103 protein-coding genes, 1 other RNA gene and 8 pseudogenes (1 of these 112 running past the window's edge) are annotated in these 115,343 nt (G+C 41.0%); 56 read left to right on the top strand and 56 right to left on the bottom strand.

Features of this window, described 5'->3' with window-relative positions; genetic code table 11:
* The 3 genes and pseudogenes from L6C30_RS05520 to rimI all read left to right on the top strand — a co-directional run.
* Window positions 1–23, top strand: a pseudogene (locus tag L6C30_RS05520) (elongation factor Tu) (its annotated part extends 164 nt beyond the left edge of the window); the annotation flags it as partial.
* Between the two features lie 375 nt (window positions 24–398).
* Window positions 399–1,280, top strand: a complete 882-nt coding sequence (locus tag L6C30_RS05515) for a metal-dependent hydrolase (RefSeq protein ID WP_019838270.1) — start codon at window positions 399–401, stop codon at window positions 1,278–1,280.
* Window positions 1,281–1,385: 105 nt separating this feature from the next.
* Entirely contained in the window at window positions 1,386–1,844 is a 459-nt protein-coding gene (rimI, locus tag L6C30_RS05510) for a ribosomal protein S18-alanine N-acetyltransferase (RefSeq protein WP_019838271.1), read from the top strand.
* A gap of 39 nt (window positions 1,845–1,883) precedes the next feature.
* Here rimI and L6C30_RS05505 read toward each other — a convergent pair whose 3' ends face one another.
* The 4 genes from L6C30_RS05505 to trxB form a co-directional block, all read right to left on the bottom strand.
* Window positions 1,884–2,699 (bottom strand): arginyltransferase, encoded by an 816-nt coding sequence (locus L6C30_RS05505; protein WP_019838272.1) that lies wholly within the window; start codon window positions 2,697–2,699, stop codon window positions 1,884–1,886.
* A 24-nt stretch (window positions 2,700–2,723) separates the two neighbouring features.
* Window positions 2,724–3,455, bottom strand: coding sequence for a leucyl/phenylalanyl-tRNA--protein transferase (aat, locus tag L6C30_RS05500; RefSeq protein ID WP_019838273.1), 732 nt, complete (start codon window positions 3,453–3,455; stop codon window positions 2,724–2,726).
* Window positions 3,456–3,542: 87 nt separating this feature from the next.
* Window positions 3,543–5,099, bottom strand: coding sequence for a class I SAM-dependent methyltransferase (locus L6C30_RS05495; RefSeq protein ID WP_019838274.1), 1,557 nt, complete (start codon window positions 5,097–5,099; stop codon window positions 3,543–3,545).
* Window positions 5,100–5,211: 112 nt separating this feature from the next.
* Complete coding sequence (gene trxB, locus L6C30_RS05490) at window positions 5,212–6,162, bottom strand: thioredoxin-disulfide reductase (RefSeq protein WP_136144706.1); 951 nt, start codon at window positions 6,160–6,162, stop codon at window positions 5,212–5,214.
* A 341-nt stretch (window positions 6,163–6,503) separates the two neighbouring features.
* On the opposite strand from trxB, the gene L6C30_RS05485 reads away from it, so the two are divergent.
* Window positions 6,504–9,650, top strand: a complete 3,147-nt coding sequence (locus L6C30_RS05485; protein WP_026438248.1) for a DNA translocase FtsK — start codon at window positions 6,504–6,506, stop codon at window positions 9,648–9,650.
* Window positions 9,651–9,775: 125 nt separating this feature from the next.
* On the opposite strand, the gene L6C30_RS05480 is transcribed toward L6C30_RS05485, so the two are convergent.
* From L6C30_RS05480 to L6C30_RS05455, 6 genes are all read right to left on the bottom strand, one after another.
* Window positions 9,776–10,063, bottom strand: a complete 288-nt coding sequence (locus tag L6C30_RS05480; protein WP_004975291.1) for a PA4642 family protein — start codon at window positions 10,061–10,063, stop codon at window positions 9,776–9,778.
* 93 nt (window positions 10,064–10,156) lie between these two features.
* Complete coding sequence (gene minE, locus L6C30_RS05475) at window positions 10,157–10,429, bottom strand: cell division topological specificity factor MinE (RefSeq protein WP_004975292.1); 273 nt, start codon at window positions 10,427–10,429, stop codon at window positions 10,157–10,159.
* A gap of 2 nt (window positions 10,430–10,431) precedes the next feature.
* Window positions 10,432–11,244: a septum site-determining protein MinD gene (gene minD, locus L6C30_RS05470; protein ID WP_004975294.1), complete on the bottom strand. Its 813-nt coding sequence runs from the start codon at window positions 11,242–11,244 to the stop codon at window positions 10,432–10,434.
* A 69-nt stretch (window positions 11,245–11,313) separates the two neighbouring features.
* Entirely contained in the window at window positions 11,314–12,036 is a 723-nt protein-coding gene (minC, locus tag L6C30_RS05465) for a septum site-determining protein MinC (protein WP_019838277.1), read from the bottom strand.
* 139 nt (window positions 12,037–12,175) lie between these two features.
* Window positions 12,176–13,234 (bottom strand): hypothetical protein, encoded by a 1,059-nt coding sequence (locus tag L6C30_RS05460; protein ID WP_019838278.1) that lies wholly within the window; start codon window positions 13,232–13,234, stop codon window positions 12,176–12,178.
* A gap of 16 nt (window positions 13,235–13,250) precedes the next feature.
* Window positions 13,251–14,177, bottom strand: coding sequence for an acyltransferase (locus L6C30_RS05455; RefSeq protein WP_230245237.1), 927 nt, complete (start codon window positions 14,175–14,177; stop codon window positions 13,251–13,253).
* Between the two features lie 256 nt (window positions 14,178–14,433).
* On the opposite strand from L6C30_RS05455, the gene L6C30_RS05450 reads away from it, so the two are divergent.
* The 10 genes and pseudogenes from L6C30_RS05450 to L6C30_RS05405 all read left to right on the top strand — a co-directional run bounded on the left by L6C30_RS05450 (window position 14,434) and on the right by L6C30_RS05405 (window position 24,691).
* A complete protein-coding gene (locus L6C30_RS05450) occupies window positions 14,434–15,087 on the top strand; it encodes an OmpA family protein (RefSeq protein ID WP_019838280.1) in 654 nt (217 codons plus the stop codon).
* A 178-nt stretch (window positions 15,088–15,265) separates the two neighbouring features.
* Entirely contained in the window at window positions 15,266–17,305 is a 2,040-nt protein-coding gene (locus L6C30_RS05445; protein ID WP_019838281.1) for a UvrD-helicase domain-containing protein, read from the top strand.
* A 90-nt stretch (window positions 17,306–17,395) separates the two neighbouring features.
* Window positions 17,396–17,848, top strand: a complete 453-nt coding sequence (dut, locus tag L6C30_RS05440; RefSeq protein WP_019838282.1) for a dUTP diphosphatase — start codon at window positions 17,396–17,398, stop codon at window positions 17,846–17,848.
* A gap of 220 nt (window positions 17,849–18,068) precedes the next feature.
* A pseudogene (locus L6C30_RS05435) lies at window positions 18,069–19,511 on the top strand (phosphomannomutase/phosphoglucomutase).
* A 10-nt stretch (window positions 19,512–19,521) separates the two neighbouring features.
* A complete protein-coding gene (argB, locus tag L6C30_RS05430) occupies window positions 19,522–20,427 on the top strand; it encodes an acetylglutamate kinase (protein ID WP_168418240.1) in 906 nt (301 codons plus the stop codon).
* Between the two features lie 213 nt (window positions 20,428–20,640).
* Window positions 20,641–21,441, top strand: coding sequence for a GNAT family N-acetyltransferase (locus L6C30_RS05425; RefSeq protein ID WP_236162533.1), 801 nt, complete (start codon window positions 20,641–20,643; stop codon window positions 21,439–21,441).
* A 90-nt stretch (window positions 21,442–21,531) separates the two neighbouring features.
* On the top strand, window positions 21,532–22,380 hold the full coding sequence (locus L6C30_RS05420) for a class II glutamine amidotransferase (RefSeq protein WP_236162490.1): 849 nt from the start codon (window positions 21,532–21,534) through the stop codon (window positions 22,378–22,380).
* Window positions 22,381–22,642: 262 nt separating this feature from the next.
* The gene (locus L6C30_RS05415) at window positions 22,643–23,098 is read left to right on the top strand and encodes a bacteriohemerythrin (protein WP_236162491.1); all 456 of its coding nucleotides are present in this window, start codon (window positions 22,643–22,645) and stop codon (window positions 23,096–23,098) included.
* Window positions 23,099–23,288: 190 nt separating this feature from the next.
* Window positions 23,289–24,374: a hypothetical protein gene (locus L6C30_RS05410; protein ID WP_236162492.1), complete on the top strand. Its 1,086-nt coding sequence runs from the start codon at window positions 23,289–23,291 to the stop codon at window positions 24,372–24,374.
* Window positions 24,371–24,691 (top strand): RnfH family protein, encoded by a 321-nt coding sequence (locus tag L6C30_RS05405; RefSeq protein ID WP_070154276.1) that lies wholly within the window; start codon window positions 24,371–24,373, stop codon window positions 24,689–24,691. Before L6C30_RS05410 ends, L6C30_RS05405 begins: the two co-directional genes overlap by 4 nt.
* Before the next feature lie 55 nt (window positions 24,692–24,746).
* On the opposite strand, the gene L6C30_RS05400 is transcribed toward L6C30_RS05405, so the two are convergent.
* Window positions 24,747–25,145, bottom strand: a complete 399-nt coding sequence (locus tag L6C30_RS05400) for an outer membrane protein assembly factor BamE (protein WP_004975323.1) — start codon at window positions 25,143–25,145, stop codon at window positions 24,747–24,749.
* Between the two features lie 117 nt (window positions 25,146–25,262).
* On the opposite strand from L6C30_RS05400, the gene fur reads away from it, so the two are divergent.
* Entirely contained in the window at window positions 25,263–25,700 is a 438-nt protein-coding gene (gene fur / locus L6C30_RS05395) for a ferric iron uptake transcriptional regulator (RefSeq protein WP_019838290.1), read from the top strand.
* Between the two features lie 63 nt (window positions 25,701–25,763).
* Here the strand turns inward: fur and L6C30_RS05390 are convergent, their stop codons facing one another.
* Window positions 25,764–26,882 (bottom strand): PilT/PilU family type 4a pilus ATPase, encoded by a 1,119-nt coding sequence (locus L6C30_RS05390; protein WP_230245234.1) that lies wholly within the window; start codon window positions 26,880–26,882, stop codon window positions 25,764–25,766.
* Window positions 26,883–26,903: 21 nt separating this feature from the next.
* Window positions 26,904–27,941, bottom strand: coding sequence for a type IV pilus twitching motility protein PilT (locus tag L6C30_RS05385; RefSeq protein ID WP_019838292.1), 1,038 nt, complete (start codon window positions 27,939–27,941; stop codon window positions 26,904–26,906).
* A gap of 124 nt (window positions 27,942–28,065) precedes the next feature.
* On the opposite strand from L6C30_RS05385, the gene L6C30_RS05380 reads away from it, so the two are divergent.
* Entirely contained in the window at window positions 28,066–28,755 is a 690-nt protein-coding gene (locus L6C30_RS05380; protein ID WP_019838293.1) for a YggS family pyridoxal phosphate-dependent enzyme, read from the top strand.
* A 774-nt stretch (window positions 28,756–29,529) separates the two neighbouring features.
* Here L6C30_RS05380 and L6C30_RS05375 read toward each other — a convergent pair.
* On the bottom strand, window positions 29,530–33,141 hold the full coding sequence (locus L6C30_RS05375; RefSeq protein WP_236162493.1) for an SbcC/MukB-like Walker B domain-containing protein: 3,612 nt from the start codon (window positions 33,139–33,141) through the stop codon (window positions 29,530–29,532).
* A gap of 9 nt (window positions 33,142–33,150) precedes the next feature.
* Entirely contained in the window at window positions 33,151–34,401 is a 1,251-nt protein-coding gene (locus L6C30_RS05370) for an exonuclease SbcCD subunit D C-terminal domain-containing protein (protein WP_019838296.1), read from the bottom strand.
* A 481-nt stretch (window positions 34,402–34,882) separates the two neighbouring features.
* Between L6C30_RS05370 and L6C30_RS05365 the strand changes: the two genes are divergently transcribed.
* Both L6C30_RS05365 and L6C30_RS05360 read left to right on the top strand, forming a co-directional pair.
* A complete protein-coding gene (locus L6C30_RS05365) occupies window positions 34,883–35,338 on the top strand; it encodes an ABZJ_00895 family protein (RefSeq protein ID WP_070154271.1) in 456 nt (151 codons plus the stop codon).
* A gap of 125 nt (window positions 35,339–35,463) precedes the next feature.
* On the top strand, window positions 35,464–36,381 hold the full coding sequence (locus L6C30_RS05360; protein ID WP_236162494.1) for a TIGR01777 family oxidoreductase: 918 nt from the start codon (window positions 35,464–35,466) through the stop codon (window positions 36,379–36,381).
* Window positions 36,382–36,401: 20 nt separating this feature from the next.
* Here L6C30_RS05360 and L6C30_RS05355 read toward each other — a convergent pair whose 3' ends face one another.
* Both L6C30_RS05355 and hemB read right to left on the bottom strand, forming a co-directional pair.
* Window positions 36,402–37,520, bottom strand: coding sequence for an FAD-binding oxidoreductase (locus L6C30_RS05355; protein ID WP_070154268.1), 1,119 nt, complete (start codon window positions 37,518–37,520; stop codon window positions 36,402–36,404).
* A gap of 14 nt (window positions 37,521–37,534) precedes the next feature.
* Complete coding sequence (hemB, locus tag L6C30_RS05350; RefSeq protein WP_070154266.1) at window positions 37,535–38,548, bottom strand: porphobilinogen synthase; 1,014 nt, start codon at window positions 38,546–38,548, stop codon at window positions 37,535–37,537.
* A gap of 120 nt (window positions 38,549–38,668) precedes the next feature.
* Here hemB and L6C30_RS05345 point away from each other — a divergent pair, with 120 nt between their 5' ends.
* Window positions 38,669–39,166, top strand: a complete 498-nt coding sequence (locus L6C30_RS05345) for a thioesterase family protein (protein WP_019838301.1) — start codon at window positions 38,669–38,671, stop codon at window positions 39,164–39,166.
* A 363-nt stretch (window positions 39,167–39,529) separates the two neighbouring features.
* Here the strand turns inward: L6C30_RS05345 and L6C30_RS05340 are convergent.
* Together L6C30_RS05340 and L6C30_RS05335 are read right to left on the bottom strand one after the other, a co-directional pair.
* Window positions 39,530–41,702, bottom strand: a pseudogene (locus tag L6C30_RS05340) (TonB-dependent siderophore receptor).
* 212 nt (window positions 41,703–41,914) lie between these two features.
* Window positions 41,915–42,600, bottom strand: a pseudogene (locus L6C30_RS05335) (tyrosine-type recombinase/integrase); the annotation flags it as partial.
* Between the two features lie 839 nt (window positions 42,601–43,439).
* On the opposite strand from L6C30_RS05335, the gene L6C30_RS05330 reads away from it, so the two are divergent.
* On the top strand, window positions 43,440–43,598 hold the full coding sequence (locus L6C30_RS05330) for a hypothetical protein (RefSeq protein ID WP_236162495.1): 159 nt from the start codon (window positions 43,440–43,442) through the stop codon (window positions 43,596–43,598).
* Between the two features lie 58 nt (window positions 43,599–43,656).
* On the opposite strand, the gene L6C30_RS05325 is transcribed toward L6C30_RS05330, so the two are convergent.
* The 13 genes from L6C30_RS05325 to ssrA all read right to left on the bottom strand — a co-directional run bounded on the left by L6C30_RS05325 (window position 43,657) and on the right by ssrA (window position 52,556).
* On the bottom strand, window positions 43,657–44,256 hold the full coding sequence (locus tag L6C30_RS05325; protein WP_236162496.1) for a hypothetical protein: 600 nt from the start codon (window positions 44,254–44,256) through the stop codon (window positions 43,657–43,659).
* A gap of 332 nt (window positions 44,257–44,588) precedes the next feature.
* Window positions 44,589–44,915: a single-stranded DNA-binding protein gene (gene ssb, locus L6C30_RS05320; protein WP_308444289.1), complete on the bottom strand. Its 327-nt coding sequence runs from the start codon at window positions 44,913–44,915 to the stop codon at window positions 44,589–44,591.
* Window positions 44,916–45,153: 238 nt separating this feature from the next.
* Window positions 45,154–47,250, bottom strand: a complete 2,097-nt coding sequence (locus tag L6C30_RS05315; protein WP_236162497.1) for a DUF3987 domain-containing protein — start codon at window positions 47,248–47,250, stop codon at window positions 45,154–45,156.
* Window positions 47,247–47,552, bottom strand: coding sequence for a hypothetical protein (locus L6C30_RS05310; RefSeq protein WP_236162498.1), 306 nt, complete (start codon window positions 47,550–47,552; stop codon window positions 47,247–47,249). Before L6C30_RS05310 ends, L6C30_RS05315 begins: the two co-directional genes overlap by 4 nt.
* Window positions 47,545–47,886, bottom strand: coding sequence for a hypothetical protein (locus L6C30_RS05305; protein ID WP_236162534.1), 342 nt, complete (start codon window positions 47,884–47,886; stop codon window positions 47,545–47,547). The genes L6C30_RS05310 and L6C30_RS05305 overlap by 8 nt, the downstream gene beginning before the upstream one ends.
* A 47-nt stretch (window positions 47,887–47,933) precedes the next feature.
* Window positions 47,934–48,131: a hypothetical protein gene (locus tag L6C30_RS05300; protein ID WP_236162499.1), complete on the bottom strand. Its 198-nt coding sequence runs from the start codon at window positions 48,129–48,131 to the stop codon at window positions 47,934–47,936.
* A gap of 9 nt (window positions 48,132–48,140) precedes the next feature.
* Window positions 48,141–48,509, bottom strand: a complete 369-nt coding sequence (locus L6C30_RS05295) for a hypothetical protein (protein ID WP_236162500.1) — start codon at window positions 48,507–48,509, stop codon at window positions 48,141–48,143.
* Window positions 48,502–49,008, bottom strand: coding sequence for a BRO family protein (locus L6C30_RS05290; RefSeq protein ID WP_236162501.1), 507 nt, complete (start codon window positions 49,006–49,008; stop codon window positions 48,502–48,504). The genes L6C30_RS05295 and L6C30_RS05290 overlap by 8 nt, the downstream gene beginning before the upstream one ends.
* Window positions 49,005–49,220 carry a helix-turn-helix domain-containing protein gene (locus tag L6C30_RS05285; RefSeq protein ID WP_236162502.1) on the bottom strand — a complete coding sequence of 72 codons (216 nt, stop codon included), beginning with the start codon at window positions 49,218–49,220 and terminating at the stop codon, window positions 49,005–49,007. Before L6C30_RS05285 ends, L6C30_RS05290 begins: the two co-directional genes overlap by 4 nt.
* A 3-nt stretch (window positions 49,221–49,223) precedes the next feature.
* Window positions 49,224–49,439, bottom strand: coding sequence for a transcriptional regulator (locus L6C30_RS05280; RefSeq protein WP_236162503.1), 216 nt, complete (start codon window positions 49,437–49,439; stop codon window positions 49,224–49,226).
* Between the two features lie 98 nt (window positions 49,440–49,537).
* Entirely contained in the window at window positions 49,538–50,638 is a 1,101-nt protein-coding gene (locus tag L6C30_RS05275; protein ID WP_236162504.1) for a hypothetical protein, read from the bottom strand.
* Between the two features lie 149 nt (window positions 50,639–50,787).
* Window positions 50,788–52,017 (bottom strand): tyrosine-type recombinase/integrase, encoded by a 1,230-nt coding sequence (locus tag L6C30_RS05270; protein WP_236162505.1) that lies wholly within the window; start codon window positions 52,015–52,017, stop codon window positions 50,788–50,790.
* A 179-nt stretch (window positions 52,018–52,196) separates the two neighbouring features.
* Window positions 52,197–52,556: a transfer-messenger RNA gene (gene ssrA / locus L6C30_RS05265) on the bottom strand.
* 128 nt (window positions 52,557–52,684) lie between these two features.
* On the opposite strand from ssrA, the gene glpK reads away from it, so the two are divergent.
* Window positions 52,685–54,169, top strand: a complete 1,485-nt coding sequence (gene glpK / locus L6C30_RS05260) for a glycerol kinase GlpK (protein WP_230245230.1) — start codon at window positions 52,685–52,687, stop codon at window positions 54,167–54,169.
* Between the two features lie 131 nt (window positions 54,170–54,300).
* On the opposite strand, the gene L6C30_RS05255 is transcribed toward glpK, so the two are convergent.
* A complete protein-coding gene (locus tag L6C30_RS05255) occupies window positions 54,301–55,659 on the bottom strand; it encodes an NAD(P)-binding domain-containing protein (protein WP_236162506.1) in 1,359 nt (452 codons plus the stop codon).
* Window positions 55,660–56,286: 627 nt separating this feature from the next.
* Window positions 56,287–56,493, bottom strand: a complete 207-nt coding sequence (locus tag L6C30_RS05250; protein WP_019838358.1) for a hypothetical protein — start codon at window positions 56,491–56,493, stop codon at window positions 56,287–56,289.
* 398 nt (window positions 56,494–56,891) lie between these two features.
* Here L6C30_RS05250 and sbmA point away from each other — a divergent pair, with 398 nt between their 5' ends.
* A complete protein-coding gene (sbmA, locus tag L6C30_RS05245; protein ID WP_070155555.1) occupies window positions 56,892–58,088 on the top strand; it encodes a peptide antibiotic transporter SbmA in 1,197 nt (398 codons plus the stop codon).
* Between the two features lie 279 nt (window positions 58,089–58,367).
* The gene (locus L6C30_RS05240) at window positions 58,368–59,333 is read left to right on the top strand and encodes a hypothetical protein (protein ID WP_236162507.1); all 966 of its coding nucleotides are present in this window, start codon (window positions 58,368–58,370) and stop codon (window positions 59,331–59,333) included.
* 34 nt (window positions 59,334–59,367) lie between these two features.
* Here the strand turns inward: L6C30_RS05240 and L6C30_RS05235 are convergent, their stop codons facing one another.
* From L6C30_RS05235 to gatC, 5 genes are all read right to left on the bottom strand, one after another.
* Window positions 59,368–60,168: an NYN domain-containing protein gene (locus L6C30_RS05235; protein WP_019838361.1), complete on the bottom strand. Its 801-nt coding sequence runs from the start codon at window positions 60,166–60,168 to the stop codon at window positions 59,368–59,370.
* A gap of 129 nt (window positions 60,169–60,297) precedes the next feature.
* Window positions 60,298–61,080, bottom strand: coding sequence for a hypothetical protein (locus L6C30_RS05230; RefSeq protein WP_236162508.1), 783 nt, complete (start codon window positions 61,078–61,080; stop codon window positions 60,298–60,300).
* Window positions 61,081–61,152: 72 nt separating this feature from the next.
* Window positions 61,153–62,628 (bottom strand): Asp-tRNA(Asn)/Glu-tRNA(Gln) amidotransferase subunit GatB, encoded by a 1,476-nt coding sequence (gatB, locus tag L6C30_RS05225; RefSeq protein WP_236162509.1) that lies wholly within the window; start codon window positions 62,626–62,628, stop codon window positions 61,153–61,155.
* On the bottom strand, window positions 62,628–64,106 hold the full coding sequence (gene gatA / locus L6C30_RS05220) for an Asp-tRNA(Asn)/Glu-tRNA(Gln) amidotransferase subunit GatA (protein WP_004975402.1): 1,479 nt from the start codon (window positions 64,104–64,106) through the stop codon (window positions 62,628–62,630). The genes gatB and gatA overlap by 1 nt, the downstream gene beginning before the upstream one ends.
* Before the next feature lie 52 nt (window positions 64,107–64,158).
* Window positions 64,159–64,473 carry an Asp-tRNA(Asn)/Glu-tRNA(Gln) amidotransferase subunit GatC gene (gene gatC, locus L6C30_RS05215; protein ID WP_004975405.1) on the bottom strand — a complete coding sequence of 105 codons (315 nt, stop codon included), beginning with the start codon at window positions 64,471–64,473 and terminating at the stop codon, window positions 64,159–64,161.
* Between the two features lie 137 nt (window positions 64,474–64,610).
* On the opposite strand from gatC, the gene L6C30_RS05210 reads away from it, so the two are divergent.
* From L6C30_RS05210 to L6C30_RS05185, 6 genes are all read left to right on the top strand, one after another.
* Window positions 64,611–65,657 (top strand): rod shape-determining protein, encoded by a 1,047-nt coding sequence (locus tag L6C30_RS05210; RefSeq protein ID WP_004975408.1) that lies wholly within the window; start codon window positions 64,611–64,613, stop codon window positions 65,655–65,657.
* A 16-nt stretch (window positions 65,658–65,673) separates the two neighbouring features.
* Entirely contained in the window at window positions 65,674–66,531 is an 858-nt protein-coding gene (gene mreC, locus L6C30_RS05205; RefSeq protein WP_019838366.1) for a rod shape-determining protein MreC, read from the top strand.
* A complete protein-coding gene (gene mreD / locus L6C30_RS05200; protein WP_234114622.1) occupies window positions 66,518–67,024 on the top strand; it encodes a rod shape-determining protein MreD in 507 nt (168 codons plus the stop codon). The genes mreC and mreD overlap by 14 nt, the downstream gene beginning before the upstream one ends.
* On the top strand, window positions 67,012–67,578 hold the full coding sequence (locus L6C30_RS05195) for a Maf-like protein (protein WP_236162510.1): 567 nt from the start codon (window positions 67,012–67,014) through the stop codon (window positions 67,576–67,578). The genes mreD and L6C30_RS05195 overlap by 13 nt, the downstream gene beginning before the upstream one ends.
* A gap of 39 nt (window positions 67,579–67,617) precedes the next feature.
* Entirely contained in the window at window positions 67,618–69,072 is a 1,455-nt protein-coding gene (gene rng / locus L6C30_RS05190; protein ID WP_236162511.1) for a ribonuclease G, read from the top strand.
* A gap of 129 nt (window positions 69,073–69,201) precedes the next feature.
* A complete protein-coding gene (locus L6C30_RS05185; protein ID WP_329608957.1) occupies window positions 69,202–69,372 on the top strand; it encodes a PA1571 family protein in 171 nt (56 codons plus the stop codon).
* Between the two features lie 42 nt (window positions 69,373–69,414).
* On the opposite strand, the gene L6C30_RS05180 is transcribed toward L6C30_RS05185, so the two are convergent.
* On the bottom strand, window positions 69,415–70,794 hold the full coding sequence (locus L6C30_RS05180) for a wax ester/triacylglycerol synthase family O-acyltransferase (RefSeq protein WP_070155090.1): 1,380 nt from the start codon (window positions 70,792–70,794) through the stop codon (window positions 69,415–69,417).
* 191 nt (window positions 70,795–70,985) lie between these two features.
* The gene (locus L6C30_RS05175) at window positions 70,986–71,717 is read right to left on the bottom strand and encodes a phosphoadenylyl-sulfate reductase (RefSeq protein WP_070155088.1); all 732 of its coding nucleotides are present in this window, start codon (window positions 71,715–71,717) and stop codon (window positions 70,986–70,988) included.
* Window positions 71,718–71,910: 193 nt separating this feature from the next.
* Here L6C30_RS05175 and thrH point away from each other — a divergent pair, with 193 nt between their 5' ends.
* Entirely contained in the window at window positions 71,911–72,528 is a 618-nt protein-coding gene (thrH, locus tag L6C30_RS05170; RefSeq protein ID WP_070155104.1) for a bifunctional phosphoserine phosphatase/homoserine phosphotransferase ThrH, read from the top strand.
* Between the two features lie 74 nt (window positions 72,529–72,602).
* On the opposite strand, the gene L6C30_RS05165 is transcribed toward thrH, so the two are convergent.
* The 6 genes from L6C30_RS05165 to L6C30_RS05140 form a co-directional block, all read right to left on the bottom strand.
* Window positions 72,603–73,823: an OmpP1/FadL family transporter gene (locus tag L6C30_RS05165; protein WP_236162512.1), complete on the bottom strand. Its 1,221-nt coding sequence runs from the start codon at window positions 73,821–73,823 to the stop codon at window positions 72,603–72,605.
* A 309-nt stretch (window positions 73,824–74,132) separates the two neighbouring features.
* A complete protein-coding gene (locus tag L6C30_RS05160) occupies window positions 74,133–75,437 on the bottom strand; it encodes an OmpP1/FadL family transporter (protein WP_236162513.1) in 1,305 nt (434 codons plus the stop codon).
* A 355-nt stretch (window positions 75,438–75,792) separates the two neighbouring features.
* A complete protein-coding gene (locus tag L6C30_RS05155) occupies window positions 75,793–77,415 on the bottom strand; it encodes an iron ABC transporter permease (protein WP_236162514.1) in 1,623 nt (540 codons plus the stop codon).
* Between the two features lie 87 nt (window positions 77,416–77,502).
* Window positions 77,503–78,519: an extracellular solute-binding protein gene (locus L6C30_RS05150; protein ID WP_004975434.1), complete on the bottom strand. Its 1,017-nt coding sequence runs from the start codon at window positions 78,517–78,519 to the stop codon at window positions 77,503–77,505.
* Between the two features lie 35 nt (window positions 78,520–78,554).
* Complete coding sequence (locus L6C30_RS05145; protein ID WP_236162515.1) at window positions 78,555–79,673, bottom strand: ABC transporter ATP-binding protein; 1,119 nt, start codon at window positions 79,671–79,673, stop codon at window positions 78,555–78,557.
* 263 nt (window positions 79,674–79,936) lie between these two features.
* Entirely contained in the window at window positions 79,937–81,292 is a 1,356-nt protein-coding gene (locus L6C30_RS05140) for an amino acid permease (protein ID WP_230245648.1), read from the bottom strand.
* 322 nt (window positions 81,293–81,614) lie between these two features.
* Between L6C30_RS05140 and prpF the strand changes: the two genes are divergently transcribed.
* Window positions 81,615–82,805, top strand: coding sequence for a 2-methylaconitate cis-trans isomerase PrpF (gene prpF, locus L6C30_RS05135; protein ID WP_236162516.1), 1,191 nt, complete (start codon window positions 81,615–81,617; stop codon window positions 82,803–82,805).
* Window positions 82,806–82,961: 156 nt separating this feature from the next.
* Window positions 82,962–83,897 (top strand): polyprenyl synthetase family protein, encoded by a 936-nt coding sequence (locus tag L6C30_RS05130; protein ID WP_374706585.1) that lies wholly within the window; start codon window positions 82,962–82,964, stop codon window positions 83,895–83,897.
* Window positions 83,898–84,021: 124 nt separating this feature from the next.
* Here the strand turns inward: L6C30_RS05130 and L6C30_RS05125 are convergent, their stop codons facing one another.
* The gene (locus tag L6C30_RS05125) at window positions 84,022–84,378 is read right to left on the bottom strand and encodes a hypothetical protein (RefSeq protein ID WP_236162517.1); all 357 of its coding nucleotides are present in this window, start codon (window positions 84,376–84,378) and stop codon (window positions 84,022–84,024) included.
* A 439-nt stretch (window positions 84,379–84,817) separates the two neighbouring features.
* Here L6C30_RS05125 and ndhC point away from each other — a divergent pair, with 439 nt between their 5' ends.
* From ndhC to L6C30_RS05045, 16 genes and pseudogenes are all read left to right on the top strand, one after another.
* On the top strand, window positions 84,818–85,363 hold the full coding sequence (gene ndhC / locus L6C30_RS05120) for an NADH-quinone oxidoreductase subunit A (RefSeq protein WP_004975445.1): 546 nt from the start codon (window positions 84,818–84,820) through the stop codon (window positions 85,361–85,363).
* Between the two features lie 6 nt (window positions 85,364–85,369).
* Entirely contained in the window at window positions 85,370–86,047 is a 678-nt protein-coding gene (locus tag L6C30_RS05115) for an NADH-quinone oxidoreductase subunit B family protein (protein ID WP_236162518.1), read from the top strand.
* A gap of 85 nt (window positions 86,048–86,132) precedes the next feature.
* Window positions 86,133–87,920, top strand: a complete 1,788-nt coding sequence (nuoC, locus tag L6C30_RS05110; protein WP_070155070.1) for an NADH-quinone oxidoreductase subunit C/D — start codon at window positions 86,133–86,135, stop codon at window positions 87,918–87,920.
* A 14-nt stretch (window positions 87,921–87,934) separates the two neighbouring features.
* Complete coding sequence (gene nuoE / locus L6C30_RS05105; protein ID WP_004975451.1) at window positions 87,935–88,444, top strand: NADH-quinone oxidoreductase subunit NuoE; 510 nt, start codon at window positions 87,935–87,937, stop codon at window positions 88,442–88,444.
* On the top strand, window positions 88,441–89,778 hold the full coding sequence (gene nuoF, locus L6C30_RS05100) for an NADH-quinone oxidoreductase subunit NuoF (protein WP_179989658.1): 1,338 nt from the start codon (window positions 88,441–88,443) through the stop codon (window positions 89,776–89,778). The genes nuoE and nuoF overlap by 4 nt, the downstream gene beginning before the upstream one ends.
* Before the next feature lie 11 nt (window positions 89,779–89,789).
* Window positions 89,790–92,474, top strand: a complete 2,685-nt coding sequence (gene nuoG, locus L6C30_RS05095; RefSeq protein WP_236162519.1) for an NADH-quinone oxidoreductase subunit NuoG — start codon at window positions 89,790–89,792, stop codon at window positions 92,472–92,474.
* Between the two features lie 3 nt (window positions 92,475–92,477).
* On the top strand, window positions 92,478–93,497 hold the full coding sequence (gene nuoH / locus L6C30_RS05090; RefSeq protein WP_004975457.1) for an NADH-quinone oxidoreductase subunit NuoH: 1,020 nt from the start codon (window positions 92,478–92,480) through the stop codon (window positions 93,495–93,497).
* 18 nt (window positions 93,498–93,515) lie between these two features.
* Window positions 93,516–94,058 carry an NADH-quinone oxidoreductase subunit NuoI gene (gene nuoI, locus L6C30_RS05085; RefSeq protein WP_004975460.1) on the top strand — a complete coding sequence of 181 codons (543 nt, stop codon included), beginning with the start codon at window positions 93,516–93,518 and terminating at the stop codon, window positions 94,056–94,058.
* Window positions 94,058–94,576, top strand: coding sequence for an NADH-quinone oxidoreductase subunit J (gene nuoJ / locus L6C30_RS05080; RefSeq protein WP_019836331.1), 519 nt, complete (start codon window positions 94,058–94,060; stop codon window positions 94,574–94,576). Before nuoI ends, nuoJ begins: the two co-directional genes overlap by 1 nt.
* Entirely contained in the window at window positions 94,576–94,884 is a 309-nt protein-coding gene (gene nuoK / locus L6C30_RS05075) for an NADH-quinone oxidoreductase subunit NuoK (RefSeq protein WP_004975463.1), read from the top strand. The genes nuoJ and nuoK overlap by 1 nt, the downstream gene beginning before the upstream one ends.
* Window positions 94,881–96,776 carry an NADH-quinone oxidoreductase subunit L gene (nuoL, locus tag L6C30_RS05070; RefSeq protein ID WP_236162520.1) on the top strand — a complete coding sequence of 632 codons (1,896 nt, stop codon included), beginning with the start codon at window positions 94,881–94,883 and terminating at the stop codon, window positions 96,774–96,776. Before nuoK ends, nuoL begins: the two co-directional genes overlap by 4 nt.
* A 1-nt stretch (window position 96,777) precedes the next feature.
* Window positions 96,778–98,391 (top strand): NADH-quinone oxidoreductase subunit M, encoded by a 1,614-nt coding sequence (gene nuoM, locus L6C30_RS05065; RefSeq protein ID WP_236162521.1) that lies wholly within the window; start codon window positions 96,778–96,780, stop codon window positions 98,389–98,391.
* A 3-nt stretch (window positions 98,392–98,394) separates the two neighbouring features.
* On the top strand, window positions 98,395–99,888 hold the full coding sequence (gene nuoN / locus L6C30_RS05060; RefSeq protein WP_236162522.1) for an NADH-quinone oxidoreductase subunit NuoN: 1,494 nt from the start codon (window positions 98,395–98,397) through the stop codon (window positions 99,886–99,888).
* A 125-nt stretch (window positions 99,889–100,013) separates the two neighbouring features.
* Window positions 100,014–100,648: pseudogene (upp, locus tag L6C30_RS05055) on the top strand (uracil phosphoribosyltransferase).
* Between the two features lie 80 nt (window positions 100,649–100,728).
* A complete protein-coding gene (locus tag L6C30_RS05050; RefSeq protein WP_236162523.1) occupies window positions 100,729–101,022 on the top strand; it encodes a cold-shock protein in 294 nt (97 codons plus the stop codon).
* An 85-nt stretch (window positions 101,023–101,107) separates the two neighbouring features.
* Window positions 101,108–101,683 (top strand): cold shock domain-containing protein, encoded by a 576-nt coding sequence (locus L6C30_RS05045; protein WP_236162524.1) that lies wholly within the window; start codon window positions 101,108–101,110, stop codon window positions 101,681–101,683.
* 38 nt (window positions 101,684–101,721) lie between these two features.
* Here the strand turns inward: L6C30_RS05045 and gigC are convergent, their stop codons facing one another.
* The gene (gigC, locus tag L6C30_RS05040; protein ID WP_236162525.1) at window positions 101,722–102,603 is read right to left on the bottom strand and encodes a LysR family transcriptional regulator GigC; all 882 of its coding nucleotides are present in this window, start codon (window positions 102,601–102,603) and stop codon (window positions 101,722–101,724) included.
* A gap of 85 nt (window positions 102,604–102,688) precedes the next feature.
* Here gigC and L6C30_RS05035 point away from each other — a divergent pair, with 85 nt between their 5' ends.
* Window positions 102,689–103,450 (top strand): ferredoxin--NADP reductase, encoded by a 762-nt coding sequence (locus L6C30_RS05035; RefSeq protein WP_236162526.1) that lies wholly within the window; start codon window positions 102,689–102,691, stop codon window positions 103,448–103,450.
* Between the two features lie 820 nt (window positions 103,451–104,270).
* Here the strand turns inward: L6C30_RS05035 and L6C30_RS05030 are convergent.
* Window positions 104,271–104,693: a hypothetical protein gene (locus tag L6C30_RS05030; protein ID WP_230245208.1), complete on the bottom strand. Its 423-nt coding sequence runs from the start codon at window positions 104,691–104,693 to the stop codon at window positions 104,271–104,273.
* Between the two features lie 200 nt (window positions 104,694–104,893).
* Between L6C30_RS05030 and L6C30_RS05025 the strand changes: the two genes are divergently transcribed.
* The 4 genes from L6C30_RS05025 (at window position 104,894) to L6C30_RS05010 (ending at window position 107,753) form a co-directional block, all read left to right on the top strand.
* Window positions 104,894–105,172: a hypothetical protein gene (locus tag L6C30_RS05025; RefSeq protein ID WP_236162527.1), complete on the top strand. Its 279-nt coding sequence runs from the start codon at window positions 104,894–104,896 to the stop codon at window positions 105,170–105,172.
* A gap of 254 nt (window positions 105,173–105,426) precedes the next feature.
* Complete coding sequence (locus tag L6C30_RS05020; RefSeq protein ID WP_236162528.1) at window positions 105,427–107,148, top strand: mechanosensitive ion channel; 1,722 nt, start codon at window positions 105,427–105,429, stop codon at window positions 107,146–107,148.
* 97 nt (window positions 107,149–107,245) lie between these two features.
* On the top strand, window positions 107,246–107,416 hold the full coding sequence (locus L6C30_RS05015) for a hypothetical protein (RefSeq protein ID WP_167562392.1): 171 nt from the start codon (window positions 107,246–107,248) through the stop codon (window positions 107,414–107,416).
* Window positions 107,417–107,585: 169 nt separating this feature from the next.
* On the top strand, window positions 107,586–107,753 hold the full coding sequence (locus L6C30_RS05010; RefSeq protein WP_167562391.1) for a hypothetical protein: 168 nt from the start codon (window positions 107,586–107,588) through the stop codon (window positions 107,751–107,753).
* Window positions 107,754–107,935: 182 nt separating this feature from the next.
* Here the strand turns inward: L6C30_RS05010 and L6C30_RS05005 are convergent, their stop codons facing one another.
* From L6C30_RS05005 to L6C30_RS04985, 5 genes and pseudogenes are all read right to left on the bottom strand, one after another.
* A complete protein-coding gene (locus L6C30_RS05005; protein ID WP_019837518.1) occupies window positions 107,936–109,132 on the bottom strand; it encodes an NAD(P)/FAD-dependent oxidoreductase in 1,197 nt (398 codons plus the stop codon).
* Window positions 109,133–109,185: 53 nt separating this feature from the next.
* Window positions 109,186–110,058 (bottom strand): 1-aminocyclopropane-1-carboxylate deaminase/D-cysteine desulfhydrase, encoded by an 873-nt coding sequence (locus L6C30_RS05000; protein WP_019837517.1) that lies wholly within the window; start codon window positions 110,056–110,058, stop codon window positions 109,186–109,188.
* Window positions 110,059–110,126: 68 nt separating this feature from the next.
* Window positions 110,127–110,318, bottom strand: a pseudogene (locus L6C30_RS04995) (HlyD family secretion protein); the annotation flags it as partial.
* Window positions 110,313–110,699 (bottom strand): annotated as a pseudogene (locus L6C30_RS04990) (IS4 family transposase); the annotation flags it as partial. The pseudogenes L6C30_RS04990 and L6C30_RS04995, both read right to left, overlap by 6 nt.
* 135 nt (window positions 110,700–110,834) lie before the next feature.
* Window positions 110,835–112,457 carry an oleate hydratase gene (locus tag L6C30_RS04985; RefSeq protein WP_236162529.1) on the bottom strand — a complete coding sequence of 541 codons (1,623 nt, stop codon included), beginning with the start codon at window positions 112,455–112,457 and terminating at the stop codon, window positions 110,835–110,837.
* A gap of 356 nt (window positions 112,458–112,813) precedes the next feature.
* Here L6C30_RS04985 and L6C30_RS04980 point away from each other — a divergent pair, with 356 nt between their 5' ends.
* Window positions 112,814–113,437, top strand: coding sequence for a LysE family translocator (locus L6C30_RS04980; protein ID WP_236162530.1), 624 nt, complete (start codon window positions 112,814–112,816; stop codon window positions 113,435–113,437).
* A gap of 63 nt (window positions 113,438–113,500) precedes the next feature.
* Here the strand turns inward: L6C30_RS04980 and L6C30_RS04975 are convergent, their stop codons facing one another.
* Complete coding sequence (locus L6C30_RS04975) at window positions 113,501–114,466, bottom strand: MBL fold metallo-hydrolase (RefSeq protein ID WP_236162531.1); 966 nt, start codon at window positions 114,464–114,466, stop codon at window positions 113,501–113,503.
* A gap of 118 nt (window positions 114,467–114,584) precedes the next feature.
* On the opposite strand from L6C30_RS04975, the gene L6C30_RS04970 reads away from it, so the two are divergent.
* Window positions 114,585–114,764: a hypothetical protein gene (locus L6C30_RS04970; protein ID WP_236162532.1), complete on the top strand. Its 180-nt coding sequence runs from the start codon at window positions 114,585–114,587 to the stop codon at window positions 114,762–114,764.
* A gap of 57 nt (window positions 114,765–114,821) precedes the next feature.
* A pseudogene (gene istA, locus L6C30_RS04965) lies at window positions 114,822–115,343 on the top strand (IS21-like element ISAba8 family transposase); the annotation flags it as partial.

The raw sequence follows: 115,343 nt of genomic DNA, 5'->3' as shown, positions 1-115,343 counted from the left end.
TTGTTGCTAAAGTAACAGCATAATCACTTTATAGTGTGAAAAAGCGCTCCGTTTGGGGCGCTTTTTTTATGGCTGTATTTTGCGTGCTAGTTTCCAGATGGATGAAAGCTTGCTGTATTGATGGTTGAAATAACGCTCTTTGAACCTTGAATCAATCTACAAAATATTTTATTGCCTTCTTTTGCTATGGTGTTAATAGCTTATTTTTTCTCGTAAATAAAAAAATAATTTCACTTATCTTTATTTTTTGTTGCTCATGTCCTGAACTGACAATTGGCTGTCCTTAAGTGCAGTTAAATAACGCACAGAAAACCGTAATATGAAATCATACCGATAAATAAAAAAAAGTGGGTTACAGCGTGAGTAACGTCATGGATGTATCCTCAGGAGTAAGTAACATGAATGCTAAGTTGAGTGTAAGTGAACGTGCTGGTGCGAGTTTTCCTGTCCGTCGTATGAATTTCAACTTTGATGCTGTACCTGAATATTGGATGAGTGGTAATGCAGGCTTAACTCATTTTATGACTGCTTTATCTGCATTATTCCCTGCAGGTGAGAAGTTTTTTATAGATAGTGTACGTGCGCTGCGTTATCACCCAATGCTGAAAGACAATGCAGATTTACAGAAAGAAATTAGTGCATTTATTGGACAAGAAGCCATGCACACGCATGAGCATGTTAGTTTTAATGCCGCTGCACAGAAATTTGGACATGATGTAGATACTTTAGATCGTTATACAGATATCGTGATTCAAACCAGTCGAAAATTTATAGCAAAGTTAGCTAAACCGATTGGTATTACGCAGGAAATGGTAGATTTAACTTCAACTACTGCGCTAGAACATTTCACAGCAACGATTGCTTCACAATTATTGACCAATTCACATATTCAAGAATTAATGACTGATGACACCATGAAAGCTATGTGGTTGTGGCATGCCATTGAAGAAAATGAGCATAAAGCTGTGGCTTATGATGTGTTTGAAGGTGTGTTTGGCAAAGGTGTGAAAGCCTATGCACTCCGGACAAGTTCTTTGATTATCTCGATGCTGACTTTGTTTTTAGTTCAAAACTATTTTCTATTGCGTTTGTTAAAACAAGACAAGCAATTGAATCTAAAAAATTTACGTATGATTTATCGTTATGCTTATAGCCCATCAAAAGGGATTATTACCGGCATGGGCAAAGAAATGTTGTTCTATTTCAAGCCGAATTTTCATCCTAACGATTTTGACACCACAACTTTATTAAATACTTGGAAAGCTAAATTAGGCTTTTAAACTTTTCCCTTTGGTCTGGCAACGTAAGTTGCCTTTTTTTTTGCTCGATTTTTTTGTAGTGAAATCTATAATGCCTACATCTTAGAACAGCACAAGATCATTCTTATGATTCGTTTAATGCAGACCCATGATGTCGCTGATGTGGTTGCGATTGAAAATTTGGTACAAAGTCATCCGTGGAGTACCAAACAATTTGCCGAAGCGGTGGACAGTTACCACAGTACCGTGATTGAACACGCAGGGAAAGTGGTGGGTTTTTGTATTTTACAACCTGTGTTGGATGAAGCAAATTTGTTGTTGATGGCGGTACACCCAAGCCAGCAAGGCAAAGGTTTAGGTTATCAACTGCTAGATCATTCTATTGCGGGATTGAAGAACCAACCTGTGCAGATTTTTTTAGAAGTGCGTGAAAGTAATTTAGCCGCGATAGCCCTGTACGAAAAGTCAGGTTTTCATCAAATTGATTTACGTAAAAATTATTATCCTAAAACGGATGGGACACGCGAGCATGCCATTATTATGGTGAAATCTTGTAGTGATGATTTTGCCAGTTTGTTTAAGTAAATCTGATGAAGGTAAAAACTGGTCTTGTGCGAATTCGGTTTATTTGATGATGGAGTTATTCCAACCTAAGGGCAGCGTGGTCATTAAGGAGTTTCCCAACTGCTGCACCTCATCGTTATTTAGGCTGCGGTTAATGCGTCGCCATTGACCATCAAGCAGTAGCTCAAGGGGCACATATTGCGATTTGTAGTTCATTTTGTTGGAATGAGGCACCCAATAGCCCAAGTAAACATATTGCAGTGCCAAAAGCTGTGCCTGTTCAATTTGTTTTAATACTGCAAATGTTCCGAGTGAGCGACGACTTTCGTCTGGATCAAAAAAGGTATAGACCGCAGAAATACCATCATCTAAATAATCACAGGTCGATACTGCAATTAAGCGATCTGCGTGCCAAATTTCTAAAAAGAAGCTGCTGGTACAGCTGTGGATGAGGAATTTTTCAAATTGGTCACGACTGGCAGGGAACATATCGCCATCGGCATGTCGTTCATTGATATAGCGTTCATACAGTGCATAATGCAAATCGCCAGCATCTTGTGGCTTTGTAATTTTGATCTGTAAATCGTGATTGCGTTTCCAAGCTTTCTTTTGGGTGCTATTCATTTTAAATTCAGCGACAGGAATACGCGAAGAAAGGCATTGACGGCATAAATGACATTCAGGACGATAGACAAAATCGCCACTGCGACGAAAACCGACCCGAGAAAGTTCAGACAAGGTTAGCACATCAATTTTATGTGCAGGGTCTAAAAAAACCATTCGCGCAGATTTTTCAGGTAAGTAGCTGCAATCGTGCGGCGGAGTAATGTAATACTGCAAATCATTTAGCAGGGATTTTGGGTGATATGAATTCATTGTCAAGATCCCTCTCTGTTATTGTCATTCAAGTAGGCGCGCATATTGCGCTATTGTTTTACTTGAAAATACACTGTCCTGATATTTTTTCCAATTGATGGCGGGCTGTTTTACAACATCTTGTAACGATTTAAGGTAGTCTTGGCGAGAAAGTGTACATGCGCCCAGACTAATTAAATGATCATTGACCAATTGACAGTCAATCCAAGGCAATTGTTGTTCTTGTCCGAGCAGCATCAAACTATAAAATGCCATTTTAGATACATCAGTGCGATGGCTAAACATGGACTCACCAAAACAGCCCTTGCCAATGCTGACCCCATATAAACCACCGACCAAAAGATCTTGCTCCCAAACTTCAACGCTATAGGCGTAACCTGCGTTAAACAATGCACAATAACCTTGAATGATATCTTCACTGATCCATGTTTCGTCTGCATAACTTCGTGGCAGTGAGCAGGAACGAATGACATCTTCGAAAGCATGATTAATCGTAATTTGATAATCATGCTTCTTCATATTGCGAAGGAGTGATTTACTTGGTTTATACGCATGTGGCTCGATGATGCAACGAGGTTCTGGACTCCACCAACAAATGGGTTCATCTTCATTAAACCAAGGAAATAAACCATGTGTATAGGCTTCAAACAATGTAGTAGGGGAGAGGTCGGCACCAATACAGATGAGGCCTTGACCTTCAGGGTCAGCTTCAATGGGGTTTGGAAAGATAAACTCAGATGGGGGAAGTTGTTGCATGATTGAAGTAAGTAAATATGAATAATTCTAAACTAACGTAACTGAAATTGAATGGCAATCATTGAAGATTGCCACTCAAGTAATAGGTTAGTTAAATAATCGAAGTTGTTTAGCGATTTGTATTTTTTTACTGTCAATAAACAATTGTGCTTTGGTTTGAATAATTTCAAGACTTTTGGTTTGATCAGAGACAGTAGTTCCATCTTTGTCTAAAACAAGCCATCCAAGCTGACCAATCACCTCTTGGACATAATGTGCAAAATCACTCGCAGTCTCTAAGCCATCAATAAAATGTGCTCGATAAAATAATTGATGAAAATGTTCTGTAGCAATACCAATTCCAGTAATTGGACTGATTAACACACTATAGTTTTGATGAAAACTGGCTTGTTTTAAAATGTAATGATTTAAATTTTGGCAATGCAAAATTGTTTTTTCGCTTGGTTGAAGGTTCTGACAAGGTTGAGCCAAGCCTAGATGACACAAAATCACTAATGCATTTAGAATCTTTGCATAATTTAATTCTGGAAAACTAGGTTCAAGCTCAGCAATTGTAAGTGGCTGGTAATTACATTCAGCAAAGAGATTACCTATAGGTTGATATATTTCTTCAATTAAATTGAATGTGCCTAATAGTCCATTAATACTCGTTGGTAGTTGCTCTTTAGCTGTAAGCAGCACGAAAGCAGTGTTACGTAATTTTTCTTGGACTTGTAGCGGTGTTAAATTATTTTTTCCGCGAATAAATAGGTCACGTCTAAATTGCGTGTTTGCGAAATAGTCTCGACACTGTTCTTTAAAGATTGGATGCTCAATCGCATTTAAAAATTGCTGATGTTCATCAGAGAAATTAATATTGTCTAAATGGGTACCAAGATCAGTAGAACCAGCGTAAGACAATTTGATTTCATCAAGTATACGAACGATTTGTTGAAATGAAAAACATTGCCAATCTTGATTTAAATACTCATGAATTAAGTAATTTGGATTCTGTTGTTTTAAATCCGCAACCTTTTGTAAAGCATTTGGATTGCGTTGAGCAAAAACTGGATTTTTTTTCAGTAATTCATCACTAAAATTGAGTGCTTCATTCACTTTCTGAATTGGATTGGTGCTTTTGCTATTAAACTTAAAATGACTATGAAATAGTTCACGAATTGGCATATTTGCAGCCCAACCCGTTACACAGTTATAACTGATATACACGATGCCATTTGGTTTCAAAAATTTGCGAATGAACTTTAGAATAATATGTTGATTTTCATAACTAATCCAACTCCAAATACCATGTAAGCTGATCGAGTCAAACATCGGTAAATCTTGACGATTTAGCAACTCTTCAAAACTATCATCATAGAAAAAATGTTCAACATGGCTTTGTTCTGCTAATTGATTGGCATGGGCAGCATGAGCAGGGTTAAAGTCCGTACCATAAAATTTTGCTTCATTACATGTCGCATGGATATTTATGCTGACACCTTGTCCAAAACCGAGTTCGCAATGATTATGGGTTTCTTGAAAATCAGGACTTTCAATACCGTTTAGTAGTAAGCAAAACTTTTGAAAATTTGGACTCAAATCTCGATAGTAACCATAGGTGTAATTAACTTCAGTTTGATAGCCGTTAGTCCATGTCGTTGTCATTTATGTAATCCACTCATCAATTTTTGTTTAAAAAGTCTTCATGTTTTTGATTGTATGAATGATTTGTAAAAAAAACCACCAAAAAAATGGTGGTTTTTTCTTAAATTGTTACTTAGTTCGAGTTGTCTAAATATTTTTCTGCATCTAATGCAGCCATACAGCCTGAACCTGCTGAAGTGATTGCTTGGCGATAGATACTATCTGCTACGTCACCAGCAGCAAAAACACCTTCAACTGAAGCCGCTGTTGCATTACCTGCCGTGCCACTATGCACTTGAATGTATCCATCTCTCAAGTTAAGTTGACCTTCAAACATACCTGTATTTGGCTTATGTCCAATCGCAACAAATAAACCTTGAACTGGAATATCTTGAGTGCTTGAATCTTGAGTCGATTTAATACGAACTGACGTTACACCAGTTTTATCACCGAGCACTTCATCAACTTGATGGTTCCAAATGATACTGATTTTGCCTTCTTTTTCTTTAGCAAAAAGATGATCTTGCAAAATCTTCTCAGAACGTAAGCTGTCACGACGGTGAACTAATGTTACATGCGCAGCAATGTTAGATAGGTAAAGTGCTTCTTCAACAGCGGTGTTACCACCACCGACAACCATTACATTTTGGCTTTTATAGAAGAATCCATCACAAGTCGCACAAGCACTTACACCTTGACCCATAAAGGCAGCCTCAGACTCAAGACCTAAATATTGTGCAGTCGCACCTGTGCAAATGATTAAAGCATCACAGGTAAATTCTTCCATATCGCCTTTGAGTACAAATGGGCGCACATTCAGGTTTACTTCATTGATATGGTCATACACGATTTCTGTGCCAAAGCGTTCCGCATGAGCTTGCATACGTTCCATTAACGCTGGGCCTGTTAAACCTTCAGGATCGCCTGGCCAGTTATCAACTTCTGTGGTCGTGGTGAGCTGACCGCCCAATTGTAAGCCTGCAATTAAGGTTGGTTTTAAGTTGGCACGTGCGGCATAGACTGCGGCACTATAACCTGCAGGGCCTGAACCTAAAATAATTAAACGTGAGTGACGAGCGCTCATGCACAGCATCCTTTTTTTATTTAGAAATTTATGGAATTATACGTGAAACAGGATGAGTTTGCTGTGTGATTAAAGTTGATATTACTGATCATGTAAATCGATTTGAGCTATATAGAAAAAGTTAACAACACACTTCAATAATCTTGCATCTTTTTCTAGGCAACACATGCATAATAGAAGGTCTGTTATAATTTATAGCTTGCTGTGTGGTGAAGCTTGCATGGTGAAATGCAACTTAAATGACACAGCTAAATGAAATACAGATGCTCCGAATCAGGTGGCTTTTTAAGACCATCGAACAAACAAAAAACATTGATGAAGAATTGGCGACAGGACAATATATGACTGCGGTGTCGGGTGCTTATGCACAGCGCTTAATAGCGACATTATTTTTGGTCTCTTTTGGAATATATCTGTTCCTTGCAACAGTGACCTATACTCCATTTGACCCAGGTTGGATGCATATTTCCAGTGACACCCAACAGATTTCAAATGCGAGTGGAATCGCAGGTGCGTGGATTGCTGATTTATTGTTTGGCTTTTTAGGTTGGGCGAGTCTGCTTCTTCCTGCTTATTTTTTTATTGAAGCCTTACAAGTCTGGTGGCCGCGTAGTTTTTTAAACCGTCCATTTCGTTATGCTGCACAATTCTTCATTTTATTGGCCACTGCAAGTTTACTGTATTTATTTTGGCAAGTGCCTGCCGATACGTTAGACAACGCCTCAGGTGGCATCATTGGTTTTGAACTTGGGAAAAGTTTATCGCAAATTTTAACCATTTATGGTGCAACACTCTTTTTAGTCGTCTTTTGGATTTTCTTGTTTACCCTTGCATTTGGCGTGAAGTGGAACAGAACCTTGGCAACTTTTAAAGCTACACCTGCTTATCTGCAAGATTTGTTCTATAGCAATGTGCCTGAAGCAGAATCGGACTTTGACCGTTCCGCACCACAGGTGAAAAAGACCGTTGTTGCTGCTGAAGTGGCATCAACCGATTTAGAAGCGAGTGAACACGTGGTTGCACAGGTGAAACAATCTGAAGTAACTACGCCACATCCTGCAGCAGAGCGTATGTTTAATCACATGCAGCAACGCGAAGAAGAAGAACAGCAGGTGCAGCAACAAGTATTGGTGCAAGATGAAATTGATGATGTTGAATTAGAGAAAACCATCGAAAAGGTGCATCGCTTAGAACAAGACAGCCAGCGTATTGTTGCGACAGGCGAAGTGTGGCGCGCTTTACAAGATAATACCGACAGTCAGCATAACCAAGACATTCATGCTTTATTGCGTGCTTCAGAAGAACCTGAGCCGCATCTACAATCTAATCCTTTTGATGACGTGCGTTCTGGAACTGCATCATCTCAAGCCACTATAAAGTCATCGTTGGATTGGGATGATGACCAAATTTTTGATGAATTGCTCGCAGCAGTTCCGCAAGGCAAAGCTGCAAGTGATTTACACAGCCCATTCCAAAATAGTGGAATGGATGCTTTAGATGAGCCCGCGACCCAGCAAAAAACAGTGCGTCCGCACTCGAATCCTGCAATTCACGATTTTAACGATGAACTCAGCAGATTTGAGTCAGATTTTAATCCGCCATCTTCAAATGCCTCGAATACGCAAAATCAGGCTGTACGCCAAGAACGTCATTTACAGCATGATTTAGACAGCTTAGATGACTTGTTGGTGGATGATGAGTTACAGCAAGATGCATTTCCAGATCAAGTGCCTGTAGCGCGTAATACCAGTAGCTATGCACAAAGTTCTGCTTTTGTTCAGGCACCTATTCAGACGGCAGCTACTGCCGCAGTGATGGCAAGTGCAGGGACAGCTACACAGGCTGAACATGCAGAAAAAGCAGCATTATCCAAAGAAGCATTTATCGAAGCATGGCAGGAAACCGCAGGCAAGCCGCAAGATGAAGATGACTTTGATGCGCCGCTAACCGATGCACATGGTCGCCCGATGTCACGCGCCATGCAGGTTGCAGAAAAACGTCGTGATCTTTCTCCGCTTCCAGGTTTGGATTTGCTCGATAAAGTCGATCCAAACAAAAAAGTGAACTTCACTGCAGAACAATTATCGCGCTTGTCGGAATTGCTGGAAATTAAATTACAGGAATTTAATGTCAAAGCCAAAGTGGTTGAAGCACAGCCTGGCCCTGTTGTGACCCGTTTTGAGCTGGATTTGGCACCCGGGGTCAAAGCGTCGAAAGTGACCAATATTTCCCGTGACTTAGCGCGTTCAATGTCAATGGCATCGGTACGTGTGGTCGAAGTGATTCCAGGCAAGCCGTATATTGGTATTGAGGTACCGAACAGTTCACGTGAAATGGTACGTTTAATTGAGTTATTACAAACGCCTGCTTTTGAAGATCCAAACGGCATTTTATCTATGGCGATGGGGAAAGATATTTCAGGCAACCCTGTGATCACTGAATTGGGTAAAGCACCGCACATGCTCGTAGCAGGGACGACGGGTTCAGGTAAATCGGTGGCAGTGAACTCGATGATTTTGTCGATGTTGCTGAAATATAAGCCTGATCAATTGCGCTTAATTTTGATTGACCCGAAACAATTGGAGCTTGCTAACTATAACGACATTCCACATTTGTTGACGCCTGTGGTGACTGACATGAAAGATGCGGTCAGTGCTTTAAATTGGTGTGTCAATGAAATGGAACGTCGCTATAAGTTGATGTCTTTCTTGAAAATTCGTAAATTAAGCGACTATAACCGTAAGGTTGAAGAATCTATTGCCAATGGTGAAGATTTAATTGATCCAACTTGGAAACCTGGCGATTCTGCAACGCAGGAACGTGCACCGCGCTTAACGCCATTGCCATCTATTGTCATTGTGGCAGATGAGTTTGCCGACATGATTATGCAAGTAGGAAAGAAAGCGGAAGAAATGATTACCCGTTTAGCACAAAAATCACGTGCAGCAGGGATTCACTTACTTTTGGCAACTCAGCGTCCATCGGTAGATGTGATCACTGGTCTAATTAAAGCCAACATTCCAACTCGTGTGGCTTTACGTGTAAACTCAAAAATTGACTCACGAACTATTTTGGATGCAGGTGGCGCAGAAGATCTGCTCGGTCATGGTGACATGCTGTTTTTAGGGCCAGGTAAAATTGAACCAGAACGTGTACATGGTGCATTTATTTCGGATGATGAAGTCAACCGTATTTGTGATGCATGGCGTGAGCGTGGTGATCCTGACTATGTTGATGAAATCTTGACACCATTTGATGAAGAACCGTCTTCACGTGGTTTTGAAGATGGTGAGGGCAGTCCAGACCGTGATGTGCTATATGATCAGTGTGTGGCGTTTGTGCTAGAAACACGTAAAGTATCGACCTCATCTTTACAGCGGAAATTCAGCTTGGGCTATAACCGTGCAGCGCGTATTGTTGATCAGATGCAAGAGCAAGGTATTGTGAGCGAGCAGGGTGCAAATGGGAAACGTGAAATTTTAGTGTAAAGCTTCATTTTCTGTTTGATCTTGAATCAAGTACTGTAATAAAAAAATCCCGCAATTCAATATTGTGGGATTTTTTTAATTCAAGCGCTTTGGCTGAGTTTAGCCAGAGATTGTATTTAAACAGTTTAAGCAAACTTGGCTAAAACTGCTAAAAAACCATCTTTTTGACGTGGAAATTCAGCAATCACATCGTGAATACGTTGACCTTCAGGATTGGTGGCATTCACATCACGACCATCGGCAACAAATTGTGTCAATAGACGTTCATAGTCGCTTGGACGCATGTGTTTAAATGCGTGATAGAGTACGTGAAAATCTGCATTCACACCTGCAGGTGGTAACTGATTTAAGTAAGCAAACACACGTTCATCCGACCATGCTTCGTTAAAGGTTGCAGGTTGAGATAATGCCATAGCAATCTCCTTTATATTCTTTTGAAAAAATAGGGCAAAATAACTTGTGTTATTTTGCCCTGATTCAATTTGCTTGACTAATCAGTATTCAGATTATCGCTCTTCAGGCAAATTGATATTCATTTCTAGCATTTCAATATTGGCTTCTGAACGTACTGACATTTGAATGTGTTGTTCATCTACCCCACGCACGTAGCGGTTCACCACTTGCATGATTTCTTTCTTCATCTGATCAATTTTTTCTTGGCTTAAGCGTTTACCAAGACCTTGTTCAGAAGCAACAATCACTTTTAAGCGATCTTTTGCTGTTTGTGCGCTAGATGGCTTATCTTCACCGCTAAATAATTTGCTCCAAAATCCTGCCATGTCTACGCTCCAAATAATCGTGCTAACCAGCCCTTAGGTTTCGCTTCAATATGGCGAAACGGACGTTCTTCACCTAAGAATCGTGCAACCAAGTCATCATAAGCCTGACCTGCAGCAGCATCGCTATACAGAATGACAGGTTTACCTTCGTTTGATGCTTGAAGTACGCTCTTACATTCAGGAATTACGCCTAAAGTAGGTACACGTAAAATATCTTTAGAAATGTCATCAATCGTCAGCATTTCTTGTTTATCGGCACGTTCTGGGTTGTAACGTGTAATACACAGGTGCTTACGGATACGGCCTTCGTTTTGTTCTACTTTTTTAGTTTTGCTGTCGAGCATACCAATAATACGGTCAGAGTCACGTACTGAAGAAATTTCAGGGTTAGTCACAATAATCGCTTCATCGGCATGATACATCGCTAAAATAGCGCCGCGCTCAATCCCAGCAGGTGAGTCACAAATAATGTAATCAAACTCTTGTGCAAGCTCATCCATAATACGTGCCACGCCTTCATCGGTCAGGGCATCTTTATCACGGGTTTGTGAGGCTGGAAGAATATAAAGGTTTTCAATATCTTTATCGCGAATTAATGCTTGTTGTAAACGCGCTTCATTATTTAAAACATTCACAAAATCATAAACAACGCGACGTTCACAACCCATAATTAAGTCAAGGTTACGTAAACCCACGTCAAAATCGATAACAACAGTTTTGTGACCACGTAGGGCTAAACCTGTTGCAAAAGATGCACTTGTAGTGGTTTTACCTACGCCACCTTTGCCTGATGTTACGACAACAATTTTCGCCACCGAATCCACTCCTGTTATGGTTTAAATTCCCCTATATTTTCTCGGGGATTTTTGGTGATTATTTATACATTAAAATTGTAGAGCTTCAAATACAAGCTCTTGGTTATCATTTAAGTAAATATGCACAGGTTTTTTGGTCACATGCTGTGGAATGTCGTCCGCAACGCAATATGTGCCTGCAATAGATACCAATTCTGCTTCTAGGGAATGGCAGAAAATTCGTGCTGCAATATTCCCGCCCGCGCCGGCAATGACTCTACCACGTACACTACCATAAATATGTATATTTCCTGAAGCAATCACTTCTGAACCGCTGTTAATGCCTGCGGTTAAAATGATGTCGCCCTGATGCTGTACCAGACATTGGCCTGTACGCAAAATTTCATCGTGATACGACGTAATATGTGCCACTGCAGGTGCCGTTTCAGCGACTTGATTTTCAGCCTGTTGTTCTGCGGCAGGCTCAGGTTTAACTTCCACCACTTGTTCTTTGGTCGCTTTCACTTCCTGAAGTGGGCGGTCTTGTGGAATCACAGGAAATTGAATGGCACGTGCCTGATCGCCCAATAGTCCTTCGGTCACCGCAATTGGCTGTGCCTCTAAACTAATGAGTAATTGAATCAGTGCAATCAGTTCCTGTTCGACTGAACTTTCAATAACCACCAAAACACCTGGTGGAAATGATTTTTGCAACATTGGGCTTAGTTGCTGGCGGATCGCATCATGATCATTGGTGTCTAAGCTAATGCGAATCGCATTGACCAATCTGCCTTTTATCCGTATGTCAGCCATAATAATTCCTTAACACTTCTGACTCTGCTGGTTGTCGAAGTCATATTATAAATAGAGCAAATCCTAGAACAAATTGGGTGAATTCTCTAGTTGCATGACTAAAAATATTTATCCCAATCGTAAAAATGTTAAAACGCACTCATGAAATATTCTGTTGTTGTCCTTCATCTAAAATTTGTTGCCATTGTTTGACTTTTACTTGTTTGCGAATGGCTTCCAAACTTTCAAATACTGCTGACTCTACTAATTTATCAATATGCTGATTATGTTCAACTTCTATCTGACTAATTTTTTCGGCAATCATTTGATACGTCGGGTTGCTGGACTGTGCGTTCGGTTGTGCAAAAGGTTCAATCAAGCCTTGGGTGATGTTTTCGCCTAGTCGCTGACCAATACTTTGAATTTGCTGTTCAATACGACCACCAACCAATGGAATCAGACGCAGAAGCTGAGTCAGCTCAGGCGTATCTTCAATGGCTTGATTGACTACCAGCCCTACATTTTTTGCAATTTGGTGGCGTTGGGCTTGCAACTCTTTACCCAAGGATTCTTGCAGAATATCCGCCAGTGCAATGGCCAGTAACTGACGATGCCGCTCGACCAAATCATCAATAAACTGTTTGTGTGTGGTGCTGGTGGTCAGTTCACGCTGTACGCCATTCAGCACAGTCAGTACCACTCGGCTACTCAGTTCTTCCATCAATAAGCTGTAATAGAAGTTGCCACGTTTATACCAACTATTTGGGATGACTTTATAACCGTGACTATGCAGGTTGTAACCAATCGCGATGGCACGTAATAAACGTAAAAAACGCAATTGCGGAATGATCGCAAGAATTTCATACCAGTGAATAAACGGGAAAAACCACCAACGTTGATGATGTTTGAAAATGATTGCAATACCCCAACGCACGCCCAACTCTACAATTAAAAAAGTGGTAAACCAGCCTTCAGTGATAATCACCCAAGGACGTAACTCGCCCCGATAAAACTGTAAGATTTCAGGCAGGCGAATAAAGTCGAACAGCCATTCACCAAAATCACTCATTAAAATGGCATTGGCACTTAAACAGAACAAGTTAAAGATGATTAAACCCATCAAAAACAAGTCATAAATTAAGGCAATTTTCCAACCCCATGAATCTTTACGTAGGGTATGGAATGAGGATTTGATTACAGGCTCTTCAGACTTTTTCATGGTTCACCTGATTGGGTTAGACCGTTGGGGCAGCAAATTTTTGTTGCATGGATTCAATCAGCTGATCTTTTTCCAACCATAATTCATGCACCCATTGCTGGAAACGCTCACGGTATTCAGCATCATCTTCGTAATTACCACCCAAGACCCAGTCTGGAATGTTGATTTTTCGTAAATTTACCGCAATGCGAGGAACTTCTCCGAGCCAGAACTCGCTATAGCCTGGCACGCCATCTGGGTAAACAATGGTCATATCCACCAAGGCATCAATTTGATCGCCCAAAATATTTAATGCCAACGCTAAACCGCCAGCTTTTGGCTTTAATAAATGTTGATAAGGCGATTGTTGTTGATCATGTTTTTCTTTAGTAAAGCGAGTGCCTTCTAAATAATTTAGCAAGGTAAAGGGCTGACTTAATAATTGTTGGCAGGCTTTACGTGCCTCTTGCATATCACGATCTTTCAGTGCTGGTTTTTTTTCAATTTGTGCTTTGCTGTGACGCTTCATCATTGGGAAGCCTAAAATTTTAAAGGCCTGCCCCACAAAGGGAATAAAGATCAGCTCCCACTTGGTAAAAAAGCGGGTCAAAGGCATGCGGGTTAAACCAAAATATTGATTTACTGTGGTATCGACCCAACTTTGATGGTTACAGGTCATCAGATAACGACCTTGCATGCTCAGCTGCAAATTTTCATCAATGCTGATATCCCATTGGGTATTGGGTAACACATGATCAATCAGCCAGTTATTTACACTGAGCCAACTGTTGGTAATTTGAATATTGGCTTCATCGACCTTACTTGACTGCTTGAAGAGTTTGGTTAAGCCTAAAGCCAACACAGGAGGGCCGTGAAAAAATGTACTGCCAGTAATGACTGTACCCACAGTGAGTCCTTTTGTGATTTTTTTTAATAAAGGCTGTTTTTTTGCTTGCGATGACATATAAATCAATCCTGAAGATAAATCGTCCAATGCGTCACGTATTTGTAGATTACTCCACTATAAATGTTGTTTTTAAAATAAAAAAGTGTAGAAGTGAAAGTGTGTAGAAATTGTGATGAAGTTATACCCAGATTTGTACATGATCATGTATATTTGTAAGTAAAAGTTTTTTTATTAACAAAAAATCAATGGTCTAAGTGTATTTTTTCATTCAATATTCAGCCTGTACAACAAAACACAAGTAAGGAGGCATGCCATGCGTGCATTAGTAATATCGACAGCAGTTGTAGGGGCAATGGTATTAACAGGTTGTCAATCGACTGGTAACAACCTTGGTGGTATGGAATATGACAAAACAGCGTTAGGTACAGTAATTGGTGCTGCTGCAGGTTATGGGGTCTCTAAAAGTAACGCAAACACAAGTGCACAAAACAACCGTGCTGCAGCGATTGGTGCTGTAGTGGGTACTGCTGCGGGTGTTTATCTTGACAATAAAGAAAAACAACTTCGTCAACAAATGGCTGGTACAGGCGTAGAAGTAAACCGTAATGCCGATGGTTCTGTTGGCTTGATCATGCCGGGTAACATCACGTTTGATACGAACAAATCAAACATCAAACCAAACTTCTATTCTACATTGGACAAAGTAGCGCAAACGCTAACCCAAGATAACAAGAGCGGTATTTTGGTAACAGGTTATACTGACAGCACTGGTAACGACGCAATCAACATTCCATTGTCACAAGCACGTGCACAATCGGTTGCAAACTACTTGGCTAGCCGTGGTGTATCAACTTCACGTATTAATGCACAAGGTCACGGTGCTGCAAACCCAATCGCATCGAATGCTACTGCAGAAGGTCGTGAGCAAAACCGTCGTGTAGAAATCAGCATTTATGCGATCCAATAATCTGGCATTGTATAAACTGTAAAGAACCGCCTTCGGGCGGTTTTTTCATGTCAAAAATTTAGTGTTGTCTAATTGCATACTCAGCAAATAGACAATGACGTTGAAAGCAGCATTTTAGATTAGTCATCTTAGGCTGAGATGACTATAATCAAGCTCGAACCGAAATAGAGGAAATACTATGTCACTGGCAAGTCAGTTAAACGACAAGCAACTTGAAGCGATGAAATACACTCAAGGACCCTTGTTAGTGCTTGCAGGGGCGGGTTCAGGTAAAACTTCGGTGATTACCCGAAAAATTGCCTATTTGGTTAAGCATTGCGGGATTCCTGCGCATCGTATTACAGCGATGACTTTTACCAATAAAGCAGCACGAGAAATGAAAGAGCGTGTGACCAAATTGTTGTCACGAGAAGAAGCTAAAGGATTATCGGTTTCGACTTTCCACACCTTTGGTCTGAACTTATTACGTTTTGAATTAAAACACACGCCGTTAAAAGCCAACTTCTCTATTTTAGATGCCGATGACTGCAAACGTATTCTGATGGACTTAATGCACCGCGATAATTTGTCGGGTGCAGAAAGCAAAGAATTGATTGCCAAAGCCATGAAGATGATTTCAGACTGGAAAAATGATCTGATTGCACCAGAGCAGGCGCATACCACCTGCGAAACGCCAGAAGACATCCAATTTGCACATTTATATCAACTTTATGAACGTAATTTACGTGCCTATAACGCGGTAGATTTTGATGATTTAATTGTAATGCCGACACGGCTTTTGCAAGAAAATGCCGAAGTGCGTGACAAGTGGCAAAACCGTGTTCGTTATTTATTGGTCGATGAGTATCAGGATACCAATACCGCACAATATATCTTGGTGAAATTACTTGTAGGTGTGATGGGGCAGTTTACTGCGGTAGGTGATGACGACCAATCGATTTACGCGTGGCGCGGTGCGAAGCCTGAAAATATGGCCTTACTGAAAGACGATTTTCCAAATTTAAAAGTGATTAAACTTGAGCAAAACTATCGCTCGACTAGTCGTATTTTAAAAGCAGCCAACACTGTTATTGGTAATAATCCACATATTTTTGATAAAAAACTCTGGTCAGATAAAGGTCATGGTGAAGTGATTCGGGTGATCACTTGCCGAAACGATGATGATGAATCAGAACGCGTGGTGAAAGACTTACTCACCCATAAGTTAATGAACGGTAAAAGCTGGAAAGATTATGCGATTTTGTATCGTGGTAACTTTCAGGCGCGCATTTTGGAAACCCAATTACGCCAAATGCAAATTCCGTACAAGCTTTCGGGTGGTCAGTCATTCTTCGCGCGTGCTGAAATCAAAGACATCATGAGTTATTTGCGTTTGATTATTAACCCTGAAGATGACAGCGCATTCTTACGCATTATTAACACGCCTAAACGTGCGATTGGCCCTGTGACTTTGGAAAAACTAGGGCTGTTTGCACAGGAAAACCATTTGTCATTATTGGCTGCTGCAGGTGATCAACGCCTGACGATGGCAATTCCGAAAAAAGCCACGACGCAGTTGGCAGAGTTTGCAGATTTTATTGGTAATTTTACTCGTAATTTATTGGAAGATGATGAGCCTGTGCCAATCATCCGTCAAATGATGCTCGAAGCAGGTTATATCGACTACATTAAAGAGCAAGCAGCTACCCCTGCGCAGGAAAAAACCAAGCTGGATAATATCGAAGTTCTATATAGCAGCATCCAAAGTTTGATTAACCGTGCTGAAGATGTCGATGAAAAGAATATTGAAAGCGTGATTCGTAAAATGGTGCTGCTCGATATGCTCGAACAGCAACAGGAAGAAGAAGACACTGATAAAGTCAATTTACTCACCCTGCATGCGTCCAAAGGCTTGGAATTTCCGTACGTGTATTTGATTGGTTTGGAAGAAGAGCTTTTACCGCATAAAAACTCGATTGTGGCAGATACTGTCGAGGAAGAACGCCGTTTGATGTACGTGGGGATTACTCGTGCACGTCAGGGCTTAACCATTACTTTGGCAGAACAGCGCAAAGCGGGCGGGCAAATGAAACAAATGACCCCAAGTCGTTTTTTGGATGAATTACCACAAGATGAATTGGAATGGCTCGGACGTAAGAAAAAGTTAGCCGGTGATGTCGATCCGAAATTACAGGCACAGCATTATTTGGAAAATTTACGTGCCCTGATTAAGCGCTGAAAAACACAGGGGGTGTTGATGCAAGTACAGCATCAAATGGCACATCGAAAATCGAAAGCACATTGAAAATTTAAAAGCAGGATAAACTTCATGAAAGTTCAAGTTAAAGTCTTAGATTCACGTTTAGGCACAGAATGGCCAATGCCAACTTATGCAACCGCAGGTTCGGCAGGTTTGGACTTACGTGCTTGTGTAGACAGCAGCACCGTGATTGAGCCAGGTCAAACTGTATTGGTCAAAACAGGTTTAGCGATTTATATTCAAGATACAGGTTTTGCAGGCATGATTTTGCCGCGTTCAGGCTTGGGTCACAAACATGGCATCGTGTTAGGTAACTTGGTGGGTTTGATTGATTCAGATTATCAGGGTGAGTTGATGGTTTCGGTTTGGAACCGTAGCCAAACTGCATTTAGTCTAGAACCTGGTGAGCGTTTAGCGCAATACGTTTTGGTACCTGTGGTGCAGGCTGAGTTTGAACAGGTGGATGAATTTGTGGCCACTGAACGCGGTGCAGGTGGTTTTGGGCATACGGGTAAAAACTGAGTTTACTGAGGTTTTAGCCTAAATCGTTTGGTAAGGTTTTACCTGAAACTTTACCAACAATTCTTGAAAAGTAACGAAAGATGTACTAATAATGACAAGTAAATCACTAGCTCTGATGAGACCATTGCACATCTATTAAAAAATCTAATTAGAATTTTCAAAATATCTCGAGCCAAGATTTATTCACTTTATGTTGGCTCATCTTTGTAGTTGTAAGCCTATGAACAATCCACAAACACTTTTTCCACAGCATATTTTTCGCGCTTACGACATACGTGGCAAAGAAACTGTGCTGACTGTGAAATTGATAAACGCGATTGCACAAGGATTGGTGCAACAATATCAACAAGAAAAGCAAACTTAAATTAGTATTGGTTATGATGCGCGTTTAAATAGTCCTGCTTATGCTGAAATTGTACGCCAGGTCTTTCTTGCCCATCAATTTCAAGTAAAGATGGTGGGTTGTTGTTCCAGCCCCATGTTGTATTTTATGGCACGACTTACGGCAGGCAATGGCATTATGCTTACGGCCAGTCATAATCCAAAATCAGACAACGGCATTAAATGGATAGTACAGGGCGAACCGCCAAGCCCTGAAATGATTCAACAAGTGGCACACGATGCAGCACCATATTATTTAAATACCGATGTAGCAACATTCCTTGAATTACAACAAGCTGACAATATCTCTCATGAATTTATTGAAGATGCGTGTCAGCAATATCAAAATGCGATATTGCAAGACCTTCATCTGGCACGCACTTATAAAGTTGTGTTGGATGGGATGTATGGCTCGGCTGGGCATTGTGCTGCTCTGGTATTGCAAAAGATGGGTTGCGAGGTAATTGCTTTACGCTGCGAAGCCAATGGTCATTTTCCAGAGCATGCACCCGATCCATCTCAAGAAAAACACTTACAGCATTTAAAAAATGCGGTGCGTGAACATCAGGCAGACATTGGCATTGCTTTAGATGGCGATGGTGATCGTGTCGTCTTGTTGGATGAACGTGCAAATGTACTTTCTGCAGATCGCTTGTTGTCCTTATTTGCAGAAATGTGCTTAAAAACCCATCCTCAGCATCAAGTGGTATTTGATGTAAAATGTTCCACCATGGTACGCAATACCGTACGTGATTTGGGTGGCGAACCAGTGATGATTCGTACAGGTAGCACCTTCTTACGTCGTTATTTGGCGCAGTCGCAAGGCAAAGCTGTATTCGGTGGCGAATATGCAGGACATTATGTATTTAATGATGGACGTGGTTTTGGTTATGACGATGGTATTTACGCAGCGCTGCGCGTGCTGGAATATTTAAGCCATAGTTCATACAGTGGCCTTTCAGCACTGATGCAGAAATACCCTGAGCGTTGCTGCACCGAAGACACTTATATCAGCACACGTAATATTGAACCGAGTATGGTTTTAAATGATGTTGAAAGTTATAGCCATCGCAGTGGGGCAGAATTAAGTAAAATAGATGGTGTAAGACTTGATTTTGAAGATGGATTTGGCATTATTCGAGCATCTAATACAGGCGAATATTTTACGGTGCGTTTTGATGCCGATAATCCATCACGACTGAATGATATTCGCGATACATTTGTTTCCATGTTAAGTGAGCGATATCCTGAAATCGCCCAAGACATTTTAGATGCTCAATAAGGAGAGGCGAATGCCACATCAACAGACTGGTATCGACAAAGCGCAAATTTTGACCGAAGCTTTGCCGTATATTCAACGTTTTGCGGGCAAGACCCTTGTTGTGAAATATGGTGGCAATGCCATGACCGATCCTGAGCTGGAAAGTTCTTTCGCACGTGACATCGTGCTGCTTAAAACAGTCGGATTAAACCCGATTGTCGTGCATGGTGGCGGCCCACAAGTAGATTCTATGCTCAAACAATTGGGACGCGAGTCTGACCGTATTGATGGCATGCGTGTGACCGATCCTGCTACCATGGAAGTGGTGGAAATGGTGCTCGGTGGTAGTGTGAACAAGTCCATTGTGAATCTGATTAACCAACATGGTGGTCGCGCCATTGGTTTGACAGGTAAAGATGGTAATTTGATTCGTGCACAAAAATTATTGATGCAAAAAACCACCGAAACAGGCGAAGTCGAGCAGATTGACCTTGGTTTAGTCGGTGAAGTGGTTGGGGTAAAAACTGACGTTTTAGAAATGTTTACCAGCAGCGACTTTATTCCTGTCATAGCACCTTTAGGTGTCGATGATACAGGCAATACCTATAACATCAATGCCGACTTGGTGGCTGGTAAAGTTGCAGAAGCATTAGGTGCAGAAAAACTGATTCTACTCACCAATATTACTGGTGTGCTAGATGAAAATAAAAACTTATTGACCGGTTTGACTACGCAGGAAGTGGATCGTTTGATTGATACTGGTGTGATCTATGGCGGTATGATTCCTAAAGTTGGCTGTGCATTGGATGCAGTCAAAGGCGGTGTAATCAGCGCACATATTGTAGATGGTCGTGTGCCGCATGCAACCTTACTGGAAATATTTACCGATCATGGAGTTGGTACTTTAATTACCAACCGAGTGCAGGCACGTAAGTAATAGTTCATTTGAGTGGGTTTGCACATTGTGCTAAGTCTGCAAAAGATTGAAAAGAGCTTCAAAGGAGGCTCTTTTTTTATGCCGTACAATAGTCATTTGTTGATTTTAAATGCCGAATCAGGCTGATTTGAGTAAAACAGAATTCTGCTAAAAATCAGTCATCATAGTGTCATGCAGCTGTCCTAGTGTAAGAGAAAACACGAGGTATCTATGATGCTGCAAAAATTAAATCAATACCGTCAACAATTAAGTTTTCCATTAAGCAAAGTTGGCAAAGCACAGAAAAAAAATAGCAAAGCCACACAATATGCGTTTGAATGGGTCGAAAATTTAAAACAATTACAAGAGGTACAACGCTTTCGTGCTCAGCAATTTTCTAAACAATTTGGCATTGAGTTTGCGTCAGGGTTAGACCAAGACTTATATGATTTTAGCTGTGAACATGCTGTGCTTAGAGATAAAGCAACGGGTGAAATTGTGGCGTATACCCGTTTAAAACTTTGGCAAGGGCATGAGCTAGCCAATAGTTATAGTGCACATGAATTTAAAATTATAGATGAATTGGGACATTTCTCAAATATTGTTGAAATGGGGCGAACTTGTGTGCATCCACGCTACCGTTCGGGAAAAACCTTGTCTATTTTATGGCTGAATTTGATTCCAAAAGTTTTATGGGAAATGCGTGCCAAACATTTAATTGGCTGTGTCAGTATTCGCTTGGAAGGTAATGAAGCACGTGCCTATTACACCCATCAAGCGATTCAGCAATTGTCTGAAAATCAACGCTGTGATATTCAATCTCAAGATGCATTTGCACCGAGTTGTCCAAGTCATAGCTTTAGTCAAGATGAACGTATCCCTAAATTATTTGACGTGTATTTAAAAATGAATGCCAAACTCTCAACTCAGGCATTTTATGACCGCGAATTTAATTGTTTGGACTATTTTGTATTGTTAGATGTGAAGCAGATGGCAAAGCATTTTATTCGACAAAAGAAAGTCAAAGCGTCATAAGCCTGCAGTTCAAATTTTCTGATTTGAAATATCATGATGGCTGATGCACAATAATAAAATTAACTAATTATTGTGTATAGATAAAGCCTTATGTGTCAGTTGCTTGGAATGAATTGTGCGACACCTACCGATATTACCTTTTCATTTCGGGGATTTTCGCAGCGCGCTGGAATTACATCAGATCATTCAGATGGCTTTGGAATTGCTTTTTTTGAAGATAAAGCTTGTCGTTTATTTGTCGATAATCAGTCTGCAGTCCAGTCACCAATTGCAGAATTGATCCGCAACTATCCCATCAAATCACGCAATGTGATTGCCCATATTCGTAAAGCGACACAAGGCAAAATTAATTTAGAAAATTCGCATCCGTTTAGTCGTGAGTTGTGGGGACGCCAGTGGATTTTTGCCCATAATGGCGATTTACAAGACTTTCATCCACGTTTATCAGGTCGTTTTACCCCTGTGGGCAATACCGACAGTGAACGAGCATTTTGTTATTTGTTAGATCAATTGGTAAATCGTTTTGGTTATGATGAACCTAGCCTGACACAAATTTTTGATCTATTAGTCGAAATTTCTCCTACAATAGCAGAACATGGCACCTTTAATTTTTGTTTGTCTAATGGTCAGGCATTATTTAGTTATGCAGTGACCAAATTACATTGGTTGGTTCGCGCTTATCCATTTCAACCTGCACAATTAATTGATTTAGATGTTGAGGTCGATTTTAGCCAAGTCACCACAGCAGAGGATTGTGTGGCGGTGATTACCACCGAACCTTTGACTCAAAATGAAACATGGACTGCATTTCAACCAGGTGAAATGATTTTATTTCAACATGGACGCCCAATTAAAAGTCAAATGACACATATTACGCGATTGGAACGTGAGCGTTTAAATCCTGAACTAAGGCGGATGACCAAAGCTGATCAATATTAATTTATACGGGTATACATGATTAAAAAATATCCGTTTTATTGTCGTATATTTCAAATAAAACAAGAATGAAAATGTATAATTTGGTTAAATAATAACTTAGTCTTTTGGTAGACTATTTGGGTTTAAATTAATTTAAATCAATACGTTGAGTTGATTTTTTGTGTTTTTAGTCAATCCCTACCAATTCACTTCATTTTTATTTAAGGTGAATACGTCTACCATTTACAGTGTGATTATTCATTTATTTCTGTAAGGTGGTCGTATGAAGATGAAATGGGTTCCAGAATACAACACTGGTATCGATGTGATTGACGATCAGCATAGACGTATCCTCGATTACATTAATGAAATTGTTGAAATTAGCGATGGCAGTGATCGAGCACGTATAAAGCAGATTTTAGATAATATTATTGATTACACTCAGTCGCATTTTACCTTTGAAGAATCTTTACAAGAAGAAGCTGGTTATAAATACCGCGTGCCACATAAACGGGTGCATGATTTATTTATTAAAAAAATTGAGTCTTATCGTGATCGTTTCGAAATGGGGCAATCCATTGAAAGCGAATTGCATGAAGTCCTATCAAAATGGTTAATTAATCATATTCAACACGATGACGCCGATTATGTAGGGGCTGTGAAAGAGAATATGATGGGCATTATTAAAGAAAATGAGAAGAAGAAAGGTAAAGGCTGGTTCGCACGTTTCTTCTCATAAGTCTGAAGCCATAAAAAATGAAAGAATAAAAATTATAAATTCGCGCAGCAAACTAGAGGAGTTGCTGACACTATCATAAATAGATGGAGTGTTAGCAACCTCTCAGACAGTTTGCTTTTTTCTTTTTGAGGTTTTGCTTTTCCTTGATGACAAAGGCAAAATAGCCATAGATTTTTATTAGGACAGCGTCATGCAGGACAATGCTATGTCACGATGGTTATCGCCGCTGATGGCATTTGGTTTATCATTCATTATTATTGCTACACTCGCACCGATGACAGGTATTCAGGTTGAGCGTCAGCTCGACTTTTGGTTATTGTGGTTAGCAACCATGCTGATTTTGGCATTACCGATCACTTATTTGGAAATTGCCTTAGCCAAACGCTCAAAAACGACAGCATTACAAGCACTTTCAAGTTTAACTCGTGATGCCGATGCCTCTCAAAAATGGCGTTTGGTGGGCTGGCTTGCAGTGGTGTTCATTCCATTTTTAGCAGGCGGTTTGTTGTCTAATGCTGCGCAAATTTTAAATCAATATGCCGCTGCGGACTTGGCTAGTCATGTCTTGTTTGTGATTGTGGCTGTTTTAGCACTGGCATTGTCATTAGTGCCGCGTCAAATTTTATTGCTATGTACCACTGTTGCTGTTGTGGCGGCTTTGGTTTTATCGGTGGTGATGGGTTCAGAACTTCCTGCATGGCAAGTCACTTCAATTGAGTTTAGCGAATGGGGGAGTGCAACTGTTTTGGCTTTGGTGGCCAGTGGTTTAGGTATGGGCTTGTACTGGCAAACTAGCTTGCAGCAAGCACAGCAACAATCTGCAGCAACCGCAACGGTATTGCCAATTTGGATTGCTCAGCTATTGGCCGTCTTTGCTTTTGCATTCTTTGCCGTACAGGCACAAATTCCAGCACTTGCTCTGGTGGTGGCAACTGTTGCAGCAGCAGCGGTTTTATTGCAATTGGCACGTGAACAATTAGCACAACGTCAAATGGCGGTTGCGATTCAGTGGATTGTATTGATTGCAGCAACTTTGGTTTGGGCAATTCCTGCCATGAGTCCAGTATTTAATTTTGCCTTGTTGCTTTGGGGCTTAGTCATTTGTTTGATTTACGCTATTTTTGCAGGCTGGATTATGAAAATCAGTCATCTGCGTAAAGCCATGAACTTTAGTAGTGAGGCGTTTTATAACATTTGGCGTATTGCGGTACGTGTGGTGTTGCCTGTATCTATCGTAGTTGCAATAGTGGCATTAATTGGACAGTGGTTCGGATGAGTCAAATGGCACAGGTTTGGGTGGCCTATGCCACACCCGAACAACAATGGCATATGACTGTTGCATTTCAGCAGGGCATGACCGTTTTGGATGCAATTCAGCAAAGTGGAATTGCAACAGCAACGACTTTATCTGAACCGTTGATGGTGGGTATTTTTGGTGTACGAGTTGAGCCGCAGCATGTACTTCAAGCAGGTGATCGGGTTGAGATTTATCGTGCTTTAACCATTAATCCGAAAGATATTCGTCGTAACCGTGCCGCAAAGAACCCTGTGGGACGTTATGCCAAAAGCAATCGCTTGAGACAATTGAAATGATTTCAAGACCCCTCAGATGAATTTCAGTGAGGGGTTTCTTTTTATTCTAAAGCGGCTATAGTGGAGGCGCGTTGAGAATCGCTTCTTTCGATCCTGGTAGACCAGGTTGAGATTCTGGAATCGTTTCCAAGCCTTCAACTTTTTCTACTATACCATTTTGATTGAAAAAGATTTTCAAATGCTGACCATGCGCGGCAGGGATCTTGGCTTTTTTAGCATAAGTTCCTGGGATATAGTTGTAAATGTAGTCCCACCGTAGCGGATTCATCGGATCGGCAATGGTTGGACTGCCCAGCAAAAAGCGAACTTGCTGATGACTCATACCGACTTGGACTTTAGACGCTTGAGCTTGGGTTAAAGGTGTACCCTGTGGAATATCGACTTTATAAACGCCCAAGGTCGAACAGCCTGCGAGCAGTGAAGTGACCAATAACGTCAACATGATTTTTTGCATTTTGCTACACTATCCCAAATTAATTATGATGCATTTGATCTTGATTCAGTGTTAGATCATACTGCATCTTAACTTTGTTGCATATTCCAACTTTAATTTTGTTGAGAGACCTTTTTCATGCCTATTTCAAACCAAGAATTACGCAAAGCTGGACTTAAAGTGACCCTTCCACGAATTAAAATCTTAGAATTATTAGAAAATTCAAAACAACATCATTTAAGTGCAGAAGAAATCTACAAAACTTTACTCGATCAGGGTGAAGATGTGGGTTTAGCAACTGTGTATCGTGTGTTAACACAGTTTGAAGCAGCGGGCATTATTGAGCGTCATAATTTTGAGAACAATCATTCTGTGTTTGAAATTATGCAGGAAGATCACCACGATCATCTCGTTTGCTTAAACTGTAGCAAAGTGGTTGAATTTATTAATGATACCATTGAAAAAGAACAGCATGATGTGGCAGAAAAATTTGGTTTTGAGCTTACAGGTCACTCGCTGAATTTATATGGTTATTGTGATGCGCCAGAATGTCGTGAAGCATTACGCAAAAAATAATTTACTAAACGTATAAAAAATAGGCTTGCGTATGCAAGCCTATTTTTTTGTGTTTAAGCGTTGTTATTGCCCATCGAAAGTAATATTCGAGGTTGCATGTAACAATCGCTCGCCGCCTTCTTCGGCAAGTTTGATTTGTAGACGCAAATCGTTTGGCGAGTCGGCGTGTTTGAGCGCATCTTTATAACTAATTTGCTTGGCTTTATAGAGGTCGTATAAAGCTTGGTCAAAGGTTTGCATACCTAATTCACGTGAACGCTTCATTAGGTCTTTAATTTCATGCACATCACCTTTACGGATTAAATCTGCAACTAATGGTGAGTTAATTAAAATTTCAATCGCAGCTCGTCGTGAGTTGCCATCAATAGTTGGGATTAACTGCTGCGCCACAATTGCTTTCAGGTTTAGTGATAAATCCATGAACAACTGGTTATGACGGTCTGCCTCAAAGAAGTGAATAATACGGTCAATGGCTTGGTTAGCATTGTTGGCGTGCAGGGTGGCAAATACCAAATGCCCCGTTTCTGCAAAGGCAATGGCATAATCCATGGTTTCGCGGGAACGAATCTCACCAATTAGAATCACATCAGGCGCTTGTCGTAAGGTGTTTTTTAATGCGATTTCAAAGGAATCGGTATCAATCCCGACTTCACGTTGGGTAATAATACAGCCCGCATGTTCATGCACAAATTCAATCGGGTCTTCAATGGTGATGATATGACCTTTAGAGTTTTGGTTGCGGTAACCAATAATAGATGCCAAAGAAGTCGATTTACCTGTACCCGTTGCGCCTACAAAAATGATGATGCCACGTTTGGTCATCGCCAAATCTTTGAGAATAGGTGGCAGTTTCAAGTCATCCATGGCCGGAATTTTGGTTTCAATCCGACGCAGTACCATGCCCGGCTCATCACGTTGCTGGAATGCGCTGACACGAAAACGTGCTGTTTTTTCGCGGTTGGTGATCGCAAAGTTACACTCACGGGTTTCGGCAAATTCCTTGCGCTGTTTTTCACTCATAATTGAGTTAAGCAGCTGACCGACAATTTCACCTGAGAGCTTACTTTTTGCCACAGGTACAATTTGTCCATGAATTTTCATGGAAGGTTCAACATCGGCTGTAATAAACAAGTCTGATGCTTGTTGCTGAATCATTAAATTCAATAAATCATTAAAGTCCATCGCGTATCTCGAATTTTAAACTTATAAGAATGATTCAGGTTGTTTTGCAACCGTTCGAGCCGTTTGTGGGCTAATCACACCGCGCGATACCAAGTTCTTCAAACTCTGGTCGAGGGTAGTCATACCGTAGTTGGCACCTGTCTGAATTGCCGAGTACATTTGAGCTACTTTATTTTCACGAATCAAGTTTCGCACCGCAGGAATACCAATCATGATTTCATGCGCTGCTACACGGCCACCGCCATTTTTCTTGAGCAGGGATTGTGAAATGACGGCTTGTAAAGATTCAGATAACATGGCGCGTACCATGTCTTTTTCTTCGGCAGGGAATACGTCAATTACACGGTCAATGGTTTTTGCTGCAGAGGTGGTGTGTAGCGTCCCAAATACCAAGTGACCCGTTTCGGCAGCAGTCAGTGCTAAACGAATGGTTTCTAAATCACGCATCTCACCCACTAGAATAATGTCAGGGTCTTCACGCAGTGCTGAACGTAATGCTTCGTTAAAGCCATGCGTATCACGGTGTACTTCACGTTGGTTAACCAAACATTTTTTAGATTGGTGTACAAATTCGATTGGGTCTTCGACGGTCAGAATATGGTCGTAGCGATTGTCATTAATAAAGTCAATCATCGCGGCAAGTGTGGTTGATTTACCTGAACCCGTTGGGCCTGTCACCAATACCAAACCACGTGGATATTCACAAATATCTTTAAAGATTTGTCCCATGCCTAAATCTTCAAGGGTCAAAACTTTAGAAGGAATGGTACGGAATACTGCACCTGCACCACGGTTTTGGTTAAATGCGTTCACACGGAAACGAGCCACGCCTGGGACTTCAAAAGAAAAGTCCGTTTCTAGATTTTCTTCATAATCACGACGTTGTTTATCATTCATAATGTCGTACACTAATTTGTGTACTTCTTTATGTTCTAATGCTGGTAAGTTAATTCGACGAACTTCACCATCCACACGAATCAGTGGTGGCATGCCCGCAGATAAGTGTAAATCCGAAGCGCCGTTTTTAGCGGAGAACGCCAATAATTCTGTAATATCCATGAAAGTCCCCGAGATCAATTAAATCTTAATTATTTTGATAGAATAATACGGCTTTCCATCAGCTTAACCAACTGTTAGTTGCTGGACAAGGTAAAAAAAGATGAATGAAATGAGAAATGCATCAATGAATAATCTGCAGCTTATGCGCACTCAGGTTTTGCAACAAATTCAACAGGCATGCCAGTTGGCACAGCGCGAGCCAAATACGGTGCAATTGTTGGCAGTGTCTAAGACTCATCCGAGTGAAGCCTTGCGTGAAATGTATGCGACAGGGCAGCGCGCTTTTGGCGAAAATTATTTGCAAGAAGCTTTGGATAAAATGCAGGCCCTGAGTGATTTAGAAATTGAATGGCACTTTATTGGGCATGTGCAGCGCAATAAAACCAAACATTTGGCGGAAAAATTTGCATGGGTGAATGGGGTAGATCGTTTGATTATTGCCGAGCGTTTATCGAATCAGCGCGATGCTCAACAAGTGCCCCTGAATATTTGTTTACAAGTAAATATTGATGCGCAAGACACGAAGGATGGTTGTCAGCCGAGCGAAGTTGCAGAATTAGTCCGACAGATCAGCCAATTACCGCATTTAAAACTACGCGGTTTGATGGTGATTCCTGCGCCCAATCACCCGCAAGCTTTTCAGGATGCCAAACAATTGTTTGATGCAGTGAAAGCACAACATGCACAACCTGAAGATTGGGATACTTTGAGTATGGGGATGTCGGGCGATTTAAATGCAGCAATTGCAGCAGGTTCAACTATGGTACGGATTGGTACAGCATTGTTTGGTGCACGTGACTATTCCAAGGCTTAATTGCTAGATGAACAAAGAATCTGCCAAGATTTTGCAAACATTATCTTGTACGTTTTGGCTGACATGAAATGCGGAATTTTGCGGCTAGTGCTGAAGGGTGGATTTTCTTAATATGAACTTATCGGGAAACAGGGAGTTTCCTAAATAAGAAGAATAAGAAATAGAACAACACGGAAGTGCTTGGTACGACAGGAGTTATACCAAAAACTGAATCTAGAAAGCCTCGATAGGATGTCGAGGCTTTTTTAGTTTTGTGTCGTAAAGCTGTCAAAGTTTTGGCTTGTTTAGATTATTTTTAATAACCTTCACGATTTTTAGAAAGCGCCACTTCCGTCCAGTAAATAGGTGAAATAGACATTCAAGATTTATTCTCTATCCAGATTCGAATACGTGCTATTAGTAAAAATAACAAAAAACAGAACTGAAAGAAGCCTGTGAAAATGATGATCCAACCGCTATTTCCTGGTGTTTTTCTTGCATCCAACTCAATGACTAAAGTGCAGACGGTGAGGATGATTTCAAAAATTAAAACCGCTTTAAAAACCCAAGGTTTAGGGAAACGTATTAACCATGTGAGAAAAATAATACTTAAACAGGGCAATACAGCAAAGAGAATAATCGTTTTTATATCCATAAAATTAAGTACTTAAAGTGTGGGTGATTTTAAAATCAACCCAATATAACTTCAGGGAAGCCTAAAATCTGAAATCTCACGGTCATCTCAATAATTCTTCAATCGACAAATAATCTTCAGATTTTAGGCAGTATTGGCTTTTAACCCATCACATTGACTTCACTTGCTCCTGCACCCACAGGTTTGACTTGAATTTGCACAGGAATTCGTTCGTGCATTTCCTGAATATGCGAAATCAACACTACTTTACGTCCCTGACTTTGCAGATGGTCTAAGGCATTCATCACCATATGCAAGGAAGTCGGGTCGAGTGTGCCAAAGCCTTCATCAATAAATAGTGATTCCAGTTTCATTGAACCAGATGCCATATTGGCAATTGCCAGTGCCAAAGCCAAAGAAACTAAAAAGGTTTCCCCACCAGATAAAGACAGGACAGGGCGAATTTCACTGTTCATGTCTAAATCAATAATCGCCAAACCCAAACTGTCAGGAATACGATGCAATTGATAACGCGAACTGAGTGGTAGTAATTGCTGATTGGCGTATTCCACCAAAATATCCAAGTGATGTTCTTGGGCAATTTTCTTAAATTTTGTCCCTTCTTTATGCCCAATTAAATCGTAAATACGTCCCCAACGATATTCTTCAGCTTTGATACTTTCAATTTGAGTCTGGTAGGCTGCAAAAATCCCCTGATTGGTGCGATTCAGGCGTAGTTGCGCCTCAATGTCATTATAGTCTTGCTGTTGTTTGACTTTGTCTGTTTGCAGTGCAGAAAGTTGAGTAGTGACTTCGTCAAAACTTAATTGCGGCTGTTGTTTTAAGTGCTTTTGATATTGCTCTTCTAACGTTTGCCAAGCTGTTTTAGCACTTTCTAGAGTGTTTTGCTGTTGCTGTAGCATCTTGCGTATTTGCTGATGTTCAGCATAAGAAATTTGTAAACATTTATCAATGATGCTGGCTTGAAAGTGCGTGTGTGTCGCTTGCCAAGTTGCAATGTGATGCTGACATTCAGTGTGTTGCTGCATGCGCTGTTGAATTTTACTGTCCAAACCATGTTTTTGTAGTTGTAAGTCTTTTAACACCTGTTCTGCTTGGTTGAGTGCAGTTCGTTGTGTGCTAAGTGCAAGACTTAGTTGCTGTTGTTGCTGATCTAAAGCCTGCTGCCATTCTTGATAGGTCTGATATTCACATCCCGCATGAGTTCTTGTAAGCTGCTTAATTTGATCACGCAGCTCACTTCCTGCAGTTTTAATCTGCTGCAGTTGTAGGGTTTTCTCTGCATGTTGCTGTTGTAAAAATAGCAACTTTTCTTGCACTTGCTGCTGTTGTTGAGTCAGTTGTTCAATCGTTTTGCTCAGTTGAATTTGCTGCTGCTGTAAGTGGTGACGTTGCTCTAAATGTTGCAAGGCATGTTGATAGTACTCAATTGGTTGATTGAGCCAAGCGTTTCTTTGATCTGCATCCAAAAGCGACAAAATAGGCTGTGAACGCTGAGCGAGGTCTTGGCGTTGTTGAATGGCATATTTGAGTTGTTCTGCATGCTGTGCAGCATTGCGCCAAAGTTTTAGGGTGTCGTTTGCCTGTTGAATGCTCTGCTGCAAGATTTGAGTGGACTGAGATGTGGTTGCCCAATGTTGTTGCACGCTTTCAATTTGCTTTGCAACAGGCAGCGACGCATCCACATCTAATGATAAGGATGCTGTAAGCTGTTGTACTAATGTCTGCTGTTGTTCAAGTTGCTGTTGCAGTTCAAGACTGCGTTGTTGTTGTTGATGATAAGTTGCATCGTATTGACTGCGAGCACGCTCCAATTGTTGTAGCTGTTTTTGCGCATGCTCAAATTCAGTTTTGGCCTGCTGCAATTGCTGATCCTGCAATTGGTTTAAAGCATCACTGAGTAAATTTTCATGCTGAATAAACGGATGTTCATGGCTGCCGCAGACCATACACGCTTCATTCGGTTTTAATTGGGCACGTAAATCCTGCACACTTTGATGCTGCAATAAACGCTGCTGTTCAAAAATCTGCTGTAATTGTTGCAAGGCTTGTTCAGTAATTTGCACTTGCTGCTGTTGGGTTTGAATTTGAGTCTGTGTCTGCTGTTGCAGACTTAAAGTTTCTTGCTGACGCTGTTGTAACTGCTCAAATAGGGTGGTCTGTTGTTGCCATTGTTCAAGTGCCTGTTGCAAGCGCTCTAAAACATGCACACTCTTTAAAGCATGTTGTAATTGCTGTTGCTCTGCCGTGAGTTGCTGCTCAAGTTGTTCAGGATGTTGATATTGTTTTTCCCAAACCAACAGTTGTTGCTGTGTATGTTGTTGTTGCTCAATTAAAGTATCTAATGCAGATTGGAATAGCGTAGGGTTTTGCTGACGTAGCTGCTGTTCAAGCTGCAAATAATCTTGCAGACGTTGCAACGTAAGGGCTAAATTATCATCAAAATTTGCCCATGCCGCAGTCTGTTTGAATTGCTGTTGTAAATGTTGCTGTTGTTGTTGCTCGGTTGCAAGTTGAGTCGTCAGTTGCTTCAAATTATTTTGCACAGGCTGAATTTGCTGCTCTGCAAATAATTTTTGTGCAGCATCCAAAGCGGTATATTGTTGAAGTTTGCTAGAAATTTCATGTTGTAACTGTGCCGCAATTTCAAGTTGTGGTTTCAATTGTTCAACATGCTGCTGCCATGCCTCAAGTTCTTTCTCCGCTTGCTGTTGCTGACTCTTCGCTTGCTGTTGTGCGAGTTCTGCTTGTTGCAAGTTTGGTTCAAATTTCAAAAGCTGCTCATTTAGGTTTTTTAGCTCGTTGTCCGCTTGCTGACGTAACACAAATTGCTCTCGGATGGTTTGAAATTCATCTAAATGTTTGAGCAATTGTTTTTGCGAAGCGAGCTTAAGATCAGCATCGACTTGAACATCGTATATTTCTTTTTTAGCTTGGGTGCTGGCATAGAGTTCATGGCAATCTTTGTGCCATTTGACATCATTTTCATACAGTTTTTCGGTTTGGGTCAACAAAGCTAACTGCTGACTCAGCTCATGTTTTTGGGCTTCTAAACCTTTCAGTGTTTCCTCGCTGAGGAGCACCACATGCCCCATGACATTTTCAAGATCTGTCCTTTTTTGTTTAATTTGACTAAATTTAACGGCTGCACGTTTACTGACTTCGGTAAAAATTTGCGAATTGGTTAAATATTCAAGCAAATCTGCCCGTTCATGGTCTTTGGCTTTTAGAAATGCCCCGACTTCCGATTGTGCCAATAATACTGCGCGTGTGAATTGTTCAAAACTAAGGCCAATCAGTTGTTCTACAATCGGCGTGGCTTCTGAAATTTTTTGATTTAAAACCCGTTGCTCATCTAGACAGGTAATGGCACGTTCAACTTTTAAGTTTCCATCCACTTTATTATGTGCACGGCGAATTTGCCAACGTGCCGAATAGCGTTTTTGATCGAGCGCGATAAATTCAAGTTCTGCAAAGCCAGAAGTCGTACCACGACGTAAAATATGCTTAGAGTCTTTTAAGGAAATTTCTTTGCCTGCGGTATCGGTCAGACTGCCTGTAGCACCTCTTAAACGTGGAATTTCATCATAAAGTGCCAAACACATGGCATCGAGCAATGTCGATTTACCTGCACCCGTTTTGCCCGTAATTGCAATTAAACCTGCCTGTGCTAATGGCTCATCTTCAAAATTGATGACATGGGTGCCTGCTAAAGATGCCAAATTATTTAAGCTTAAACGTAAAATTTTCATGGCAAATCCCTAAGCTTTATTCTGATCAAGTTCGTGTTGGGCTTCGGCCAAAAGCTGTAAAAAATCTTGGCTCACTTCTGGGTCTGGTTGATAGCCCATTTTTTCCCATAAATCTAAAAATAATTTTTCAGGCGTTGGCGGTTCTAAATCAATTTTTGATTGTTGCAAGTTCGAGTTTTCACTATTTTGAAAGCGTCGTGCAATACGCAGTAAACGATAGCGGTTGGCAGGTAGTGCTTGTTCAATTTGTTGACGTAAATCAATGGGTGGTGGCGCATCGCTGATATATTCAATTTCTAAAAAATGCCGTGCGCAGACTTCTGCAATTTCATCTTTTGGCAATTGATGAAGTTCGGTGATTAATTCAGAAAGTTCGCAGCGAATCCGAAGCAGCTCTACCGTACGTGGAATAAGCAAGCTTTCATATTGGAAACGCTGTGCATCTGCCTGCAACGGGTCAATTCTGACCTCAAGAACTTGGTGTTTATAATTCAGCTCGCTAAATGATAAGGGGATGGGTGAACCGCTATAACGGATATGCGGCTTTCCCACCTGTTGCGGTTTGTGTAAGTGTCCAAGTGCGACATAGTCAATCACCTCATCAAACACTGCAGTCGATAAGGCTTCTTCATTCCCCACTACAATGGGGCGTTCTGAGTCAGAAGTTTCGCCGCCTTGCATGTGCGCATGTGACATTAAAATTAAGGCTTGATCGGGCTGTTTACGGGCTTTGGCTTCTGCAATGAGTTGTTGATGCAAATAAGCAACTGCAGATTGATTGTCACTGCTATGTTCATTTAAACCTGTAATTTCTGCACTGCGTAAATAGGGCAGGGTCAGACACCAGGCCACAATATTTTGCGCAGCATCATAAATAGGCACTAAGAGTTTATCTAAATCTAATTTTTGCTCAGCTGTTTTGCCAATCACGCCCACGGCTTTGGCGTTGAAGCGATCTAAAAAGGGTTCAACTTGCTCAATGCGATAGCCAGAGTCATGATTACCAGCAATCATTAAGGTTTGCATGTGTGGCGCAAGCGCATGCGCATCGGTAAGGAATTGGTAGAGTTGTTTTTGAGCGCTCGAAGCAGGATTTACTACATCAAAAATATCGCCTGCAATGAGCAGCGCATTTGGCTGTTTGCTTTTAATTTGAGTTAAGAGCCAATTCAAAAATTCAGTATGTTCATATTCACGTTCATGGTGATGGAAAAATTGTCCCAAATGCCAATCAGACGTATGTAAAAAATGAACAGCCATGCGTGTTCCAATCTTGATGTTGAATTATGAGATAACTTAACATAACTGAGCGCAACACTGCGGCAAAAAACCAGTTTTCTGCTTTTAAAGCGACAATTTAGGTCGCAGAAATTTTAAAGAGAAGAGAAAATAAAATCTGTCGCGATCTGTATAGAAAAATAGGAATAGTCAAAGTCTGATGCTAAATAAGCGAGATAAAAAGGTCTTAAAAAATAAAGACCGACGATTCGAGTGATGATGAAATCGTCGGTCAAAGAAAAACTTGCGATACAGTAAAGCTTGGGCTGCTGTTCAAAGCATGACTGTATGCGATTTATTGCTTTAGTAGGTCACCGAAAATATTGTGGATGCCATACACATTAACGGTTGTTGTGACCTTGTAGCCTATATAACGTCAGGCTTTTGTATTCGGTTGACAATTTCATGAAAAAAAAACCAATTTTTTTTATACTAGGCTGAATCTTTTGTCTGAGTCATTTTCATGGTATCGCTAAGCCGTTATTTTCTCTGGTTTTTCTTGTATTGCTTTGTGATGACCTGTATTTGTGGCGTATTGGCTGCATTGTTACCTGCGGGTGTAGGCGGGATTTTAACTGCAGTGCCTTATTTGGTTGCCATGATTTTAGTGCTGTATAAGTTTTTAAAACAACAACGCCGCGCACCGAATGACAAGGAACGCAAGACATTTACTTTGGGATTTAGCCTGATTTTCTGGGGCTATAACTTGGCATTTTTATTATTAGGTTTGGTCATATTCTCTCGCCAAAACCCAAGCATTTGGCAAGATTTTTTACAATATTTACAACAGCCACAATTTATAAGCGTGGTGGTGATCATGTTTTTATTGATTGCAATTCCACTGTATTTGCTGACTTATTGGTTTTATGGCAAACAAGCACAGCGTATGGCAGTGAAAATGTTTGGCTTGCAAAAATAGTTATTAGTCACTGATTTTATTCAAATACATGATCAGTTATGTGATGATGATTTGCTTAGACTTGAACATTTAGTCTAAATCACGTATAGCTAAAACTATATTTTTCATCATGCTGAGATTGGACAATGCATAAACCTTTGGTGCTGGTAACAGGGGCAAGTGGTTTTATTGGTTCACAATTGTTGCCATTTTTATTGCAACAGGATTATCGGGTGGTGGGGTTAACCCGACAGCTTAATCGAGTATCCAAACATCCTCAATTGCGTTGGATTCAGCAGTTGGATGAACTCGACACCGACAAAATTGATTATGTGATTAATTTGGCAGGAGAAAGTATTGGGCAGGGCAGATGGACTGCGGCACGTAAACAAAAATTGCTCGATAGTCGGGTTCAGACCACAGTGCACTTATATCAATATCTTGAAAAGCGCCGTATTTTTCCAAAGTGTATTATTTCAGGTTCGGCTGTAGGGTATTACGGAATTGATCCGCAGGAACAATGGTCAGCAGTATGTACCGAGCACAGTGCGGCACAAGATATTTTTATGTCACAGTTGTGCCAACAATGGGAACAGGCTGCATTAAGCTTCAGTCAGCAAAAAACCAAAATTATGCGCTTGGGCGTGGTGTTTGGACGCGGTGGCGGCATTTTACCGCAAATGTTGTTACCAATTCGTTTAAATGCTGTCGGGCGGATTGGGCATGGACGGCAGCCTGTGGCATGGGTACATATACAAGATGTTTTACAAGTCATTCACTTGTTAATGACGCAAACTGTAGACGCCAAAATTCTGAATGTAGTTGCACCTGAAAAAACCAGTCAACAGGATTTTGCCGAAACTGCAGCTCGGCTTTTAAAACGTCGTCCATTTTTTGTGTTACCTGCTTTTGTCTTACGTGGGCTATTGGGCGAGCAATCACAATTGGTGCTGAATGGGCAATATGTCAAACCCCAAGCCTTAGAGCACGCGGGTTATTGTTTTCAATATCCAAAACTTGAACAGGCGCTAGCGGCTTGTTTAGGTGCATCATCCTCTACTTAAATAGAGGATGATGCTGAACATTATGCATTGATAGCAGTTGAATGTAATTGCTTTGGATCATAAGCAGCAGGATCCACAATTGTCTCTTGCCCAAGCATGAGTTGTCTTAATAACTGCGCTGAAGCAGTGCCCATACATAGGCCATTACGGAAGTGTCCGAAATTCACCCAAACATTATTCAAGTTTGGTACTTTGCCGATATAGGGCACACCTGTAGGCGAGCCTGGACGTAAACCCGCCCATTGTTTCACAATGGGGAATTGTGCCAATTCAGGCACCATTTCAAAACAGGCACTTAAAATATCCTGTTTAATTTGTGGGTCAGGGGAAGTATCAAAACCAACATGACGCATACTTGAACCGCAGAGCACATGCCCATCTTGACGTGGAATCAAGTACATGACCTTGTTCATGCACATGCTGGGTAACCATTGTGCAGGGGTTTTAAACAATACGATTTGCCCTTGCACAGGCTGTATAGGAATCTGTAAACCCAGTTGTGCCGCCCACTGTTGTGACCATGCGCCTGTTGTAAGTACGATATGATCTGCTTGATGTAAACGGCCATCGGCAGATTGAATGGCTTGAATACGATTTTCAATGATCTGAAATTGTTGAATTGGGCAGTGTTCAAAAAATCGCACGCGCGGATGTTGTTTCAAATATTGCGTGAGCGATTGTAATAAGCGCGGATTGCGCACATTGGCAAGCTGTGAAAAATACAGGGCTTGTTGAAATTTGGGATGGATATGCGGGTTAATTTGTTCGAGCTGTTTCCGATTCAGATATTCGGCTTGCTGCATGGTTTCGTGATGACGCTCGGCATAATTTAAACCAATTTCAAAATCATCTTCATCAAAAATCAGCATACCTGTTTCATGGATTTCAAAATTAATGCCTGTGATAGGTTTGAGTTTTTCATTCCATGCTTGGTACTGTGGTTTGGCAAATTTAGCTAAGTCATTGACCGCTTGAGGATAACGCCATGGATACATGGGAGAAAGAATTCCACTCCCTGCCCATGATGCGGCTTGAGCTGCCTGTTGTTGATCAAAAATACTGATAGAGCAACCTTGCTCTACCAGTTCGAGTGCAGACAACAAACCGCTGATGCCTGCACCAATAATTGCGATGTGCATGAAAGCCGCCTATTTTATGCCATATCTTTAAGTTTGAGAGCAGCTTCTTCGGCAAAATACGTCCAAATACCATCTGCACCTGCACGGCGGCAACTCATTAGAGATTCAATAATCACACTGTCCGACAACCAGCCATTTTGAATCGCTGCAGCAAGCATGGCGTATTCACCACTCACTTGATAAACAAAGGTGGGCACACCAAAGTTATCTTTCACTTCACGTACAATGTCTAAATAAGGCATGCCTGGTTTTACAATCACCATGTCTGCACCTTCTTGAATATCCAGTGCAATTTCATGCAGGGCTTCAGCACGGTTGCCAATATCCATTTGATAATTGTATTTGTTGCCGCCTTTTAGGTTACTCGAAGAACCAACGGCATCACGGAACGGACCGTAAAAGCTAGAGGCGTATTTGGCAGAGTAGGCCATGATAGAGGTATAAATATGTCCGTTGCTTTCGAGCGCCTGACGAATCGCCCCAATACGACCATCCATCATATCACTTGGCGCAACGACATCTGCACCCGCTTCGGCATGGCTTAATGCCTGTTTAATTAGACATTCAACGGTTTCATCATTCAATACATAGCCTGTGTCATCAATAATGCCATCTTGACCATGCGTGGTGTATGGGTCGAGTGCACCATCGGTAATCAGAACCATTTCTGGTAATTCTTTTTTCAGCAGACGTAGCGTGTTTTGCACCAAGCCATCTTCACGCCATGCAGCTTCTGCGTTTAGGCTCTTATCTTCTTGTGGCGTGACTGGAAATAAGGCCAGTTTAGATACACCTAGCTGCATTAAACGCTCGGCTTTTTTGAGTAATAAGTCTCCCGATAAACGCTGAATGTTCGGCATGCTTGGAATAACTTGGGTTTGATTTTTTCCTGGTAAAACAAATACAGGATAAATCAAGTGATCTGTGCTTAAGTGAGTTTCGCGAACCATGGCGCGTAATTGATCATTTTTACGGATACGACGCATACGAGTGGCAGGAAATGCAGGGCGATTGAACGTATAGGTCATAAAAATCTCACTGATCGGTATTAAACTAGACAACTATTGTAGCCCCTTAAATTTCATTTGGGCATACATTGAGTTTTTTTATTGTTGGTAAATTGAGTTATTTGGACTTTTGGGCACGTTATGAATAATGCAGAGCAAAATTGGACTGGGAATATACATTTAGGCGCGAAAGTCGATATTGATATCGTGCTAAGACAATTGGTCAATGCATTTAATGAATCGCCATTTTTTCAACACAATGGCATGAGCATGCGTGTGGTAGATGGTCAAATTGAAGCATATATTGAGATGCGACCGTATATGATAGGCAATGTGGCATTTCAAATTTTACATGGTGGCGTTGCTGCAACCATTTTGGATAGTGTGGGTGGTATTGTGGCGATGGGTGAGTTATATAAAAGTAGTAAACCTGATAATTTGCCCGACACCATAAAAAAAGTCACCCGTTTGGCTACAGTAGATATGCGGGTGGATTATTTAGCGCCGGGACGTGGCAAGTATTTTATTGCCCGTGCGGAAACTTTACGTTTAGGGCGTAAAGGTTGCACTATGCGTATGACGATGGTGAATGATGAAGATAAACCCATTGCAACGGCAATAGCGTCTTATGCCTATTAAAATCTAAGCTAGGGCGCAAACCATTGTATTTTAGCTAGGTGTTTATTCCCAGATTTAAATGCTGCCAGATAAGTCTATTCCATACGGTTCACTTGCTCAAAATACCTTTCTGTAAATGTCTTCACGCGGTTGATGGTCAAGGCACGCCAGTTGATTGAGAAGTTTTATACTGGTTTTAATTAAATAATACACTTCAAAATGTGACTTTATTTCTGAAAATTATTGCTGAAAAAGCTTTTACAAATAGGTACGTGCAACAAAGCCCTTTTAAACTCAATTATTTTCAGGAAGGTTAGCCTTTCGACTTAACCTTCTTTTAGATCAATCAGGACTTCATTTAATCTTGGCATTTTTTGGGAAATACTACCTAAATTTAAAGGTTGCCCGTAATACCGCTTGCCGAGATTCACCTTGAGACACCGCTAAATTATTTACACTGGCTGTGTAGTAGGTTTTGTCTAAGATATTATTTAAATTAAATTGGAAAGTGACCGCTTGTTTAGCAATGGTCGTGTCATAACTTACAAAGGCATTGGCAAGCGCATAATCAGGCAGGTCAAAGGTATTTTCCGAATCGCCAGCACGTTTGCCTACATAGTTACCGCTTATACCGAAAACGTAAATTACCGTTGTAAAGTTCGCCATACTCATACGCTAGTGCCAAAGATGCAGTATTTTTTGCCACATTCATTAGGCGATTGCCTTCAAGGCCAGTTTCATCTTCAGTTACTTTCGCATCTGTATAGGCATAGGTCAGGGTCGCATCAAGCTGATCGGTTACACGTCCTGTCAGGTCAAGTTCCGCACCTTTAGAACGCACTGCACCTGTCGTATGCAATTCGACTTCATTGGTCGATGAGTTCGTCACTTTAGCTAAGACATTACGCTTTTTAATATCATAGAGGGCAAAGTTGGCTTTAATACGGTCATTTAACTCATATTTCGCGCCAACTTCATAAGACTTGGCTTGTTCAGGTTGAACATCAGAGTCAATAACCGCATTGCCCAAGGGAGCGATTGTAGAGTTCGGTTTAAGTGACTCAGTATAACTGCCATAGAATGAAAGCTGATCATTCCATTTATAGACTAAACCTGCATGTGGAAGCCAAGCATCATCGTTAGTGTTGGTGTTCTCTTTAAACGGTCTGCCACGACCAGCATTCTGTTGATAGTTCAGGTAACGTCCACCCAGTACAGCAATCCATTTTTCATTTAAGTGAATTGCATCTTGCACATAAAAACCATAGGTATGCAGTTTATCGGTTTGGTCACTATCTGACGCGACCACATTTTGAGATGCTTCAACAGTTGCATAACTTGGATTTAAATAATCTAATGTTGAGCTGCTGCCACGAACCATATCTGGACGGAAATATTTACGGTATTCGATGTCTGAACCAAGTTGAATATCATGCTTTAAACCAAACAGATGGGTTGAACCATTGATGTAGGCTTGAGCATTACTATCTTCACTCTGAGCATTTAAAGTCGCATCGGTACGGCGTGTCACGGTGTGATTGGTAGTATCTAATTTGGTTATGCGTAACTGGTTAGCATCATAAGTTTCGTAGTTGTAGGTATAGCCTAAGTGAGCTGACCAGTTGTCATTAATCTGGTGGTCAACTAACAATTGAGCCAAATGATCTTCGCCTTTCATTTGGTTAAATGCTTCATCTAGACGTTGATATTTAGAGATCGGTAGGGCTTTATTGGTTTTTGGGTCAAAAACGGTAGAGCGGTCAAAAGGTACATCAAAGTGACGATATTGATAACTCAGGTTCACTTTAGTTTGACCATTATCCCATGCGACAGATGGAGCAATTAAAGTCTGTTTGAGATTACCAAAATTACGCCAGTAGTCTGCATCGGAATGATCTGCAATAAAGCGATAAGCAAAATTACTGTCACCAATTGCACCCGTAGTATCTATGCTTGCACCTAAGCCATTTTTACCTGCTGCATAGCTTGAACCGTAAACGGAAAGTTCAGTTTTCTGAGTCGTCTCAGGTTTTTTTGTAATGACATTGATTACACCACCCGGGTCCATAATGCCATAGAGCAATGAAGAAGGACCTTTTAATACTTCAACTTGTTCAACTGCCGCATTCATGGTTCGGCCTTGCACAATAGGCATACCATTTACGGTAATTGAACCGTCACGGTTATCACCAAAGCCGCGTTTCATGACCGTGTCTTGTGTGCCCCCTAAAGTATTACCCTGTGTAATGCCGCTGACTTGAGTCAGTGCATTGTCCAAGTTCGCAGGTAAATAATCTTTCATGTATTGCTTAGATACAACGTTAACAGTTTGGGGGCTTTCTAGATTTTTTTGTTTGCCTCTGAGGGTCGACGCCGTTTGTGTTGCGATATAACTTGAGTCTGCTTCAGCCTGAACTTTAATCGTTTCTAGTTGTTGCGGTTGAATCACGGTTGCTTCTGCCCAAGACATCATTGGGATGAAGGATAAAATTAAGCAGCTACTATGTTTTAAAATTTCAACAGTAATTAAATTTTTACGTGGGGAGAAAGCAAACATACGTATACCTAAGTAATATAAAAACATGAAAGGCAAAAAAAGAGCGACGATTCAGTGAGGAACAGGATTGCCGACTAGGCTCAAAAAAGTGTGTAAAGTATATATAAATGAGACTCATTTGCAATGACTTGCCAGCAACAAAGCTGCAGGAATAATTAGCGGCCGTTTATATTTATGGTTCACAATTAAATCTATACAGTTAGCTAGAAAAATATAGCTCTTAACCGTGGGGGTAACTCAAGTTTGCTCACAGGCAACATATTTTGTTTTTTGCCTTGTTGCAGACAATTTGTATGACTTCAAGTGGGTTGTAGTCCATAGGTCCAGTGACCTTTGCAAAATCGTAAATGTCACGACACATAGCACGGATGCGGTTCACTTGTTCATAAATCTTATGTTCTTGTTGTATCCCTTTTAAATGATTCATCCATTCAATCGGACGGATAGAGGTATATAGGCGTTTACCAAAAACAGGGTAGATATGTTTTTCTAATGCTCCCTTATTTCGAGTCATAGTGTCAGCGACCCATCTATTTTGTTTGGTATCTAACCATTCCTTTGCCGATACTTCAAAAGTGGCATTGTTATCTTCAAGTTCTTTCCGCTTTCGTTCCTGTTTGGTGATGATAGGATTTTCACCTTTACTAATATCCGTAATGAGTTCTTGTGCCTTTTTTCGTGCTAGTTGCCCACTTATTTCAGGATAGCCACCAATACCTAACCACGACCATTTACCATCAGGCTTTTTATATCTTAATTGCCAAGATTTATTTCCATCAGGTTTGACACGGAAATATAAGCCTTTACCGTCTAGCTCTCGATATTCTTTTGATTCAGGTTCAAGGTTTGCAAGAGCAGTATCAGATAAAGGACGGCGTTTTATTTCTTCTCTTTTCATTTCCTTGTATCCCTGCGGTTTCAATTTTTCTTCAAGGATACACGTAGGGATACACGGCGAGCAATACTATATAAAGTTAAGATCAGTTATATATAGGCAAGAAAAAAGGCTTAAACCATTACAGTTCAAGCCTTTACGTCTTATATATCGCTAAATGAAGTGATATAAATTTATGAATTTGGTGGGGTGGCGTCAATTGAACAAATTTAATAAGTATATGTTTTATATAAATTAAAATTTATACAAAAATCACAGTGTACACCACAGTGTACAAATTATATGTTGCTAGGCTGTTTTTCTTGTCGGGTTTGGTGGGGGAAAGGGGAGTCCAACTCAGGATTTAAACTCGCTCGCACGCCCACGCTTTTTTTAATTCTCTAGCACTTCAACAATTGTTTGCTGTGTTTTTTCGCTGCCATTATTTGAGTGAGGCGAAATTGAGTATTGAAGCTGCTCCCCTTATTGGTGGCTCAGGTATGGTCATCTTGACCAATGGGGGGGGGAGTCCAATGTTCAGGCTGTTTGTAGCAGTAAACCGCCCGAATAATCACACTGTAACTCTATTGGGATTTTAAAGGTCAAAACCACACTTTAACTCGCTCCCTCGCGTGCGCGCGCGTAGTTGTTGCGAAATGCAAAATTGCGCTGTCATGCTGTTAATAAATGATAAGGCTTGGACTACTGCTTAAATCCTAAGTAATCCTAAGGTCAAAACCTTATAAAACCTGATATTCAAAATGCCGCCCTTTCAGATTTGGAATCCAGTAGGGGCATTTGCGAAACAATCCTATGAAAGATAAAAAACGGTTCAATTTCCCGCCCTATAAAAAGAGGTTCACATGAATGATTTAACGCTACTCAATTCAGATTTAGATTTAGATTTAACGCTACTAGATGATGAAGCATTTACTGCTGATCTAGTGGCATTTGCTGAAAAGCTAGAACAACAATGGCATGAATTACTAGCAGAACAATCAACACTACTTGCACTCCTATAAAAAGAGATGCAAGCGTGTAGCTATCAGGCTTGTGGCTATGCTGCATTTTGCAAGCTCATCATTCCCATGATGGTTTTAAACCATGTCTATTCATAAAGGCATGAAAGTTTGCAATGCAATATTGCTCTGACTTTCGTTCTAGTTCGTCATGCCTCTGTACCAATCTGTTATAGGTTGAATGGTGCATCCCTTTAGGCTTCAACTTATGCCACGACTTCATAAATGCGGTGTCATACTGCCAGTTAAGTTTATTCCTGATTTTATACATGCCGACTCTGGTGCTTTCTAGTTTGCAACTCTGCTGTGTGCTGTAGTTCAGTTTGTGGCAAGTTCTACAGAAAAACATTGAATTGCGTAGGTATAGCTTTGCAACTCGCTTAAAACACTTTGGGCAATTGAACCAATACCGCTTGCCGCCGTAGTTGCATGGTGTGGTGACAACATTCACTAAATAGCGGTGCTGCTGCTCGTTGCATGTGTAGCTTAATACTAAACCGCCGTTATCGTAGTGATATGTTATAGATGAAAATACTTCTTGAGAGTCGCCTTTTCGCCACACCCATGAGCCGCCACCGCCACCATTAAATACTTTATATCGAGCCATAGTGCGGCTGTCCAAGCTCAAACAATCTTCAATTTGACCGTGTGTTTTTTCCATTGATAACCTCGCTTTAATTGATAGGTATTAAATCAGGCTCAATGCCTTATGTACTCTGTGTTTCAGTCATTTTACAGTGTTTTTCAATATGAGATTTCACTAATGATTTAGGTTGGCAATCAAGGTCTAGGTTTTGTCTAATTAGACTTTGCCGATCTAATGCGGTCTAAGATGCCCAGTTATCAAGTAATACTTGAATACTGAATTACAGCCAAAAAAATACCCATACTGGGGAGTATGGGCAAAACTAAAAACTACAGCGATTTTTCTACATCAATTATAAAACAGTTTACTGCTCACTTGCTTTGCAGTTGGTCGGAAAGTGAAGTGCATCATAGCAATTGCAGAACATCGGCTTTTATTTCTGTGACTTCCCGATCTGCACCGCTCTGGTCTTTCCACTTCCTTGTACGCAAGCTGCCCTCGATATAAACCTTGCTGCCTTTCTTGAGGTACTTGCTAGCAATCTCGGCTAAACGGTTGTTAGTGCTGATTCTGTGCCATTCTGTAGCCTCTTTGCGCTCTCCAGTGGTTTTGTCTTTCCAGTGTTCAGTAGTCGCCACGCTAAAATTGGTACCGCTACCGCCGTTTGGAAAGTTCTTAGTTTCAGGGTCACGACCTAGTACACCCATCACGATTGCTTTGTTCACATTTGGCATTGTTCAATTCTCAAATATATTTCATTTATCTAAAAAGCTGACTAAATGACTAAATTGCTCTGTATGCCTTTATATATAAGGCTTTGCGTTCAGTAGTCACTAAATATCACAATGACTAAGTGACTAAATGAATATAGTTTTTAGTCATCCACTTAGTCATTTAGTCAAAGCCATTTTTGCTGACTGCTAAGTGAAAAGCCTTGTCCTGTAAGGCTTACAGCTTAACTTAGTCACTTAGTCACGATTCCAGTAATAAAGGGTTAATAACAACGTATCGGGTACGCCCTAGTGATTCAATCTTGATATGGTGTGAATCCTCTAGTTGCTGAATAACCATTTCCAAGAGGTTTTTGTTTTTCTGCATCGGTCTAGGGCATGAGGTTTGTATATATGAGTAAGTGAGTCTGTCTGTTTTTTGCTGCACACATTTACCGACAAGCCACTTAATCAGTTTTTCAGCATCACTTTCCGCTTTAACCTCAATTTCTGCATACATTGCCCATTCATTTAATGAATGTTTGACGACCTCACAAGCTCCTTTTAGGGTTTTACCATCAATCTGTTGCAATCCCTCAAAATAAGCAAATACCGTTGCTAAACGGCGTGCCAATTGGCTTGCACGGCTCGCAAACGCTTGTAGGTACTCAAAACGCTTTCCTACACGTTGTAGCGACTCAATGACGTTATAAAACTCTGTATCAATCGCTATGGCTTCCTCATTCATAGGAATGACATAACGCCCATTATGCAACTCATGCTCTGTCTGCACCTGTGGGCAGCTATCGAGCAATGATTCGCACCGTGTCCAATAAGCAATAAGCCTGTGGTCTTTGTTGGCGTTTTTGTTGCGATATGCTGCATTTTGTAGGCGTGTGCCTGCCAAGTTTTCAGGAATAGTTAATATGAATCTAGGCAAAAAGCCTTGCCCTCTTAGCACTGGGTCTTTTAAGGCATTGTCTAAAACTTCACGCTGCCCTTGTAGATTAAACGTCACTCGAACGTCATGCGCCCGACCACTGCCATTGAGGTTTGACTTTGAGCGTGTACGTTCCACATATCCATCATCAAACAATTTTGTATAACCGCCTAATGCTTGGTTACGTGTATCGGCTTTCATGGTATGCCCACCGAAAAATTGCCCTGCTTCATCACTTGAGATTGAAGCATTTTGCAAGATTCCATCAATAAACAATCCTGCAATAGATTCAAGGGTAATGTCACTGTATAGGGTGCTTGGGTCATTCGGTGGTGGATTCTCTGCACAGTACGCCTCACGGTCTTTTTTTGGCAATCCTGCTTGCCCACTTTTCCATTGCTCTAACTCGGTTCGATATATTTCGTACTGCTTGCGCTCATATTCCAAAATCGCCCGATCTGCTAGATTTTTGCTTGTACTCTTACGGCTGCCACTTTGCCCCTCTGTGAGTAAAAATAGGCTGCATGGCTCGCCGTGTGCTTTGAATCTATCGGGTGCATTTACTTTAGCTTGGGCAATATGTGACATTGCACCAATAACACATTGAGCAGTCATGGCTATGGGTGATTGCACATGCTCGGAAATAGCCAAAACCGCTTCTTTTGCCAATAAGGGCAGTGCATCAATAGGGTAAGGGTTGCTTGCTGCTGATTCCTCTTGTTGTAGTGGCAGCAACTCGCCCCAGTGTTGAGAATCTGCATCTTGATTGAATGCACCTGATTCAATAATTTGCTTCCGTTTCTCAAGAAAAAACATTTCTATTTGTTGAGAGGTAAACGCTCTAAAAGAGTCATCAACTTGAACAAATAAATCAGCGTTGTTTACTGGGGTAGACTTGCCTGCAATCAATCTAAAAACATTTTCAGGCATACCACTGTTTAAAATCTTGTACGCTTCATCTAAACTTTGATGCAGCAAAACCGCTTTGCCTGCCTTAGCAAGTTGAATAAATAAATCCATATCATTTGTACCGACTACATACGATAAATGAGGTTTATTTAAACCACTTGCAAACAATCCTTTTTTACCAATAATGAATGACACTTGTTGGCTGTCTATTTCTTTAAATGGTGTTGTGGTGGTGTCGTATTTTCTTGCTGTACCTCTGATTGCATAGCCTATAACCTCGCTCAATTGGGTTGGATTTATGAGCGTGTAGGCTTCGCAATTTTCACAGTTATAACTAGGCAATTTAGAACAAATATAGCTCTCAGGCTTAACTTTGAAATTGTGCTCATCAATACAATTTGGCGCAAAATCTTCTAGCTGAAAAAACTCTACCCGATGCCCTGTTACTGGGTCGATATTCACCACTATAGGCGTTGGCTTATTTAAAATATCAGGGTGTTTTGCATTCATACTTCACCCCCTTTTATTCTTTCCCATTCCTCACGGTAGCGTTCAGCTTGTTCTTTGTGACAATTTGCACGGTGTTCAGCAAGGTATTGGTGCATACCTAAGATTTCATCAAGCTGTATGAAGTGATACTCGGTTTCTACTCCGATCTGCTCTAGTTCAGCTTTGATTTTTTTAATGTGTAAATTTAGGTCATGCAGTCCCATTGCTGCCCAACTTAACCCCTCTGCTGCCAGTGCATTTACGTCTTGCATATCGCCAGCATGGTATTGGTGAGGGATAGCTTTAGTGTTTTGATTAGGCATGATGATTGCCTCCTTTTACTTTTGAGTTGAGATTCACGCTAATCTGAGAAATTAGGGTGAGGGGATTCACTCTCGGTGTAAAAGTACCGCCCGACATATTCGCCATTGATGACTTATTTTGTCGTGTCATCCCCTCATAGAGGGATTGCAGCCTTGTATGCGTAGCTGTAACGCTTGCGCTTGTTTTCTGCGCAGCTTGAGAAGCTTTGCAAAACTTGGGCACAATAAAACCACAATGACGCTGTGGGGTGACGCTTTTACTTTTTGAGAGGTCTACAGCATAAACAGAACGGCTTAGAGTTGCAATAACAAAGCAAAACAAAACAAAGCACATGCCTAAAAGTAGTCCTCTAAACATTTCTAAAAATAATTCTTTCATGCTCACAACTCCTCTTGAATAATCTCTAGGACTTCAATCATCTGTGCTTTGATTTCTGTCATTGAGAAGTTTTTTCCCTCCTCAATATCAATAATTAAACCGACTGCAACATCATAGATATTCGCTAACCGCAATTCGTCATCTGTAAAGGGGAGGTCATCCACCACGCTTGCAGATTTAAAATCTATAATTTCGCTCATGCTGCCACCTCACTGCACACGGTTAAAATTAGAGTTCGGATTAATCAAAACCCCATCATTCGATAAACCGACCTTTTGGCGGTTATCCATCATCTGCAATAAATGCTGCTCTGCTTCTTCAAAGCTAATGCCAAAATGCTTTGCAATGCCCTCTAGGCGGTACATAGGCTCGCCGTCATCCGTGTAACCGCTTGGCGGTGGCAATAGGTTTAATTCCTTAGCCTTTTGGTGCATTTCCTCTTTGATATGCTCAGGCGTGTAGTGCATTGTTAAAATAAGGGCCTGCTCGGTGATGGGGTGGTGTTCTCCGTACTGCTCACGCATTGCTTTGTAGTGGTCAAAGGCTTTAAAAAATTCAGGGTCTACATACTCAATCATGGTGTAACCCCTCAAAAGCAATCTGCAAATTTGCTTTGCATGTTTCAATGCGGACGGCGTTTAAATGCTTTTCATGCTTACGGCGGTGCATACCCAGGCTGTGAAATGTGCCTTTGTCCTTTGATACCTTTTCTTGCATACAAAGGCGGTTAAGTTCTTCATAGGCTGTCTGCCGTGCTGAATAGCTCCCAGTCTTACGGATGGTCGGCAATACGTCCTTGAATACCCAATCTTGAAAGTTCAAGGCTTCTTTTTTATTAGATCGGAAAATAATGCGATATAGATTTTCCTCGCTGATAAAAGTAAGTGACTGCACTCCACTAGTTGTAGGGGATGACATTTTATGTAACCCCCCTGCATCTAAATTGAATCGTTTAGGGTTTTGGTTTTTTATGCCTAATACACCGCATACATCAGCAAGGCAAAATAACGGCTCATTATTGGCATCAAAGGCAATCCGAACGCCATGTTCATTGAAATTAAGAATAGCTGGGTTCATGCTGCCACCTCCCGAAGTTCATAACGTGCATGACTGCCAGTGGTTCGGCTGTTCTTTTCGTGGTGGGTCACAATGTCATAACCTGCATTTCGTAAACGCTGAATAATTGCGCTCAGTCGATAGCAGTTGAAAAGGTCGATAGCCTCAGCTTGTGAAAGGGTTTTTCCTTGTTTAAGGTGTGCTAGGACTTGTTTTAATTGGGTGTTATTCATTGATTAAACCTCCATAGTTGCAAGGCTTAAACGCTGCTTGTTGTGCCACTCTACAAGCTCGGTATAGTCGAAATAGACTGGTGCTTGTTTGGTGTCGCCAGTCTTAATAGGTCGGGGAAAGGTGGCATCTGTACGCACGATATGGCGCAACGACTCACGGCTTACATCAAGTATTTGGCAAGCTGTTTTGAATTGAACACGGATTGGTGTGATAGTCATAAAAAAACCCATACATGAAAAAGTATGGGTTTAGTATTTAAAATATTGTTTTTTTATCATTTCATGCAATGAACATAAAATTGCATTGCAAAAACAGATTATTTCATTTGATTATTTATCAATGCTTTATATAGGCTGTTGGCATTTGCTAAAACTTTCTCTGTACGGCTTTTTGATAATCCTTTAATGCTTCTATGCTCATCTTCAATTCTTAGCAAAATTTTAGATTGTGATTTATTCCCTTTAACTCGTATTTCATTTTGAAGCATCCTCAACAATACCGATATAAGCAGTAAATCACTGTTTGTTAAATTTATTTCCTGATCATTTGTTGCATTTTCCTTTTGAAGAAATTGCATTTTTTTACTTTCAAGCTCTGCAATGTGTGCTTTTAAGTGGTCTATTTCTTCATTTAATTTTTTTACTTTGTTTTTTTCAATAGCCAAGTCCAACTCAAGATTTGCATTTATCTTTTCAAATTCTGCACGTGCTTGTGTTGGTTTCGTATATAGTGGTTCAGCTATTTGGTCATTAAATCCAGCAATAATTATATTTTCACTTGCTAGATATTCCCTAAAACCATCAGCATCTACCTTATAATTAAATACATTTAACTTATTTGCTTCTATTGCAGAACTAATAAAGCTATAAGCCCTTGAGTAATCGGGCGCAATTTCATCAATATCATTATGAGGATATTTTTGTATTTCTAATGGGTCGTAATCCGAAATTATGCAGGCACATTCATCAATACTGAATAGCGGCTGTTTGTATAGGAAAAATTTATACTTATCAGGTCTTGATTCTTGTACAGATTGGAGGGTGACGACTTGGGTTTGAGGCTTCTCTATAATCCCTAAATCCATAATAGGTTTAAAATTAAAAATTTCATGTTTAGCCCAGTAATAGCCAATAATATCAATTTTGATTTTCTGTATTGATTCCTCGCCCTCGAGCCATGCAACGTGTAACCCGTGAATGAGATTTCTAATAGGTGCGTAATCATTGCGTACTTCATGCATTCGATGAAAGCTATCTCGACAATATAGTGTTAGCTCGGTGTCAAAATTATGATGTCCTAAAAACTCTCCAACTTCTTCCCATAAGTTAAAACCACCTTTACTAAGCATTTCGACTATCTCCCATACTTGGAAATAGTCATTCTCAATTAAAGCCTTTTCTTTGCTTAATAAGCTCATGTATGCCTCCCACAGCATCCCCAAAAAGCTGCTAAGCCAATCGGATTGGGTGTCCGACTTTCGGGAGCTAACCTAGACTTAGCAATCTGAATATAAACGATATTAAGCTATATTTGTGCATTTATTGGCTAGTAGTGCGACAAGTCTTGTCACTGTGCTTTTTTGAATTGAATAATGCTCTGGTCTGCAACTTCTTCTAAATGATTGGCGTACCATTGCATCATGCTTGCTCGGTCATCTAAATATTGAGCCTTGTTATACACCCCTGCCACACCGTCCTTTACGTGTGCCAGTGCTGCCTCGATATGACGTTCATCAAAGCCACGATTGTTTAACAAGGTACTCGCAATATGTCTAAATCCGTGTGGAGTTTGTCTGCCCTCATAACCCATACGGCGCAAAGCCATAATGAAAACTGTGTCTGACTTTGGCTTGCTCTTGTCCGATCTGCTCGGAAATAAGTATTCAGAATTGGTTTCATAGCTTTGCAATTCTTTTAATAGGGTAGTGGCTTGAGTTGGCAACGGTACAAGATGCTCACGGCGTTTCTTCATACGTTCAGCAGGGATATTCCATAAGCCTTGCTCTAAATCAAATTCTTGCCACTTGGCTTGTCTTAGTTCAGTTGGTCGGCAAAACAACATAGCTAAAAGCTGCAAGCCTATACGCACATCCATAGTCGGATAATTATTGATAGCTCTTAACAGTGGGGGTAACTCAAGTTCGCTCACATGCAGCATGTTTTGCTTCTTGCCTTGCTGTAAGTATTTTTGAATGCCCTCAACTGGGTTGTAGTCCATACGTCCAGTGACTTTTGCAAAGTCGTAAATGTCACGACACATAGAGCGCATACGGTTCACCTGTTCAATAATACCTTTCTCTTGCTGAATACTTTTTAACAAGTTCATCCATTCAATAGGCTTGATGGTGGTGTACAAGCGTTTCCCGAAAATCGGAAATATATGTTTTTCCAGTGCACCTTTATTTCGGGTCATGGTGTCCTGTACCCATGATTCCTTTTTTGTGTCTAACCATTCACGTGCTAATACTTCAAAAGTAGCACTGTGCTGTTCTACTTCCTGTCGCTTGCGTTCTTGCTTGGTAATGATTGGATTATCGCCGTGTGAAATATCCTTGATTATCTCTCTCGCTTTTTTTCTTGCACCTGCACCCGATAAATCAGGGTATGTGCCAATGCCAAGCCATGACCATTTGCCATCAGCTTTTTTATATCTGAATAGCCATGCTTTTTTACCATCAGGCTTTACACGAAAATATAAGCCATCGCCGTCTAGCTCCCGATATTCTTTTGATTCAGGCTCTAGGTTAGCTAGTACGGTATCTGATAAAGGTCTACGTTTTATTTCTGTTCTTTTCATGGCTTGTACACCAACGGATTCAATAAATCTTGCAATGTACATGGTAGTGTACACGGCGTATGTACACTGTAGCTAGTTATATTTAGTTATGTTTAGGCAAGAAAAAAGGCTCAATCCCTTTGGAATCAAGCCTTTATCTTTTAAAACTTGGCATATTTTGCCATGTCTTGTTAGGTATATGGTGGAGGTGGCGGGAGTTGAACCCGCGTCCGCCAACACTACACTCGAGAATACTACATGCTTAGATATCGTCTATTATTTTAACACTCTAAGACCCGACGAACAGGGTTCAAAGTGCGATCCTCTAAGTTTGGTATAAAGTCCCGAGGCTCAACTTTATACGGACTTGTGTGCGTGCGCTTCAGTCGGGTTCACTGACCACAAGTATTCAGTGAAGCGGACAAGCTGCCCTTAGGCAGCTAGAGCGTAAGATTCGTCGTTTGCGACTATTTTAATGCAAATTTTATTTACGAGAGAAAATGCGCTCTCGGCATGCATCTATGAGCTTCATCATCAGCGTCGAAGCCAATAACACCCCCATATCACAGCGCTATCATAGCATAGTTGGCAAAAATTACGATGTATTTTCTGCACAATTAAACATTTCAATGCGCTTAGTTACATAATTGCGCTAATATTTTCTTTTTCAAGTCAAATACACAAGAATATGGGTTATTTACTAGCACTCGATCAAGGTACAACCTCTAGTCGCGCCATCATCTTTAATGAACACGGACAAGTTCAGGCTACGGCACAACGTGAAACCCAAATTCAGACTCCGCAATCAGGCTGGGTGGAGCAAGATGCCCAAGAAATTTGGTCAAATCAAATTGCAGTGGTGCAACAGGCATTGGCAACTGCAGGTATTTTGGCCAAAGACATTTGCGCAATTGGAGTAACCAATCAACGTGAAACCACAGTAGTGTGGGATAAACGCACAGGCAAACCTCTAGCGCCTGCAATAATTTGGCAAGATCGTCGTGCGGCGGATTGGTGTCATCACTTGATTCAAAATAACCAGATGCAATTGATTCAACAAAAAACGGGTCTGCGTATCGATCCATATTTTAGTGCAGGCAAGCTGGTGTGGCTGCTGGAGCATGTCGGTGGATTAAAAGCATTAGCACAGCAGGGGCATGTGGCTTTTGGCACCATCGACAGTTGGCTAATTTGGAATTTGACCCAAGGTGCAGAGCATGTCATTGAAGCGAGTAATGCCTCAAGAACCATGTTGATGAATTTACATCGTCAAACTTGGGATGAAGAATTGCTGGAATTATTTCAAATTCCTGCATCCGTTCTACCCAAAATTATTGCATCCGATAGTTATATTGCAGATACGGCAACAGGTTTATTGGGCGCAAATATTCCCATTACAGGTATTTTGGGGGATCAGCAAGCGGCATTATTTGGGCAATCTTGTTTGGAGGTTGGCACAGCAAAAAACACCTACGGTACAGGCTGTTTTATGTTGTTCAATACAGGCAATCAGGTGCAGTTTAGTAAAAATAAATTACTCACCACTTTGGCGTGGCAATGTCAAAATCAAACCCATTTTGCCCTAGAGGGCAGTGTCTTTATGGCTGGGGCTGTGGTGCAATGGCTACGGGATGGTTTGGGGATTATTCAACAAAGCTGTGATGTTGAACAACTCGCCAATAGTGTAACTTCGAGCGAAGGGGTGGTGCTAGTTCCGGCTTTTACAGGACTTGGAGCGCCACATTGGGACAGTGAAGCGCGAGCGCTTTTATGTGGAATGTCACGTGGCACGAACAAGGCACATATTGCGCGTGCTGCCTTGGAATCTATTGCATTTCAAGTGTCGGATGTACTTTCTGCGATGCAATCCGATTTAGATCATCCACTGAAAGAACTGCGGGTCGATGGTGGGGCGAGTCAAAATGATATGTTGATGCAATTCCAAGCCGATATTTTAAATGTGCCTGTGTTACGTCCTAAAATGTTGGAATCAACTGCTTGGGGAGCAGCAGCCATGGCAGGTTTAAAGGCGGGTGTATTTTCTGACTTATCTGAAATTTCAGCATCTTGGCAGTTAGATCGGTTATTTGAACCTCAAATGAATGAAGCAGAGCGGGCTGAACATTTAGCGCGTTGGCAACAAGCCTTAAAACGCGCCAAGTCAGATTTATAATGAGCGCTATTTCTTAAATAGCGATAAGTTAAATAAATCTTAAACTACAAGCCTCATCAGCTGTGTTTATCAGGCTTGTAGTTATTTTTTCTTCGTTACAACAAGCGTGCATTGATCTTATAGATCACGCCTTACATTGCCTCACGTTGAGCTTCATCTTCTAAATAACTTTCTAAAGAATCATCTAGTGCATACAGCCATGGTGTGTGATGCGGCTTGCCCATTTTTCCTGTCATCACTGAGCGATAAACTTTATCTCTAAAGCCCATAATATTTTCTTTTTTATGCTTTTTCCATTGCATGAAAATATCGTGTACTGCATCAATATTGAAAGATGGATAGTCGGTCTGCGCAATCAGGCGTTTGATGTAATCACCTTGGAAACGCGCGGATTGTTCATCATTCATTAAGCGTTGTTCTTTTTCATGTAAGGCTTGGGTATGGCGTTGCATTTCGTCTGTGCTTGGTAACGCAATTTTGCCCAAAATCACATCACGGACAAACCATGCCTGCGCATCGAACATATTGAAAGTGTACCATTGATCTTGCATGCCTAAATAAAACAAACGAGGATTCTTTTCCCACACCACGCCCTGATATAAACCTAGAGGATAAAGACAGTTATGCGTTCTGAGCCGCAAGTTATCTTCAATAAATGGGAAGTGGTGTAAATAGCCAGTACATAAAATAATGGCATCAATTTTGGCCGATGTTCCATCGCCAAAATAAGCAGTATTTTCATCTACACGCAGTAATTGTGGTTTTTCAGACCAGTTTTTTGGCCATTTAAAGCCCATCGCTTTGCTGCGATAGCAACTGTAAATTTGTTTGGCGCCGTATTTATAGCATTGTGAGCCAATGTCTTCGGCAGAGTAACTGCTGCCCACCAACAATACTGTTTTACCTTTAAATTCCAGTGCATCACGGAAATCATGTGCATGTAGAATACGACCATGGAATTGATTAAAGCCTTCATAAACAGGTACCCGCGGGGTAGAAAAGTGCCCAGAGGCCACCACGACATAATCAAACTGTTCTGAATAATGACGTTGCTGTGCGTAATCTTCGACATCAACTGTGAATTTTTGCGTCGCATCATCATAATGAATATGTTGAACGGCAGTGTTAAAGCGGACTAAATCTTTCACCTGTGCTTTTTCTGCACGCCCTTGAATATAATCCCACAACACTGCGCGTGGCGGATAAGACGCGATGGGTTTTTTGAAGTGTTCATCAAAAGTATAATCGGCAAATTCTAGCGCTTCTTTAGGACCATTTGACCATAAATAACGGTACATACTGCCGTGGACAGGTTCACCATGTTCATCTATACCTGTGCGCCAAGTATAGTTCCAGAGTCCACCCCAATCATTTTGTTTTTCGAAACATACAATTTCAGGAACTTGTAGACCTTTGGCCTTTGCTGACTGAAACGCTCTTAATTGGGCCATGCCGCTTGGGCCAGCGCCAATAATTGCAATTCGATCCATTGCTATCTCCATTAGTTTTTGAGTTCTTAATTACTTCTCCAATTTTGAGTGACACAATTCAGGATTTTAAATATCCGCATTATTAAAATAAGCAAATACAATCCTAAATTTAGAGGTCAAGTAGACCCTGTCAAAATAGGATGTGAATTAAAAAAATAGAAAAAATAAAATACACAAAAGACAGTAAAAATTGCTTAAGCAACTCATCTTTATAAAAAAATGTATTTTACAAGAAGGATGATCTTATCATAATTTCTGATTAATTTTGACTTTTCTTAGTTGTAAAATTGAATTTGAAGCCATTCTGTTAATGTGGTTAATTTTACGTTTTAGTATATTTAATTGATTCTTAAGTAATTTTCCCTATGGTCTCTAAATAGAATTTGGTTAGATTTTTTTAAAAATTTGTTTGAATTGAAGTGCTTTAAGCACGCTGAGAAACTTTTTTGTGAGCTTTTTAGAATGATGAGAGGCAATGATGAAAGATAACAGCAATAAGAAAGCAGAGTAGATGATTGTGATTCGAAGTTCATTGAGTGAGCGGGAAAGGAGCGAAAGCAAGACATAAAACATTGAATGAACTAGGCGCATCCAATGTTTCTAATATAGAACGGAGCTATTAAGGTATTAAAGTTTACGCCAAACTTTGTTTTCATCTTCTAAAGCGATAGTAAAGTTAAATTCGTCATCTACGGTCACTAAGTAAGAATTAGGATTAACCAATAGAACTTTTAAAATTGTACCTTGCTCAAATTCAATTGGTGCGCAGTTTTCTTTACGTAGAACAATAGGTTCAAGTAGCTCAATAGCAATGTTTTCTGTTGGAGATTCCATACCGCACCCTAAATGAGTTATTTTTAATCAACTGTATTATATAGTAAATTGATGAATAATCTACACAAAATCGTAAATTTGTGTCGGGTTTAAACATTTGGTATTTAAATGGTTGGTCAAAAAAACGCAATAAATATCTCCAATACTGCATAATTTGACACTTTAAAAATATAGAGAAAAATTGCAATTTCATTTAATTTTTTAGATGAATGGCAAATGAACAGCGCAGTAAAATATAGCCGATTGATGAAATTTACAGTTTTCAGTATAAAAATAAAATTATTGCTGAAAAAACAGCGTATAAAGTATAAAAGTTAAAGTATCCATCCACGCTTTTTTAAGTGGTGAAGGCACTGGGTTTTACATTCCAATTTAAAAAATAAAGGCTTTTTGTCTGCATGTTTAAGTCATTTTTTCCAAATCCAAAGTGGTTTTTTATTTCATTGCTTTTTTGGTTCGCGATCAATCTAGCTTTGTGGTATTCAGGCGGTAGCGCATGGGGCAGTTGGATTGGTTTCCCGCAAGGCTATGCCGAAGCAACATTACCCATCGATGTCAGCCGTTTTTGGTCACCTGCATTTTTATGGTTTTACCTGTGGTTTTTTGTGGCAACGACGCTGTTTGCCATTTTCTGGAAACTTAAAGCAAATCACCCATGGCAGCGCTGGTCGGTATGGGGATCGGCATTCATCCTGTTTAATATTTGGTTTGGGGTACAAGTCAATGTTGTGGTGAATGCTTGGTACAACCCATTTTATGACCTGATTCAAAAAATGCTCAGTAGCGGCGGTGGAGATGTCAATGAACTCTATGCAGGTGTGCTGACCTTTTTATACATTGCCATGGTGGCAGTGACCTTAATGGTTTTGAATTTATTTTTTGTCAGTCACTATGTTTTTCGTTGGCGTACGGCAATGAATAATTATTACACCGCACATTGGGAAAAACTGAGACACATTGAAGGGGCTTCACAGCGTATTCAAGAAGATACCATGCGCTTTGCAAAAACCATGGAAACTTTAGGGGTAAATTTAGTCGAAGCCCTAATGACTTTGTTGGCATTTTTACCTGTGCTGTTTAGTTTGTCTGTGCATGTCAAAGCCCTGCCTATAGTGGGGGAAATTCCGTATGCCTTAGTTTGGGCTGCAGTGGGTTGGGCAGTATTTGGTACAGTGGTGTTAATTGTGGTGGGTGCGAAGTTACCAGGTCTGGAATTTAATAACCAAAAAGTTGAGGCGGCTTATCGTAAAGAATTGGTTTATGGTGAAGATCACGCTGAACGTGCCGATCCGCTGAGTTTAAAAGAACTGTTTAGCAAAGTACGTTTGAACTATTTCCGTTTATATTTCCACTATGCCTATTTTAACTTGGTACGTATTTGGTACATGCAATTGGACAATATATACGGTTTATTTGTGTTGTTCCCAAGTATTGCCGCCGGGGCTATTACATTGGGTTTGATGATGCAAATTGCCAACGTATTTGGCAAAGTTCGTGAATCTTTTCAGTATCTGATTGCATCTTGGCCAACCATTATTGAACTCTTGTCTATCTATAAGCGTTTAAAAGCATTTGAATCGACACTGGATCAATAGTTGTGGTGGCGACATCCATGATTTGTTGTGGATGTCACGTTCACATGTTCAGAGCCATGATTGCTAAATATAAATTGATCTCAACAGTTGTATAAAAATAATATGAGTGTTAGTTTTCAAAATCATAAAAAACTGTGATGAACTGGATTTTTTATAAAAATATCAAACTCGATTCAAATAAAGCGATGATTATTTAATTATAAAATCAAGGTGTTAGATTTGTTATTTTCCGCCAATTCATATATTTTCATTCCTATAAAAACAATTGAGATTTGAAACGTGACCTGGAAAAAAATACTTTTAATGGGGGGGATGGGCAGCCTATTATTTGGTTGTGCAACAGTCGATCAATATAGCCCAAATTCGGTGAAGCATTTTGCATCTCCACAAGAACTGATTGTTCAAAAACAATTAAATCAGCCGAGTGGTGCCGCTAAAGAATATGTCTATTATTGGGGGCCACAGCGCAAAGATCAGCCTGCTGAATCTATGATTCCACGTAAATATATGGGCAGCTATTGTCAGTCACAAAATGGACGCCTCACGCTTGCCTATAAAAGCTCAATGAGTTTAGTCAAAAATGCATGGTCTAAAAAATTACTCAATACTTATCGAGATGTAAAACAGGGGATTGGGGCATACCGTTGTGTAGGTAATCAGGGTGATAGCTGGATTGTATCTATTGAGCCTGTGGCAGAGCGCCAGTTGGAACAGCGTGGTGAAGTGCGAGTGGTGAGTTTGGTCACTAAAATAATGTCTGAAGATGAAGCGCGACGTTTTTACCGAGCGACTTCTGAATCCGCAAAGGCAGGACCTAAAGCAACTCCAAGTAATCCCAAAACAATAAATAAAACCAAAGTTGCTGAAGTGAAAGAAAAACCTGAAGAGAAAAAAGAGCCAGTGGCTGTAGCAGTAAAAACAGCTCCACCACGTGTGGTTGAAACACCGCAACAGCAACAGACACGTTTATATGTCGCGGCACGTCGCGATTTAAACAGCGGGCGTAATCAAAATAATGCCTGTAATAATGCACAACGTGCTTATAATTATGGCAAGTTGCAAGGTGCAGAGGGTACACGTATTTATACAGAATCTGGCATGTTGGTGGCTCGTTGTTTAACGGGTGTTTCGAGTTATCGGAGTCGTTTCCCAAATTCCGATGCGCAGGCAAGACGTATTTTGCAGAATTTAGCCAATAATTATAATCATGCAGGGGCTAAGAATATGTTAAGAGGCATGAAGTGAGGGTAACTCTCACTTGCAAAGCCAACTTTTAATTTTAAATTTTTAATTTTATGTAAATTTGTTTATGTCCACTATCAAAAATACGTTCGTCATAGTCAAAAATATTTGTATGACTTTTAATCAAATCAACAACTTTTTTAAAGCCATAGTTTCTGGGATCAAAGTCATTTTGTAAAAGTTTCCATTGCGATGTGAATGAAGAAGCAGGAATCCATTCAGTATCATGATTGTCAAAAATTTGTTTAATAATATGTAGTGGTAGTTTCTGCGCTGAAGTGGTGTTGTTTAAGACTTCAGTTTTACTAGAGGGTTGAGGATGCTGTTCTTTCTTCGTTTCAATCAAAGGGAGTTCTTTAATTTGAGGTTCTTCATATCCACTTAGGTTCTCGACATAGGTGAAGTGAGAACAAGCATTTCGGAAGGCTTCGGGCGTTTGTTTCTTGCCAAATCCATAAACGGTGGCCCCTTGCTCTTTAATGCGTATTGCTAAGGCTGTAAAGTCACTGTCACTTGATACAAGGCAGAAGCCATCAAAACGGTCTGTATAAAGTAAATCCATTGCATCAATAATCATAAAACCATCGGTTGCATTTTTACCTGTTGTATAAGCAAATTGCTGCATAGGTTTAATCGCTAAATTATTAATAGCTTGCTTCCAACTACCATTTTGACTGACAAAGTTACCATAAATACGTTTTACCGTTGCCTCACCGTATTGAGTGATCTCATTTAAAATATTTTCAATATCTTTTGCAGAAGCATTATCTGCATCAATTAATACTGCTAATTTTGCTGTTTTTTCTTCTGAAACATTAAAGATCGTTTTTAAAACCATTATTTTCTCTAAAAATAAAACCCTACACAAGGTAGGGTCTTTATCTCATAAAAACAAAGAATTAGTCAATTAATCAACCAATCATATTCTTCATCAATTTATTCACCTGTGTAGGGGAATCCGACAAACTTAATCTTTGGCTTTCCATGAGTACTTTATAGGGTTACTAGCCCCTTTTTTTCTGAACTTTTCAGGAATTCTTTTGCCTAAATACTTGGTCTGAAATTCTGGAGGTGCATTTTTCCCAGTGAACCCATATCTTTTTGAGCGTGTTTCGTGATTATAGACATCCTCACCCAACAGCATAAAGTTCGGGAAGTTTTCTTGTGTGGCTTCTAACCATTGTTCAGCCACAAATACGCCTTTGATCACACCTTGTACCGTGGCTAAAATTATTTTTGCTTTATTGGCTTCTGAAGGAGTAAGTTTCCATGCAAATCTAACTGCATCATATACGCCACGTTCTAAAGCAGTTCTATTAATTGAAATCAATATAGCATCATCTGTAATTTCTACGGTTTCAGTTTGATATGCTGTAACAATTTCATGAATATTAGCTACTCCATATTCATTACTACCTTTGCCATTCATAATATTTGTTAGACCTGAATAAGCATCAATTAATGAAGCCTCAACAACTTCAGCCATATTTTTGCTTTCTAAAGCATGGCGATGAATAATATGGATAACATCTAAACCCGATAATTGAATATCTCTGATTTGTTTCATTTTTAAACTAAGAAGATCTTCTTCTGCATCTTTATCAGTCAGTAGCCCATTTACATGATCAAATATACGATTATTAAGTCCACGACCGATGTAAAAGGTCGAACCATCTCTTGGATCGACTAATCGATAAACATACCATTTAAGATTTTCACAGACTTCTGGACTGAACTTTTCTATTTTCATTTTATTAACCGTAAAAAAACCCTACATAATGTAGGGTCTTTATCTCATAAAAACAAAGAATTAGTCAATTAATCAACCAATCAATTTCTTCATCAACTCATTTACTTGTGCAGGGTTCGCTTTACCTTTCGCAGCTTTCATTACCTGACCAACAAGACCGTTAAAGGCTTTCTCTTTACCAGATCTATACTCTTCAACCATCTTCTCGTTCGCAGCAAGCACGTCTTTAATGATTGCTTCAATCGCACCTGTATCAGTTTCCTGCTTTAAGCCTTTTTCAGCAATGATTTCGTCCGCAGATTTGCCTTCTTCCCACATAAAGCCGAATACTTGCTTCGCGATCTTACCGTTAATTGTGTTGTCCACAATACGCGCGATCATACCGCCAAGTTTTTCCGCAGATACAGGAGAATCAGCAAGGTCTAGGCCAGCTTTGTTTAGAGCACCTGAGAATTCGCCCATTACCCAGTTTGCAGATACTTTACCTTGTGCCGCACCACCAGCCGCAGCAACTACAGCTTCGTAAAATTCTGACATTTCACGAGTCAATGTAAGTACGTGCGCATCGTACTCAGTTACACCAAAGTCCGCCACGAAACGTGCACGACGTGCAGCAGGAAGCTCAGGCATAGTTGCTTTAATGGCTTCAATTTGCGCATCAGGAATAATCACAGGCAACAAGTCTGGATCAGGGAAGTAGCGGTAATCGTTGGCTTCTTCCTTAGAACGCATTGAACGCGTTTCCATCTTCACAGGGTCGAACAAACGTGTTTCTTGGTCAATCGTGCCATCCCATTCCAAAATTTCCATTTGACGTTCAATTTCAACATTGATCGCTTGTTCAATGAAACGGAATGAGTTCAAGTTTTTAAGCTCACAACGTGTACCGAATGGCTGACCCGGACGACGTAACGACACGTTACAGTCCGCACGGAATGAGCCTTCTGCCATGTTGCCGTCAGAAATACCCAACCAACGTACCAAAGTGTGAATTGCTTTAATATAAGCAACCGCTTCTTCAACTGAACGCATATCTGGTTCAGATACGATTTCAAGCAAAGGCGTGCCTGCACGGTTGAGGTCAATGCCTGACATGCCTTCAAATTGATCGTGAATTGACTTGCCAGCATCTTCTTCAAGGTGTGCACGAGTTACGCCAATGCGTTTCACCGTGCCATCTTCAAGTTGAATGTCGATATGACCCAAGCCCACAATCGGGTTATCCATCTGGCTAATTTGGTAGCCTTTAGGCGAGTCAGGGTAGAAGTAGTTTTTGCGCGCAAACACAGAAGCTTGGTCAATGTAAGCATCAATGCCCAAACCAAAACGGATTGCCAAATCCACCACTTCTTTATTCAATACAGGCAAGACGCCCGGCATAGCTAAATCAACAAGGCTGGCTTGCGTATTTGGGTCTTGACCAAACTCGGTGGATGAACCTGAGAAAATTTTAGAATGGGTTGCAAGCTGAGTGTGAATCTCAATACCAATCACGACTTCCCAACCATCAATCAGGTTTGATTTTGGTTTAGCAGTATTCTTCGCCATTACGCGTTCTCCTCAGCAATTGCAGCGCGTTGAGTATGCCAATCGGTCGCTTGTTGATACTGATGTACCACAGATAGCAGTTGTGATTCAGACCAGTAATTGCCAATTAATTGTAAACCCACAGGCAAGTGATCTTGGTCAAAACCAACAGGCGCACTAATTGCTGGTAAGCCCGCTAAGTTCACTGCGATGGTGTAAATATCACCCAAATACATTTCAACAGGGTCTAAAGACGCGCCAATTTTGTAGGCAGTTGTTGGTGCAGTTGGTGCTGCAATTACATCTACCTGTTCAAAAGCTTTTAAGAAGTCTTGCTGAATTAAACGACGCACTTTTTGCGCTTTCACATAGTAAGCGTCGTAATAACCCGCAGAAAGAGCATAAGTACCAATCAAGATACGACGTTGCACTTCTGCACCAAAACCTTCAGAACGTGAGCGTTTGTAAAGGTCTAAAATATCTTGAGGATTTTCTGCGCGGTAGCCATAACGCACACCATCATAACGAGAAAGGTTAGACGAAGCTTCTGCAGGGGCAATCAGATAGTAAGTTGGCACGTAGCTTTCAGTCATGTTGAGATCAATCTCAACCAATACTGCGCCCAATTCTTCTAATTTTTTTAGTGATTCTTCAACACGTGCTTTCACCGCAGCATCTAAACCAGCCACATTGAAGTATTGTTTCGGAATACCAATGCGTAAGCCTTTGAGCGTTGTTGCATTCAGGTTCGCCACATAATCTTCAACCGCTTTATCCATAGAGGTTGAGTCTTTGGCGTCATGACCTGCCATTACATTCATTAAATATGCGCAGTCTTCTGCAGAGCGTGCCATTGGACCTGCCTGATCTAAAGATGATGCATAAGCGATGATGCCGTAACGTGAAACACGTCCGTAAGTTGGTTTGAGACCAGTCAAACCACAGAAAGACGCAGGCTGACGGATTGAACCACCTGTATCTGTACCTGTAGCAAATGGTGCAAGGTCAGCCGCCACGACAGCAGCAGAACCACCTGACGAACCACCCGGTACATGGTCAAGTGCCCATGGGTTTTTGGTCGCGCCATAGAACGAACTTTCAGAGGTTGAACCCATTGCGAATTCGTCCATGTTCACTTTACCCAAAGTGACCAAACCTGCATTTTTACCTTGTGCCACCACAGTTGCGTCATAAGGCGAGATAAAATTGTCCAGCATTTTTGAACCCGCAGAGGTTTTAATGCCTTGAGTACAAAAAATATCTTTATGCGCAACAGGAATACCTGTTAAAGCTGTCGCTTGACCTGCCTGACGCAACGCGTCGGCTGCATCTGCCTGAGCAAGTGCAACCTCATTGGTTACGGTGACATAAGAGCGTACTTGCGGATCAATTTTGGCAATACGTTTTAAATAATGTTCTGTTAGTTCGCGAGAGGAGAATTTGGCTGCTGCTAAACCCTCAGAGATTTCACGAATCGATAAGCGATGTAAATCTGTCATGAGAAAAATTCTTTTACCTTTTTATGAAGTCAATATGTAACAGCCGAATAAATTATTCAATCACACGTGGAACTAGGTACAAGCCATCCTGAACTGCAGGGGCAACAGCTTGATATTGCTCACGATGATTCTGTTCGGTTACGACGTCTTCACGTAATGGTTGCGGGTGGTCAAATGGGCTTTTTAAAGGCTCAACGTCATCGGTATTTATGCCTTTTAAGCTTTCCATCATGCCTAAAATTTTATTTAGACTTTGAGCATACTCAGCAGATTGCGTATCATTGAGTTTAAGACGAGCAAGATGGGCAATTGCTGAAACTGTTTGTGCATTTAAATCTGCAGAATGCTGAGCATCCGAGGTAGACATAACATCACCTAAAATCAGTATTAATAAAAAATTTCAAAATATCGTGCGTTATAATAAGCGATTGACTTGTTCAACGCACCACATTTAGTTAAAGTTGCCAACTTGCGTCCACATAAAGTTTAATCGAGAACGACTCCGTGATTCTAAAACGACTAATTGGCTTGTTTTCGCCAGACCTAGCCATTGATTTAGGTACAGCAAATACACTTATTTATGCGCCAGGACGAGGCATTATATTAAATGAACCGACGGTTGTGGCAATTCGTCACAGCGGTTCACAGAAAATTGTTGCCGCAGTCGGTCTTGATGCCAAACAAATGTTGGGTCGTACCCCTGCAAACATTTCTGCAATTCGCCCAATGAAAGATGGTGTCATCGCTGATTTTGAAGTGACTGAAACCATGCTGAACCAATTTATAGGCAAAGTGCATGAAAAGCGTTTATTTCCACCTGCACCGCGTGTAGTGGTGTGTGTACCATGCAAATCGACTTTGGTCGAGCGCCGTGCAATTCGTGAAGCCGTATTTAATGCGGGTGCACGTGATGTACGTTTAATTGAAGAACCCATGGCAGCAGCAATTGGTGCAGGTATGCCAGTCGAGCAAGCTTGTGGTTCAATGGTGGTAGATGTTGGTGGGGGCACGACAGAAATCGCGATCATTTCATTACAAGGTTGTGTTTATTCAGATTCATTGCGTATTGGGGGCGATGTGTTTGATGAGCAAATCATTAACTACGTGCGCAAGGCACATGGTTGTGTGATTGGTGAAACCACAGCAGAAACCATTAAGAAAGAAGTCGGTATGGCTTTGCCAGATGAAGGTGCTAAACCACTGGAAATTGAAGTGCGTGGCCGTAACTTGGCAGAAGGTGTGCCACGTGCCATTACGGTAACTTCTGATGAAATTACCCAAGCTATTTCTGATCCATTACAAAGTATTGTATCGGCAGTAAAATCTGCACTTGAGCAAACTCCACCTGAACTTTCTTCAGATATTGCAGAGCGTGGAATTGTGCTGACTGGTGGTGGTGCGTTATTGCGTAACCTAGACAAGCTTTTGGCACAAGAAACAGGCTTACCTGTGGTGGTTGCTGAAGAACCATTAACTTGCGTGACCCGTGGTGGCGGTAAGGTCTTGGAATTCTTTGATAATCCAAACCACGATATGTTATTTGTTGGCTAATACATAGGATTCGGCGGTGCAAACAAATCTGTTTTCCAGACAACCGCCATCTTTTCGCTCTTTTATCATTGCGGTCATTACTTGTTTGGTCATCCTGTTTTTTAACTGGCGTGTTCCTCATGTAATTCAACCTGCACGTGATGTCTTGTATGCGGCATATAATCCAATTTATGCCCTTGCAAGCTATCCTGTATTGTCGCGAGAATGGCTAAGTCAACAAAGCAAGTCTGAGGCTCAATTGCGTCGTGAAAATACCGCGATGCAGGCAGAGCTATTACAGGCTCAAGTCCGTTTGCAAAAATTATCTGAACTCTCTGCAGAAAATACCCGCCTGCGTGGTCTACTCGATACTCCTCTAATCATTGATGGACGCATGGAAATTGCCGAAGTGATTGGCACAGATGCCGATCCTTTGCGTCACATTATTGTGATTAACCGTGGTTCACAAAATCAGCTCAAAGTCGGGCAAACCGTTTTGGATGATAAAGGCATTATGGGGCAGATCATTGCGGTGTATCCACACAGTAGCCGTGTCATGTTGCTTTCTGATAAGGAACATTCGCTTTCGGTGCGTTTAGAGCATACAGGCATGCGTGCGATTGTGTCAGGTACTGGCGATTTGGGACGTTTAAAAATGGAATATGTGCCGACCAGTGCCAATATTCAAGTTGGAGAAAAGGTTTATAGCTCAGGCTTGGGCGAGCATTTTCCCGCAGGATATTTGGTTGGCAGCATTACCAAAATCAGCCGACATAATTCTGGTGAGTTTGCACAAATTGATGTGATGCCTGCAGCACAATTGGCGGGTGGTCATCATGTAGTGGTGCTTTTCTCAGAATCTTTAGCGAAGGAGCAGCCAAATGCCAATCGCTAAAATTGGACAAACTCGACTGGGACAAAATCAGAATAAAGATCCACTGTTTCCGATTATTTTTTCTGTCATAGCTGCATCCGTACTTATGGTGTATCCATTGTCTTATACAGGCTCGGGTTGGCGACCATTGTTTATGTTGATGGTGACCTTGTTTTGGGTGCTTGGGCAGCCAACGTGGTGTGGCATCTGGTTTGCCTTTGGTACAGGCTTGTTTGCAGACTTACTCCTTGATGCTCCTTTGGGGATGAATGCCCTGAGTTTTGTGGTGATTACTTTTGTGGCGCGTTTCCTGACTCGTGAACGCCGTATTATGACGTTTGCGAATTTATGGGTCATCAGTGCAATCGCAATTTTGGCACACCTCGCTTTGATTTGGGTGATGCAAGTCATGGGTGGGATTCAGTTCCCATTTGCGCGTCATTGGCAACCTTTACTAAGTAGTATTTTACTCTGGCCTGTGCTGTATTATTTCTTGCGAAAATGGCGCATTTAATTCTCGCTTCAAGTTCACCGCGTCGTCGTGAACTCCTACAACAGCTCGGACTGGAATTTGAAATTTACAGTCCAGATATTGATGAATCTATTTTAGCGGGCGAAGATGTTGCCACATATGTTGAGCGTTTGGCGTGTGCCAAAGCCGATGCCGTTTTGCAGCTATTTCCTGATGCTATGGTGATTGCTGCCGATACCAGTTTGGGCGTAGATGGGCAGATTTTGGGAAAGCCGGAATCCAAAGTACATGCCTTTGCCATTTGGTCACAACTTTCTGGTCGAAAACATGATGTTTTTTCAGGCGTTTGTGTGCGTACAAAACAGAAAAAATCCAGTATAGTGGTACGTACACAGGTTGAATTTCAATCGCTTAGCCTAGATGATATGGAAAGTTACTGGGCAACAGGTGAGCCGATTGGAAAAGCGGGTGCTTATGCAATTCAAGGCATCGCAGCACGTTATATTCCGCGTATTGAGGGCAGTTATAGTAACGTTGTTGGCTTGCCACTCTATGAAACCGTACAGTTATTACAGACAGTTAAGGCACTAAATTAACTGCTGCACAAAAATTTTTATAATGTTTTGAGTTTTATTATGTCTGACGAGTTGTTGATTAATGTCACACCGATGGAGTGTCGGGTGGCGTTAATTCAAAACGGCACGGTCAATGAATTATTCGTTGAGCGTACCGCCAAGCGTGGTTTGGTGGGTAATATTTATAAAGGCAAAGTCGTGCGCGTGCTGCCAGGTATGCAAGCCGCTTTTGTCGATATTGGCTTATCACGTACTGCTTTTTTGCATATCAATGACATGATTTGGCCGCGCAGCCAACCTACACCGAATGTCTTTGAATTATTGCAGCCTGGGCAAATTCTGACCGTTCAAGTGATGAAAGATATGCTTGGTACTAAAGGTGCACGACTAAGCACTGATCTTTCTATTCCTTCACGTTATTTGGTGTTAATGCCCTATGGTAGCCATATTGGCGTATCACAACGTATTGAATCGAGTGAAGAGCGTGAGCGTCTACGCGGGATCATTGAAACCATTCAGGCCGAGCATAAACTGCCAGGTTCACTGATTGTACGCACAGCAGCCGAAGGCGTCGATGAGGCCGCCTTAATGCAAGATATGTGTTACTTGGCCAAACTCTGGGAATACATTCAGCGTAAACAAAAAAGTATTGCTGTGCCTTCTTTGATTTTTGAAGAATTACCATTGCCACAACGCGTAATCCGTGATTTAGCGAATGATAACACCGCTAAAATTTATGTCGATTCACGTGAAATTCACGCCAAGTTAAAAGAATTTGTGGATGAGTTTGTGCCCAATATGCACAATCGCCTGATTCATTACCCAGGTGAGCGCCCACTGTTCGATTTATACAATGTCGAAGAAGATATTCAAAAAGCATTGCAAACCCGTGTGGCATTAAAGTCGGGTGGTTATTTGATGATTGATCAAACCGAAGCCATGACTACTATTGATGTAAATACGGGTTCTTATGTCGGTGGTCGCACTTTAGAAGACACTGTATTTAAAACCAATATGGAAGCCACACAGGTCATTGCTCGCCAATTACGTTTGCGTAATTTGGGCGGTATTATCATTATTGACTTCATCGATATGCAAGAAGTGCAGCATCGGGATGAAGTTTTGAGTCAGTTTGAGCGTATGCTTGAACGAGATCATGCCAAGACCAAAATTACCCAAGTGTCTGAGCTAGGCTTGGTCGAGATGACCCGTAAACGTACCCGTGAATCTTTAGAACATTTACTTTGTGAAGCCTGCCCAACTTGTCAGGGGCGGGGATATGTTAAAACAGCAGAGACAGTGTGTTACGAAATTTTTCGAGAAATTTTGAGATATGCACGTGCATTTGAATCACAACGTGGCTTTACTGTCGTTGCGCATCCATCAGTGATTGACCGTTTGTTAACTGCAGAAGCGCCAGCAGTGGCAGATTTAGAGCACTTTATTAGCCGTGTAATTAAATTTCAGGTGGAAAATTTATATACGCAAGAGCAATACGATATCATTCTGAGTTGAAATTGTAACAGGATATCGCTAAACAGTTGTTACATCTGAAATTTTACTTTTTTGAGCGAATTCTCAATACTAAGGATACAGCGTAGCCAAAGCCGAATATCTCCTTCGGTTTAGCAAATGAGGTATGTCATGGGTATGAGTGAAGTAGTAATTCAAAAGAGTTTTAAAGTGTTAGATCGTAAAGTGACACATAACGGTTATATTGTGGATGAGCAAGGTAAAGAAACTCAAATTACCACTGCAATGATTAGCGCAGTTTGTCAGCAATTATTAAAACAGTGTCGTACTATTCAAAAATAAGGGGCAGCAATTGCCCCTTAATTGTTTTGATGGATTGGCCTATCAATCCACGATTTTATTGACCCCTTCAGGTGCATCAATAATCTGTTCAAAACGCTGAATTTCATCTTCCAAGTGCTGCAATAAGTTTTGCATTTTGGGTAAGGCTTGACGACAAGCGGTTAAACCAACTTCCAATTTGTCTAAATAGCTAGTCATGGTAATGTTTAAAGCTTGCCCATCTAACACAATTGAAGCAGGATAAAGCGCATCTAGTTTTGCACCATTCCAATACAAAGGTTCACGCGGACCAGGTACATTAGAAATCACCAAGTTAAAGGCCTGACGCTTTGGCATAATACCTGACAAAATATTTAAACCTGCAGCGCCGTAAACAAAAGCACTATAGTTCATAATCTGATTAGGATTCATGCGCTTAAAACGCTGCTTAGAATTTTGCACACTGCGGCGCACAATTCTTAAACGCTCAAGCGGATCTTCTTTGTGTGTACCTAAGTTGGCTAAAATCATGGTGATTCGATTGGATACTTCAGAATCGTCATCACGAATAGAGGCAGGCACCATCGCAATGAGCGGTTTTTTAGGTAAGGCATATTGGCTGAGTAAATACTCACGTAATGCGCCTGAGCAAATTGCCAGCACCACATCATTAATGGTTACGCCTAAAGCTTTGGCAATACGGTGCAAACGTGCAAACTCAAAAGATTGAGCGGCAAAACGACGTGAGGCGCTCACACGTTGGTTTAAGATGGTGCTTGGTGCTTGGAAGCTGGAGACATAATCAGGGTTACGTCCCATATCTTTGGCAACAGTTTGTGATACTTCATAAACTGCGCGAGGGGTTGCTTCAAACTGACCTTTAAGTCCACCAAAAATTTTCTTTAAACGGCTGACTTTCGGTTCTTTTAGACGTTTAGCACGTGGGCCTTCTACACACCAAGGTGGTACAATTCTTTTTGCATTTTCGTCGTGCGAAAGGGATTTTTCCACCAAACGCATGCCAGCAATACCATCTACCATGGCATGATGAATTTTAAAGAACATCGCAAAACGATTATCTTCAATACCTTCAATAATATGGCAAGTCCAGAGTGGTTTGGCGCGATCAATCAACGAGCTGTGTTCTTGTGAAATATAAGTTAATAATTCACGAATACGGCCTGGCTTTGGCAAGGCGATATGACGGAAGTGATGATCGAGATCGAATTCTTCATCTTCATCCCAAAATAGACCATTGAGCTTATTGTTAAATGGTGCAATAGGCATTGACTTTGAATTGCGAATATCGGCAACCAAGTCTTGAATAAATGTGTCTGGCGCATGTTCCGGAATTTGGAATAGGAATAATCCACCCACATGCATGGGCTGTTGACGTTTTTCGAGTGACAGGAAAATAAAATCAATAGGGTGTAATGGTCGCATATTGTGGATTGCCTCACTGCAATTTCTACGCCTGTTCTTTGCTGAACGGGCTTTTTAGAGTTATATAAGATTTAATTTCAGTATATCTTTTTTATCAAACAAATATAGTGGTTTTTGCGCCATCATCCGTCAATAAAAATCACAGTAGGTGGGTGATTTTTATTGACCTTAATAGGGTAATAGGGTGGAGATTATTTGAGATTTCCTGCATGCAGACCACATTCTTTGTGCGTTGCTTCTTCCCACCACCAACGACCTTCGCGTTCATGTTGGTTTGGGAGCACAGGGCGGGTGCAAGGTTCACAGCCAATTGAAATAAAACCTTTTTCATGCAAACGATTGTATGGGATTTCCATCATGCGAATGTAGTTCCACACGTCACTGCTTGACCAGTTTGCCAGTGGATTGTATTTAATTAGTTGTTTATTTGGACCAGCAAAACCTGCATCGGCTTGTACCACTGGAATATCTTGGCGTGTACCCGGGCTTTGGTCTTTACGTTGTCCTGTAATCCAGCCATCTAAAGTTGCCAGTTTTTTTCGTAAAGGTTGAACTTTGCGAATTCCGCAACATTCCTGATGTCCATCTTCAAAAAAGCTAAACAAACCTTTTTCTTGTACTAATTGTTGGACTGCTTCGGTTTCAGGAAAGCAAATTTCGATCTCAATATTATAATATTTGCGTACAGTTTCTAAAAATTGATAGGTTTCAGGATGCAAACGTCCTGTATCTAAACTAAATACACGAAATGGCAAACCTAAATTAGACGCCATATCAATCAGTACCACATCCTCTGCACCAGAAAAAGAAATTGCAACTTCACCCTGCTGGTTCAAAGCAAGTTTTAAAATTTCGCTAGGCGATTTGTCAGCATATTCGGTTGCGAGTGCATCAACGATATCTATAGTTGGAATGGTGGTCATAATATGTTCCTAGCATTCGGCTTGGAGAAGCTAATCTTACTGAATTAAGCACTTATTTTAATAGAATTGTCAAAACTCTATTATCACTAAAAAATAAATGCTTATGAACTAAATAGATTTAAAAAAGAACAAGGCAAAAACCGAATCTTCGGCTATGATAGTGAAAATTTTTATTGGTATTTTGGGAGAACCCATGGAAATCGTATGTCTTGATCTTGAAGGTGTGTTAGTTCCAGAAATTTGGATTAACTTTGCTAAAAAAACTGGAATTAAAGAACTAGAAGCAACTACACGTGATATTCCAGACTACGATGTGTTGATGACTCAGCGTTTAAATATTCTAAAACAGCATGGCTTGGGCTTAAATGATATTCAAGCGGTGATTGCGGATATGGGGCCATTTCCTGGCGCGAAAGAGTTTGTAGAGTGGGTGAGCACACACTTCCAATTGATTATTCTTTCAGACACGTTCTACGAGTTTGCACATCCGTTGATGAAGCAGTTGGGTTGGCCAACCATTTTCTGTCATAAATTAGAAACAGATGAAAATGGCATGATTACCGCGTATAAATTGCGTCAACCAGACCAAAAACGTCAAGCTGTTAAAGCCTTACACGGTTTGAATTTCCGTGTGATTGCTGCAGGTGATTCATATAACGATACAACGATGTTGGGTGAAGCGGACAAAGGTTTTTTATTTGATGCACCTGAAAATGTGATTGCAGAATTCCCACAATTCCCTGCAATTCATGGTTATGCAGCATTAAAAGAAGCAATTCGTGGTGCTTCGGTACGTGATATTCCTGCTTAATCTGAAGCTGAATACAATAAAGGGCATCATTTGATGCCCTTTGTTTTTTTATGCGGTTTTAACTGTGTATTGATTTAGAAGCGGTAGCCAATACTTAATCCATATGCAACTGCATAATTATTTTCAAACTTGCCTGCTTCCGTATGTGCACCTGTGACGGCATCAGCATCACCTAACCAGAAGTATTTAAATCCTGCACCAATGAAATAATTTTCGGTAGGTGAGTAGCGAACACCTGTACCTACACTCCAGTAGCCCTCAGTTGGACCTAAGGTCGTAACAGGGTTGCCGGCACCAGAATCCCAGCCTACAGATACATTACCACCCCAATGATCATTGAACTTACGTCCTACACCAACAGTTGCAGAAATTTGGTCATCTTTATAGTCAATAAGGTTAAATCCATTAGGTTTGGTGGGTACATAACCAGCTTGGCCTAATATTTGAGTAAGCTTGCCAAATTTGTATGGTTGTACTTTAAAATTTGACCAGTCCACCCAGCGAAGGTTTACAAATGCAACGGTGTTCGCCATAATTCCCGTTTGGAAATCTAGATTGACAGATTGTGGTGTTGTTAGTTGTGTTTTACCTGTAGTAGAACTAATTTGCGTCATAGTTGCATCTAGTGTAGGGATTTGGGTAAATCCTATTGCACCAAAGTTTTCATAAGCAGTCATTTCATGCTCAATTTCAGATCGGTAAGTAACAGAAGCTTTAAGTGCGATTTCAGGGATTTGATACGCAACACCCGCTAACCAACCCACAGACTCATCTTCACCTGTTTTAAAATCATAACCATTAAAGGCTGAATATGCAGTACCGCGTAAAATAACAGTACCATCTACTGTCTGATATACAGCACCTGCATATAGATTCCAATTTTCATTAGGTTGATAACCCACTAACAGGTTTAAATTTTGGGTATCAACCACAACAGAAGTACTGCCTTGAAATGGTACAGGTCTACTTTCAACAAAATTATTGTTGCCAAAATATTCAGCATCGGCGCCAAAAGGCTGATCGTAAATTAAACCAATCGAAACTTTGTCAGTTGCTTGAACTTTTAATGCAGCGTGTGGGAAGTAATAATCACCTGCCATGTCATCTGCTTGGTGTTTATCTTTGTCTTGACCAGATACATTTGGATCTAAAATTGAAATACCTGCTTCTGCATAATTACCCGGTTGTAAAAATGCAGCAATAGACTGACCAGAACGGTCTAAACCAGCAGCAAGCGCAGGTGTAAGTGGGAGAGTGCTAAGTAAAATAGCTGAATAGATTTTATTGAGCTTCATGGTCGTTCCCTGATGCTTTATGTAACAAAAAGTGCAGGAAAGGTAACATATTAAAAAAAAGAGTAAATGCTCAACTTCGCAGAATAAATGAACTGAATAAGTTATAAATAGCAGTTGATTAGAGTAAAAGTACTATTTTAAAGTCTTAAGTAAATGAATTCTATTAAATAATTTTTTAGGGTAATGTTTGGGTAAATATGAGTTTAAGTGTTTTAAATTTGAACATTTAGTTAACACTCGTATAAAAAATGGGAGTTTTAGTTGAAAAAAAAGCCACCCTGAAGGGTGGCTCCTTTGAAAAGCAATAGATTAGAAGCGGTAACCAATTTTTAAACCGTATGCCCATGCATCATTGTCTTCAAATTCTGCAACTTGAGCATTTTGAGCATTGCCAGGAACAGAATATGAACCAGAATGTGCTGTAGCATCACCCAACATAAAGTATTTCACGCCACCTGCAATAAAGTAGTTTGGAGCAGGGCTAAATTGTAAACCTAAGCCTACGTTCCAGTAGCCTTCAGTAGGGCCAAATGTTGATACAGGGTTACCTGCACCTGTGTCGTAACCTACAGATACATTACCAGCCCATTGTTCACTGAATTTACGACCTACACCTACTGTTGCAGAAATTTGATCATCAGAATAGTCGAGTAAGTTAAAGCCTTTCGTGTAAGCACCACCAGTTAATGCTGTTGATGCAGCTTCTGCGCCTTTACCGAACGCGTATGGACGGATTGAAAAATCTTTCCAATTAACCCAGCGTACATTTGCGAATGCTACGGTATTAGCCATGATACCTGTTTGTAAATCTAAATTAATAGATTGAGGTGTGGTAATCTCAGTTTCGCCAAGACCATTGTTCATATTGATTACTGTACCTGGATTTGTTCCCAATGCAGCAATAGAGCTTTCGTCAACAGTTAACTCATGTTTAATTTCTGAGCGATATGTTACAGATGCTTTTAAAGCAATTTCTGGAATTTGGTATGCAAAACCTGCTAACCAACCAACTGCTGAGTCTTCACCAATATTTGCGTTGTAACCACCAAAATTATTTGTTCCACTGTAAGCGTAACCACGTAATTGGACATTACCTTTTACTGTTTGATAGACTCCACCACCATAGAAGTTCCAATTTTCAGTAGGTTGAAAACCTAGAATAACGCTAATATTTTGTGTATCTACTTCTGCTGATGTTGATTCATTTCCGTCATGGAATAAACCTGCGCCACGTAAAGCTGCTGAACCTGTGTCGCCAGTTGAATAAGTAACATCAGCGCCAAATGGTTGGTCGTAAATTAAACCAAAAGAAAATTGGTCAGTTAATTGGAGTTTTAAAGCTGCTGCTGGGAAATAATAATCATCAGCCATATCGCTTAAGTTTGTATTTTGTAGTCCCACTATTGATGCGGGAACTGATGGTGATGGCGTATAACCATTTTTAACTTTACCAGATACAGATGCATCCAATACAGAAATACCTGCTTCAAAGTAATTACCCGGTTGTAAGAACGCAGCCATAGATTGACCAGAACGATCCATTGCAGCAGCAAAAGCACCTGTCATTGGTACAGTTGCTAAAATCATTGCTGTGCTTAGTGCTTTTAATTTCATTATACATTTCCTTTGGGCTATAAAGTCTTTTATGACAGTTTTTGTTGATGCTTTAAGCTTTCATTTAGGATGATTTCGACTTGTGCAAACCGAGACCATTTGTTACTCCATGTGACAAAAATATCACAATTAAAATAAGAGTAAATGCTCTAGAAAAAACTAATCAGTAAAAAAAACACGCTGAATAGAGTATTTGTTCTAATTAGTGTGGGATTTTGGCTTGTTAGTGATTGAAACTAAAGAATAAAATATAAAAACCAATCTCTTGTTTAAATGTTTTTAATTGGTTAAAAAAAATACTTTTTATCAAAACTCATTTTGTTGCAAGGCATAACTTGCAACAAAATGGGGTGCATTAACGTGTGGTTTTTCCAAGCTTTGCCAAAAGAATGACAGGAATCAGCCCAACCAATACAATTAATAAAGCTGCTACTGCGCCATCTTCATAAGTGCCTCTAGACGCTTCTGCATATAGCTGGGTAGCGAGTGTTTCCATATTTAAAGGACGGAGCAACAAAGTGGCAGGTAGCTCTTTCATGCAATCTACAAAAATTAATAAAGCTGCAGAAATAATAGCAGGGCGTAATAATGGCAGGTGTACACGCCACAACAGTGCAAAGTTGTTTTGCCCTAAATTGCGTGCAGCATCATCAAAAACACCATGAATACGGTTATAGCCAGACTCAATGCCGCCCACCGAAATAGCTAAAAAACGCACAGCGTAAGCATAAATGAGGGTAAAACTAGTACCGAGAAATAATAAACCTGTGTGTATCCCTAACTTAAATTCTAAAAAGTCGGCAATGGCATGATCAATTTTGCCCAAAGCCAACATGAGACCAATCGCTAAAACGGTTCCTGGAATGGCATAGCCTAAACTGGCAATGCGGCTAAACCAGCTGTGTTTGCTAAAACGTGCCGCACTGACAATAAAGAAACCAATCAAAATAGTTACCACAGTTGCAAGACTGGCAAGGATTAGTGTGTTGATTGAGGCTTGTAATAGGAAATCTGAAAAGCCTGCATATTGAATGCGTTTATAAGATTCTACAAGTAAGTGACTGGTGGGAATTAAAAAGCCAATACAAACAGGAATTAAGCCCAAGCCTAGTAACACAAGCGCTTTAAGCCCTTTGACCGATTGTGCAGGCATTAAACGGCTGCGTTGAGCCGAGTTCATATAACGCTGTTTACGCCGACCTAAACGCTCTACCAAGACCAATAAGGTAATAATCATCAACATGAAAATGGCAATTTGTGCGGCGCTGGCTAAATCGGACTGATTGGTCCAGGTTGAATAAATCGACAAAGTTAAGGTTTTAATGCCTAAAAATTCTGTTGCACCAATATCATTAATGGTTTCCATTAAAACCAGACTAGTACCCACAGCAATCGCAGGACGTGCCAGTGGAATTGCAACACGTAAAAACACTTGATCGGGTTTTAATCCTAATGTACGTGCAACCTCAATTAAACTGGCTGATTGCATCAGAAACATTGCACGTGTGCTTAAATAAACATACGGATACAGCACAAAGCTAAGCAAGAAGATGCCGCCCCAAACGTTACGAATATTAGGAAACCAAAACTGTTGTAATTCTAAATTGAACCCATCCCGCAGGATACTTTGCACAGGCCCAATGGGGTGCAAAATGTCGATATAACTATATGCAATAATATAAGTTGGTACGGCTAAAGGCAGCAGTAAGGCCCAATCTAAAAATGCACGACCTCGGAATTGATACGCTGTTACAATCCATGCGCTGCCTGTACCAATCAGGATGGTGAGAATCCCTACGCCCAACAATAAAATCCCTGTTTCTGCCAACGTGTGTGGAATTACATAACGCAGCAAATGCCCCCAAATTTCGCTATCACCTTGTAATGCTGTCCAAATTAAAGCGAGCACAGGTAAACAGGCGAGTAGCGTCAATAACCCACTGAGCGAAAATAAAAAATTAAATTTATTTTTAAGCATTGCAATAGAGGTACTAAATAAGGGGGAGGGATCAGTTGAGCATCTTACAGTGCAAAGCGCTGCACTGTAAGACAAAAGCAGAAAATTTTAGCGGTTAAACTGGACTTTATCGACCAATAAGTTGGCGGCTTTGCGGTGACGTGCAATATCGCTTAAACGAATTGAATCAATATTCAGTTTGCCAAAACTAGCGATAATCGGGTCAATTTTCACTCCAGGTTTGACAGGGTATTCAAAGCCGTTTTGTGCGTAGATGGCTTGCGCATGATCTGAAGCTAAAAACTCGAGCAGTTGTACAGCTTCTTTACGGTTTGGTGCATGTTTAGAAACCACTGCACCCGATACGTTTACATGCGTTCCACCATTTTTAAAACGTGGTAACACGACATTAATCGCATTGCCCCAGCGCTTTTGTTCCGCATCACCTGTACGCATCGTGCCGACATAATAGGTGTTGGCAACGCCAATATCACAAATCTTACCTAAAATATCACGTGCTACATCACGGTCACCACCGCTAGCTGGGCGAGCTAAATTGGCTTTCACACCACGCAACCAAGTTTCGGCTTGTTTTTCACCATGATGAGCGATATAAGCCGCAATTAAAGCAGTGTTATATGGATGGTTGCCTGAGCGAATACAGATTTTATTTTTCCATTTTGGATTGGCTAAATCTTCATAAGTAATCGCATTAAGCGGTGTACGGTCTTTAGAGGCATAGACGGCACGTGCACGCATCGACAAGGCATACCAATGACCATTGGCAGCACGTAAATTGGCAGGAATTGCACTATTTAAGGTTTTAGAACTCACGCGCTGAGTTAGACCACTTTCAACCAAATCAACCAAATTCCCAAAATCTACAGTCAACATCACGTCAGCAGGCGAGCGACGGCCTTCTGCTTTCACACGTTCTAATAAACCATCTTTAATAAAAACCGTATTTACTTTTACCCCAGTTTTTTGGGTAAATTCAGTCAATAAAGTTTGAATGAGCACAGGTTCACGTGTGGTGTATAAATTGACTTCCGCTGCTTGTGCGACACTTGCACCAAATGCAAGTAAACCTGTAACAAGCAATGATAGTTTCGACAATGGTTTCATACAGTATTCCTAATTAAAAAATTTAAATTGAAAATCTAAACCTGAATCGCGGCCTGAGTAGAAGGTGGTGTGGTGGCTGATTGCTCATCAGAAGCCAAGTAATAACAGCTGTTTAAATCGACAGAAACATAGACCTGATCAGTAGGTTGAATATCTTGAAGGTGGTTCACTTGTGCTAAAAGCGTGAGATCATGATCGCGTAGTTTTAGATGCAGTTGTTGCGCATGCCCCATAAAACTGGATGACACAATGCTTGCTGGCAACGCATTTTCACTTGGTGTTTGGCTGATACGTAATTGATGCGGGCGGAAGCAGCAGACCAGTGAATCTTGAGCGGTGGTATGTTCTGGTAAATCTATCTTGCCAAATACAGTGTGAATTTCTTGCTGCTTGATGCGCGTTGGAATTTCATTCAACGAAGAAAAATAACGTGCAGCAAACAAGGTTTTCGGTTGTAAATAAAGTTGTTTCGGTGAACCAATTTGAATAATCTGCCCCTGATGCATCAAAATAATTTGATCGGCAATTTGCAGTGCTTCTTCTGGGTCATGTGTCACGATAACCGTAGTCGTTTCAGTTTGTTTGAGCAGTTGAATGGTGTTTTGACGAATTTGATCACGCAGGCGATGATCCAAATTTGAAAAAGGTTCATCCATTAACAAGACTTGTGGTTCTGGTGCTAAGGCACGTGCTAAGGCAACGCGTTGTTGTTCGCCGCCTGAAAGTGTATATGGATAGCTGTCTTGATGATGCAACATGGAAACATGCGCTAAAGCTTGTTTGGCAATAGTTTCCCGCTGCGCTTTGGGAAGTTTCTTTAAGCCAAAGATAACATTATCTAACACACTTAAATGCGGAAAAAGTGCGTAATCTTGAAAGACTAAACCAATATGGCGAGCTTCTGCAGGAATCTGCGCATGTTCACTCCACAAGGTATTCTGTTCTAGTTGAATTGTGCCGCTGCTAGGTGTTTCCAAACCTGCAATCAGACGCAGCATCGTGGTTTTGCCACAGCCTGAATGACCTAATAAACATACAATTTGTCCACTCATTGCCGACCATGTTGCTTGTTGCACTGCAAAACGCGAGCCAAACTTTTTACTGAGCTGTTGAATCGTCAAGACTTTGGCAGGTTGAGCAGCGTACGCATTCATAGTTCATTCACACGACAAATTTTGTGCTCAAATGATAACTAAGAATTCTTCTCATGTAGAGTCTTTTTATCATTTGGAATGTAAATGATGTAGCTTTTGCGACAGAAAAGTTGAAATATCAACTGAAAAGAATAGGTTGGAATTTAAATTATTTTACATGCAATGCTTTATTTAGGGGGCGAAAGAGGATGTTGCACTTAAAAGCAAAAAAGTTACTGCCGAAGCAATAACTTTTTAGTTTTTAGAAATATATGCTGTACAAATTAAGGTTTTTTCGCATTAAGCACTTTAAATAAAATGTACATCAAGACCACCCACACAGGAATCATAATGACTGATTCTTTAAAGCCTTGAGTCCACATAATATAAAGTACCACTGCAATAAACGCTAAAACCAAATAGTTGCTCAATGGTGACCATAGCGCAGGGAACTTGGTTGGAATCGCTAATTTTTTCAGTGTGCTAGTAAATTTGAGGTGAGTCAAACTGATCATCGCCCAGTTTAAAACCAATGCACCCACGACAATATACATGAGGTGGCTTAAAGCTTCTTCAGGAACAAAGTAGTTCAATAATACACAGCCGAAAATTAATACTGCAGAGAATAATACTGCTGGAATTGGCACACCTTGTTTATTCACTTTCAGGAAAATCTTTGGTGCGTTGCCTTGTTTGGCTAAACCAAACAGCATACGGCTGTTGGCATACATCCCACTGTTATATACAGAAAGTGCCGCAGTCAAAATCACGAAATTCAGTAAGTGTGCTGCCCATTCAATGCCCATTTGACTAAAGATCATCACGAATGGACTTTTATCTAACCCGCCTAAATCTAACTGATTCCAAGGCACTAAAGATAATAGAATGGTGAGTGAACCGATATAGAAAACCAGAATACGGAACACCACTTGGTTAATGGCTTTAGGAATGGTTTTTTCAGGATCTTGCGCTTCTGCGGCTGCCATACCAATTAACTCAATGCCGCCAAAGGCAAACATGAGGAATGCCAACATAAAGAACAGACCTTCAAAGCCATTCGGGAAGAAGCCACCATGCGTCCAAAGGTTGCTGAATGATGCGGTTGAATTGGCATCTGCAGAAAGTAAGAGATACAAACCAAAGACAATCATCGAAACCACAGCTGCGACTTTAATGATTGCTAGCCAGAACTCTGATTCACCGTAGAACTTTACATTGCCCAAGTTAATAATGGTAATTACAATGAAAAAAAACAGTGCAGAAGTCCAAGCAGGAATATGCGGCCACCAATAGTTAATATATTTGGCAACTGCGGTGAGTTCTGCCATTGCCACCAAAATATACAAAATCCAGTAATTCCAACCTGCTAAAAAGCCGGGGAATTTACCTGCATATTTATAGGCAAAGTGACTGAATGATCCTGCAACGGGCTCATGAACAATCATTTCCCCCAATTGGCGCATAATTAAAAATGCAATAAGACCACCAATGGCATAACCCAAAATAATAGAGGGGCCAGCAGATTGGATGACCTGCGCGGAACCTAAGAATAAGCCTGTACCAATTGCGCCACCCATGGCAATCAATTGAATATGGCGGTTCTTTAAGCCACGCTGAAGTTGTGAAGACTCGTTGTTCAAAGTATTCAGCCCGACAAAGGAAAAAGTGACAAGATTGTAATAGATCAAATTTCATTAGCCTAGTAGCTAGACAATAATGAAATAAATTTATGATAAATATTAAAATACTTTATCGTTTTTATTTGTATAAAAAATAAGTGAATCAATATATTAATTTTATTTTTACCATATAAATCAAGATGACTGGTTAGGTTGAAATTTACCAAATGTTGTTTTTTTATACTTAAGTCAAGACAGCGATACCTTTTGAATAAAAACCGTTATGATGCAAAAAGTCTTTTTTATATGGCTAAAACAATCAGAAAACAAGGGAATAAAATTCATGCGTTTTGCACCACAAGTTAAAATTCCAGCAACATATATGCGTGGCGGTACCAGTAAAGGCGTATTTTTTAAACTTGACGATTTACCTGAAGCAGCGCAGCAGCCAGGCAAAATTCGAGATCAAATTTTGTTGCGTGTAATTGGCAGTCCAGACCCCTACGCCAAGCAAATTGACGGAATGGGTGGTGCGAGCTCGAGTACCAGTAAAACCGTGATTTTAGGCAAAAGTACTCAACCCGATCACGATGTTGATTATTTGTTTGGACAAGTTTCGATTGATCAGCCATTTGTAGATTGGAGTGGTAACTGCGGTAACTTAACAGCTGCAGTCGGGGCGTTTGCAATCAGCAACAGCTTGGTCGATGCCAGTAAAATTCCAGAAAACGGTATTTGTACCGTACGCATTTGGCAAAAAAATATTGAAAAAACCATAATCGCGCATGTGCCAATGATGAATGGTCAGGTGCAAGAAACGGGTGATTTTGAGTTGGATGGCGTGACTTTTCCTGCCGCAGAAGTACAAATTGAATTTTTAGACCCTGCCGATGATGGTGAAGAAGGTGGGGCAATGTTCCCCACTGGAAATGTAGTGGATACTTTGCGTGTGCCAGATATTGGAACATTCCAAGCGACTTTTATTAACGCGGGTATTCCCACAATTTTCCTCAATGCAGAAGAAATTGGCTATACAGGCACAGAACTGCAAGATGCAATCAATGGTGATGCGCAAGCATTGGCTCGTTTTGAAACTATTCGCGCTTATGGGGCTAAACAAATGGGGTTGATTCAGGAAATTGCTGAAGCTGAAAAACGTCAACATACGCCAAAAATTGCCTTTGTTTCTGCCCCAAAAAGTTATGTATCTTCAAGTGGCAAACAGATTCAGGCTGAAGACACTGATTTGTTGGTCCGTGCATTGTCGATGGGCAAATTACACCATGCCATGATGGGCACTGCAGCAGTCGCGATTGGTACAGCCGCAGCTATTCCGGGAACATTGGTCAACTTGGCTGCAGGCGGGGGCGAGCGTGAAGCTGTACGTTTTGGACATCCATCAGGTACGCTTCGTGTGGGTGCGCAAGCCGTGCAGGAAAATGGACAGTGGCAAGTAAAAAAAGCGGTAATGAGCCGTAGTGCACGTGTCTTGATGGAAGGCTGGGTGCGTGTACCTGCGGAAACATTAGAATAAGTTTTGCTTTGAGCAAATAATAGCTAACTAAATACAGCCTCAATCTCGATAGGGGCTTTTTTATGGCTGGAATGGTATATCAGTTCAGTTAAGGCTTAAAAAACTTTGAATTATAGGTACAATGCAGCTACACAGGTAGCTTACTGCTTATCAGACATGAACCAACAACTCGAGGCGAATGTGTCATCACTTCACGATTTACAGGCGCATGCATTAACCGCAGCCCAACAACGTATTCAGCCAGACTTGCTTACCGCTTTAGAGGCTTTTGCATTGCCAGAACCGTTAAAATCTGCTGTGCATCATGCAGTCATGTTGGGTGGAAAACGTGTTCGTCCTGCCTTGTGTTATGCCACTGCAGCATTAAGACCGAATCAAAACCCTGCTGCGGTACGCCGTGCTGCGGTTGCGATTGAACTCATTCATTGCTACTCATTGGCTCATGATGATTTGCCATGTATGGATAATGACTTATTGCGTCGTGGGCAACCGACATGTCATGCAGCGTTTGGTGAAGATACAGCACTGTTGGCAGGTGATATATTACAGTCGATGGCATTTGAAATCTTAGGCAGTCGATTGTTTGATCAGTCTGCTGCGGTAGATCAAGGCATTGTGCTCAAACAGATGCAAATTTTAGCCACTGCTTCTTCAAAAATGGTGTGTGGTCAGGTTTTGGATTTGCAGTCTGAAGGTAAACAGGTGGATCAGGCGACTTTGGAAAATATCCACCGTAATAAAACAGGTGCGTTAATTTCTGCAGCCGTGATGATGGCAGCGGTGACAGTGTTTGATGGACGTGATAAAGCGATTCCGCAATTACGTGAATATGCGCAGGCGATTGGTTTAGCCTTTCAGGTACAAGACGATATTTTAGATATTATTTCTGATACAGAAGTATTGGGTAAAACTGCAGGGAAAGATCAAGAAGTTGAAAAATCGACTTATCCTGCACTTATGGGCTTAGAAAAAGCACAAGCTTATGCACAAGAATTACACGATCAAGCCTTTGCAGCACTAGCATATTTTAAAAACGACAACGTCTTAGAGTTACAGCAGATTTCAGAGTTTTTATTGTCACGTAAAAGCTAAATTATTTTAAATAAGGGGCTTATGGCTCCCGGTACTCAAAAGCGAGCAGATGCTCGCTTTTTTGTGCTTTATGAAAGTGTTAGCTGTTTTAAGCGACACACTTTAATGCAGTTTCTATACAGCTTTATTCTTGCAGCGTTGCATCAGGTGGCAAAATTGCTTTGCCTTGTTTTAAGCTGTCTAAAGCTTCACGATTAAAATCGACCAACAAAGAATTGTTTTGTGGATCAATCGCATAACGGCTAATTAATTTTTGATCGCCCTGTAAGGTTTCAATGCGGTATTCATCTGCAATATTCATAATGCCGTCTAAATTAATGGTGGCAGATGCTTTGTCTTGGCGAAATAATTCGTAAATATCACGCAGGTCAAAAATTGCATTTTGTGCATCAGGATGCTTTTCAAAATAATTTTGCAAATGACGAATAAATAATTGCGCAAACATAAAGTAATTTGGTTTGTGGGTATAGTCTAAGCTCATGTGTTTACTCCTTATTATTCAAATTTTAATGCATACTAGGAATAGCACACTCTGGGCGAAAAATTAAAGAAACTCAGGGCTTAAGTTGCAAAAAATACACAAACTTTTGTGTGGCTTAAACTAAGCTGAAACCTGAAGTTGCGATGATCTCTACATAAATTTAAAAATTTTGCAACGAAGCGCTCAATTGGTGGTATGGAAAAAATAATCACAACTGATTTATCTATTTATTAAAGCGATTAAGAGCCCGGCGGAGTAGTGGAATTCTAAAATATCAAGTATTTGAATAAAAAATCATCCGAAAGACTAAGACTTATGAACTAGCAAGTGAAATCATAAATCAGGTACAATTGGCGTGATTAATTTTGTGTTTGGTGTATTTGAAGGCCAATACATACATTCTTTGTTAATAAATAGGCCTGCCAGGAGTTATCCCCGCATGAGTGCCATTACTCCATACGAATGGGCAATTATTGCCTTCGTGATCGGCGTTACATTTTTATGCGTCTTTATGCTGACTGTTCCTTTACTCCTTGGGGGTAAATCATGGGGGCGTGCGAAGCAAGAGCAGTTTGAGTCGGGTGTTGTAGGTGCTGGTGGAGCACGTATCCGCTTATCTGCAAAGTTCTATTTGGTTGCAATTTTCTTCGTTGTTTTCGACTTAGAAGCACTTTATCTATACGCATGGGCAGCTTCTGTTCGTGAAGTAGGTTGGGTGGGCTTTGCAACGGCTGCTGTATTTATTTTAGTTTTACTCGTTGGCTTGATTTATGAATTATCAACTGGTGCGCTGAACTGGGCTCCATCTGATAAGCGTAAAGCAGCAGGGATTAAACCTAAAATTGGTTCGCCAAATATGGATCTTGCAGAAATCACACGCTTTAACTCAATTGAAGAATTGGTAACGGACCCTACCGGTCAAATTCCAGCTCAATCCTCTGGTCGTGTAAAAAAATCTGCGACTACCTCATCTGACAAGGAGTAACTCGGGATGAAATATACCTTAACCCGTGCGAATCCCGATGCTGATCAATATCCACTTCAAGAGCGTCAGATCGTAACCGATCCGCTTGAAGAAGAAGTGAATAAAAATGTGTTCATGACTCGTTTAGAGGACTTGGCACATACAGCAGTAAACTGGGGACGTAAGAACTCAGTTTGGCCGTTTAACTTTGGCACATCGTGCTGCTATGTTGAGTATGCAACCACCTTAACAGGTGTGCATGACTTGTCACGTTTTGGTGCAGAGGTTATTCGTGCTTCACCGCGTCAGGCAGACTTAATGATTGTTGCAGGTACGTGTTTCGTAAAAATGGCACCTGTAATTCAGCGTTTGTATGAGCAAATGCTTGAGCCTAAATGGGTTATCTCAATGGGCGCATGCGCAAACTCAGGTGGTATGTACGACATTTATTCAGTTGTACAAGGTGTGGATAAAATCATTCCTGTGGATGTGTACATTCCAGGTTGCCCACCACGTCCTGAAGCATTAATTCAAGCATTAATGTTATTACAAGACCAAATTCAATTAGAGCGTCGTCCGTTGTCTGCGGTGATTGGTGATGATCTTAAGCCAGTGTATAAGCTGAAGATGATGCCAGAACGTGACCGTAAGAATGCACAGCGTATTGCGGTGAAAAACTTACGCTCTATGGATGAAATTAAATAATTTAAACGTACAAATATTGATGCACCCGAAGGGTGTAGTTGTCGTTTAGGTTGACTGAATTTGTATTAAATAGGAAGCCAAGCCAATGGCTGAAACTGACATTGCTATGCCAGAATCGACAGCAGTTGATTCACGCCCAGCATTTGCAATTGTAGAAGAGCTTAAAACCAAATTTGGTGAGAACTTCTACGTGCAAACGACTTTTGAAGATTTTCCAACAGTCTGGGTTGAGCGCGCACGTGTACAAGAAGTTTTAATGTTCTTGCGTACAGTGTCACGTCCATACGTGATGTTGTTCGACTTGTCTGCGGTAGATGAGCGTTTACGTACTCACCGCGACGGTCTACCTGCGTCTGACTTTACAGTGTTCTATCACTTGTTATCGCTTGAGCGTAACACGGACATTCGTATTAAAGTTGCCTTGAATGAGAGTGATCTCAACATTCCTACAGCAACCAACATTTGGCCAAATGCCAACTGGTACGAACGTGAAGCTTACGATATGTTTGGTATCAACTTCGAAGGGCATCCAATGCTCCGTCGTATTTTGTTGCCAACATACTGGGAAGGCCACCCGTTACGTAAAGAGTATTCTGCACGTGCTACGGAATATACACCGTACATGCAAAACCAAGCTAAACAAGACTTCGAGCAGGAACACCTACGCTTTGTGCCTGAAGATTGGGGCTTAAAGCGCGGTAATAAAGACGAAGACTTCATGTTCCTGAACTTGGGTCCTAACCACCCATCTGCGCACGGTGCGTTCCGTGTAATTTTGCAGTTGGATGGTGAAGAAGTGAAAGACTGTGTGCCAGATATCGGCTATCACCACCGTGGTGTGGAAAAGATGGCTGAACGTCAAACTTGGCATTCATTCATTCCGTATACAGACCGTGTGGACTACCTAGGTGGTTGTGCCCAAAACATGCCGTATGTGATGGGTGTGGAGCAACTGGCAGGTATTACTGTGCCAGATCGTGCACAATGTATTCGTGTAATGATGTCGGAATTATTCCGTATCAATAACCACTTATTGTTCATTGGTACTGCAATTCAGGATGCGGGCGGTATGACCCCTGTATTCTATATGTTCGCAGACCGTCAAAAAATCTACGATGCGATTGAAGCCATTACTGGTTACCGTATGCACCCAGCATGGTTCCGTATTGGTGGTACCGCACACGACCTACCAAACAACTGGCAGCACCTGATTCGTGAAATCTTGGAGTGGATGCCAAAACGTATGAATGAATACTACACTGCGGCATTACGCAACTCAGTATTCATGGGTCGTACGCAAGGCGTTGCACAGTATGATGCGAAATCTGCTTTGGCTTGGGGTGTAACAGGTACTGGTCTACGTGCAACAGGTATCGACTTTGACGTGCGTAAATACCGTCCATACAGTGGTTATGAAAACTATGACTTTGACGTGCCAGTAGAGTACGAAGGCGATGCTTACGCACGTGTATTGGTTCACTTCCGTGAAATTGAAGAGTCATTGAAAATCATCAAACAATGTCTAGATAACATGCCTTCTGGTCCATATAAAGCGGATCATCCATTGGCTGTTCCACCACCAAAAGACAAGACATTACAAGATATTGAAACCTTGATTACGCACTTCTTAAGCGTGTCTTGGGGTCCTGTAATGCCTGCTGGTGAAGCATCTGTAATGGCAGAAGTGGTGAAAGGTGCATCTAACTATTACTTGACTTCAGATAAGTCGACGATGAGTTACCGTACCCGTATTCGTACACCAACTTTCACGCATTTACAGCAAATGCCTTCTGTGATTAACGGCAGTCTGGTATCTGACTTAATCATTTATTTAGCGACCATTGACGTCGTAATGGCAGACGTGGATCGCTAAGGGGTAAACGCATTATGATGATTTTGACTGATAAAAAGCCACGTGTGAATGTTGAAGGGATTTTGACTGCGGAAGAAATCCATGAAATTGAACATCACATTGGTCATTATCCGTACCCACGTGCAGCATCTTTAGATGCCCTGAAGTGTGTACAGCGCCGTAATGGCTGGGTAGATGATGCGCAGCTCAATGCGATTGCACAGCTTCTCACCATCAGCGTTGCTGATTTAGAAGGTGTCGCAACATTCTATAACCGTATTTATCGCCAGCCTGTAGGTCGTCACGTGATTTTATTGTGTGACTCGATTGCATGCTTTTTGATGGGTGCAGAAACACTGGCAGAAGCATTCCAGCGTGAATTAGGCATTCAGTTTGGTCAAACGACTGCAGATGGTCGTTTCACCTTATTGCCAATTTGCTGTTTAGGTAATTGCGATAAGGGGCCAACCTTGATGATTGATGAAGATACTCACGGTTTAGTTGAGGTGACATCGGTGCAACAGTTATTGGAGAAGTATGTATGAATACCGAACCAAGACCAATTTATGGTGACGGTAACCCAGAAACACATCCATTAACTTGGCGTTTAAGCAAGCAAGAGCACGTGCGTAATGCAGATGATTACGAAGCGCTAGAAGGCTATGCAGGCTTTAAGAAAGCGATTTCTATGCCGCCTAAAGATGTGCTTGAAGTCATTAAAGCTGCGACTGTTAAAGGTCGTGGTGGTGCAGGCTTCCCAGCAGGGATCAAATGGTCACTGATGGCGCCAAACGACAATTCAGGTCCACGTTACCTGATTTGTAATGCCGATGAGATGGAGCCGGGTACTTTTAAAGACCGTTTGTTGATGGAAAAACTTCCCCACCAACTGATTGAAGGTATGCTGATTGCTGCGTACACGCTTGAAGCAACACACGGGTATATCTTTATTCGTGGTGAATACATCGAAGCCGCACAGTACTTAAATGAAGCGATTGAGCAAATTCGTGCCAAAGGTTATTTGGGCGAAAACATTTTAGGTACTAACTGGGGCTTTGAGCTATACGTGCACACAGGCGCAGGTCGTTATATCTGTGGTGAAGAAACCGCATTGATTAACTCGCTTGAAGGTCGTCGTGCAAACCCACGTACTAAGCCACCATTCCCGCAAGTTGCAGGGGCATGGGGTCGTCCAACAATTGTCAACAACGTAGAAACCTATAACAACTTACCTGCAATCATGTTGCGTGGTGCAGAGTGGTATATCGGTTTATCTGCAGGCAAATCGAAAGACCCAGGCACAAAAATTTACGGTGCTTCTGGTAAGGTAAAATTCCCAGGTCTATGGGAGCTTCCATTTGGTACGACTGCTCGTGAAGTAATTGAAGACTATGCGGGTGGTATGCGTGATGGCTTGAAGCTAAAAGCATGGTTACCAGGTGGTGCATCTACCGACTTCTTGGCAGCAGAACACATTGACTTGCCAATGGATGCAGAAAGCATCATGAAGGCAGGTTCACGTTTAGGTACGTGTTTGCTTATGGTGGTCGATGAAACCCAATGTATGGTTTCTGCAACCCGTAACTTAGAAGAATTCTTTGCGCGCGAATCATGTGGTTTCTGTACCCCATGTCGTGATGGCTTACCATGGGCTGTAAAAGCACTCAAAGCAATTGAAAATGGCGAAGGGAAAGAAGAAGACATTCAACATCTTCAGGAACTCACCAAAAAATTGTGGATTGGTAAGACCTTCTGTGCTCACGCACCAGGTGCGATGGAGCCATTAATGGGCGCACTCAAATATTTCCGTAGCGAGTTTGAAGCAAAAGTGGCAAATAGCCGTCCTGCTGCTCAAGCAAGCAACGTAGAACAAGCTTAAGGAATTCGACTATGGCTACAATTCATGTCGATGGAAAATCGTACGAAGTCAATGGCTCGGAAAACTTGCTGCAAGCATGTTTGAGCCTTGGGATCGACATTCCGTACTTTTGTTGGCATCCATCCTTAGGTTCTGTCGGTTCTTGCCGTCAATGTGCCGTGACCCAATATGCGAACCCTGAAGATACTCGTGGTCGCTTGGTGATGTCATGTATGACACCTGCTGCTGACAATACCTATATCTCAATTGAAGACAAGGAAGCGACTGAGTTCCGTGCTTCAATTGTAGAGTTCTTGATGACTAACCACCCACACGACTGCCCAGTCTGTGAAGAAGGTGGTCACTGTCATTTACAAGATATGACTGTAATGACACAGCATGACCGTCGTCGTTACCGCTTTACCAAACGTACTCACTATAACCAAGAGCTAGGTTCGTTCATTGCACATGAAATGAACCGTTGTATCGCATGTTATCGCTGTGTGCGTTATTACAAAGACTATGCAGGCGGTACTGACTTTGGTGTCTATGCCAACGCATCGCGTGTTTACTTTGGTCGTCCTGAATCGGGTACTTTAGAATCTGAATTCTCTGGTAACTTGACTGAAGTATGTCCAACTGGTGTATTCACCGACAAAACTCACTCTGCGCGTTATAACCGTAAGTGGGACATGCAGTATGCACCTAGCGTATGCCAAGGCTGTTCTTCAGGCTGTAACATCTCTCCAGGTGAGCGTTATGGCGAATTACGTCGTGTAGAAAACCGCTTTAACGGTGAAGTAAACCAATACTTCCTGTGCGATAAAGGCCGTTTCGGTACAGGTTATGTGAACCGTGAAGATCGTCCACGTCAGCCACAGTTCCGTAACGGTGCGAGCGTAGAAACCGTTTCTGTAGATACTGCGCTTGATACGATTATTGCTAAAGTTCAAGGCAAAAAAGTTTTGGGTATTGGTTCGCCACGTGCATCGCTTGAATCAAACTTTGCTTTGCGTGAGTTAGTGGGTCAAGACAACTACTCAACAGGCTTATCGCAAAAAGAGCAAAACTTGGTAGAGCTTGCAGCTTCAATCATGCAAACCGAAGGTATTTACAACCCAGGTATGCGTGAAATTGAAGATTACGATGCTGTGTTAATTTTGGGTGAAGATTTAACCCAAACTGCACCACGTATGGCCTTATCTGTCCGTCAAGCGGCGAAAAACAAAGCCAAAGAAATGGCTGCAGAGCGTCGTACCCCAGACTGGCTGGCTGAACCTGTGCAACGTATCGCACAAGATGCAAAATCACCAATTTACATTTTGGCTGCAACGCAAACGCGTTTAGCCGATGTAGCAACCGGTGAAGTGGTTGCATCTCCAAACGACATCGCACGTTTAGGTTTTGCGATTGCAGCTGCAGTAGCAGGCGATGTAATCACTGGTTTAGATGACGATGCCAAAGCATTTGCACAAACTATTGCCGACACGTTAAAAGCTGCGAAAAAGCCATTGGTGATTTCAGGTACAAGCTTACAAGAAGCTGCCATTATGGAAGCGGCTGCACAAGTGGCACAAAACTTGGGTGAGAACGCAGGTTTAACCCTAACTGTGCCAGAAGTGAACTCAATGGGCTTGGCAATTTTAGGTGGTCAAAGCTTAGAGCAAGCATTTGCACAAGATTATGATGCTGTGATTGTGGTTGAAAATGACTTATACCGTCGTTTACCTGCGGCACAAGTTGATGCCGCTTTGGCAAAAGCACAAGATGTAATCGTGCTTGATCATGCTGAAACAGCAACAGTGCAAAAAGCCAACATCGTACTTTCTGCAGCAAGCTTTGCTGAGGGGGATGGTACTGTAGTGAGCCAAGAAGGTCGAGCTCAACGCTTCTTCCAAGTGTATGACCCAAGCTACTACAAACCTGAACTAGCAATCAAAGAATCTTGGCGCTGGTTACACGCACTTGAAACAGGCTTAAAAGGTAAAGCCATTGCTTGGACTGTTTTAGATGACGTGATTGAATCTGTTGCGAAAAATATTCCAGCACTTGAAGCAATTCAGGATGTTGCACCAGATGCAGGTTTCCGTGTACATGGCTTGAAAGTTGCGCGTGAACCACGTCGTTACTCAGGTCGTACTGCAATGCGTGCGCCGTTATCTATTCACGAGCCAAAACAACCGACCGATGTCGATTCTGCATTAACTTTCTCTATGGAAGGTTATGTTGGTAACCAAACACCATCGGCACTTGTACCATTTGCATGGTCTGCAGGTTGGAACTCACCACAAGCTTGGAACAAATTCCAAGACAATGTGGGCGGTCACTTAAAAGGTGGTGATTCAGGCATTCGTTTATTCGATCGCTTAGCAAAACGTCCTGCACGTAGCTATGTGGCACCAGCACCTGTGCTAGCTAATCCTGAAAGCTTCCGTTTAATTCCAATGCATCACATTTTTGCATCGGGTGAATTTACGGTGAAAACACCTGTAATGGAAACGCGTATTCCTGAAGCTGTATTTGCTGTAGGCACGCAAGATGCGCAGCGTTTGAATGTACAAGATGGTCAAACAATTACCGTACAAGCAGGTGAAACGTCTATCGAACTGCCAGTACAAGTGATTGAATATTTACCTACAGGTTATATTGGCTACCCAATTGGTCTTGCACCAACGGTATCTCTTGCAGAGCCTGTTTCAGTCGCGGTAGGAGTGTAATTCATGCAACAAGAATTAATCCGTCAGACGCCGCTGTGGGCTGAGAACTGGCCAATTGCCTATTCAGTCATTCAAGCGATTGTCATCTTACTGGTTGTAGTATTGATTGCTGCGCTCATGTCTTTTATTGAGCGTCGTTTACTGGGCTTATGGCAAGACCGTTATGGTCCGAACCGTGTAGGTCCAGGTGGTATGTTCCAGATTGTAGCCGACATGCTTAAAATCATGTTCAAAGAAGACTGGACACCTAAATTTGCCGACAAACTAACCTTCCGTATGGCACCAGCAGTTGCAATGGCAACTGCGGTACTGTCGTTCATGGTTATTCCTGTATCACCTTATTTAGGTGTTGCAGACATGAGCATTGGCCTGTTGTTCTTTATGGCAATGGCTGGTATTGCAGTCTATGCGGTGTTATTTGGTGGTTGGTCATCAAACAACAAATACGCATTGCTTGGTGGTCTACGTTCAGCCGCGCAAACCATTTCGTATGAAGTGTTCTTGGGTATTTCACTTATGGGTGTGGTTGCAATTGCAGGCTCATTCAACATGCGTGAAATTGTTGAAGCGCAACGTGATGTTTGGTTTGTGATTCCACAATTCTTAGGTTTCTTGATTTTCGTGGTTGCAGGTGTTGCGGTAACTCACCGTCACCCATTTGACCAACCAGAAGCAGAACAAGAATTGGCTGAAGGTTATCACGTAGAATATGGCGGTATGAAGTGGGGGATGTTCTTCGTTGCAGAATATGTCAACGTGGTACTGATCTCTGCGCTTATCGTGACTTTATTCTTCGGTGGATGGCTTGCGCCGTTTAACCTTGAAATTCCATTCATTCCAGCAGCTTTCTGGTTCATTATCAAAACAGCATTCTTTGTAATGATGTTTGTTTTGGCACGTGGTTCTTTAATGCGTCCACGTTATGACCAAGTGATGAACTTTGGTTGGAAAATTTGCTTGCCATTGGCGCTTGTTAACCTTTTGGTAACTGGTGCTGTGATTCTTATGAATCATTCGGCCTAAGACAGCAGGGAGAACAATATGTTTAAGTTTCTAGCTGGGTTTGGGTCAATTGTACGTTCACTGTGGATGGTTTTCTCACACGTGACACGTAAACGTGACACCATTTTGTATCCGGAAGTACCAGCCGAAGAAATTGTACCTCCACGCTTCCGTGGTCGTATTGTGTTAACACGCGATCCAGATGGCGAAGAGCGTTGTGTTGCATGTAACCTCTGTGCAGTTGCTTGTCCAGTAGGTTGTATTTCGCTGCAAAAAGCAGAACAGGAAGATGGTCGTTGGTATCCAGAGTTTTTCCGTATCAACTTCTCACGCTGCATTTTCTGCGGTATGTGCGAAGAAGCATGTCCAACGACTGCAATTCAATTAACACCTGACTTTGAGTTAGGTGAATATGTGCGTCAAGACTTGGTGTATGAGAAAGAACATCTACTCATTTCAGGTCCTGGTAAATATCCTGACTACAACTTCTACCGTGTAACGGGTATGGCTGTTACAGGTAAAGACAAAGGTCAAGCGCAACGTGAAAGCGCACCTATTGATGTACGGAGTCTATTACCATGATGTGGCCGTTTTATTTGATGGCACTCGTGGCCATTGTTTCTACGGTTCGTGTAGTAACTAACGCGAACCCAGTACATGCTTTATTAAGCCTGATCGTGTCATTACTTGCTGTTGCAGGTATATTCATGATCGTAGGTGCACCATTTGCTGGCGCCTTGGAAATCATTGTTTATGCGGGTGCGATCATGGTCTTGTTCGTATTCGTGGTGATGATGCTCAACCTCGGCCAGCAAACTGTTGAGCAAGAGCGTAAATGGTTGACGTCATCAACTTGGGCATACCCAGCTTTGATGAGCTTCCTGATTGGCTTGGTTTTAGTGTGGTCATTAAGCTCAGACTACACTGCACCAAGCGCGCTTATGGGCACCGAAATGGTGGGTCCAAAAGCAGTAGGTCAAGCACTCTTTACTCAGTACTTATTGTTAGTTGAAGTTGCCGCAATGTTATTACTTGGAGCCTTGGTTGCAGGCTTCCACATCGGTAAACGTGAACCAAGTGCAGAAGAGGAAAAAGAATAATGGGCAACATCCCTTTAGAACATGGTTTGATTGTCGCGACCATTCTTTTTGCACTCGGTTTTTACGGTGTGATGGTGCGACGCAACCTACTATTTATTTTAATGGGCCTTGAAATCATGATGAACGCTGCTGCATTGGCGTTTGTCTTGGCTGGTAGTGCATGGGTACAACCAGATGGTCAGATCATGTTTATCCTGATCTTGACACTTGCTGCGGCAGAGGCGTGTATCGGTCTTGCGATCGTCCTTCAGTTCTATCATCGCTTCCATCATTTGGATGTGGATGCTGCTAGTGAGATGCGCGGATGAGTTATTTATATCTAACAGTATTGTTTCCGCTCATTGGTTTTATCCTTTTAGCGGCAGGGCGTAACAACTTACCTGAAAAAGTTGCTGCGATTATTGGCGTAGGCTCAGTAGGTCTGTCTGCATTATTTGCGTTAATTGCAGGCATGGACTTTGTTAATAACGGTTCGGTTGCAACGACTCAACATTTATGGACTTGGTTCAATGTGGGTGGTTTTGCACCTGCGTTTAGCTTACACCTAGATGGTTTATCTTTGCTCATGCTGGGCATGATTACGGGTGTGGGTTTCTTAATTCACATCTTTGCCTCATGGTACATGCGTGGTGAAGAAGACTTTGCACGTTTCTTCTCTTACTTCAACCTGTTCGTTGCGAGCATGTTGCTGTTGGTTTTAGGCGATAACTTAGCGTTATTGTTCTTAGGTTGGGAAGGTGTAGGTCTGTGCTCTTACTTGCTGATTGGTTATTACTACCAAAACCCTGCAAATGGTTTTGCGGCAATCAAAGCATTTACCGTAACACGTGTGGGTGACGTTTTCTTACTGATTGCATTGTTCTTGCTGTATCAACAATTCGGCACCTTGAATACGCAATACATCGTAGAAAATGCAGCCAATGTAATGACTCAAAGCTCATCCATCACCATTTGGACAGCGTTAATGTTGTTCTTAGGTGCTGCGGGTAAATCTGCACAAATTCCATTGCAAACTTGGTTAGCTGACGCGATGGCAGGTCCAACACCTGTATCTGCATTGATCCACGCTGCAACCATGGTAACTGCAGGTGTTTACTTATGCTGTCGTATGTTCAGCGTATTTGAACTAGCACCAGAAGTGATGTTGTTCATTTCTATTACAGGTGCGGTGACCTTACTAGTTGCTGGTTTTGCTGCATTGGTTCAAACCGACATCAAACGTATTTTGGCTTACTCAACTATGAGTCAGCTCGGTTATATGTTTATGGCGGTAGGTGCTGAAGCGTATCAGGCTGGTCTATTCCACATGCTAACTCACGCATTCTTCAAGGCATTATTATTCTTGTCTTCTGGTGCGGTGATTTTGGCTTACCATCACGAACAAAACATTTTCAAAATGGGCGGCTTGTTCTACAAGAACAAATTCCTATTTGCATGTTTCGCAATTGGTGGCGGTGCATTGGCAGCGATTCCATTCTTGACCATTGGTTTCTTCTCAAAAGACGCTATTTTGGCAGCAGTTTGGACGCAAAGTCATATTGCAGGTATTCCGTTATATAACACCTTATATTGGGTGGGTGTAGCTGGTGCATTCTTAACTTCAATTTATACATTCCGTTTAATTTGGGTTGTATTCTTTGGTAAAGAAAACACGCCATATCACGAAATCAAAGGCGCAACTTACTGGTTCCCATTGGCAGTGCTTGCAGTACTTTCAACTGGTTTAGCGATTGTATTAAAAGCGCCAGTGATGAGCATTCTTGATGCTGCAAAAATCCCAGCATTTGTGATTCCTGAAGCATTAAAAGCAGGCGCACATGGTGCAGAGTATGTTGCAATTGGTGTGGCTTTGGCTGGTTTAGCCGTAGGCGTGGTGTTATTTGCCTTCGCTTATAATGCTGTAAAAGGATTTGCGCAAACTTCATTGGGTGCGGGCCTTGCCAACATTTGCCGTAATGCACTTGGTTTCGATGCGTTGTATGACATCGTATTTGTAAAACCATTCTTGCTGATTGCCAAACTATTAGGTCGTGATCCAGTTAATGGCATGTGGTTAGTACTGCCTGCACTGGTGAAAGGTGGTCATAGCTTCACAAGTTCACGTCAAACAGGTTCATTACGTGAGTACGCATCGAGTATGGCACTTGGTGTTGTGGTCTTACTAATGATCTTGATCGTGATTCAGGTCGTGGGGAAATAAGATGGACGCTCCAAACAATTTAATTCTACCCGCGCTGATCCTTGTTCCGTTCATTGCAGGTTTTATTTGCTGGTTGGTCGATAAACTCGACGATAAATTACCGCGTTACATTGCTTTAGTGGGTATGCTCGTAACTTTGGGCTTAACTATCGCATTGTGGCAAGGTGCCAGCTATAACTACGAATTAGGCGCTCAAGTTCCAACTTGGTCGGCTGAATTTATGTTGCCTTGGATTCAAACCCTAGGCATCAACATTCACTTAGCGGTGGATGGCTTATCTTTACTTATGGTCGGCTTAACTGCATTACTGGGTGTTTTGGCAGTAGGCTGTTCATTTGGTGAGATTCAAAAGAACGTTGGTTTCTTCCACCTTAACCTTTTATGGTCTTTGGGTGGTGTAATTGGTGTATTCCTTGCAATTGACTTGTTCCTATTCTTCTTCTTCTGGGAGATGATGCTTGTACCAATCTACTTCCTGATTGCGTTATGGGGTCATAAAGGTTCAAATGGTCGTTCACGTGTTTATGCTGCAACCAAATTCTTTATCTACACGCAAGTTGCTGGTTTAATCATGTTGGTGGGTATCTTAGGTCTAGTGATCTACGGATACATGATGTCAGGTACGATTTCGTTCAACTACAACTATTTATTAGCTGTAGCGAATACACTTGACGCACAATTACCAGCAGTCGCTTATGCCTTCATGATCTGTTTATTCATCGGTTTTGCGGTAAAACTTCCTGTTTTCCCATTACACGGTTGGTTACCAGATGCGCACGCACAAGCGCCTACAGCGGGTTCTGTCGACCTTGCAGGTATTTTGATTAAAACTGCAGCGTACGGTTTACTACGTTTCGTAATTCCATTCTTCCCAGCGGCATCTGCTCAATTTGCAGACATTGCCATTATTTTGGGTTTAATTGGTGTGTTCTACGGTGCGTGGTGTGCTTTCCAGCAAACCGACATGAAGCGTTTACTAGCTTATACCTCTATTTCGCACATGGGCTTCGTATTACTTGCAATTTATGCAGGTAATATCCTGACTTACCAAGGCTTAATGATCATGATGTTGGCACATGGCTTGTCATCTGCAGCTCTGTTCATTATGTGTGGTCAAATTTATGAGCGCGTACACACACGTGACATGCGTTTAATGGGCGGTATTCGTGGTCAATTCCAATACCTTTCATTCTTCCTGATGTTCTTTGTGGCAGCGTTAGTTGGTATTCCTGGTTTAGGTAACTTTATTGGTGAATTCCTGATTTTAATGGGTTCATTTGAACAGTTCCCAGCCTTCACAATTATTGCGGCAATCAGTTTAGTTTTTGCAGGTGTTTACGGTTTAATCCTGATTCACAAAGCCTTATTTGGTGTACCAAATGAAGAGCAAAAACAACACTATGCAAATCCGTTAAAAGATTTAAATGCACGTGAAGTTGTGATTCTTTCAATTTGTGCGCTGGGTCTAGTATGGCTTGGTCTGTATCCACAAACCTTCCTTGATATTTCAAATTCAAGTATGGCGTGGTTAGCGAATAGCTACATCCCAGTTCAAGAAGTAGTTGAAGTTACACAAGAAGTAACAGCTCAACTCGAAAATGTGGAGATCCAATAAGCCATGAACTTCACAATGTCATTTTCTGAGCTTATGCCTTTAGCTCCTGTGATGATCGTGGCTTTAACTGCGATTATCGTGATGATCCTTACTGCAATTAAGCGTAACCATAACTTAATTGCTACAGCATCAGTGGTGGGCTTGAACCTCGCTGCTGCTTACCTTTTACTCATGATGTTTGGCGGGAATTTTGCTCCTGCCAGCGTGATGGGCATGTTTATGATTGATCCGTTCACCTTGTTATATCAACTGGTGATTCTGATCGCTGCATTAGCATGTTCTACTTTGTCACATGCGTATATTGAAACGTATAAAGACAACCGCGAAGAACTCTACATCTTAATGTTGTGTTCAGTGGCGGGCGCTATGTTGATGGTGTCAAGTTCGCACTATGCATCGTTCTTCATTAGCCTTGAATTAATGTCAATTCCTTTGTATGGCTTATTGGCATATACCCACCAGCGTTCTAAATCTTTAGAAGCGGGCGTGAAATACTTGGTATTGTCTGCAACTGCTTCAGCAATGTTGCTTATGGGTATGGCGTACATTTATGCATACACAGGTTCATTGTCGTTCTATGACTCTGTGCAAGCATTGATGCAAAATATCCAACAGCCATTGGTGATTTTAGGTTTAGGCTTAATTATCTTTGCGGTGGCATTTAAACTATCTTTGGCACCATTCCACAAATGGACACCAGACGTTTATGACGGTGCACCTGCACCAATCGCAACTTTCCTTGCGACTGTAGCGAAAGTAGCAACCATTGGTTTGTTTGTGCGTTACATGTTGGGTTCAGGTGCAATCCTGATCGACTCGATTGTAACCATCATGAGCATTATTGCCGTGCTTTCAATTTTGGTGGGTAACTTCCTTGCTGTACGTCAAGTGAACTTGAAACGTATTTTAGCTTACTCATCAATTGCACACTTTGGTTATTTGTTGATTGGTTTAATCAGCATGACTTATGCAAGCTTGGGCAATGTCAGCGTTTATGTGATCACCTATGTCTTGACGACTATTGGTGCGTTTGGTGCAGTGGCATTAATGTCTAGCCCATACAACAACGTAGCAGAAGCAGAAAGCTTGGCTGACTACCGTGGTTTGTTCTGGCGTCGTCCAGTATTGACTGCTGTACTAACCGTGATGATGCTTTCTCTAGCTGGTATTCCACTCACTGCAGGCTTCATTGGTAAGTTCTTGGTGGTGATGGCTGCGGTAACGACTCAGCACTGGTTCTTAGCTGTGATGATCATCGTGGGTTCAGGTATTGGTTTGTACTATTATTTGCGCGTTATGGTGGTGATGTATATGACACCACCAGACGAACCAAAAATGGACGCTGTCGATCATTGGGGTCAAAAAGTGGGCGGTATTATGGTATTGGCTGCAGCTTTAGCGGTATTGGTGATTGGTGTTTATCCAGACCCAATTATCAAAATTGCACTTGAAGCTGAAATTTTGTCACCAATCCATTTCATGCTGTCACAGCAATAATTTGAAAGAAGTTTAACTTTCAGTCAAAAAGCCTTCATAAATTGAGGGCTTTTTGGTTTATATACACAATAAAAACAGCATATAATAAAATGATATTTGCTTTTATTCCTTTTAGGTGTTCTCCCGTGGCTATTCATGAAATCCGACATCCGCTTATTCGTCATAAATTAGGGTTATTACGTCGTGCTGACATCAGCACCAAAAACTTCCGTGAATTGGCACAAGAAGTTACCATGTTGCTGACTTATGAGGCGACCAAAGATTTGCCAATGGTCGAGCATGAAATTTCGGGTTGGAATGGTGCGGTTACTGTAGATCGTATTGCAGGTAAAAAAATTACGGTTGTGCCAATTTTACGTGCAGGTATTGGTATGTTGGATGGTTTCTTGAACCTAATTCCAAGTGCTAAAGTGTCTGTACTTGGCTTGGAACGTGATGAGGAAACTTTAGAAGCGCGTACGTATTACAAAAATTAGTGCCAGATGTACAAAACCGTATTGCGATGATTATTGACCCTATGCTTGCCACAGGTTCATCTTTAGTGGCAGCGATTGATTTGCTCAAAGCCAGTGGTTGTAAAGACATCCGTGTGATGGTTTTGGTTGCAGCGCCAGAAGGCATTCAACGTGTAGAAGCCGCACATCCAGATGTGGTGATCTTTACTGCATCGGTAGATGAAGGTTTAAACCAAGACGGTTATATTGTGCCTGGCTTGGGTGATGCAGGCGATAAAATCTTTGGTTCAGTGCAAAAAGATTAAGCCGAATATTGGTGAAAAAGAGGCATTAACTGCCTCTTTTTTATATACTCATATAAAGTGCAGCTCGAAAAGGTTAAGCCATGAAATCTGAACAATATCAAGGGAAAATCAAACAATACAATGCCGAAAAAGGCTATGGATTTATTGCCGCACCTGAAGGTGAAGTGTTTTTCCATATTTCGGATTTTCCTGCGGCTGTAGGCGAGCCAAAGCGCAATGATCGGGTTAAATTTAATGTGGTTCAAAATGGTGATCGCTATAAAGCCATTAATATTGAACCTATAGAAGATAAATCCAAGAAAGCGAAAAAAGCCAAAGCAGTTGCCGCAAATACGTCGATTACGTCTGCATTGTTATCCAACTTAAAGCGTTAATTTAAATGTTTTCATGAACAGAAAAGGGGCATTTCCGCCTCTTTTTTTGTAGAATAATCAAAAATTAACGTGAAAAGAGTAAGTTATGTTTATAGAAGGGAAAATAAAAACTTATAACGAAGAACGAGGCTTTGGTTTTATTCAAATAGAAGGAGAGCCTAAAGATTTGTTTTTTCATATTAAAGATTTTCCCAATAAAAATATTCCACTAAAGGTTGGAGAAAATCTAAAATTTCGTAAAGTAGAAGAAAATGGCAAGTTCAAAGCAGATAATATCGTCCGTCTAGATATTAAAGTTGCAGTCGAAAGGCATACGCCTCAATCAAGGGCAATTCATACCACAAAGCAGAATCATAAAAGACAGCAGAAGTCTGAAAATAACTCATCCAATTTTGTGACTTTTATGGGTATATTGATTATATTCGGCTTGTCTTATGCAGTATTTAATAAGTATCAAGCTTGGCAAAATAGTCAGCCTGAAGCTTTATCAGTACAAAAAGCAGTAGAAGTTCCAGTAGTCGAACAGAACTTTACTTGTGATGGGCGTGAGCACTGTAGTCAAATGACGTCTTACGAAGAGGCGTTATTCTTTGTAAGAAATTGTCCAAATACTAAAATGGACGGTGATGGTGACGGCATACCATGTGAGAGTCAGTTTTAATTGTTAAAAAAGAGTACCTTGACTGGTACTCCTATGAACTATTTCGCGTCGCAAAACTTCATAAATGCTTTTAAACCAGGTCCTTGGTATTTCTGACGGTGTACCAACATGAATAACGGGCGCGTCAATTGCCAGAAAGGTGTATCCAAAATCACCAATTGACCTTTTTCTAGTAAAGGCTCAATCGCCAATCGTGAAATACACGACACACCAATTCCACCTGCGACAATTTTTAAAATCGCTTCGTTATGACCCAAAGTTAAACGAATATTGGCATCAGGCAGGTCTTTTAAAATTGCATTGTCAAACACTTCACGGGTGCCTGAACCTTCTTCACGTAAAATCCATTCGGCATCTTCAAAATCTGCAATGCTTAAGGAACGGTTTAACTGTGCTAAAGGATGACTTGGTGCACAGCACACAGCAAGTTCATCGTCACGCCAATGAATACATTGCAGTTGTGGTAAGTGACAAGAACCTTCAATCAGTGCTAAATCTAGTTGAAACTGGTTCACAGCTTCAATCATTTGGCGAGTATTGCCCACTTGTAATTGTAAATGCGCCTGAGGTTGAATTTGCAAAAAGTCTGCCATTAAATCAGGCATCAAATAGTCACTGATGGTCAGCGTTGCGCCTAAACGCAAATCAATACTTTGTAGCTCGCCTTTAGCAGCTTGCTCAAAAGCTTCACAACGACCCAAAATTTCTAAGGCTTGTGGCAATAAGAAACGACCTAAATCGTTCAGTTGTAGACGCTTACCCAAACGGTCAAACAGTGGAGCGCCTAAGCCATCTTCCAAATCTGCTAAGGCCATGCTTGCAGCACTTTGGGTGAGCTTAACGGCATCACTGGCTTTAGTTACTGTCCCTTCCTGGGCAACTGCTACAAAAACCGCCAACTGGCGTAAAGTCATGCGCATGAATCAAGCCTTAACATTTAAAAAATATTCATAAATTACCCCGACATGCTAACATGAGCACAGTCTTTCATGCCACGCTCAAATCATGTCAATTGAAAAATTTACTTTAGAAAAAGTGCTTTCGGTTCATCGTTGGACCAACACCTTATTTAGCTTCACTATGACCCGTCCTGCACATTTTAAATTTACCGCAGGGCAGTTTGCACGTATCGGGTTAAAAGTGGGTGATGAATTGGTGGTACGTGCTTATTCGGTGGTGTCATCACCATTTGCTGAAACTTTGGAGTTTTTTTCGATTGTTGTGCCAGATGGTGCGTTTACTTCTAACTTGCAGCACCTTCAAGTGGGCGATGAGCTGTACTTGGAAAAAATTCCGTATGGTTTTTTGACTTTGGCGCGTTATCAATTGCCTGCACCACACGATTTATGGTTACTGGCCACAGGTACAGGTCTTGCCCCATTTTTATCCATGCTGCAAGACTTTGAAACATGGACAAAATATCAACATATTTATTTGGTTTATAGCGTGCGTACCGAAGCCGAATTGGCTTATGTCGATAAAATTCACGAAATTGCCGAAACTTTTGGCGAAGGGCATACAGGCTTTGAATTTATCCCAATTATCACCCGCGACCCTCAAGCTGCTTTGCATGATCGTTTACCTGTGTTAATTGCAAATGGTGAACTGGAGCAGGTTGCAGGCAGTGTATTTAACCCTGAAACCAGCCATGTAATGTTATGCGGTAACCCTGCTATGGTCGATGACACCAAAGAAGCCTTAAAAGCACGTGGTTTAAGTATGAATCGCCGCGGGGAAGGCAATATTGCAGTTGAAAATTATTGGTGAGGATGGGATGCAGCTATTTAAATAACCACTGTTTAAATTTATAGCCAATCTAGGCTTCATGTTTCATATTTATAGTCGCATATACCATACAGGCTGAAATTCTGGAAACTCAGGTATCTGTGCAAGATCATGTGCTCAATTTAAGATGGACCAATTAGCTGTCAAACCAGTGCACCATCAGCTGAATTACTTAAACAGTCCGACAAGATTAAAACCTTAACAATCAATAGTCGTGGTGGTGAGATCGGTTTCGCATTGATTTGGGTAATTTGGTTTATGATCATCAACTTGATGTACAAGTTGGATAGTATTGCTGTTCTTCTTGTGCCAATTATGTGTTTGCTGCGGGCAAAGTAAAAGATTTAAACTTGCGTAGCCCACTAGGTGGCATGTGGCGATTTTTAAAAAAATGCAATTTGACAGTGCCGAAATGGAGCAAATGTATAACGAATATATTGGCTCAATCTGCGAAAGAAACCGCTTTTTTCAGAAATTCAAAGTTCAGCAAAGCTTAACCATTGCAAGGCAGGCGCTTGAATTTGAAAAATATAAAGACTGTGTCGGTTGGCGCTATGCACCTAAGAAAATGCGAAGTTTTTGTAACTATCAGATACATTTTAAGCAGTTTTTTGGATGCCTAAATCAAGTTTAAAAAATAAATGTATTTTTACAATTCGCTAAAAATTAGTTGTTGATGTAACTTTCATCATCCAGATAAAAACCTCATCTACAACGTTGCAGATGAGGTTTTTGCTTTGTACGATTCCAGTTTGAAAACAGCTTTTGAGGGCAATGCTTGAAAGTGATTTTTTGAAAGAGATTAGTGTACAAACATATCCATATATTCACGGATTTCCTGAATCGCGCTATCGACATCACTACTCAGCCAAGTCGGTTCGAAAAAGCCTGCATAATGTTCTAAGCGTTCTTGAGGAACCACCAAACGCACAGGGCATTCTTCTTCAAGTAAGCGCCACGGCAAAATTGGCACTTCATTATCCAAAAATGCAGCAATGTTGCGAATATCAATGATCATGGCATTTACACAATCTGGAAATGGCATGACCGAAAATTCTTCGGTACGACGACGAAAATATTCTAAATCGCTCCAGTTAAGCAGATAGCTTGGCTTGCTAAATTCAATAATACCAATTAGATGCCCATCACGAGTATAGTGCAAGGCACATTGATGAGTGACGTCAGTGTCAAGATCAAGCGATACACTTTGTTGACGATACGCCATAAAATTCAAAGCACACAAAAAATGGTACTTGATTATAGCGCATTTCTCTGTGAGAGGCAGCTTTGTCCATAAGAGGAAGAATTGGTGTCACTTAAAGCATATTACATCTTTTCACCATCTTGCTATGTATTTTCACACAATCAGCATGAGGAGCTTGTTAGTATAAAAATTCATCAGATAAATACATAAGTGAGGGGAACATGCCACATGATTTGAATAAACCACCTCATGTAAACTCAGCTGAAGATACCAAGCGAAAAAAACGTATTCCAGTCTATATGCTTGTACTGGTGGGAATTTTTTTATTGGCACTGTTGGTTTACATGTTGGCGGATCGCAAACCGAGTCCAAATGAAGCACCTCCTGGACATCCGAATCCAACCGTCCAACAAGCAACGCCAAATAGCACGACTACGGGCACAGCTGGAGATGAAGCACGTGCGGATGACAGCAATACTGCAACAGCAACAGATCAGTAGTTTAGCCTAAGTGTCAAAAAATCGTATTTACTGATTCAGCCTTGCCTAGTTGCAGGGCTTTTTTGTGGATTTTCGCAAGGTTTATTATCCCTCCTTTGTAGAATTGTTGCGATTCTGCATCCTAAGGTTGAATAAAAAATATGCAAATTCTATGGTGGGTATAGCTTTACTCAATAATTTGAATCGATAAAAAGCAGTTTTGCGCCGTGGTGCAAACCTAAAAATGAATCTAAACACCATGAGGATTAAACAAGATGAATGATTATTTTAATGGCAACCTACATGGCAGAGGTTTTGATGCCATGTATTATTGGGAGCAATTTCAACCCATTTTAGCTGCAGTCGCAATTTTACTTGTCGGGTGGGTGATTGCATTATTGGTCGCGGGTGGAATTAAAAAGGTTCTACAAAAATTAGGCACCGATCAAAAATTATCAAATGCAACGGGGCATCGTTCAAATATTGAAGTGATTGTGTCACGGGTCGTGTTTTGGGTGATTTTAGTTATTGCGGTCATTGGTGCGCTGAATGTGTTGAATCTGACCAGTGTCAGTGGGCCATTCAGTAATATGATTCAGCAGTTCTTACTGTTTATTCCTTCTTTACTGGCTGCTGTAGCCGTTGCTTTTATTGGATGGATTTTGGCAAATCTGGTCAAAGTGGGGATGCAAAAACTGTTGGGACGTACCCAGTTGGATGAAAAACTCAGTGCCGATGTCGGTGTGAGTGGCTTAAGTCAAAATATCAGTGAAATTGTTTATTGGCTGATTTTATTGCTGTTCTTGCCAATTGTGTTGTCAATTTTAGGCTTAAACGGTCTGTTGTTCCCTGTGCAGAACATGGTGAATGAAGTTGTGCTGTATTTACCAAACATCTTCATTGCAGGCGTGATCGTTTTTGTTGGATACATTCTGGCAAAAATTGTGCGTGGCATTGTCGAAGGTTTATTGGGCAGCCTGAATATTCAACAGCATGCTGAAAAAGTCGGTATCTTCAAAAACTCAAATTTACCTAAATTACTCGGTTCGTTTGTTTTCGCCTTGGTGATCATCACCGCCTTAATCATTGGTTTTGAAGCACTTGGAATTGAAGCCATTTCTCAGCCTGCGACTGCCATGCTGTATGAAATTATGAATGCGATCCCGCATATTATTGCGGCAGGTCTGATTCTTATTTTAGCTTATGTGGTGTCACGTTTTGTAGCCAATATTGTGGTGGAAGTGGTTGCAGGCACAGGAGTAGATGATATTCCTGCCAAACTCGATTTACAGCGCTTTTTAGGTACGACTAAAATTTCATGTGTAGTCGGTTATCTGATCGTATTCTTTACCATGCTATTTGCGGTATCTGAAGCGGCGAACCGTTTGGGCTTTGATCAAGTCAGCGGCTTGATTGCCATGTTTATCCAGTTTGGTGCAGATATCCTGTTGGGTGCTGTTATTTTGGTGGTGGGTTTCTGGCTCGCAAATTTGGTTGCCAAAGTGGTACAGCGTGGTGAATATAACAGCTCACGTTGGTTGGCAAACTTAGTCCGTATTTTAATTATGGGCTTGGTGGTTGCCATGGGCTTACGCGCGATGGGTATTGCCGATTCGATTGTGAACTTGGCCTTTGGTTTAACCCTCGGTTCTGTTGCAGTGGCTTTCGCACTTGCCTTTGGTTTAGGTGGTCGTCAACCTGCAGAGCGTGTGTTAACTGATTTGATTGATAAAGCCAAACGTGAAGCGAATCAACCGAATCCTTTACACAAAACAGAAACGGCAACGTCAGCATCAAACGTGATGACACCTATTGTATCTGAGCAGCCACAAACCTCTGTAAGTGATGTGACTACAACACCTGAAGCGGCAACTGATCATGCTGTGCCAGATACCTTAAAGGTTGATCCTGAACATCCACCAGTCAATAACCCATTTGGTTCGACAGGTGAGACTGAGCCAGATGTCGATGAACATCCAAAAAATGACCCGAAATAAACTGTTCAAATTTTGATTTGAATCAATAAGATGATCGACCAATCACCGTATTGGTCGATTTCTTTTCGGTATTCATTAAAAAAAAGAGGAAACGATAATGTCCAAATCAGCACCCAATAAGTTTTTTGCCCCAATAGTGATTGCTGGTATCACCATCGGTTTTTTTGTTGCAGCTTATAAGTTTGTCTTTGCTAAACCAGAAGCAACGGCAAAATCAACTGAAAATGTTGAGAAAAATTATTTAAAAGCGGATAGACCAACCTCTTAAATTATGTTAAAAATTAATCAACTTTGACAGGAATGAGTCAAAGACTGATTTGGATAAATCAGATTAATCGCTTGGAAAGCTTGATGAGGGTTTAAGGGAAAAATAAAAAACTTGGGTTTTAACCAAGCTGAAATATTTGAGTCTTAAAATTCGCGCAAGGATGACAATAATGAGAGAAATCAATATGCTAAACAAATTACGTATCAGTTTAAAAGTTCAAATGGTAAATTCGTTACCGATACATCAACAAAATGCGGTGCTCAAAATGCAGCAAACTGAATCACGTTTGGCAAATACGCCAAAATTAGTATTATTTCGTACCGATTATTTAGAATAAAATAACAGGATTCACGTATTGCTAAGTTTAAAGTGCGTGATGGTGTTCATTAAAGAAAAAGCCAGTTTAGAAAAACTGGCTTTTGTTATTTTAAAATTTGATTTGCAACATCAATATTGATTCATTTTGACTCGAAGCATTGCTATCACATGCTTTAATTGATTGTTTCATATAAAAGCTGCTTAAACATACTCCGATGCTGCATGTGCAGATGACCATGCCCATTGAAAGTTGTAGCCACCTAAATGTCCTGTCACATCTAAAACTTCACCAACAAAATACAAGCCTTTTTGTTTTTTACTTTCCATAGTTTTAGAGGAAACTTCTTGGGTATCCACTCCACCTAAAGTAACTTCGGCAGTACGATAACCCTCTGTACCCGATGGTTTAACTTCAAAGGCATTTAAACGTGCTGCAATATGTTCTAGCTTGTCATCACTAATATTGCCAACTGCAGTTTCAGAAAGCTCTGGCCAAATTAGTTGCTGTAACTCTACTACTACACTTTTTGGCAAATGTTCACTGAGCAAGGTGCGCAGTAAAACTTTAGGACTGTTTTGTTTTTTATTTTTAAAAAAATCATAGAGTTCTAAGTAAGGCAAAAAGTTAATTTTAAAATTTTGTCCGACATCCCAATAATTAGAAAGCTGTAAGGCACTTGGTCCACTTAAACCACGATGGGTAAATAGCAGTGCTTCGGTAAAACTATTCAGTGAATTTGATAAAGTCACATCCACCGCATTACCGCTTAAACGTGTGGTGACTTCTTTAAAGCTGTCTGAGAAAGTAAACGGCACTAAGCCTGCACGGGTCGGATAAACACGATGACCAAACTGTTTCGCAATTTCATAGCCAACTCCAGAGCCACCTAAAGTTGGAATAGATAAGCCACCAGTCGCCACAACGAGAGATTCACACTGATAAGTGCCTTGATTGGTTTCAATGATAAAACCTGAATCTGTTTGTGCTGTTATGCTTTGTACTTCGCAATGGGTCTGAATCTGAACTCGTTTCGATTTATTGCACTCTGCAAGTAAAAGTTCGAGGATTTCTTTAGCGCCTTTGATTGTAAATAGCTGACCGTGTTTACGTTCTTCATATTCAATACCATATTCGCAGACCAAACCAATAAAATCCCAGTTGGTGTAACGAGTGAGAGCAGAAATGACAAAATGTGGATTATGTGAAATATAATGGTTTGGTTCGACTTCTAAATTGGTGAAATTACATTTACCACCACCAGACATTAGAATCTTTTTACCTACTTTATTGGCTTTTTCTAATACGACAACGGAACGTCCACGTTTACCAGCCTCTGCAGCCAACATCAAGCCTGATGCACCCGCACCTAAAACAACAACATCAACCTGATGAACCATGAGTATTACTCGGTAGACGAAAAGCGAGCAATTATAAAAGATTTGTGGGGGTTTTAATATGCTTTAAGCTTTCCTTGCAACCCACCTGTATGAATGGCCAGAATTCGAGTGTGGGCAGGGAAATGATTGTGCTGGATTAAATCAAGAAGTCCCATCATCATTTTACCTGTATAAATGTGTTCGAGTGGAATTTGATATTTTTGCTCAAAATTTTGAATAAATTTCAATAATTCAGGTGTAGTTTTGGCATAGCCGCCACCACAATAGGCATCGGTTAAAGACCAATTGCTTTTATCGGTCCATTGTTGAATGTCCTGTTTGAGAAAATCACCTTTCAAGGCTGAAAAGCCTAAAATGTGCTGGTGATCTGAACTGCTTTCAATGATGCCTGCAAGAGTTCCACCTGTACCCACGGCACAACAAATTACGTCATAATTTTCTAAATCATCAGGGGAGAGGATTTCCTGTGTCCCTTGAATGGCAAGGGCATTGCTTCCACCTTCAGGAATAATAAAGGCTTGAGGATATTGCTGTTGAAGTTGTTGTAAATATTCCACTTCATGGCGCAGACGATATTCGGCTCGGCTGACAAAATGCAGTTGCATGCCAAAATCTTGCGCTGTTTGTAGGGTAGGATTTAAGTCTTGGGTCGCAAGTTCTTGACCACGAATGATGCCAATACTTTGAAAGCCAAAGCGTTGAGCTGCATAAGCCGTTGCTGCAATATGATTGGAAAATGCACCGCCAAAAGTGAGGACTTGAGAAAAACCTTGCTGTTGTGCTGCCAAGAGGTTGTATTTGAGTTTAAAAAACTTGTTGCCCGAAATCTGGGGATGAATCTGATCAAGGCGTTTGATGGTCAGTTGAACAGGCTGGGGAAGTTCTAATGTTTGATAAGGGGTAGGAAAAGCAATGTGATCAAACATTTTTTTGCGAACGAGAAATGAATTTGACCACATTGTAAATGTATTTGATTGAAAATGTCAGTGTTGGTTTATGAGTCGGTATCCACCGACGTGATCACCGACATACTAGGACGTAGGTTTTCCATGCCTTTTTGTTCTGGATCAATGGCGATGCGTACCGCAATACGTTGAACGACTTTGGTAAAATTTTCTGTGGGACTGTCAGGTTTAAGTACACTGAATTCTGAACCCGCAGCAGTGGAAATCTGCTCCACATGGCCTGGTTTATTGAGCAATGTCCAAACAATAGGTATCGCTATTCCACGATAGATGATGGCTAACATCAAGATATTGATATCTCGTTTTCCCCATTTCCGGTTGGTTCTATCCAAAGTTAATTGGACTTTATCGAATAAAAATATATTGAAAATTAACTGAGAAATTTGACGATAATCGAAATACTGATCTGCAAAGAAGCGTTGTATACGTCGATGAAATGATTGTGGTAAGCACGTGATGGGTAAGGCTTTAGATGCAGAAGAAAGATTACATGTCTGTTTTACAATTAATGCCAGCATAATCAGTGTAAAACATTTTACATGTGACTTGTTCCACTTTAAATATTTGTTTAAGATGAGATGTAACTTATTGAAATGTTTCATCATATTTGTCGTTGGAAAACAAGTATTATGCCATTATTTCAATGAGTTATCTTTTTTTGTCGTGTACAAAGATCGTTTTATCAAAGTAAGTTGAATAACCATAGGGCAGCAATTTACCCTATGGCTTTTTAAAATTTAATGAAAAACTGCTTCCAAAGCATTTAAGCCAACTTTAGGATCGAGTAAACCATTGTAAATCTCTGGAATTTCACGTTCGACACCTAAGAGCTGATAAATGGCAATCATGGCACAACGTACGGAATATTCCACAGTGAAAACCACATCATCTTCAAGCTCTACGAATTGACCTAAGAAAGCAAAGTTGACCGCATTTTCTGGAATGACCAATGGACGATCACCTGCTTTACGACATGCAAATAGGGCAGAGGCATAAGGCATCATTACTGTGGTAATGTCGGTATGTGCCAACACATGATCCAAGATGTCATCGAAACCAAGTTGATGAATCAACTCAATTAAAATCTCTTGACCTGTGGCTTCACTCATCGGTTTTTTAATGTAATCGCCGATATGGTCAATTTCAAAACCATAACCCCATAAGGTGAATTTACCTTCTGGTAAGTCAGCAAAATGCGGTTGAGCTGGAACGACCACAGATAGATGCCAACCAGATTCAAACCAAGTCATGAGTGCACCAGTACCCGGTTCATTTCCTGTGTAATCAATAATCCGTTTTAGCAGCACATCATCATGCATGGTGAGCGTAAAGGATTTCCATTTATGCTCATCAATATTGCCATAGAAGGTCATTGGACGACCAAAATCAGGAGCTTTTTGAGCCAATGTTTCCCACAAACGCCAGCCATGATCTTGTCGATCACGAATCAGCTCAGGAACATCGAATTTATCGCCATAACGTGAATCAGCCGTAATCGAACCTAAAGTAAAGAGCGCAAGATCATGCTCACCCAGTTGAATTTGTTCAGTGCCTTCTGGAATGTTGACATAAAGTTGGGTTGCCTTACGTTCCTTCGTTTGGGCATCTTCGACAAAGTCTGCATCTGTGACATAACTACCGAAACGAACATCAACGCCTTGTTCCACCAACCAGCGTTGTAGAGGATGAATCATTGAATCATATTGATTATATTTGGTTCGTTTCACACCTGCTAAGGTATGGATGCGTGGTAATTCTTGAATGAAACGTAGAAAATAACGGCGTAATTCCGCTGCGCTATGCCATTTTTGAAAGGCAAACGTGGTTCGCCACATCCGCCAAAAATTACTTTGGAAAAATGTATCATCAAAAAATTCATCAATACGGCGACTACCGATACGATCTTCTTTTAATGCCAGTAGACGTAACATTTGAGCACGGTTGAGCGTTGATAATCCCAATTTTTGAGCTTCTGCAATAATATGATTTGAGTCGATCAAACGTGCTTGAGCATTGGTTTTAACTTGTTCGTTAAATTCACGACATTCTTCACGAACAGAAATGTCTGGATTTTCTAAAGATGGGATGCTTGAAAATAAATCCCAAGTACACAAATAAGTCTCATCAGTTAGCATACGTCCACCACGTGTGACCCATGCTTGGTTCGGATTAAGCGGATTATGTCCACCATCCATCGAACCACCAGAAACATTCAATTCTTCTAAAATATGGATATGTTCGGCTGGCACTTTAGCATCACGAATCGCAAAAGCAGCAGCAGCCATACCAGCTATGCCTCCGCCTACAATCCAAAGATGTGATTTAGAGCGGTCTAATGTTTTCAGTCTTTTATTTTGCATCTGATGTGCCTCGTTTGTAGTTCTAAAGAAAATTAAAGCCGTAATTTTATTATGGGATTATGTGTTTTAAAAATATATGAAAGTTCTGCTAAAAATCGATGATAAATTATTATCAGAAAAAAACTTTAATAGAAAAAATGGATGCACAATAAAATTTTACTGTTCATATGCTATGTTTTAACTGTTTGATATTAAAATTAAATTGAGTTTTTACTCTATTTTTGGTTTTTTACTAAATATCAAATTGCTTGAAAAATCCTTAAATTTATAAACATAAATCAAAAAAATTATATCTTCTATTATGGTTTTTTAAGTAAAATAAATAGTTGAAAATTATTCTAATCTTGAGGTCTATCTTGGAATCATTATTGATTTTAGGCTCTATTGCTTTGGCATTAATGTTGGGGGCAATGAGTCCTGGGCCTACCTTTATTTATGTGGCAAAAAATTCGATAGCCATTTCACGTAAGCATGGTTTATTTACTGCTTTAGGCACGGGTACGGGTGCCGCAATTTTTGGTTTATTGGCGGTGATGGGGTTGCAGGCTATTTTATTGGCTGTGCCTTCTGCATATTTTCTGCTTAAAATTTGTGGTGGTTTATATCTGTTATTTTTGGCTTATAAAATTGTGAAGCATGCCAAAGAGCCTATTCAAACCAATCTTGCGGATGGGCAGCAAATGTCACTGCGCCGTGCATTTACCACAGGTTTAATAACGCAGTTATCTAACCCTAAAATTGCAATTGTCTTGGCGAGTATTTTTACTGCTTTATTACCTAAAGAAATTCCAACTTATTTCTATGTGGTGCTGCCAATTTTGTGTTTCTTTATTGATGCGGGGTGGTGCTCATTAGTTGCAGTGGCTTTGTCTGCAGAAAAACCGCGTCAGGCTTATATTAAGTTTAAGGCTATTTTTGACCGTGCAGCAGGGGCGGTAATGACAGTATTGGGCTTAAAATTAATTTTTGGGATGAAGTGAGTAATATGTGTATAGTGCCTTCATTCAAACCTTCTCCTAAATGGAGAAGGTTTTATAGAAACATTAATCTTTAAAATGAATTGGCATCCATTGATAGCTCTTTCCATCCTGAGAATAGATATGACCGATCCCTGGGAACGGTAAATGTGGAGCGGCAATGGTTTGTCCATTTTTAGCGAAATTAGCAAATTGCTTTAAACGTGTTTGAACAGCTTTTTTCGGGTCTATGTCGTATTCAATTGCCGTTTCAGGTTTATCAAATTGCACAGTATGTGAATGTACGATATCTCCAATAAAGACCACGTTTTCACCTTTGGTTTTTAGTGCATAACTAAAATGTCCCGGTGTATGTCCCGCCGTGTTAATGACTTTAAAGCCCTGAATGTCATCTCCGAGTTTATACGTTTTAAAACCTTGCTTTGTTTGGTAAGGCGCAATCGCTTGTTTAATTTTATCAACCGTGCCTAAGTAATTGGCTTGTTTATCTTTTGGTAATTTTGCCGCTTGTTTGGGATCTAGCCAATATTTTGCTTCATCATCAGATACATAGACTGTCGCATTTGGGAAATTGGCAACGCCATCTTTACTGATTCCACAGACATGATCGGGATGTAGATGTGTGAGTAGAATGGTATCGACTTGTTCAGGTTGATAGCCTGATGCTTTTAGGTTCGTTAAAACTGAACCTAAATGAGCACCAAAACAACTAGCTGCACCGCTATCCACTAATACTAGAGATTTTCCTGTATTAACGAGGAAGGCATTTACTGAGGTTTGTACGCCTTTCTCTTGATCTGCATAGTATTTCTTTAAAATCTCGTGAACTTGTTGTTGCGGTATGTCTTTAAACAAGTTTGGTGACATAAAGTTTGTACCATCGAGCAGGGCAGTGATTTGTAGATCACCTGCTTGATATTGGTAGTAACCAGCGACTTGGTTTTGTGCTGTTATAGTTGGTTCAGCAGTGTGAGTGGTGATAGCTGGTGTGCTTAAAGCTAGGGTAGGGAAAAGCAGTTTTAAAAATTTCATAGAGTTCTTACAAATTTTAAAGTGATTTATCTTTTTTATCATAATTTTGATCTTTTCTCTTTATTTTAATGGTAAGTATGACTATTCTAAGTTCAAGATTTTTAAAATTATTTAAGCAATGGCTTCTAATAACTTCTATACATTAAAAGATATTTACCCTCAGTCAAGAGATGCATTTTTCTTTGAGTTTAAGAAAATTGATGAGATAAAAAATGAAGCGCTTATTGTGTTGGATACAAATATTTTACTTTTACCATATAAAACAAATGTTAGCGGCAGTGTAAAAATGACCCCCTAATGGCATTTAAAAACTGACCCCCTTGGTTAATATAGCGGTCATTTTGGACTGCTCAACATGTTAACTTTGGAGCAAGCAGTGACAATCCAAATACTTCATCAACAAGGTAAATCTATTAAAGCCATTAGTCGTGAACTGGGGGTGTCCAGAAATACCGTACGTAAATATTTACGGCAAAACACCACACCTCAGTATCAGCGTATACAGCCTAGAATAAGTATCCTTGACCCATATAAACCCTATTTACTCCAACGTGTAAACGCAGCTCATCCTGAATGGATTCCTGCTGTTGTGCTCTACCAGGAAATTTTAAGGTTGGGATATCCAGGAAAGATCAGGATCTTGAGGGAATATCTTGCAACATTAAAACCAGTTGCTAAACCGGAACCGATCATTCGTTTTGAAACCCAACCTGGCCAACAAATGCAGGTAGATTTCACGACAATTCGACGCAACAACACGACTTTAAAAGCCTTTGTCGCAACATTAGGGTATTCCAGAGCGACTTTCGTGAAATTTTATGATCATGAACGTACCGATGCATGGATCGATGGTCTAGAAAATGCATTTCAGTTCTTT

It is taken from the genome of Acinetobacter sp. KAM396, assembly GCF_021602765.1.
Classification (GTDB): domain Bacteria; phylum Pseudomonadota; class Gammaproteobacteria; order Pseudomonadales; family Moraxellaceae; genus Acinetobacter; species Acinetobacter towneri_A.
The sequence above is the reverse complement of the archived record's forward strand: the minus strand, read 5'-3'. Positions and strand labels throughout refer to the sequence as shown.

What these genes read in the sequence shown, in the direction of transcription:
- L6C30_RS05180 (WP_070155090.1), bottom strand. Translation starts at nt 70,794, where the DNA reads ATGCGACCATTACACCCTATTGATTTTATTTTCCTGTCACTCGAAAAA.
- trxB (WP_136144706.1), bottom strand. Translation starts at nt 6,162, where the DNA reads ATGAGCGCTCGTCACTCACGTTTAATTATTTTAGGTTCAGGCCCTGCA.
- nuoH (WP_004975457.1), top strand. Translation starts at nt 92,478, where the DNA reads ATGCAACAAGAATTAATCCGTCAGACGCCGCTGTGGGCTGAGAACTGG.
- L6C30_RS05485 (WP_026438248.1), top strand. Translation starts at nt 6,504, where the DNA reads ATGACTGCGGTGTCGGGTGCTTATGCACAGCGCTTAATAGCGACATTA.
- L6C30_RS05285 (WP_236162502.1), bottom strand. Translation starts at nt 49,220, where the DNA reads ATGAATAACACCCAATTAAAACAAGTCCTAGCACACCTTAAACAAGGA.
- L6C30_RS05165 (WP_236162512.1), bottom strand. Translation starts at nt 73,823, where the DNA reads ATGAAGCTCAATAAAATCTATTCAGCTATTTTACTTAGCACTCTCCCA.
- L6C30_RS05425 (WP_236162533.1), top strand. Translation starts at nt 20,641, where the DNA reads ATGCTGCAAAAATTAAATCAATACCGTCAACAATTAAGTTTTCCATTA.
- nuoJ (WP_019836331.1), top strand. Translation starts at nt 94,058, where the DNA reads ATGTGGCCGTTTTATTTGATGGCACTCGTGGCCATTGTTTCTACGGTT.
- L6C30_RS05295 (WP_236162500.1), bottom strand. Translation starts at nt 48,509, where the DNA reads ATGATTGAGTATGTAGACCCTGAATTTTTTAAAGCCTTTGACCACTAC.
- L6C30_RS05325 (WP_236162496.1), bottom strand. Translation starts at nt 44,256, where the DNA reads ATGGAAAAAACACACGGTCAAATTGAAGATTGTTTGAGCTTGGACAGC.
- gatC (WP_004975405.1), bottom strand. Translation starts at nt 64,473, where the DNA reads ATGTCTACCTCGGATGCTCAGCATTCTGCAGATTTAAATGCACAAACA.
- L6C30_RS05030 (WP_230245208.1), bottom strand. Translation starts at nt 104,693, where the DNA reads ATGGCGTATCGTCAACAAAGTGTATCGCTTGATCTTGACACTGACGTC.
- nuoC (WP_070155070.1), top strand. Translation starts at nt 86,133, where the DNA reads ATGGCTGAAACTGACATTGCTATGCCAGAATCGACAGCAGTTGATTCA.
- aat (WP_019838273.1), bottom strand. Translation starts at nt 3,455, where the DNA reads ATGCAACAACTTCCCCCATCTGAGTTTATCTTTCCAAACCCCATTGAA.
- ndhC (WP_004975445.1), top strand. Translation starts at nt 84,818, where the DNA reads ATGAGTGCCATTACTCCATACGAATGGGCAATTATTGCCTTCGTGATC.
- nuoM (WP_236162521.1), top strand. Translation starts at nt 96,778, where the DNA reads ATGGACGCTCCAAACAATTTAATTCTACCCGCGCTGATCCTTGTTCCG.
- nuoK (WP_004975463.1), top strand. Translation starts at nt 94,576, where the DNA reads ATGGGCAACATCCCTTTAGAACATGGTTTGATTGTCGCGACCATTCTT.
- L6C30_RS05255 (WP_236162506.1), bottom strand. Translation starts at nt 55,659, where the DNA reads ATGGATCGAATTGCAATTATTGGCGCTGGCCCAAGCGGCATGGCCCAA.
- nuoF (WP_179989658.1), top strand. Translation starts at nt 88,441, where the DNA reads ATGAATACCGAACCAAGACCAATTTATGGTGACGGTAACCCAGAAACA.
- L6C30_RS05000 (WP_019837517.1), bottom strand. Translation starts at nt 110,058, where the DNA reads ATGTTTGATCACATTGCTTTTCCTACCCCTTATCAAACATTAGAACTT.
- L6C30_RS05455 (WP_230245237.1), bottom strand. Translation starts at nt 14,177, where the DNA reads ATGTCATCGCAAGCAAAAAAACAGCCTTTATTAAAAAAAATCACAAAA.
- L6C30_RS05370 (WP_019838296.1), bottom strand. Translation starts at nt 34,401, where the DNA reads ATGGCTGTTCATTTTTTACATACGTCTGATTGGCATTTGGGACAATTT.
- L6C30_RS05405 (WP_070154276.1), top strand. Translation starts at nt 24,371, where the DNA reads ATGAGTCAAATGGCACAGGTTTGGGTGGCCTATGCCACACCCGAACAA.
- dut (WP_019838282.1), top strand. Translation starts at nt 17,396, where the DNA reads ATGAAAGTTCAAGTTAAAGTCTTAGATTCACGTTTAGGCACAGAATGG.
- L6C30_RS05450 (WP_019838280.1), top strand. Translation starts at nt 14,434, where the DNA reads ATGCGTGCATTAGTAATATCGACAGCAGTTGTAGGGGCAATGGTATTA.
- gatB (WP_236162509.1), bottom strand. Translation starts at nt 62,628, where the DNA reads ATGGCGAAGAATACTGCTAAACCAAAATCAAACCTGATTGATGGTTGG.
- L6C30_RS05280 (WP_236162503.1), bottom strand. Translation starts at nt 49,439, where the DNA reads ATGACTATCACACCAATCCGTGTTCAATTCAAAACAGCTTGCCAAATA.
- L6C30_RS05460 (WP_019838278.1), bottom strand. Translation starts at nt 13,234, where the DNA reads ATGAAAAAGTCTGAAGAGCCTGTAATCAAATCCTCATTCCATACCCTA.
- L6C30_RS05185 (WP_329608957.1), top strand. Translation starts at nt 69,202, where the DNA reads ATGGGTATGAGTGAAGTAGTAATTCAAAAGAGTTTTAAAGTGTTAGAT.
- L6C30_RS05015 (WP_167562392.1), top strand. Translation starts at nt 107,246, where the DNA reads ATGTCCAAATCAGCACCCAATAAGTTTTTTGCCCCAATAGTGATTGCT.
- L6C30_RS05020 (WP_236162528.1), top strand. Translation starts at nt 105,427, where the DNA reads ATGAATGATTATTTTAATGGCAACCTACATGGCAGAGGTTTTGATGCC.
- L6C30_RS05010 (WP_167562391.1), top strand. Translation starts at nt 107,586, where the DNA reads ATGAGAGAAATCAATATGCTAAACAAATTACGTATCAGTTTAAAAGTT.
- gigC (WP_236162525.1), bottom strand. Translation starts at nt 102,603, where the DNA reads ATGCGCATGACTTTACGCCAGTTGGCGGTTTTTGTAGCAGTTGCCCAG.
- nuoE (WP_004975451.1), top strand. Translation starts at nt 87,935, where the DNA reads ATGATGATTTTGACTGATAAAAAGCCACGTGTGAATGTTGAAGGGATT.
- nuoN (WP_236162522.1), top strand. Translation starts at nt 98,395, where the DNA reads ATGAACTTCACAATGTCATTTTCTGAGCTTATGCCTTTAGCTCCTGTG.
- nuoG (WP_236162519.1), top strand. Translation starts at nt 89,790, where the DNA reads ATGGCTACAATTCATGTCGATGGAAAATCGTACGAAGTCAATGGCTCG.
- L6C30_RS04970 (WP_236162532.1), top strand. Translation starts at nt 114,585, where the DNA reads ATGGCTTCTAATAACTTCTATACATTAAAAGATATTTACCCTCAGTCA.
- L6C30_RS05385 (WP_019838292.1), bottom strand. Translation starts at nt 27,941, where the DNA reads ATGGATATTACAGAATTATTGGCGTTCTCCGCTAAAAACGGCGCTTCG.
- L6C30_RS05390 (WP_230245234.1), bottom strand. Translation starts at nt 26,882, where the DNA reads ATGGACTTTAATGATTTATTGAATTTAATGATTCAGCAACAAGCATCA.
- L6C30_RS05305 (WP_236162534.1), bottom strand. Translation starts at nt 47,886, where the DNA reads ATGTGCTTTGTTTTGTTTTGCTTTGTTATTGCAACTCTAAGCCGTTCT.
- minE (WP_004975292.1), bottom strand. Translation starts at nt 10,429, where the DNA reads ATGGCAGGATTTTGGAGCAAATTATTTAGCGGTGAAGATAAGCCATCT.
- L6C30_RS05045 (WP_236162524.1), top strand. Translation starts at nt 101,108, where the DNA reads ATGTTTATAGAAGGGAAAATAAAAACTTATAACGAAGAACGAGGCTTT.
- rng (WP_236162511.1), top strand. Translation starts at nt 67,618, where the DNA reads ATGTCTGACGAGTTGTTGATTAATGTCACACCGATGGAGTGTCGGGTG.
- L6C30_RS05035 (WP_236162526.1), top strand. Translation starts at nt 102,689, where the DNA reads ATGTCAATTGAAAAATTTACTTTAGAAAAAGTGCTTTCGGTTCATCGT.
- L6C30_RS05415 (WP_236162491.1), top strand. Translation starts at nt 22,643, where the DNA reads ATGAAGATGAAATGGGTTCCAGAATACAACACTGGTATCGATGTGATT.
- L6C30_RS05445 (WP_019838281.1), top strand. Translation starts at nt 15,266, where the DNA reads ATGTCACTGGCAAGTCAGTTAAACGACAAGCAACTTGAAGCGATGAAA.
- L6C30_RS05300 (WP_236162499.1), bottom strand. Translation starts at nt 48,131, where the DNA reads ATGAGCGAAATTATAGATTTTAAATCTGCAAGCGTGGTGGATGACCTC.
- L6C30_RS05330 (WP_236162495.1), top strand. Translation starts at nt 43,440, where the DNA reads ATGAATGATTTAACGCTACTCAATTCAGATTTAGATTTAGATTTAACG.
- nuoL (WP_236162520.1), top strand. Translation starts at nt 94,881, where the DNA reads ATGAGTTATTTATATCTAACAGTATTGTTTCCGCTCATTGGTTTTATC.
- L6C30_RS05420 (WP_236162490.1), top strand. Translation starts at nt 21,532, where the DNA reads ATGTGTCAGTTGCTTGGAATGAATTGTGCGACACCTACCGATATTACC.
- L6C30_RS05195 (WP_236162510.1), top strand. Translation starts at nt 67,012, where the DNA reads ATGGCGCATTTAATTCTCGCTTCAAGTTCACCGCGTCGTCGTGAACTC.
- L6C30_RS05235 (WP_019838361.1), bottom strand. Translation starts at nt 60,168, where the DNA reads ATGGTTTTAAAAACGATCTTTAATGTTTCAGAAGAAAAAACAGCAAAA.
- L6C30_RS05160 (WP_236162513.1), bottom strand. Translation starts at nt 75,437, where the DNA reads ATGAAATTAAAAGCACTAAGCACAGCAATGATTTTAGCAACTGTACCA.
- L6C30_RS04975 (WP_236162531.1), bottom strand. Translation starts at nt 114,466, where the DNA reads ATGAAATTTTTAAAACTGCTTTTCCCTACCCTAGCTTTAAGCACACCA.
- fur (WP_019838290.1), top strand. Translation starts at nt 25,263, where the DNA reads ATGCCTATTTCAAACCAAGAATTACGCAAAGCTGGACTTAAAGTGACC.
- L6C30_RS05345 (WP_019838301.1), top strand. Translation starts at nt 38,669, where the DNA reads ATGAATAATGCAGAGCAAAATTGGACTGGGAATATACATTTAGGCGCG.
- L6C30_RS05250 (WP_019838358.1), bottom strand. Translation starts at nt 56,493, where the DNA reads ATGGAATCTCCAACAGAAAACATTGCTATTGAGCTACTTGAACCTATT.
- L6C30_RS05480 (WP_004975291.1), bottom strand. Translation starts at nt 10,063, where the DNA reads ATGGCATTATCTCAACCTGCAACCTTTAACGAAGCATGGTCGGATGAA.
- L6C30_RS05315 (WP_236162497.1), bottom strand. Translation starts at nt 47,250, where the DNA reads ATGAATGCAAAACACCCTGATATTTTAAATAAGCCAACGCCTATAGTG.
- L6C30_RS05230 (WP_236162508.1), bottom strand. Translation starts at nt 61,080, where the DNA reads ATGAAAATAGAAAAGTTCAGTCCAGAAGTCTGTGAAAATCTTAAATGG.
- thrH (WP_070155104.1), top strand. Translation starts at nt 71,911, where the DNA reads ATGGAAATCGTATGTCTTGATCTTGAAGGTGTGTTAGTTCCAGAAATT.
- L6C30_RS05175 (WP_070155088.1), bottom strand. Translation starts at nt 71,717, where the DNA reads ATGACCACCATTCCAACTATAGATATCGTTGATGCACTCGCAACCGAA.
- minC (WP_019838277.1), bottom strand. Translation starts at nt 12,036, where the DNA reads ATGGCTGACATACGGATAAAAGGCAGATTGGTCAATGCGATTCGCATT.
- L6C30_RS05495 (WP_019838274.1), bottom strand. Translation starts at nt 5,099, where the DNA reads ATGACAACGACATGGACTAACGGCTATCAAACTGAAGTTAATTACACC.
- L6C30_RS05270 (WP_236162505.1), bottom strand. Translation starts at nt 52,017, where the DNA reads ATGAAAAGAACAGAAATAAAACGTAGACCTTTATCAGATACCGTACTA.
- mreD (WP_234114622.1), top strand. Translation starts at nt 66,518, where the DNA reads ATGCCAATCGCTAAAATTGGACAAACTCGACTGGGACAAAATCAGAAT.
- nuoI (WP_004975460.1), top strand. Translation starts at nt 93,516, where the DNA reads ATGTTTAAGTTTCTAGCTGGGTTTGGGTCAATTGTACGTTCACTGTGG.
- L6C30_RS05375 (WP_236162493.1), bottom strand. Translation starts at nt 33,141, where the DNA reads ATGAAAATTTTACGTTTAAGCTTAAATAATTTGGCATCTTTAGCAGGC.
- glpK (WP_230245230.1), top strand. Translation starts at nt 52,685, where the DNA reads ATGGGTTATTTACTAGCACTCGATCAAGGTACAACCTCTAGTCGCGCC.
- L6C30_RS05275 (WP_236162504.1), bottom strand. Translation starts at nt 50,638, where the DNA reads ATGAGCTTATTAAGCAAAGAAAAGGCTTTAATTGAGAATGACTATTTC.
- L6C30_RS05505 (WP_019838272.1), bottom strand. Translation starts at nt 2,699, where the DNA reads ATGAATTCATATCACCCAAAATCCCTGCTAAATGATTTGCAGTATTAC.
- L6C30_RS05380 (WP_019838293.1), top strand. Translation starts at nt 28,066, where the DNA reads ATGAATAATCTGCAGCTTATGCGCACTCAGGTTTTGCAACAAATTCAA.
- L6C30_RS05025 (WP_236162527.1), top strand. Translation starts at nt 104,894, where the DNA reads ATGCCACATGATTTGAATAAACCACCTCATGTAAACTCAGCTGAAGAT.
- prpF (WP_236162516.1), top strand. Translation starts at nt 81,615, where the DNA reads ATGCGTTTTGCACCACAAGTTAAAATTCCAGCAACATATATGCGTGGC.
- L6C30_RS05400 (WP_004975323.1), bottom strand. Translation starts at nt 25,145, where the DNA reads ATGCAAAAAATCATGTTGACGTTATTGGTCACTTCACTGCTCGCAGGC.
- L6C30_RS05290 (WP_236162501.1), bottom strand. Translation starts at nt 49,008, where the DNA reads ATGAACCCAGCTATTCTTAATTTCAATGAACATGGCGTTCGGATTGCC.
- argB (WP_168418240.1), top strand. Translation starts at nt 19,522, where the DNA reads ATGCCACATCAACAGACTGGTATCGACAAAGCGCAAATTTTGACCGAA.
- L6C30_RS05125 (WP_236162517.1), bottom strand. Translation starts at nt 84,378, where the DNA reads ATGAGCTTAGACTATACCCACAAACCAAATTACTTTATGTTTGCGCAA.
- L6C30_RS05515 (WP_019838270.1), top strand. Translation starts at nt 399, where the DNA reads ATGAATGCTAAGTTGAGTGTAAGTGAACGTGCTGGTGCGAGTTTTCCT.
- L6C30_RS04985 (WP_236162529.1), bottom strand. Translation starts at nt 112,457, where the DNA reads ATGCAAAATAAAAGACTGAAAACATTAGACCGCTCTAAATCACATCTT.
- rimI (WP_019838271.1), top strand. Translation starts at nt 1,386, where the DNA reads ATGATTCGTTTAATGCAGACCCATGATGTCGCTGATGTGGTTGCGATT.
- L6C30_RS05365 (WP_070154271.1), top strand. Translation starts at nt 34,883, where the DNA reads ATGGTATCGCTAAGCCGTTATTTTCTCTGGTTTTTCTTGTATTGCTTT.
- L6C30_RS05050 (WP_236162523.1), top strand. Translation starts at nt 100,729, where the DNA reads ATGAAATCTGAACAATATCAAGGGAAAATCAAACAATACAATGCCGAA.
- L6C30_RS05150 (WP_004975434.1), bottom strand. Translation starts at nt 78,519, where the DNA reads ATGAAACCATTGTCGAAACTATCATTGCTTGTTACAGGTTTACTTGCA.
- L6C30_RS05155 (WP_236162514.1), bottom strand. Translation starts at nt 77,415, where the DNA reads ATGCTTAAAAATAAATTTAATTTTTTATTTTCGCTCAGTGGGTTATTG.
- L6C30_RS05310 (WP_236162498.1), bottom strand. Translation starts at nt 47,552, where the DNA reads ATGCCTAATCAAAACACTAAAGCTATCCCTCACCAATACCATGCTGGC.
- sbmA (WP_070155555.1), top strand. Translation starts at nt 56,892, where the DNA reads ATGTTTAAGTCATTTTTTCCAAATCCAAAGTGGTTTTTTATTTCATTG.
- L6C30_RS05355 (WP_070154268.1), bottom strand. Translation starts at nt 37,520, where the DNA reads ATGCACATCGCAATTATTGGTGCAGGCATCAGCGGTTTGTTGTCTGCA.
- L6C30_RS05410 (WP_236162492.1), top strand. Translation starts at nt 23,289, where the DNA reads ATGCAGGACAATGCTATGTCACGATGGTTATCGCCGCTGATGGCATTT.
- L6C30_RS05130 (WP_374706585.1), top strand. Translation starts at nt 82,962, where the DNA reads ATGAACCAACAACTCGAGGCGAATGTGTCATCACTTCACGATTTACAG.
- L6C30_RS05115 (WP_236162518.1), top strand. Translation starts at nt 85,370, where the DNA reads ATGAAATATACCTTAACCCGTGCGAATCCCGATGCTGATCAATATCCA.
- L6C30_RS05005 (WP_019837518.1), bottom strand. Translation starts at nt 109,132, where the DNA reads ATGGTTCATCAGGTTGATGTTGTTGTTTTAGGTGCGGGTGCATCAGGC.
- gatA (WP_004975402.1), bottom strand. Translation starts at nt 64,106, where the DNA reads ATGACAGATTTACATCGCTTATCGATTCGTGAAATCTCTGAGGGTTTA.
- hemB (WP_070154266.1), bottom strand. Translation starts at nt 38,548, where the DNA reads ATGACCTATACGTTCAATCGCCCTGCATTTCCTGCCACTCGTATGCGT.
- L6C30_RS05145 (WP_236162515.1), bottom strand. Translation starts at nt 79,673, where the DNA reads ATGAATGCGTACGCTGCTCAACCTGCCAAAGTCTTGACGATTCAACAG.
- ssb (WP_308444289.1), bottom strand. Translation starts at nt 44,915, where the DNA reads ATGCCAAATGTGAACAAAGCAATCGTGATGGGTGTACTAGGTCGTGAC.
- L6C30_RS05360 (WP_236162494.1), top strand. Translation starts at nt 35,464, where the DNA reads ATGCATAAACCTTTGGTGCTGGTAACAGGGGCAAGTGGTTTTATTGGT.